The 115,343-nt window shown below is 55.9% G+C and carries 96 protein-coding genes and 1 pseudogene (1 of these 97 running past the window's edge); 60 read left to right on the forward strand and 37 right to left on the reverse strand.

The features are described 5' to 3' along the window. Positions 1-98: 98 nt before the first annotated feature. A complete protein-coding gene (locus tag J2I48_RS00005) occupies positions 99-1,082 on the reverse strand; it encodes a phytanoyl-CoA dioxygenase family protein (protein WP_207333325.1) in 984 nt (327 codons plus the stop codon). 184 nt (positions 1,083-1,266) lie between these two features. Here J2I48_RS00005 and J2I48_RS00010 point away from each other — a divergent pair, with 184 nt between their 5' ends. From J2I48_RS00010 to J2I48_RS00020, 3 genes are all read left to right on the forward strand, one after another. After that, positions 1,267-2,112 carry an AraC family transcriptional regulator gene (locus J2I48_RS00010; RefSeq protein ID WP_207333326.1) on the forward strand — a complete coding sequence of 282 codons (846 nt, stop codon included), beginning with the start codon at positions 1,267-1,269 and terminating at the stop codon, positions 2,110-2,112. 177 nt (positions 2,113-2,289) lie between these two features. Further along, positions 2,290-4,740, forward strand: a complete 2,451-nt coding sequence (locus J2I48_RS00015; RefSeq protein WP_207333327.1) for a TonB-dependent receptor — start codon at positions 2,290-2,292, stop codon at positions 4,738-4,740. Then, complete coding sequence (locus tag J2I48_RS00020) at positions 4,741-5,583, forward strand: DUF4249 family protein (RefSeq protein ID WP_207333328.1); 843 nt, start codon at positions 4,741-4,743, stop codon at positions 5,581-5,583. It begins immediately after the preceding gene. A gap of 97 nt (positions 5,584-5,680) precedes the next feature. Here J2I48_RS00020 and J2I48_RS00025 read toward each other — a convergent pair whose 3' ends face one another. Then, positions 5,681-6,505, reverse strand: a complete 825-nt coding sequence (locus J2I48_RS00025; RefSeq protein ID WP_207333329.1) for a helix-turn-helix domain-containing protein — start codon at positions 6,503-6,505, stop codon at positions 5,681-5,683. Between the two features lie 38 nt (positions 6,506-6,543). Beyond that, positions 6,544-7,299, reverse strand: coding sequence for an alpha/beta fold hydrolase (locus tag J2I48_RS00030; protein ID WP_207333330.1), 756 nt, complete (start codon positions 7,297-7,299; stop codon positions 6,544-6,546). Between the two features lie 176 nt (positions 7,300-7,475). On the opposite strand from J2I48_RS00030, the gene J2I48_RS28415 reads away from it, so the two are divergent. Further along, positions 7,476-7,604, forward strand: a complete 129-nt coding sequence (locus J2I48_RS28415; RefSeq protein WP_262899078.1) for a hypothetical protein — start codon at positions 7,476-7,478, stop codon at positions 7,602-7,604. 73 nt (positions 7,605-7,677) lie between these two features. On the opposite strand, the gene J2I48_RS00035 is transcribed toward J2I48_RS28415, so the two are convergent. From J2I48_RS00035 to J2I48_RS00050, 4 genes are all read right to left on the reverse strand, one after another. After that, entirely contained in the window at positions 7,678-7,911 is a 234-nt protein-coding gene (locus J2I48_RS00035; protein WP_207333331.1) for a hypothetical protein, read from the reverse strand. A gap of 182 nt (positions 7,912-8,093) precedes the next feature. Next, positions 8,094-9,686 carry a peptide chain release factor 3 gene (locus J2I48_RS00040; protein ID WP_207333332.1) on the reverse strand — a complete coding sequence of 531 codons (1,593 nt, stop codon included), beginning with the start codon at positions 9,684-9,686 and terminating at the stop codon, positions 8,094-8,096. A 337-nt stretch (positions 9,687-10,023) separates the two neighbouring features. Then, positions 10,024-10,854, reverse strand: a complete 831-nt coding sequence (locus J2I48_RS00045) for an HNH endonuclease family protein (RefSeq protein ID WP_207333333.1) — start codon at positions 10,852-10,854, stop codon at positions 10,024-10,026. Continuing rightward, the gene (locus J2I48_RS00050) at positions 10,851-12,047 is read right to left on the reverse strand and encodes an AAA family ATPase (RefSeq protein ID WP_207333334.1); all 1,197 of its coding nucleotides are present in this window, start codon (positions 12,045-12,047) and stop codon (positions 10,851-10,853) included. Before J2I48_RS00050 ends, J2I48_RS00045 begins: the two co-directional genes overlap by 4 nt. A 143-nt stretch (positions 12,048-12,190) precedes the next feature. Here J2I48_RS00050 and J2I48_RS00055 point away from each other — a divergent pair, with 143 nt between their 5' ends. The 14 genes from J2I48_RS00055 to J2I48_RS00120 all read left to right on the forward strand — a co-directional run bounded on the left by J2I48_RS00055 (position 12,191) and on the right by J2I48_RS00120 (position 22,704). Next, positions 12,191-12,685, forward strand: coding sequence for a hypothetical protein (locus J2I48_RS00055; RefSeq protein ID WP_207333335.1), 495 nt, complete (start codon positions 12,191-12,193; stop codon positions 12,683-12,685). A gap of 258 nt (positions 12,686-12,943) precedes the next feature. Further along, positions 12,944-13,159 (forward strand): DUF2188 domain-containing protein, encoded by a 216-nt coding sequence (locus J2I48_RS00060; protein ID WP_207333336.1) that lies wholly within the window; start codon positions 12,944-12,946, stop codon positions 13,157-13,159. A gap of 27 nt (positions 13,160-13,186) precedes the next feature. Then, positions 13,187-13,606 carry a four-helix bundle copper-binding protein gene (locus J2I48_RS00065; protein WP_207333337.1) on the forward strand — a complete coding sequence of 140 codons (420 nt, stop codon included), beginning with the start codon at positions 13,187-13,189 and terminating at the stop codon, positions 13,604-13,606. Between the two features lie 95 nt (positions 13,607-13,701). Continuing rightward, entirely contained in the window at positions 13,702-14,427 is a 726-nt protein-coding gene (locus J2I48_RS00070) for a DUF3891 family protein (protein ID WP_207333338.1), read from the forward strand. 248 nt (positions 14,428-14,675) lie between these two features. After that, on the forward strand, positions 14,676-15,110 hold the full coding sequence (locus tag J2I48_RS00075) for an RrF2 family transcriptional regulator (protein WP_207333339.1): 435 nt from the start codon (positions 14,676-14,678) through the stop codon (positions 15,108-15,110). Positions 15,111-15,166: 56 nt separating this feature from the next. Next, positions 15,167-15,394, forward strand: coding sequence for a hypothetical protein (locus tag J2I48_RS00080; RefSeq protein WP_207333340.1), 228 nt, complete (start codon positions 15,167-15,169; stop codon positions 15,392-15,394). A gap of 2 nt (positions 15,395-15,396) precedes the next feature. Continuing rightward, a complete protein-coding gene (locus tag J2I48_RS00085; RefSeq protein WP_207333341.1) occupies positions 15,397-17,223 on the forward strand; it encodes a cbb3-type cytochrome c oxidase subunit I in 1,827 nt (608 codons plus the stop codon). Further along, positions 17,204-18,214, forward strand: coding sequence for a cbb3-type cytochrome c oxidase subunit II (locus J2I48_RS00090; protein ID WP_207333342.1), 1,011 nt, complete (start codon positions 17,204-17,206; stop codon positions 18,212-18,214). The genes J2I48_RS00085 and J2I48_RS00090 overlap by 20 nt, the downstream gene beginning before the upstream one ends. A gap of 2 nt (positions 18,215-18,216) precedes the next feature. Further along, positions 18,217-18,471, forward strand: a complete 255-nt coding sequence (locus tag J2I48_RS00095) for a hypothetical protein (RefSeq protein ID WP_207333343.1) — start codon at positions 18,217-18,219, stop codon at positions 18,469-18,471. After that, positions 18,464-18,874, forward strand: a complete 411-nt coding sequence (locus J2I48_RS00100) for a cytochrome C (RefSeq protein WP_207333344.1) — start codon at positions 18,464-18,466, stop codon at positions 18,872-18,874. The genes J2I48_RS00095 and J2I48_RS00100 overlap by 8 nt, the downstream gene beginning before the upstream one ends. A gap of 7 nt (positions 18,875-18,881) precedes the next feature. Beyond that, a complete protein-coding gene (locus tag J2I48_RS00105) occupies positions 18,882-19,316 on the forward strand; it encodes a group III truncated hemoglobin (protein ID WP_207333345.1) in 435 nt (144 codons plus the stop codon). Beyond that, the gene (locus J2I48_RS00110; protein ID WP_207333346.1) at positions 19,300-20,514 is read left to right on the forward strand and encodes an alpha/beta hydrolase family protein; all 1,215 of its coding nucleotides are present in this window, start codon (positions 19,300-19,302) and stop codon (positions 20,512-20,514) included. Before J2I48_RS00105 ends, J2I48_RS00110 begins: the two co-directional genes overlap by 17 nt. A 44-nt stretch (positions 20,515-20,558) precedes the next feature. Beyond that, complete coding sequence (locus J2I48_RS00115; RefSeq protein WP_207333347.1) at positions 20,559-21,041, forward strand: hypothetical protein; 483 nt, start codon at positions 20,559-20,561, stop codon at positions 21,039-21,041. A 532-nt stretch (positions 21,042-21,573) separates the two neighbouring features. After that, positions 21,574-22,704, forward strand: a complete 1,131-nt coding sequence (locus J2I48_RS00120; RefSeq protein WP_207333348.1) for a serine hydrolase domain-containing protein — start codon at positions 21,574-21,576, stop codon at positions 22,702-22,704. A 294-nt stretch (positions 22,705-22,998) separates the two neighbouring features. Here J2I48_RS00120 and J2I48_RS00125 read toward each other — a convergent pair whose 3' ends face one another. Further along, positions 22,999-23,901 (reverse strand): LysR family transcriptional regulator, encoded by a 903-nt coding sequence (locus J2I48_RS00125; protein ID WP_207333349.1) that lies wholly within the window; start codon positions 23,899-23,901, stop codon positions 22,999-23,001. A 132-nt stretch (positions 23,902-24,033) separates the two neighbouring features. On the opposite strand from J2I48_RS00125, the gene J2I48_RS00130 reads away from it, so the two are divergent. From J2I48_RS00130 to J2I48_RS00175, 10 genes are read left to right on the forward strand one after another with little or no spacing between them, the layout of a single operon-like run. Further along, positions 24,034-24,579, forward strand: a complete 546-nt coding sequence (locus J2I48_RS00130) for a DUF3237 domain-containing protein (protein WP_207333350.1) — start codon at positions 24,034-24,036, stop codon at positions 24,577-24,579. Between the two features lie 11 nt (positions 24,580-24,590). After that, a complete protein-coding gene (locus J2I48_RS00135; protein ID WP_207333351.1) occupies positions 24,591-25,925 on the forward strand; it encodes a spinster family MFS transporter in 1,335 nt (444 codons plus the stop codon). Between the two features lie 33 nt (positions 25,926-25,958). Further along, a complete protein-coding gene (locus J2I48_RS00140; RefSeq protein WP_207333352.1) occupies positions 25,959-26,747 on the forward strand; it encodes a crotonase/enoyl-CoA hydratase family protein in 789 nt (262 codons plus the stop codon). Further along, complete coding sequence (locus J2I48_RS00145) at positions 26,744-28,603, forward strand: feruloyl-CoA synthase (protein ID WP_207333353.1); 1,860 nt, start codon at positions 26,744-26,746, stop codon at positions 28,601-28,603. The genes J2I48_RS00140 and J2I48_RS00145 overlap by 4 nt, the downstream gene beginning before the upstream one ends. Next, the gene (locus J2I48_RS00150) at positions 28,600-29,367 is read left to right on the forward strand and encodes a 3-hydroxyacyl-CoA dehydrogenase (protein ID WP_207333354.1); all 768 of its coding nucleotides are present in this window, start codon (positions 28,600-28,602) and stop codon (positions 29,365-29,367) included. Before J2I48_RS00145 ends, J2I48_RS00150 begins: the two co-directional genes overlap by 4 nt. 23 nt (positions 29,368-29,390) lie before the next feature. Continuing rightward, positions 29,391-30,500 carry a 5-methyltetrahydropteroyltriglutamate--homocysteine S-methyltransferase gene (locus J2I48_RS00155; RefSeq protein WP_207333355.1) on the forward strand — a complete coding sequence of 370 codons (1,110 nt, stop codon included), beginning with the start codon at positions 29,391-29,393 and terminating at the stop codon, positions 30,498-30,500. After that, on the forward strand, positions 30,497-32,014 hold the full coding sequence (locus J2I48_RS00160) for an acyl-CoA synthetase (protein WP_207333356.1): 1,518 nt from the start codon (positions 30,497-30,499) through the stop codon (positions 32,012-32,014). Before J2I48_RS00155 ends, J2I48_RS00160 begins: the two co-directional genes overlap by 4 nt. A 15-nt stretch (positions 32,015-32,029) precedes the next feature. Then, a complete protein-coding gene (gene madL, locus J2I48_RS00165) occupies positions 32,030-32,395 on the forward strand; it encodes a malonate transporter subunit MadL (RefSeq protein WP_207333357.1) in 366 nt (121 codons plus the stop codon). Continuing rightward, positions 32,395-33,156, forward strand: coding sequence for a malonate transporter subunit MadM (madM, locus tag J2I48_RS00170; RefSeq protein WP_207333358.1), 762 nt, complete (start codon positions 32,395-32,397; stop codon positions 33,154-33,156). Before madL ends, madM begins: the two co-directional genes overlap by 1 nt. 12 nt (positions 33,157-33,168) lie before the next feature. Further along, positions 33,169-34,038: an amidohydrolase family protein gene (locus J2I48_RS00175; RefSeq protein ID WP_207333359.1), complete on the forward strand. Its 870-nt coding sequence runs from the start codon at positions 33,169-33,171 to the stop codon at positions 34,036-34,038. A gap of 30 nt (positions 34,039-34,068) precedes the next feature. On the opposite strand, the gene J2I48_RS00180 is transcribed toward J2I48_RS00175, so the two are convergent. After that, positions 34,069-34,881 carry a class I SAM-dependent methyltransferase gene (locus tag J2I48_RS00180; protein ID WP_207333360.1) on the reverse strand — a complete coding sequence of 271 codons (813 nt, stop codon included), beginning with the start codon at positions 34,879-34,881 and terminating at the stop codon, positions 34,069-34,071. Positions 34,882-35,209: 328 nt separating this feature from the next. Between J2I48_RS00180 and J2I48_RS00185 the strand changes: the two genes are divergently transcribed. Further along, complete coding sequence (locus tag J2I48_RS00185) at positions 35,210-35,410, forward strand: hypothetical protein (RefSeq protein ID WP_207333361.1); 201 nt, start codon at positions 35,210-35,212, stop codon at positions 35,408-35,410. A 14-nt stretch (positions 35,411-35,424) separates the two neighbouring features. Continuing rightward, positions 35,425-35,655: a hypothetical protein gene (locus J2I48_RS28165; protein WP_229375755.1), complete on the forward strand. Its 231-nt coding sequence runs from the start codon at positions 35,425-35,427 to the stop codon at positions 35,653-35,655. Positions 35,656-35,725: 70 nt separating this feature from the next. Here the strand turns inward: J2I48_RS28165 and J2I48_RS28170 are convergent. Both J2I48_RS28170 and J2I48_RS00195 read right to left on the reverse strand, forming a co-directional pair. After that, positions 35,726-35,929 (reverse strand): annotated as a pseudogene (locus J2I48_RS28170) (carboxymuconolactone decarboxylase family protein); the annotation flags it as partial. 84 nt (positions 35,930-36,013) lie between these two features. Further along, positions 36,014-36,757, reverse strand: a complete 744-nt coding sequence (locus tag J2I48_RS00195; protein ID WP_207333363.1) for a DUF3108 domain-containing protein — start codon at positions 36,755-36,757, stop codon at positions 36,014-36,016. A gap of 173 nt (positions 36,758-36,930) precedes the next feature. Here J2I48_RS00195 and J2I48_RS00200 point away from each other — a divergent pair, with 173 nt between their 5' ends. The 6 genes from J2I48_RS00200 (at position 36,931) to J2I48_RS00225 (ending at position 45,284) form a co-directional block, all read left to right on the forward strand. Continuing rightward, on the forward strand, positions 36,931-37,953 hold the full coding sequence (locus J2I48_RS00200) for a sensor histidine kinase (RefSeq protein WP_207333364.1): 1,023 nt from the start codon (positions 36,931-36,933) through the stop codon (positions 37,951-37,953). After that, complete coding sequence (locus J2I48_RS00205) at positions 37,950-38,648, forward strand: LytR/AlgR family response regulator transcription factor (protein ID WP_207333365.1); 699 nt, start codon at positions 37,950-37,952, stop codon at positions 38,646-38,648. Before J2I48_RS00200 ends, J2I48_RS00205 begins: the two co-directional genes overlap by 4 nt. An 83-nt stretch (positions 38,649-38,731) precedes the next feature. Next, positions 38,732-38,872 (forward strand): hypothetical protein, encoded by a 141-nt coding sequence (locus J2I48_RS00210; protein ID WP_207333366.1) that lies wholly within the window; start codon positions 38,732-38,734, stop codon positions 38,870-38,872. A 66-nt stretch (positions 38,873-38,938) separates the two neighbouring features. After that, positions 38,939-39,565 (forward strand): TetR/AcrR family transcriptional regulator, encoded by a 627-nt coding sequence (locus tag J2I48_RS00215; RefSeq protein ID WP_229375682.1) that lies wholly within the window; start codon positions 38,939-38,941, stop codon positions 39,563-39,565. Positions 39,566-39,647: 82 nt separating this feature from the next. After that, positions 39,648-40,478 carry an SDR family oxidoreductase gene (locus J2I48_RS00220; RefSeq protein WP_207333367.1) on the forward strand — a complete coding sequence of 277 codons (831 nt, stop codon included), beginning with the start codon at positions 39,648-39,650 and terminating at the stop codon, positions 40,476-40,478. A 597-nt stretch (positions 40,479-41,075) separates the two neighbouring features. Next, a complete protein-coding gene (locus J2I48_RS00225) occupies positions 41,076-45,284 on the forward strand; it encodes a PA14 domain-containing protein (protein WP_207333368.1) in 4,209 nt (1,402 codons plus the stop codon). 100 nt (positions 45,285-45,384) lie between these two features. Here J2I48_RS00225 and glgX read toward each other — a convergent pair whose 3' ends face one another. The 5 genes from glgX to J2I48_RS00250 all read right to left on the reverse strand — a co-directional run bounded on the left by glgX (position 45,385) and on the right by J2I48_RS00250 (position 50,462). Then, the gene (glgX, locus tag J2I48_RS00230; RefSeq protein WP_207333369.1) at positions 45,385-47,490 is read right to left on the reverse strand and encodes a glycogen debranching protein GlgX; all 2,106 of its coding nucleotides are present in this window, start codon (positions 47,488-47,490) and stop codon (positions 45,385-45,387) included. A 313-nt stretch (positions 47,491-47,803) separates the two neighbouring features. Continuing rightward, the gene (locus J2I48_RS00235; protein ID WP_207333370.1) at positions 47,804-48,259 is read right to left on the reverse strand and encodes a ferritin-like domain-containing protein; all 456 of its coding nucleotides are present in this window, start codon (positions 48,257-48,259) and stop codon (positions 47,804-47,806) included. Positions 48,260-48,363: 104 nt separating this feature from the next. Then, complete coding sequence (locus J2I48_RS00240; RefSeq protein WP_207333371.1) at positions 48,364-48,708, reverse strand: DUF3140 domain-containing protein; 345 nt, start codon at positions 48,706-48,708, stop codon at positions 48,364-48,366. A 48-nt stretch (positions 48,709-48,756) separates the two neighbouring features. Next, complete coding sequence (locus J2I48_RS00245) at positions 48,757-49,464, reverse strand: YiaD family glycine zipper/OmpA-like lipoprotein (protein WP_207333372.1); 708 nt, start codon at positions 49,462-49,464, stop codon at positions 48,757-48,759. Positions 49,465-49,709: 245 nt separating this feature from the next. Then, positions 49,710-50,462, reverse strand: coding sequence for a DeoR/GlpR family DNA-binding transcription regulator (locus J2I48_RS00250; RefSeq protein ID WP_207333373.1), 753 nt, complete (start codon positions 50,460-50,462; stop codon positions 49,710-49,712). A 45-nt stretch (positions 50,463-50,507) separates the two neighbouring features. On the opposite strand from J2I48_RS00250, the gene nudK reads away from it, so the two are divergent. From nudK to J2I48_RS00265, 3 genes are all read left to right on the forward strand, one after another. Further along, on the forward strand, positions 50,508-51,098 hold the full coding sequence (gene nudK, locus J2I48_RS00255; protein ID WP_207333374.1) for a GDP-mannose pyrophosphatase NudK: 591 nt from the start codon (positions 50,508-50,510) through the stop codon (positions 51,096-51,098). Between the two features lies 1 nt (position 51,099). Next, positions 51,100-51,471 carry a DUF4406 domain-containing protein gene (locus J2I48_RS00260; protein WP_207333375.1) on the forward strand — a complete coding sequence of 124 codons (372 nt, stop codon included), beginning with the start codon at positions 51,100-51,102 and terminating at the stop codon, positions 51,469-51,471. Positions 51,472-51,550: 79 nt separating this feature from the next. Then, positions 51,551-52,741, forward strand: coding sequence for an alpha/beta hydrolase family protein (locus J2I48_RS00265; protein ID WP_207333376.1), 1,191 nt, complete (start codon positions 51,551-51,553; stop codon positions 52,739-52,741). A gap of 88 nt (positions 52,742-52,829) precedes the next feature. On the opposite strand, the gene J2I48_RS00270 is transcribed toward J2I48_RS00265, so the two are convergent. From J2I48_RS00270 to J2I48_RS00285, 4 genes are all read right to left on the reverse strand, one after another. Further along, positions 52,830-55,205, reverse strand: coding sequence for an alkaline phosphatase family protein (locus J2I48_RS00270; RefSeq protein ID WP_207333377.1), 2,376 nt, complete (start codon positions 55,203-55,205; stop codon positions 52,830-52,832). A gap of 71 nt (positions 55,206-55,276) precedes the next feature. Next, positions 55,277-57,178 (reverse strand): AAA domain-containing protein, encoded by a 1,902-nt coding sequence (locus tag J2I48_RS00275; protein ID WP_207333378.1) that lies wholly within the window; start codon positions 57,176-57,178, stop codon positions 55,277-55,279. Between the two features lie 127 nt (positions 57,179-57,305). Beyond that, positions 57,306-57,734, reverse strand: a complete 429-nt coding sequence (locus J2I48_RS00280) for a YtxH domain-containing protein (protein WP_207333379.1) — start codon at positions 57,732-57,734, stop codon at positions 57,306-57,308. Between the two features lie 28 nt (positions 57,735-57,762). After that, positions 57,763-58,014 (reverse strand): YtxH domain-containing protein, encoded by a 252-nt coding sequence (locus J2I48_RS00285; protein ID WP_207333380.1) that lies wholly within the window; start codon positions 58,012-58,014, stop codon positions 57,763-57,765. A 444-nt stretch (positions 58,015-58,458) separates the two neighbouring features. On the opposite strand from J2I48_RS00285, the gene J2I48_RS28175 reads away from it, so the two are divergent. Together J2I48_RS28175 and J2I48_RS00295 are read left to right on the forward strand one after the other, a co-directional pair. Continuing rightward, complete coding sequence (locus J2I48_RS28175; RefSeq protein WP_229375684.1) at positions 58,459-58,998, forward strand: FAD-binding oxidoreductase; 540 nt, start codon at positions 58,459-58,461, stop codon at positions 58,996-58,998. Between the two features lie 24 nt (positions 58,999-59,022). Continuing rightward, positions 59,023-62,373, forward strand: a complete 3,351-nt coding sequence (locus J2I48_RS00295) for a M4 family metallopeptidase (RefSeq protein ID WP_207333381.1) — start codon at positions 59,023-59,025, stop codon at positions 62,371-62,373. Between the two features lie 344 nt (positions 62,374-62,717). Here J2I48_RS00295 and J2I48_RS00300 read toward each other — a convergent pair whose 3' ends face one another. Together J2I48_RS00300 and J2I48_RS00305 are read right to left on the reverse strand one after the other, a co-directional pair. Further along, entirely contained in the window at positions 62,718-64,706 is a 1,989-nt protein-coding gene (locus tag J2I48_RS00300) for a M56 family metallopeptidase (RefSeq protein ID WP_207333382.1), read from the reverse strand. Next, entirely contained in the window at positions 64,703-65,080 is a 378-nt protein-coding gene (locus J2I48_RS00305; RefSeq protein WP_207333383.1) for a BlaI/MecI/CopY family transcriptional regulator, read from the reverse strand. Before J2I48_RS00305 ends, J2I48_RS00300 begins: the two co-directional genes overlap by 4 nt. A gap of 152 nt (positions 65,081-65,232) precedes the next feature. Between J2I48_RS00305 and J2I48_RS00310 the strand changes: the two genes are divergently transcribed. Then, complete coding sequence (locus tag J2I48_RS00310; protein WP_207333384.1) at positions 65,233-65,868, forward strand: response regulator; 636 nt, start codon at positions 65,233-65,235, stop codon at positions 65,866-65,868. Between the two features lie 94 nt (positions 65,869-65,962). Here J2I48_RS00310 and J2I48_RS00315 read toward each other — a convergent pair whose 3' ends face one another. Further along, complete coding sequence (locus J2I48_RS00315; protein ID WP_207333385.1) at positions 65,963-67,813, reverse strand: sensor histidine kinase; 1,851 nt, start codon at positions 67,811-67,813, stop codon at positions 65,963-65,965. 193 nt (positions 67,814-68,006) lie between these two features. Here J2I48_RS00315 and J2I48_RS28525 point away from each other — a divergent pair, with 193 nt between their 5' ends. From J2I48_RS28525 to J2I48_RS00335, 4 genes are all read left to right on the forward strand, one after another. After that, positions 68,007-69,698: a trypsin-like peptidase domain-containing protein gene (locus J2I48_RS28525; RefSeq protein WP_207333386.1), complete on the forward strand. Its 1,692-nt coding sequence runs from the start codon at positions 68,007-68,009 to the stop codon at positions 69,696-69,698. A gap of 133 nt (positions 69,699-69,831) precedes the next feature. Further along, positions 69,832-70,695, forward strand: coding sequence for a PP2C family protein-serine/threonine phosphatase (locus tag J2I48_RS00325; RefSeq protein WP_207333387.1), 864 nt, complete (start codon positions 69,832-69,834; stop codon positions 70,693-70,695). After that, complete coding sequence (locus tag J2I48_RS00330) at positions 70,692-72,512, forward strand: serine/threonine-protein kinase (protein ID WP_207333388.1); 1,821 nt, start codon at positions 70,692-70,694, stop codon at positions 72,510-72,512. Before J2I48_RS00325 ends, J2I48_RS00330 begins: the two co-directional genes overlap by 4 nt. Positions 72,513-72,514: 2 nt before the next feature. Further along, positions 72,515-73,141, forward strand: coding sequence for an outer membrane beta-barrel protein (locus J2I48_RS00335; protein ID WP_207333389.1), 627 nt, complete (start codon positions 72,515-72,517; stop codon positions 73,139-73,141). A 120-nt stretch (positions 73,142-73,261) separates the two neighbouring features. Here the strand turns inward: J2I48_RS00335 and J2I48_RS00340 are convergent, their stop codons facing one another. Continuing rightward, positions 73,262-75,055 (reverse strand): pseudouridine synthase, encoded by a 1,794-nt coding sequence (locus tag J2I48_RS00340; RefSeq protein ID WP_207333390.1) that lies wholly within the window; start codon positions 75,053-75,055, stop codon positions 73,262-73,264. Between the two features lie 223 nt (positions 75,056-75,278). On the opposite strand from J2I48_RS00340, the gene J2I48_RS00345 reads away from it, so the two are divergent. The 8 genes from J2I48_RS00345 (at position 75,279) to J2I48_RS00380 (ending at position 94,021) form a co-directional block, all read left to right on the forward strand. Then, positions 75,279-77,204 carry a tetratricopeptide repeat-containing sensor histidine kinase gene (locus J2I48_RS00345; protein ID WP_207333391.1) on the forward strand — a complete coding sequence of 642 codons (1,926 nt, stop codon included), beginning with the start codon at positions 75,279-75,281 and terminating at the stop codon, positions 77,202-77,204. Positions 77,205-77,288: 84 nt separating this feature from the next. Next, a complete protein-coding gene (locus J2I48_RS00350) occupies positions 77,289-77,927 on the forward strand; it encodes a response regulator transcription factor (protein WP_207333392.1) in 639 nt (212 codons plus the stop codon). A gap of 275 nt (positions 77,928-78,202) precedes the next feature. Continuing rightward, a complete protein-coding gene (locus J2I48_RS00355; protein ID WP_207333393.1) occupies positions 78,203-79,954 on the forward strand; it encodes a TonB-dependent receptor in 1,752 nt (583 codons plus the stop codon). Beyond that, positions 79,938-86,330, forward strand: coding sequence for a hypothetical protein (locus J2I48_RS00360; RefSeq protein WP_207333394.1), 6,393 nt, complete (start codon positions 79,938-79,940; stop codon positions 86,328-86,330). Before J2I48_RS00355 ends, J2I48_RS00360 begins: the two co-directional genes overlap by 17 nt. A 21-nt stretch (positions 86,331-86,351) precedes the next feature. Then, entirely contained in the window at positions 86,352-88,523 is a 2,172-nt protein-coding gene (locus tag J2I48_RS00365) for a fibronectin type III domain-containing protein (RefSeq protein ID WP_207333395.1), read from the forward strand. A 40-nt stretch (positions 88,524-88,563) separates the two neighbouring features. After that, positions 88,564-91,215 carry a fibronectin type III domain-containing protein gene (locus tag J2I48_RS00370; protein ID WP_207333396.1) on the forward strand — a complete coding sequence of 884 codons (2,652 nt, stop codon included), beginning with the start codon at positions 88,564-88,566 and terminating at the stop codon, positions 91,213-91,215. A gap of 119 nt (positions 91,216-91,334) precedes the next feature. Next, a complete protein-coding gene (locus J2I48_RS00375) occupies positions 91,335-91,787 on the forward strand; it encodes a hypothetical protein (protein ID WP_207333397.1) in 453 nt (150 codons plus the stop codon). A 56-nt stretch (positions 91,788-91,843) separates the two neighbouring features. Next, positions 91,844-94,021: a S41 family peptidase gene (locus tag J2I48_RS00380; RefSeq protein WP_207333398.1), complete on the forward strand. Its 2,178-nt coding sequence runs from the start codon at positions 91,844-91,846 to the stop codon at positions 94,019-94,021. Positions 94,022-94,088: 67 nt separating this feature from the next. Here J2I48_RS00380 and J2I48_RS00385 read toward each other — a convergent pair whose 3' ends face one another. Beyond that, positions 94,089-94,775, reverse strand: coding sequence for a hypothetical protein (locus tag J2I48_RS00385; RefSeq protein ID WP_207333399.1), 687 nt, complete (start codon positions 94,773-94,775; stop codon positions 94,089-94,091). 11 nt (positions 94,776-94,786) lie between these two features. Next, entirely contained in the window at positions 94,787-95,146 is a 360-nt protein-coding gene (locus J2I48_RS00390; protein ID WP_207333400.1) for a hypothetical protein, read from the reverse strand. A gap of 253 nt (positions 95,147-95,399) precedes the next feature. Between J2I48_RS00390 and J2I48_RS00395 the strand changes: the two genes are divergently transcribed. The 4 genes from J2I48_RS00395 to J2I48_RS00410 all read left to right on the forward strand — a co-directional run bounded on the left by J2I48_RS00395 (position 95,400) and on the right by J2I48_RS00410 (position 101,183). Then, on the forward strand, positions 95,400-96,125 hold the full coding sequence (locus tag J2I48_RS00395) for a prolyl oligopeptidase family protein (RefSeq protein WP_229375686.1): 726 nt from the start codon (positions 95,400-95,402) through the stop codon (positions 96,123-96,125). 730 nt (positions 96,126-96,855) lie between these two features. Further along, positions 96,856-98,406: a carboxylesterase/lipase family protein gene (locus J2I48_RS00400; protein WP_207333401.1), complete on the forward strand. Its 1,551-nt coding sequence runs from the start codon at positions 96,856-96,858 to the stop codon at positions 98,404-98,406. A 126-nt stretch (positions 98,407-98,532) separates the two neighbouring features. Then, positions 98,533-99,849: an esterase-like activity of phytase family protein gene (locus J2I48_RS00405; protein WP_207333402.1), complete on the forward strand. Its 1,317-nt coding sequence runs from the start codon at positions 98,533-98,535 to the stop codon at positions 99,847-99,849. Positions 99,850-100,013: 164 nt separating this feature from the next. Further along, positions 100,014-101,183 (forward strand): cysteine desulfurase family protein, encoded by a 1,170-nt coding sequence (locus tag J2I48_RS00410; RefSeq protein ID WP_207333403.1) that lies wholly within the window; start codon positions 100,014-100,016, stop codon positions 101,181-101,183. 84 nt (positions 101,184-101,267) lie between these two features. Here J2I48_RS00410 and J2I48_RS00415 read toward each other — a convergent pair whose 3' ends face one another. After that, positions 101,268-101,864, reverse strand: coding sequence for an NAD(P)H-dependent oxidoreductase (locus J2I48_RS00415; RefSeq protein WP_207333404.1), 597 nt, complete (start codon positions 101,862-101,864; stop codon positions 101,268-101,270). A gap of 114 nt (positions 101,865-101,978) precedes the next feature. Between J2I48_RS00415 and J2I48_RS00420 the strand changes: the two genes are divergently transcribed. Then, positions 101,979-102,821 (forward strand): SDR family oxidoreductase, encoded by an 843-nt coding sequence (locus J2I48_RS00420; RefSeq protein ID WP_207333405.1) that lies wholly within the window; start codon positions 101,979-101,981, stop codon positions 102,819-102,821. A gap of 111 nt (positions 102,822-102,932) precedes the next feature. On the opposite strand, the gene J2I48_RS00425 is transcribed toward J2I48_RS00420, so the two are convergent. From J2I48_RS00425 to J2I48_RS00450, 6 genes are all read right to left on the reverse strand, one after another. Then, positions 102,933-104,051 carry a trans-sulfuration enzyme family protein gene (locus J2I48_RS00425; RefSeq protein WP_207333406.1) on the reverse strand — a complete coding sequence of 373 codons (1,119 nt, stop codon included), beginning with the start codon at positions 104,049-104,051 and terminating at the stop codon, positions 102,933-102,935. A 97-nt stretch (positions 104,052-104,148) separates the two neighbouring features. Next, complete coding sequence (locus J2I48_RS00430) at positions 104,149-104,778, reverse strand: YceI family protein (protein WP_207333407.1); 630 nt, start codon at positions 104,776-104,778, stop codon at positions 104,149-104,151. Between the two features lie 48 nt (positions 104,779-104,826). Next, complete coding sequence (locus J2I48_RS00435; RefSeq protein ID WP_207333408.1) at positions 104,827-105,291, reverse strand: MarR family winged helix-turn-helix transcriptional regulator; 465 nt, start codon at positions 105,289-105,291, stop codon at positions 104,827-104,829. A 270-nt stretch (positions 105,292-105,561) separates the two neighbouring features. Then, positions 105,562-107,532, reverse strand: a complete 1,971-nt coding sequence (locus tag J2I48_RS00440; protein ID WP_207333409.1) for a hypothetical protein — start codon at positions 107,530-107,532, stop codon at positions 105,562-105,564. Between the two features lie 99 nt (positions 107,533-107,631). After that, a complete protein-coding gene (locus J2I48_RS00445) occupies positions 107,632-108,147 on the reverse strand; it encodes a GNAT family N-acetyltransferase (protein WP_207333410.1) in 516 nt (171 codons plus the stop codon). Further along, positions 108,144-109,085, reverse strand: a complete 942-nt coding sequence (locus tag J2I48_RS00450; RefSeq protein ID WP_207333411.1) for a sugar phosphate isomerase/epimerase family protein — start codon at positions 109,083-109,085, stop codon at positions 108,144-108,146. Before J2I48_RS00450 ends, J2I48_RS00445 begins: the two co-directional genes overlap by 4 nt. A gap of 273 nt (positions 109,086-109,358) precedes the next feature. Between J2I48_RS00450 and J2I48_RS00455 the strand changes: the two genes are divergently transcribed. Continuing rightward, on the forward strand, positions 109,359-109,973 hold the full coding sequence (locus J2I48_RS00455; RefSeq protein ID WP_207333412.1) for a deoxynucleoside kinase: 615 nt from the start codon (positions 109,359-109,361) through the stop codon (positions 109,971-109,973). 27 nt (positions 109,974-110,000) lie between these two features. On the opposite strand, the gene J2I48_RS00460 is transcribed toward J2I48_RS00455, so the two are convergent. From J2I48_RS00460 to J2I48_RS00475, 4 genes are all read right to left on the reverse strand, one after another. Beyond that, entirely contained in the window at positions 110,001-110,621 is a 621-nt protein-coding gene (locus J2I48_RS00460; RefSeq protein ID WP_207333413.1) for an RNA-binding domain-containing protein, read from the reverse strand. After that, the gene (locus tag J2I48_RS00465) at positions 110,618-111,541 is read right to left on the reverse strand and encodes an EamA family transporter (RefSeq protein WP_207333414.1); all 924 of its coding nucleotides are present in this window, start codon (positions 111,539-111,541) and stop codon (positions 110,618-110,620) included. Before J2I48_RS00465 ends, J2I48_RS00460 begins: the two co-directional genes overlap by 4 nt. 94 nt (positions 111,542-111,635) lie before the next feature. Then, complete coding sequence (locus J2I48_RS00470) at positions 111,636-113,948, reverse strand: T9SS type A sorting domain-containing protein (RefSeq protein ID WP_207333415.1); 2,313 nt, start codon at positions 113,946-113,948, stop codon at positions 111,636-111,638. Positions 113,949-113,997: 49 nt separating this feature from the next. Next, positions 113,998-115,343, reverse strand: the 3' portion of a protein-coding gene (locus J2I48_RS00475; protein WP_207333416.1) for a glycoside hydrolase family 20 protein. Its footprint extends 1,009 nt past the window's final position; 1,346 of the gene's 2,355 nt are visible here — the last part of the coding sequence; its start codon lies beyond the right edge, outside the window — the gene reads right to left on this strand; it ends in the stop codon at positions 113,998-114,000.

The raw sequence follows: 115,343 nt of genomic DNA on the forward strand, positions 1-115,343 counted from the left end.
CCAGCGGGCCCCCTTTAGGGCGGGGGCGGTCCCGCGTCCGGGCTACACTTGCGTCAGCAAAAATCGTAAATCGTACATCGTACATCGTAAGTCGTACATCAATACGCTCGCAGTCCTAACAACTTCTCTCCCAACTCACTCAGTTCAGCCGTTTGGTAGCGGGTTTTTTCCCAGTTGCGGGGGTCGCCGGGGAATGCGTAGCCTTCGGGGGCCTGGCGGTTGCGCCACGAGTTGATGCGCCACTGCCGCAGGGGTTCGTTTTCGGGCTGGGCGGGCATCATAGAAATGTACTGGGCAATGCGCACCTTATTGTCGGTCAGGTTGGGCCGGATGCCGTGGGCCAGGGTGCTGTTGAAGATCAGCAGATCGCCAGCTTCCAATTTCACCTTCACCATATCGAAACCAGTGGTGTCGGGGCGGAAGCGGTTGCGGTCTTCGGGCTGGGTCAGTTTCCAGGTGTCGTAGGTGCGGTAGAGTTCAGGAATGCACTGGAAACCACCCATGTTCTCATCGGTTTGGTCAGCCAGGGCCAACACGCCCTGCACGTTCTGGGGACGGGTTTCGGGGTCATAATCCCAGTGAATAAAGCCTTTGAATGGCTGGTCGGGCGAGACGGGGAAGTTCAGGTTGGCGCGGTCGATGGTGACCCAGAGTTTTTCGGTGCCCCAGATGTCCACAAAGGCATCATACACGCGCTGCGTCTGGCGGTTGTCCCACTCGTATTGGTGGTTGTACAGTTCCACCATGCCGCTGCCGATGAGTTCTTTCATCTGCATCTCGGCGCGGGGCGGGGCATACCAGGTGGCCTTGTCGTTGGGATCTTTTTCTTCAAACTCCCATAGCAGCTGGGCCAACCGGTCGGCCTGTTCGCGGGGCACGGCCTGCTTGATGATCACGTAGCCATTTTCTTTCCAAAACGTCCAGTCTGCTTCTGACAAAACGCGAAGAGGTGCGCCCGGTCCATAGCCACGGTTTGAGCGGTCATTTAGTGCCTGCTTGCTGCTGGTGGCGGTAGAGGGGTTTCCCGGAATGTCGGTGTGGGCATTGTCGGGAATCATGATAGGCGTCATGGTCGGTTGCATAGCCGTGTTTGATTTTGCTGTGATTGAATAGTACAAATCTACGCCATCAATAGGTGGCAAGGTTAGCACACGAATGACCCGTTTTTGCACGATATTGCTGTTGATAGGAATGAAAGGATGGTTGAAGAGCAAAAATGTGGAGATTAGCGCTCCGCGTGGCTTCTCGTTGCCAGCACTACCACCCATGAAACTAGCCCTCGAACAAATCCGCCCCGACGCCGACAGCTCGTTCCATATCCTGCTGACGCCCCACCTGGAAAACGTCTTCCTCTGGCACTACCACCCCGAATATGAACTGGTCTTCATCGACGGAGCCAGCGGCACCCGGCACGTGGGCGACCATATTTCGCGTTACGAAGGCAGCGACCTCGTGTTCATCGGCCCCAATATTCCCCACCTCAATTTTGACTATGGCGTAACGACCGACTACCGAAAAGTGGTTGTGCAACTCGACGAGGGCTTTTTAGGGCAACTGATTGGCCGGGCACCGGAGTTTGCGGCCATCAGTCGCCTGTTCGACGCGGCGCGGGCGGGACTGTCGTTTTCGGGTGAAACCAAGGCGAAGGTGGGGGCGCAACTCGAGCAGCTGCCCGGTCTGCAACCCTTCGAGCGGATTATGGCCCTGCTGACCATTTTCCAGCAACTCGCCACCAGCCCGGAGGCCACGTCGCTGCACGGCAAGCCCGTGGTGGGGCAGTACAACCTGGCCGAACAGCAGCGCCTTCGGCAAGTATACCAGTACGTAGAAGAGCAGTTTCAGCGGCCCATTGCCCTGGGCGAAATTGCCGCCGTGGCCAACCTGACAGAGGCTGCTTTCTGTCGCTACATCAAGCGCATGACAGGCCTCACGTTCACGCAGTTGCTGAATCAGTTTCGTATCAATCAGGCGCAAAAACTACTCCTGACCAACCATACCGTAACTGAAACGGCCGAAGCCAGTGGATTCGAGAGTCTGTCCTATTTCAACAAAATATTCCGCCGCGTCACGGGCGAAAATCCCCTTCAGTTTAAAAAAAGGCATCGGGAATAGGTGTGTGTTGCTGCGCGTCAGCCCCTACAGCGCGAAGCCCACTACTGCGCGTAGCCAACATCAAATATCAAACTCCTTGTGGCTATTAAAACCCTGATGTGTCGGTAGAATCTGCAACAGAACGTGGGCATTTCCCGTAATGAAAAGTACGTTCTTCGCGCTGTAATCTTGTAGGCTATGACTAAACCGCTACTTGTCTTTTTATCTGTTTTACTGGCCGTTTCGGCCCACGCACAGGACCTGCCACCCATGCGCACTAAGCGGGTGCCGCAGCAGCGAAACCTGACCGTGTCGGGCCGCGTGACCGACGCTGCCACCGCCGAAAACCTGCCCTTCGCCTACGTGCGGGTACGCAGCACGCGGCAGATTGCCCAAACCAATGTCGATGGTTTTTTTACGCTGCTCAATGTGCCGAGCGACACCTGTACGCTGGAAGTCAGCTATATCGGTTTCAAAGATGCCACGCTGCCCCTGGTGCCAGGCGAATCGGCGCGGCGGCTGACGATTGAGCTTGACCCCAACCGGACCGACTTGCAGGAGGTGCAGGTGCGCGGTCAAAAAACCGAGGTCATGCGCGCCGCCGAAACCATCGGTATGATTCAGCTCACGCCCCGCAACCTCACCAAACTGCCCAACGTGGGCGAACGCGACCCTTTCCGCGCCCTGCAACTGATGCCCGGCGTGAGTGCCGCCAACGAATCGTCGGCGGGTCTCTACGTCCGCGGTGGCACGCCTGACCAGACGCTGGTGCTGCTCGACGGCTTCACGGTCTATCAGGTAGACCATCTGTATGGCTTTTTTTCGGCGTTTAACTATAATGCGTTGAAAGACATACAGTTACAGAAGGGCGGCTTCGGTGCTAAATATGGCGGACGGCTGTCGGGCGTGGCCGAAATGACGGGGAAAGAAGGTAGCCGCAAGGCCGTCAATGTGGGGGGTGATGTGAGTGCGCTCAGTGCCAACCTCTTTGCCGAAGCCCCCATTGGCAACAAGATATCGGTGCTGGTAGCGGGTCGGCGGTCGTTTCAGGGGCCATTGTATACCAAGCTGTTCGACCAGTTTCAGACCACGCAAAGCGTGCAGCCACAACGGCAGGGGCGGGGCGGGCTGCTGTCTACTACCCAAACGGTGGCCTCCTATTTCTATGATTTTAATGGTCGTGTCACCTACCGCCCCACCGACCTGGATCAAATCACACTCAGTGTTTATAACGGCAAAGACTACCTCGACAATGGGCAGAGCATCAACCTCCCGGCCTTTGGGCGGGGTGGGCAGGGTGGTCAACCGGGTATTACGGGTGGGTCGCTCACCAACACTGATCTTTCGAACTGGGGCAACACCGGGGGCAGCCTGAAATGGTCGCGGCGGTGGTCAGATCGATTCTATACCAACACGCTGGTGAGCTATTCCAACTACTACAGTCAGCGCAACATTTCCAATCAGGTGTCTATTCAGCGCGGCGGCCCCAACGGCAACCGCAACAATGCCAACTTTGGTACGCTGGAAGATAACAACCTTATCGATCAGTCGCTGAAAACCGACCTGACGTGGCAGTATTCGGCCAATCAGCAAATCGAAACGGGTATTCAGTTTTCGCACCTCGCCATCGACTACGCCTATAAACAAAACGACACGCTGACTGTTTTGGGCAAAAACGACCGGGGCAACCTGCTCACCGCCTACGTGCAGGACCGGCTGTCGCTGCTCGATAACAGGCTGATTCTCACGCCCGGCCTGCGCGCCACGCAGTATGGCGTGACGGGGCAACTCTACGCCGAACCCCGGCTATCGGCGTCGTATCGGGTCAACAACCGGCTGCGGTTGAAGGCCGCCACGGGGCAGTATTACCAGTTTATCAAGCAGGTTACGCGCGAAGATATTTCGCAGGGAAACCGTACGTTCTGGCTGCTGTCGGGTACGCCGTCGCTGCCGGTGTCGTCGGCCTGGCACTACATCGCGGGGGCTTCCTACGAAACGGCGGGCTACCTGCTCGACATAGAGGCCTACGCCAAAGACCTGCGCGGCGTGACGGAATACACCCTGCGTTTTGCCCCGCAAATTGGCCGGGGGCTGGTGCCGCAGGAAACGTTTTTCAACGGCACCGGTACCGTGCGGGGCGTCGACGTGCTGGTACAGAAGAAATTCGGGGCCTACACCGGCTGGATTGGCTACACCTATGCTCAGGCCAAAAGCAGCATTGCCCAGTTTGGCGACCAGCCCTACTACGCCAATCAGGACGTGCGCCACGAGTTTAAATCCATCAACACGTTCCGCTACAAACGCCTCGACCTGGCGGCCACGTTCATCTACGCCACGGGCAAACCCTACACCTCTATCGTGGGCGAATACAGCGTGAAGCTCCTTGACGGCACGAGCAAAACATTTACTAACCCATCGGCCAAAAACGCGAACCGATTCCCTGATTATCAGCGCCTTGATCTTTCGGCAACGTATAATTTCGGCCACGGCAGCCTCGGCGTATCGGTGTTCAATGTGCTGGACCGGCAGAACGTCTGGTACAAGAAATTCACCTCTGTGCAGGACGGCGGCGACAGTCAGCTGGTCGTTACCGACGTCACGTACCTGGGCCTTACGCCCAACCTCACCTTTTCTTACCGCCTTCGCTAGATGAACCTATATCGCACACTCGCCCCAATCCTCGTTGCGTCGATACCCCTGCTCGGTTGTCAGGAAACCGTCACGACGCTAGCCCCCGACGACAAGCCCGTGGTAGAAGCCTACCTCGCGCCGGGACAGCCCATGACGGTGCACGTGACCAAGCAAATCCCCTTCAACGCCGACACCACCGGGCAGGGTCAACCCATTGCCGGACTGGCCCTGAAAATCAGCAGCAACACCGCTACCTACGCCCTCCGCTACATCGGTGATGGCCTCTACCAAAGCGCCGCCGACGTGATGCCGCGCCTGGGGCAGACCTACACCCTGGCATTCGACTACCTCGGTCAGCGCGTCACAGCCACCACGCAGATGCCCGCCAAACCCGTTGGCTACGCCCAGGACGTGATCGAGTTAATCCGCACGGTCCCTGTACAGGGCGGCCCCGGTGGTGGACCGGGTGGCGGGGGCGGGCCGCAGCAGCAGGGAGCCGTACGCCTAAGCTGGCAAAACCCCACCGCCGACTACTATTTTGTGGTGGTGGATAACATTGAAGCCACGCCGGTGCTGATTAACCAGAACGTGAACCCCAACCGGCCCCTGCAACAAAATCGCCGTTTCCGCAATCAGCCCACCCAAAGCGATTTCGACGATGTGCGGGGGCAGAGTTTTCAGTACTACGGTCGCCACCGGATGGTGCTGTTTCACCTCAACCCTGACTACGCCGCGCTGTATAAACAAAACAGCACCAGCACCCAGAACATCGCCACGCCCCCCACCACGGTGGTTAACGGCCTCGGCATCTTCACCGGCGTAAACACCGACACGCTGTATGTGAACGTGAAGCCCCAGTAATGGGGTTCTTGGATTACTATACTTTTATGGCCGACGAAGAGTCAATTGACGAAAATCGCTTTCCTTCAATGAACATACGGTAGGATATTCTAGCCTATCACAGATTCACAACCATCTCCGGTCGCTGGGCGTATTCTCTCAGAATCAGGTTTGGCGTAACGTGGGTGAACTGCTTGAAATCTTTTGCCAAATGGTCGTAATCGGTGTAGCCAAACTGAATTGCCACCGTGAGCCAGTCGGTAGCCAGGTTCTTTTCTTTATAGTCGAACGTCTGGTAAAACCGGCTAATGCGGCTGTACAGTTTCGGTCCGATGCCCATCCGTTCGCTGAATTTTCGTTCAAACTGGCGGGGGCTTAAATTGGCCTGGTCAGCCAGCCAATCCAGCGAAAACGGCGTTGGGTTATGTAGCAACAACTCGCCAATCCGGTCGATGGGGTGTGCGTCAATTCGTATCGTTCTCAGTTTTCGGAGCAGGTAGTTTTCGGCCCGTTCAATCATGGCTGGGTACGTGGGGGAATTCGCAATCTGGTCATTGACCGACTGCAACCCGGCATTCATCACCGCTTCGGCATCACAAAATTCCTGCGTGAGTTCGTGGCTCGAAAAACCCAGCAACCGATGCATTGCTCCCGGCTGAAAAATAACCATCAACATCAGGAAATCAGGCTCCGTAAAGGTGTGAAAGTTGAGCCGGGAAACGTGCTGACCAAACAGGGCGTTTGGGGCAATGTTGGTCGTGGTGTTCGTTAGTGGGTCGTGCGATCTGATACGCCCTTTGGCGAAAAACACAAGTGCCTGTTCAATTCGGGTCGGATAGGGCTTAACACGCTGATTATCTGGCAAGTGGTCAAAGTGAACCAGCAAGTAGTTTCGCACAAAAGGCTGTAAAGCAGGGCAGGGCTGTATTTCCTGATAAATCATAGCCTTGTCGGGTTTCAGAACAACAGCAACGGCTAAAGCTACTTACATTTTTCCAGCAATTGGACCAAGTTGGCGGGCTGGTCGCGCATGGCATAATGCCCCCCTTCCAGGGTTAAAATTTGCCAGGCACGTTGTTTGGCTCGTTTGGCAAAGGGCGCAAATCCGGCTTTTTGTATATCTCCGTTTTGGGTCATCAGAATATACGACGTCGGAATCTTCGGGACAGCCGGATTTCTGATTGGTAGCGGCTCGCTGAAGGTCTTCAAGGGTTGCGGCACATCGGTTGGGGGTACTGGTTTGACCGGTCCAAACGGATAGCCAACAAACCCATCTTTGGTGAGCGGCCTGGTCATAGCATCGCCATTTGGCCCACGCGAAGCGAATAAACTTTCGCCATTGTTCGGCACAAACGCATCCAGATAAATCAGTTGTTTAATCCGGTCAGGAATTTGCTCGGCTACCCCCGAAATCACCATGCCGCCGTAGCTGTGCCCCACCAGAATAACATCGTGCAAGTCTTCAAACTGAAACACATTCACAATATCGGTGATGTGGGTGCTCAGGTTAATGGTGGGGTTGGCTAAATGGACGCGTTCGCCAAGCCCCGTCAGGGTGGGATGATATACCTTGTCGCCCTGCACCCGCAGCAGCGAATCTACTGTTTTGTATTCCCAGCCCCCACCCCACGCGCCGTGAACGAACAGGTACGTTCGCGGCGTACGTTTAGCAGTTGGCTGACCGAAGGCAGAAAGGGTAATCAGTGCGGATAGCAGGATACCAATAGACGTTTTCATGTTTGTGGCGGTTTATGTTTCTTCACAAACCTACTGGCCTACAGGCAGATACCACAAGTAAAAAAACGACATTCATGGAATAACAGTCAACCGTCAACCTATTCAGAAAAGACCTATACAACTCCCCACGCCAGCCACTAGCAGCCTGCCGAGTTGGGTACCTACGGAAACGCGTTGTGAAACATCACACAAATCAGCAGAGTAGTAAGGCGACCGGTGGCGAATTTCACGTCATTAACCTCGATGAACACAAGCCCATGTCGCCGCACCCGCTGGCGGCTCGTCGCAAGGTAGCGACAGCCTGAAGCGGATTGCATGGAAACTAAAAAGGGATCGGCCATTGGCCGATCCCTTTTTTATAGATACCAACAGAAGACACTAGTTCTTCATATCGGCAGCCTCTTTCTTCATTTTTTTGGCTTCTTTTTTCTCCATTTTGGCTTCCTTTTTAGCCGCAGGATCATCCATTTTACCCGCTTCATGCTTCATGTGGCGAGCCTCTTTCTTCATCTGCTTGGCTTCTTTCTTCGCCGCCTTTGCCGCGTCATCCTGAGCAAATGAGATGGACGTACCAGCAATCAACAGGGCGGCAAACAGGATCAACTTTTTCATAATCGTAGATTTGTTTTGGTTTACCCCATTACAACGTACGAATCCGACCGCTCTACACCTGAAACCGCGTGAACGGCCCGTTTTTAATCACCTTTTCACAGTGAAACTAAATAAGTAGCAGTGCCTACTGCCCCGATACCGCACTGGCGGACCGGTCAGACCGCTATCCACTGCTACTCCCTTCACACCATCTCCGTCTTGAATTCCGACGTCTTGTGGAAGGTAATGGCCGGGTTGTTGTCCTGATTCATCCGCAACATCCAGTCCGATTCGGCCAGAAATACGGGGTTCTGGTCCTTGTCATAGCCAATCTGATTGCCCTTCAGGCGGATAAACTCGTCGAGCTTTACTTTGTCATCCGACGTGATCCAGCAGGCGCGGCTTGTGTTCATGGGCACCCACCGGCACTTGGCACCGTACTCGTGTTCGAGGCGGTATTGGATCACTTCAAATTGCAGTTCGCCCACCGTGCCTACAATCTTGCGGTTGCCCAGGGCAAGGGTAAATAACTGCGCTACGCCTTCGTCGGTGAGCTGCTGAATCCCCTTGTCCAACTGCTTTGTTTTCATCGGGTCGAGGTTGACAAGCTCCTTGAATAGCTCCGGCGAAAAACTCGGAATACCTTGATACTGAAGGTCTTCGCCTTCGGTCAGGGTGTCGCCAATCTTAAATGTGCCGGTGTCGTAGAGGCCAATCACGTCGCCGGGGAAACCCTCTTCCACCACGGCTTTGGCGTCGGCCATGAAGCTAAACGGGCTGGAGAACCGCACGTCTTTGTCGAGGCGGGTGTGGTGGTAAAACTTGCCCCGCTCAAACAGGCCCGAACACACCCGCAGAAACGCGATCCGGTCGCGGTGGCGGGGGTCGAGATTGGCGTGGATCTTAAAGACAAAGCCGCTGAATTTGGCTTCTTCCGGCTCTACCACGCGCTTGTCGGTAGGCCGGGCAATGGGTTCGGGCGACACCTGGCAGAAGCCGTCAAGCAGTTCCTTCACGCCAAAGTTGTTCACCGCCGACCCAAAAAACACCGGCGCGATCTGCCCGGCGCGGTAGGCTTCCACATCGAACGGATCATAGACACCCTCAATCAACTCCACATCTTCGCGGAGTTGGGCGGCATCGCGGGCACCCACCTTTTCATCGAGCACCGGCGTGTCAATGTCGATAGGCAGCACGTCGTCTTCTACTTTGGTTTTATTGACGCGGAAGAAATATAACTTTTTCTCGTAGAGGCTATAGACACCCTTGAAGTCGGACCCCATATTAACGGGCCACGTCAGGGGGCGCACTTTGATGGTCAGCTTCTCTTCCAGCTCGTCGAGCAGGTCGAACGGGTTGCGGCCTTCGCGGTCCATTTTATTCACAAAAATGATCACCGGTGTGTCGCGCATCCGGCATACTTCCATGAGTCGTTCGGTCTGTTCTTCCACGCCTTTTACGCAGTCGATAACCAGAATAACGGAGTCGACGGCGGTGAGGGTTCGGTAGGTATCTTCGGCAAAATCTTTGTGTCCGGGCGTGTCGAGGATGTTTATCTTCTTGCCGTCGTAATCGAAGGTCATTACCGAGGTGGCTACGGAGATACCCCGTTGCTTCTCGATCTCCATGAAATCGGAGGTGGCCGACTTCTTGATTTTATTGGATTTTACGGCTCCAGCGGTTTGAATGGCCCCGCCGAAGAGCAGCAGTTTTTCGGTCAGTGTGGTTTTGCCGGCGTCGGGGTGGCTGATGATGGCAAACGTACGCCGACGGGCTATTTCCTGCTCTCTGTTCATTTGGTACTTTTCTAAGAATCAGGGTGCAAAGGTACGAAAAAAGAAGGAGGAAAGGAGGGTGGGAGGAGAGGAGGAGAGGGAGTACAGAAGGATGGGAGATGGTGAGATGAATGGGGGATGCCGCGTGCCGTAGGTACGCCATGTTTGTAGCCCAAGGGGGTAGCTGCGCGAGTGCGTATAGCGTGCCGTAGGCGCGACCACCACGTCTCTGTTGTGGCGTACCTATGGCACGCTATACGCACTCGCGCAACTACCCCCTTGGGCTACAAACATGGCGTACCTACGGCACGCGGCACTCGTACCTTTGCTCTATAAAAAGGAAAAACATTGGGGATGATTACCAACCGAGTGCTTCTGGAGCCTCTGCGAATAACCTAGTCAGTTCAGGTATGATGTGGTACTGCCGTTTCATCTCCTGCCAGACGGTTTGATGGCTCTCATCTTGAATATGTTGCTGTAAATCAGCTAAATGCGTCGATGTTGCTCCGTTATCTCGTTCGTGTATATACGCCTGCAATCGAGCACGAAAATTCGTGTAAGCTAATCGACGCGCCCTAACAAGTTCTGTTCGTGTATTCAGATGAAGCACCTCAATCGTGTAATTAGCCCGCTTAAAATCACGTGAATCAGGATCATCGTCTAATTCACTGAATCGAAATCCTAGCGCCCCGCCCCCCAAATCCAACATCATGAAGGCAAGCGGATTTTCACGTCGCGGGTCAATTAACGCGTCTACCCCAGCCGGTGGTGGCGATAGCACAAGCGCTTTATCAGGATGAGGCGGAATCTTGTATAAACTATCAGGATTGCTATGCCTAAACACGGTGTACTTGTTGTTTTTTGGGCCATTACAGGGGCCGCAGGCGTAGCAATAGTTATCCCAGGAGAAGGCACGGTCGGGATACAGCGATTTAGGGGCCATATGCTCTACCTCGTCGGCAACGCTGTCTTCGCAGTAATGGCATCGGCGTGGTCCGCAGCACATGTCGCCCAGGTGTTTCCTAACTTCTGCGAAAGCTCTGTTCTGCTGCGTATTGTATTGCTTGAAGCGTTTGGCTGCTTCGGCTACTTGCGCAGTGTAATTGCCTGCGTCAACTACTTGTTGCCCGTATGCGACTAGAGAATCTGCGGTTGGCTGGGATAACGCAGGAGGATAAAGACGAATCATCCGGCGGTGGGGAGTTTAGCACGAAGCTCGAACAGCCGCTGTTGCTCTTCTTTGGTAATGGTGCCTTTGACTGATTTCACGTTAAGCCGAGCCACTTCTTGGGCCAGTTTCACACCCGCCTCGCCCTGATTTACATTGTCACCGAATGCCCCCGTACCGTAGGCTTCCGACACATCACCGTAAATCAGCCGGTCGCGCTCAATGCCCGTAATCTCTCCTGATTGTTCATCACTGCCCGGTGCCGCCAACCGCCAGATGGAACCTCGCTTTTCGGCACCCCGACAAATCAGCGGGCTGTGGGTGGTGACGATAAATTGAATATTCGGAAAATGCTCGACAAACCACTGTCCAATCCGCGTTTGCCAGGTAGGATGCAAATGCGCATCTGCTTCGTCAATTAAAACGACACCTTCAGTATCAATAATCATCTCACCTTTTTCAATATTAGCAAAGACTTTATCTACGCTAAAAAGACGAACCATTTCGCGAAACATTTCGAACGTCAGGCTAAGTATTGACCTGTACCCGTCACTCAGTTGAGTTGCCGGTACAGAATTGCCATTGGCGTCACGAAAGAAAATGCCAGTTGAATCAACCTTTTCGATTATTACTCCCGGCTGAAGCAAATTTGATTCATTAACAAATCGCTCAATTCCGGCCAATTCTCTGCCATCAGACTTGTTATCTATTTTTTGTATGTACAGCTCGCGGATGAATGTAAGCGCTTCTGTTAGACCTATATCTTCGCCGAAAGCTGATAAATGGGCTGCTGCTTTAGGATGTGATTTAAAAATGCTTGCGTCTTCAGATCTACCACCTGTAAATCGACGAAAAGGACCAAAAGCCATTGAGAATTCCTGTTTAGGAATCGGCGTAGAGTTTCCTGTAAAAAGACGTATAGCAGATTGAGATAATGGTAGAGAAATAAAATCTAACTTGTAGCTAATATGAGGTTTTATAAACTCAATATTAATTCTACTAGTATTATCTGCATCTCTTGGCCATTCGAACATATTCTCCCTAACGGCCGGTGATTCATCATCTATTAAACAAGCCGCTACAGCCTTCACAAAAGATGATTTTCCCGATCCGTTTTCTCCGATTAATACGTGCCAACCAGCGTGCTGAGTGAACGTCATTTCGAACTGTTCAATGGCGCGGATATTGGTAATTTCTATTTTATCGATGTACATCGTAAGGGGGTGGTATTGGCTTGTTTGAGCGGTCGGTAGCTCAGGATGCAGAACCTTTGGCCGTAGCCAAAGTTAGTAGGAAAGGCGGTTCTGACGGTCAAAACTGGCTGGTTCAAACTGCCAATAGGCTAAACGACAACGTTATGAAAAAGCTAACCTACCTGGCCGCAATAGTGGCCCTGGCCCTGGGCACTACCCTGTCGGGCTGCGAATCGAAGACAAAAGACAAGGCCGACGACGTGGCAGAAGCCAAGCAGGAAGTGACTGAAACTGAACAGGCCGGGGGCACCAAACAGGAGGTAATGGACAAACAGGCCGACCTTGACTCGGCCCGGAAAGACTTCAAGAAAGCCTGGGATACCGACCGCGACGATATGCGCAAGGAGATCAACCGTGAGCTTGAAGACATCGACGAGAAAACGGCCACCTTCGAGCGCGATCTGAAAACCGCTACTTCCAGCGCCAAAACAACGCTGACAGCCAACTTGACTAAGCTAAAACAGGAACGCGCTACCCTCACGGGCCTGCTTAAGGAACTCGATCAGGTAACGGCGGCGAACTGGGACAAAACCAAAAAGGCCATCGAAAAAGTGAAAGACGGCGTTGATGACCGCGTTGACGACCTTAAGAAGAAATAAGTAGTCAATGCCAGTATTGGCTAGATGAAATCCCCGACTGTGGAAGGTCGGGGATTTTTTTGATAAGTAATCTGTGGAAAAAACGCTACATGAAGGCGCGGCATCAAGCTTTAGAGTCGTATTTAAATGGATTTGTTCAACAAATAAATGATTGATAGTGAGCATGTTAATCATATTTGACATAGGTAGATGGTACTATGCCGCTGACTTGGCATAATTATTCTACAGAAACAGTCGAGACAGCAACAACACGCCCCTATGAACTGGACCCTTACTCACTTCCCCGCAGCTATGCGTTCATTAAACCCAAGCACGCGGGCCAAAGCCATCGAGATTGCCAACACGCTGGTAGAACGCGGTGAGGGTAACCGTCAGCAGGTGATTGAACAAAGCATTGCTGAAGCCCGCTCCTGGGCACGAACCACCCAACTCGAATTAGCGACGCGGACTGCCTTTACCTTCCCACAACATTGATTCACTCACGTCTTCAACAGTAACCTCATGATTTGGAATAAATCAGTATACGACACCCTGACTAGCTGCGCCGCCCTCTGCGATGAAACCGCAACAGAATCCTCACGGTCGGTGGATATTGAAAACTGGTACCGCTTCATTTTTCTCAACCTCGATTGTGCCGACATCTGCCGTCAGGTGGCCATGCTTTACGTACGGGGGTCGGAAAATACCAGGCTGCTGGCCGAAACTTGTATTGAAGTGTGCGAGAAATGCGCCAGTGAAGCCCGCGAGTTTAACAACGAGAAAGCGCGGCAGGTGTACGCCATGTGCCAGCAGACCATCATGAGCTGCATCACAATCCTGAATATGGCTCCACATATGGACCTCGATAAGGTACAGCCCCATAAGAACACTCCCACGTCGCTTTTCTACGGCATCGACCTCCGCGACGCACTATATAATTAGTGAAAGAGTGAATGGCGAAAGAGTGAAAGAGTGTGATCCGGCACTCTTTCACTCTTTCACTCTTTCGCCATTCACTCTTTCGCACCTTCGCTTCTATGATCGTAAAACTCGCCTCAACTGGCTGGGAAATTATTCACCAACCGGCCCATGGGTTGCTGGCGTTTCAGTTAGGGCAGCAATGGAAAGCGGCAAAACGCCCCCTCCACTGGCCCGAAACCCTAATTGCCCTCACCGAACACGACGACGGTCAGGAACCTTACGAGGGCCGCAATCACCTTACACCACTAGGTGCACCGCTCAATTTTCAGGAACTGTCTTATTCCGTCGAACAGATGCGGAATATGGTCAGCATTGCCCTTCAGAAAAGCCGCTGGAATGCGCTGATGGTGTCGATGCACAGCACGTTTTTGTACGAAGAAAAACGTGACACTGACCCAGCTTTGGATGAATTTCTGGATCAACAGAAGCAAAACCAGCAGTCGTGGCGGCGGCAATATGGTGTTACCAAAGCCGAGGCCACTTACGCCTATGACTTTGTGCAGTGGTGCGATGCGTTTTCGCTGATCCTGTGCCTTGATCAGGTACCCCCTGAAGGCCGCCGACTGGAGATCAGCAAAGGTCCCGACGGCACTCCCTACTACGTTTTCCAACGCCCCGATGGCACCCTGGGTCTCGACCCCTGGCCCTACGACCCTGTACAACTGACCGTCAGCATTGAACAAAGTACGGTACCTCAACTGGTTTTCGCCGACGACAGAGAACTGTATAACGCCCTGCAACAGGCCCCCATTGAGACGAAGACCTGGACACTGAAACAGTGAATTGGATTCTGGATTGGTTGCCAACCCGTCAGGCCGGTACAGTGAAGGGGCCACTGCGGACGAGCGTTGCTCCCAACGCCTGTACCGTAGTGGCAGCCTTGTCCTTGGCAACAACGGTGTACTATGCAGACGACGTTTTCGTACCAGTTGAGTGAACGACATTACCTATTGCTTGCCAAAAAATAGTAGAATATATTTTTGTATTTTAATAGCGGCACCTATATTTGCCTCGTAAAGTTGATTGAATCATGTTTTCCAAGACCTGTGAGTACGCGCTAAGAGCCGTTATTTATATTGCTCAACAATCCAAGCAGAACCAGAAAGTAAGTTTCAAACAAATTGCTAAAGCCATTGACGCACCAGAATCATTCATTGCCCGGATCCTGCAAGACTTAAGTCGGCGCGATGTTATTCAATCGGCAAAGGGGCCCACGGGTGGCTTTTTTGTGAATCAGCAGTCCATGAACCAGAGCTTAGCCGATGTAGTCCGGGTTATGGATGGTGATAAACTTTTTGTCGATTGTGGCCTGGGGCTGAGCTATTGTTCTGAGAAAAACCCCTGCCCGCTCCATAATGAGTTTAAAGCCATTCGAGCCAATATTCAACAGATGCTGGAATCAGCTACGCTGGGTAACTTCAATGACTTATTAGACCAACAACAGTTGTTTTTGGGCAGAAGCTAAAAAATTTGGCCAATTAAGAGATAAAAAGGTGTTTCACTATTTAACTGTTAGCATCTATGACACGGCAGATTACAAAAAATCAGTTTCTCAGCCATCGCATTGAGTTGTACCAGCACAACCGTATACCCGGACCCTCCTGCGCCCACTGGTACTACATAGTCACCGAAGTGATTAAAGTAACCCTACTGCTCTGGCTTGGCTTCCGTGCTCTGTCGAAACCGGTGTATCGTTCACGGCCACAGTCGGGTAACACCTTGTTCAATAATCTCTTAACCGAAAATTAGCTATGGAATCCTCTATCCTTAATCGCTGGCACTGGGCCAGTCTACTGCTGGTGCTGAGTGTTCAACCCGTGCTTGCTCAGGGTAGTCCGGTCGGTGATGTGTGGAGTCAGCCGGGTATTATCGGGACCATTATTTTGTTGGTCATCGTAATGGCGGGGGTGTTGGTACTGGCCATTGCCCGGTTGGGTGGTGTGCTCAACAAGTTGTCTACCCCGTTGGAGCAGCAACAAAACGAGACGTTTGAGGAAACCGTGGCCAATCTGACAACCGACCAGCTCGACCAGATTCTGGAACGGCGGCAGGCCCGTTCTTATCAACTGACGGGTCGTGAATTGGGTAGTGAGCAACGTCCCCAAGATGAGAAAGGGCTGGTCAGCCACGTAACTACGGACATGCACGCGCCCTTAGTGGCCGAAAAGAAGCACACGCTCCGGTACGGTAAAGTAGAACCCGCGCTTATCCGGCTCATTGCCGCCTACCTGCTGAGTGCGGCTTTCTGGTTGGTTTTCGGAACGGCCATTGGCTGGTACGTGGGTATCAAGTTTGTCCGGCCCGATATTGACCATGTCGCGTGGCTCTCCTTTGGGCGGCTCCGACCGGTTCACACCAATACGGTCTTTTGGGGCTGGTCGTCGCTGTCGATGCTGGGCCTGGGGCTGTTTGTGGTGACCCGAACCAGCAACACTCGCCTGTTTAGCTACCGCTTGGGCTGGCTTTCGCTGGGACTGATCAACGCCTGCTTAGTGCTGGGTACGCTGTGTCTGATGAACGGTATCAACAACGGCGGGGGCGAATACCGCGAGTTTATCTGGCCGGTGATGGCCCTGTTTGCCATCGGCCTGGTCATTAGCCTGTACAACTTCTACCAGACCGTGGCGCACCGTCAGATCGAGGAGATGTACATCTCCAACTGGTACATGCTGGGTGCTTTGTCCTGGGTTATTATCCTGTCCGTTATTGCCTACCTGCCCTTTTACCAGAATGGCTTAGGCGAAACCGTCATCCAGGGCTATTATATGCACCAGGGCGTGGGCATGTGGTTTATGTCCTTTACGCTGGGGCTGGTGTATTATTTCCTGCCCATGTCGCTCAATAAGCCGATCTACTCCTACTCACTGGGAGTGCTGGCTTTCTGGACGCAGTTGCTGTTTTATACCCTGATTGGCACCCACCATTACGTATTCAGCCCGGTTCCGTGGTGGCTTCAGGCGGTGGCCATTGTCTTTAGTGCCGGTATGTTCATTCCGGTGCTGGCCGGTACCACCAACTTTGTGATGACCTTTCGCGGCAGCGGCAAACACGTGACCAGCAGTTATTCACTGCCGTTTCTGGCCGTAGGCGTCCTGTTCTACTTTACCGGCTCGGTGCAGGGGTCCATGCAGGCCTTTCGGTTCACCAACGTCGTCTGGCACTTCACCGACTTCAACGTAGCGCACTCCCACATTACCATGTATGGCATTATTGCCTTCCTGCTCTGGGGGTGCATCTATACGCTGGTGCCTCGCTTCATGGGCCGCGAGCCGCGACAGCTCCTGGTGGGTATTCACTTCTGGTTTGCTCTGCTGGGGCTGCTGGCTTACATCGTCTCGATGATGATTGGTGGTACACTGAAGGGGTTGAGCTGGCTGGATGGGGAGCCGTTTATCAAAAGCGTCGTGCTGATGGCCCCTTTCTGGGTTTGGCGGGCCATTGGCGGTACCCTGATGCTGCTCTCCCATTTCGTTTTCGCCTTCAACCTCTACGAGATGCTCCTTAAATCGGCCCCTGCCTCTGAAGCGAGTTCTGTTCCCCATTTAAACAACACCCATCATGTGGCTGAATCTGCATAAAAACCACCGGCTGTTTCTGGGGCTGGCGGCTGGGGTTTTCCTCCTGCTCAGTACGCTGATTGCCGTTATGCCCGCCTTTTCGGTACAGAATAACAACGCACCGCTGCCGGATGCGTCCCCCACGAATGCCGAGATTCAAAACGGACTGGATGTCTTTGTGAGCGAGAACTGCATGGCCTGCCATACGCAGCAGGTACGTAACATCGACATGGACAAGACCTGGGGTGGCCGTCCCGGTATTCCCGCCGACTACGCCCGTAACGCCCGCCTGGACAACCTACGGGCAACGCCCTCGGTGCTGGGCACGGAACGTACCGGCCCCGATCTGACCGAACTAGGCGAGCGGCAACCCAGTGAAGACTGGCATTACCTGCACCTGTTCAATCCGCGCTCGGTCGTCAAGGAATCCATTATGCCCGCCTACCCGTGGTTGTTTACCACCCAATCGACGGTGGGCAGCTACGATAAAGAGTTGAACGTACCGGCCGAGTTCCGGCAGGGTATTACGGGCCACATCGTACCGACCGAGCGTGCCCGGCAGTTGGTCGCCTATCTGCTGTCGCTCAAACAGGTTGATTTGCCTGATGGCCAGTCACCTGCCTTTCTCGAATACAAAAAACCGAAACCGGCTGCGGGTAGTGGCACCGCTTCTGGCGAAGCGGTGCTCGACGGTGCTGCGCTGTATGCCCAGCATTGCCAGGCGTGTCACCAGGCGGGTGGCGAGGGACTTAAAGGGGCCTTCCCACCCCTGAAAGGTAGCCCCATTGTAAACGATGCCAATGCCGAGATGCTGGTTCGGATTGTGTTACAGGGCTACGATGCCCGCGCTGAATACGCCGTGATGCCTCCCTTTGCCCAAAAACTCTCAGACGCGGAGATTGCCGCCATTGCCACCCATGAGCGAAGTGCCTGGAGTAATAGAGCCGAAAAAGTGACTCCTGAGCTGGTGCGCCAAATCCGGGCGGCTATAGAAACCGAAACAACCCAATAGCTATGAAAACACGCTTTTTGACGCTGCTATTCTGCCTGCTGAGCCTATGGAGCTTCGCTTGTCCGCTCTGCCGAAAACGGCAACCGAAGGGGTTCGCCAACATTACCCACGGCACGGGTCCCGAAGGGCTATTCGACTACGTCGTGTTCTACAGCTCGATTGGCGTCGTGGTGCTGACGTTCGGGCTGCTGATTTACTACAGTGTTAAACCGCGACGGGCTGTTCACCCCCCGCTTATCGACTGGAATCATGGCTAAGACCTCGCAGCTTGTCACGCTTTTTCTCGACGACAACCCCGTCCCGTTCGCGGCTTACGCCCCACCCATCAAATTAGACATCGACACGACCCGGCTGACGGATGGTCTGCACGCGCTGAAAATCGTGGCCCGCTCGTCGGACGGGCGGGAAGGCGTGCAGCACATTTCTTTCACGGTCCGTAATGGGCCGGCCATTTCGGTCATTGGTATTGCCGAGGGCGACACGGTGTCGGATGTCATTCCACTTACGGTCAATGCCTACGGCAGCGAACGAACCGATTCGTTTGTGGTGGTGGCGTCTGAAACCCCCAAAGCCATTCCCAGTTGGGTGTGGGCACTGGTGATCGCTTTCCTGGGCTGGGGGGCTTATTATTTCTACTCATCCCTGTTTATGTCAACGTAACTCTGCCATGCACGATATCCAAAACCGCACAGACATTGACCACTTGGTAGCGACCTTTTACGGAAGGGTCTTCGCCGATGAACAAATCGGACTGGTCTTCACATTGGTCGCCCGTGTAACGCCCGAAACCCACTTTCCGCTCCTGGGCGATTTCTGGGAAACCGTGCTCTTCGGACAAAACCGGTATCACGGTAACGTCATTCTAAAACACGTTGAACTGCATTTGAAGCAGGCCCTCCAGCCCGCTCAGTTCGACCGCTGGGTAAGCCTGTTCTGCCTGACGGTGGACGACCTGTTCATCGGTACGGTAGCTGAAACCGCCAAAATCCGCGCCCGTACTATGTCGATGGTCTTACAGGCCAAACTGCATACACTCACCCAATCAGGCACACACCCTAACGCTCATGGTCATGTTGACACGCACGATGCACTTGTTCTTTAAAGACCCGATGTTCGACGGACAGTTGATTCGGGCCGTCAATCACGTGTATCACAACGGGGCTGACGTCGGCGAATGCATGATGACGGCGGCCCGTATTCGGGAAAAAGACACGGAAAGCTGGTATCGCGAATGGACAGCCACCGCCCAGCGTATCGACCAACAGGCACAGGCCAGTGAGAAGGCGGGCCATTTGGTCAGTGCACGGGAGGGGTATCTAAAGGCATCTAACTACTACCGTACTTCCTACATTTTCCACATCGGTTCGCTTACCGACCCGCGCGTGAAAGAGGCCTACCGGAATCAGCGCGATACGTTTCGTAAAGCCATGAAGTACGCTCCCTATTCGGTGGAAGAGATCTCCATACCGTATGAAAAGACGTTTATGACGGGCTATTTTTTCAAAGTGGACCGTTCTGAGACGGTGCGGCCCACCCTAATCATCACGGGCGGATACGATTGCCCCGCCGAAGAGATGTATTTCTTTAGTGCTGAAGCCGCTCTGCGTCGTGGCTACAACTGTCTGGTCTATGACGGGCCGGGGCAGGGCGAAATGATTATCGAGCGAGGCGTTCCGTTCCGCCCCGACTGGGAGCATGTGCTGACGCCCGTTGTGGATTATCTCCACACCCGCAGCGATGTAAACACAGCGTGTATTGCCCAGTTAGGCATCAGCTTCGGTGGGTATCTGGCACCCAGAGCCGTTACGCAGGAACACCGCGTCTCGGCCCTGATTGCCGACCCCGCCCAGTCTGATTTGTACGATGCCGTTACAAAACGCATGCCGGGTTTCCTGCTGAATTATCTCCTCAGCGACAGCCGTTTCAAAAATGGGCTTGCTAACCTGATCCTGAAACGCGTGCTTCGGGACCCGGTTAAAGGGTGGTCGCTACGCCGGGGATTGGCTGTGCATCAAGCCGCATCGGTGAGGGACTACATCGAAGCCACCAAAACCTTTACCTATAAGGATAGGGTCGATAGTATTCGCTGCGAAACGCTGGTCTGCGCGGCAGAAAACGATGAGATTGCCTCGTTCGCCAAGCACGTCTACGACGGGCTGACGTGTCCGAAACAATATATCCTATTCAAGAATGCCGACGGAGCCGGTGAACACTGCGAGGACGGCAACCGCTCGCTGTTCAATCAGCGGGCCTTCGATTGGCTGGATGAAGTCTATGGCCTTGCGCAGCCCAAACCCTGATGTTGTGGAATTGACACGTTGAGCATCACTTTTTGCCCTTAGCGATGAAGGAGTGGAATGATTTCTATTTAGCCGTAGCCAGTGCATCTGCCGCACTGACCGGACTTATTTTCGTGGGCGTGTCGATTAACCTAACCAAGATACTGTCCATCAAGGGGTTAGTTGACCGAGCGTTGCTTTCTATACTGCTGCTGCTGACGGTGCTTGTGCTGTCTATTTTGTTCTTAGTTCCAGCACTAACGACCCAAACAGCCGGTACCGCTGTGTTAGTGATCGGCATCCTTAGTTGGCTGTTCATTTTTCGACTTGATCTGAACAACCTTCAAAACAAGCAAAAGCAGCACAGACGACAGTATCTGTTTAATATGCTCATTGACCAACTGGCTACTGTTTGTTTCATTATAACCGGTATTGCTATGACAGCCGGTTGGCCGATGGGTACGTATTGGATTGTTCCTGCTATACTTATTTCAGTGGTTAAAGCTGTTTTTGATGGCTGGGCGCTGTTGGTAGAAATCAATCGCTGAGCAGTCTACTACAGTTAACAAAAAGAAGTAGTTAAGAAAGCCTTCAATATCCCACATCCGTTCGACCAACGCGGTTAACGCAATTTTTTGCCATTTTACTCGTAGAAATCGACCTCCCAATTTGTAATTGCACGACAGTCAAGTACTTACTGAACAGTCCCGCAAACGTACCAGTAATCTGGCAAACAAAAAATGCAGATATGCTGACTGTCAACCGTTTAGCATTTAGCTATCTGGCGTACATTAACTTGTTGGGCGGGGCCATGCGTGCAAAGGGCTTGGGCGTGTTCCGTTTAGCGTGCGACAGGTTGCTCGCCGGTGGAGCCGTCGGGCGGTGCGTGAGATAGCTTCGTGTGACAGTTCGCACGCAGAAGTGAGTCAAGTTGTGGGCTTTCAAGTCCGTCTTTCGTCTGACAGTTGGCACGCCCTAGAGCATAAGCCTTTGTTAATCAATTGTTTTATTTTTGCTATCGCGTCGGTCAAATTCGATCTGTTTGTTGGCGTGAAAAATAGATCTTTAGTCTGCAATTTTATGAATCTGCCAATCAAGTTTTGGTTAGTGTTGTTTTTCCTTCCATTCACAGGAAGCGGCCAGTCTCTTCATAAAGTAGAAGCAGAAAAACGGCTGTTCACACAAATAGACAAATACATACAGGCTCAGATTGATACGGCTAAGGAAAGCCCTGTGCCGGGTATCTCTATCGCCATTGTAAAAGGGAAAGAACTTATCCATTTGAAAGGGTTTGGCGTAGCTAATATCAAAACAAAGCAGCCATTGAAATCCGATAACACTTTTCATGTTGCCTCAGTCACGAAGACATTTACAGCTACTTCCATTCTTCAGCTAATAGAGAGGAAAAAACTTCGACTGGACGAAAAACTGACTCATTATTTACCCTACTTCTCAATGGCTGATAAGCGTTACAGGGACATTACCATCCGTCAAGTTTTAAATCATACATCAGGTATGCCTGATGTAGAAGAGTACGAATGGGAAAAAGCTGTAGCCGACAAAGGAGCCGCTGAACGATGGACACGTAGCTTAACTAATCAGACGTTACTAGCTACGCCAGGTACAGCATATCACTACAGCAATATGGCGTATGATGTCTTAGCAGACGTTGTAGCCAAAGTAACTGGAAAACCCTTCGAGCAATACGTTAAGGAAACCATTTTGCAGCCACTACAAATGGTTAGAAGCAGTTTGCTTTTACCTGAGGTAAGCTCATCTTGGCGCACTAGCCCCCACACAGGCATTCCCCTAAAAGTCAATTCTGTTTACCCTTACAATCGGATGCATTCAGCCAGTGGAACACTAAATACGAATGTCATTGACCTGTCACACTGGATGATTGCAAATCTGAACGAAGGCGTGTATAAGACAAGCCGAATTTTGTCTGCGGCCAGTATTGCCCTCATGCAAACCCCTACCTTTCAAATAGATTCATCTTCTCGGCAAGCCATCGGTTTAAGTTGGTTTATTTATCCTTACCGTGGGGTTAATCTTGTCAATCATGATGGGCGTGATGATGGATATGTTTCTGTATTGTGTTTGATACCTTCTCGTCAGCTTGGCTTTGTTATTTTATGCAATTCAGACGAAGCAGATTCGTACACCATGAAGAATGAGGTGCTTAATATGCTGCTTTCTTCGGATATTTAGGCGGGTATTTGGGTAAACAGACCAGCCAAATACCTAAGTAGTAAAGTTGCGCTGGGGCCGTGTTGCGGGCGACAGGGGGCACGCCGGTAGGTCAGTGTTTTCAGCCCAACCAAACGGGTGTGTAAAGGTTCAGGTACGTTCGTTTCAGCGAGTTTTGTGATCACCATCACCCCCCGTTGGCGTTGGGTGTTATGCTCGTCAACATCTTTTGGTGTACCTGCCGCTTATACTGTTGAGGCTGTTACCGACTTCAGCATCGGCCCCGGCTAGTACGCTCAACAGACTACTACTACTCTATTGAATTAGCCCGGCTAATGCCTGTACCAGCGGGGTGGCGCGGTCGGTTTTGTGGATGAGCACGTGCTGAATGATGATCGCTTTGAAGGGGCTGCCGTCGGGGTTGATGATGGGCATGGAGACCAGCGTGGGTTCCTGTTGCAGATCCAGCGAGGCGGGGATGAAGGCAATGCCCCGGCCCAGCCGCACCATACTCTTGAGCAGGTCGAAGGAGGGGACCACCTGCACGATGTTGCCTTCCCGGTCTATGTTGGCTTGCCGACAGATGGCCTCGATCTGCTGATAAAATAGCCCCGCTTCCCGCCCGTGGTCGATCCATTTTTCCTGCTGCAAGGCCGTCAGTTCAAGGGCCGACTGCGAGGCTAGGGGATGGCTGCGGCTCATCAGGATGCTGTAACCGGTTTCGGCATAGGGTATTGCCGTGAAGTCGTCGTGGAGCAGCGGCAGCACCGTCATGCCCAGGTCAGCCTGCTCGTTCAGCACCCATTCCTGCACCTGATTGGTGTTCGACAACTCGATCAGGTTGACCTCCAGACTGGGGACATGCGAGGAAAACAGGTTGAGCATAGTCATAATCCGTTCGGGCAGGATCAGTTTGAAGACCGCCAGCTTAATTGCCTGTTGTTTAGCCCCCACCTGCCGTACTTTTTCTACTGCTTTCTGACTCAGGTGCAGAATCCGCCTAGCATCGGCCAGGAAAGCCGCCCCCGCTTCGGTCAGCTCTACTTTGCGTAACAGCGTCCGCTTGGTGCCAACGAATAATTCAACGCCTAACTCCTCTTCCAGTAGCTTAATCTGCTGACTGATAGCGGGTTGTGATACGAACAGTTTCTCGGCGGCACGACCGAAATGCAGTTCTTCGGCCACGCCCACAAAGTATTTCAATTGCCTTAATTCCATTTACCCTGCCATCGACACGCTATGCTTATGCAAATACACTGCCTGATAAGAATTACTTATTACACGGTTAGAAAGCCATATTAGACTTTATAAGGATATTTTTATCTTTTTGTACGTAACTCCTACTAACCCATGTTCACATCAGTTTTACGCGTTCGTCAGCTGGCGTTCTGGCTCTGGGTGATCGCCCCCGCCTCGTTGGCACTGGCTCAAGCTGCGCCGGAATCCCCCCGACTAGAATTTGTCTGCGAATTGCAGGTGGCTGTTGCCCCGCCGCTGGTGGTGGGCGATACCCCACACGGCACCCGCCGTATCGTGCCCATCAAAGGCGGTACGTTCAGCGGCCCAAACCTCAACGGGACGATCATCGACGGCGGGGCCGACTGGCAGATTGTCCGCCCCGACAATACCACCGAACTCAACGCCCTTTATACCCTTAAAACCGACGACGGCACGCTTATCTACGTGGTCAACAAGGGTATTCGGGTGGCCACTGCCGAGGTAGCCAAGCGGCTGCTGAACGGGGAAGACGTGGCTCCTTCGGAGTACTATTTTCGGGCGGCACCTTCTTTTGAAACGCCTCCCGGCAAATATGAGTGGCTCATGAGAAGCCTCTTCATTGCCAAAGGGATCCGTAAGCCGGGTGGGGTCACTATTCAGGTGTGGCAGATTCATTAATCAACCCCGGTATGGACGCTCAACCTTCTTCGCGCTACGCCTGGTATGTGGTCTCGTTGCTGACCCTGGCCAACATTTCTTCTTTCATCGACCGGCAGATTCTGAGTTTGCTGGTGAAGCCCATTAAGTACGATTTGCACCTCTCCGACACCCAGATGAGCCTGCTGATGGGGCTGAGTTTCGCCCTGTTCTATACCGTCTTCGGCATGGTGATCGGGCGGCTGGCCGACCGCTACAGTCGCCGCAACATCGTTATCGGGGGCATTAACGTCTGGAGTCTGATGACCGTTTTGTGCGGCGGCGTACGTACCTACCCCCAGTTTTTTCTGGTGCGCATGGGCGTGGGTGTGGGTGAGGCCACGCTATCGCCCTCGGCGTTTTCGATGATTGCCGATCTGTTTCCCAAAAAGCGGCTGGCTACGGCGCTGAGCATCTTTTCGATGGGCATTTTCCTGGGGTCGGGTCTGGCCACGCTGATCGGGTCGGGCATTGTGGCTAAGCTGCCCACGGCGGGACTGGTAACCCTGCCCGTTTTTGGCACTGTTTTCCCCTGGCAACTGCTGTTTTTGTATGTCGGCATCCCCGGTTTGGTGATCGGGTTGCTCTTGTTCACCATCCGCGAGCCGCGCCGTACCAACCTGCTTCAGGTCGACGGGGCCACTGTTCTGCCTTCCTTTGCCGAATCGCTTCGGCTTGTTTTTCGCTATCGGACGGCCTACCTGCTCATCTGCTTCACCACGGCCTGCCAGGCCCTGATCAACTACGGTTGCTCGGCCTGGGTGCCCACGTTCGTGGCCCGCACCTACGGCTGGGAAGTGCCCCGCGCCGGGGCCTTTTTCGGGCTGGTCACCATCGTGGCGTCGTTGCTGGGCGTGGTGTTTGGGGGCTGGTATGCCGATAAGCTCACCAGAGAAGGTCTCACCGACGGGCGGTTGCGGGTAGGTGTGCTGAGTGCCTGCCTGGCCTTGTGTGGCTTTTTCATTCCCTTGTTGCCCAAAGCCGAGTGGGCATTGCTGGCCATGGCCATTCCTATTTTTGGCCTAGCGTGTCCGTTTGGCGCGGCGGCAGCGGCTATTCAGGAACTGATGCCCAACCAGGCGCGTGGGCTGGCGTCGGCTATCTACCTGTTTATCCTGAACCTGATTGGCATCGGCCTCGGCCCCACGCTGGTTGCCCTGTTTACCGATTTTGTGTTTCGCGACGAAAGCATGATCCGGTATTCGCTGGTGCTGCTCTACGGGCTTGGCGGCGGCATGGGGCTGGTGCTTGGCCTGCTGGCTCTAAAACCCTACCGGCAGGCTATCGACAGCGAACGTCGCGCCAGTCAACCAGCCATCCTTTCCTAAACGGCGTACTCACCCAACCCGCGCCTGCTCCTTATGTCCACGCTCTTCACTACCCTGCCCAGCTCCGTACAGGTAACTGTTCAGGATAACATCCTGCTGGTTAAACTTAACCGACCCGAAAAACGCAACGCTATCAACGACGAGCTGATCTTGGCTATTGAACACGTATTCACTCACGTACCGGCGGGCATCGGCTGTGCCGTGGTGTATGGCGAAGGAGGTCATTTCAGCGCCGGGCTGGACCTGTCGGCGCTGACCGAGCGCGACGCTGTGCAGGGCCTGCACCACTCGCGCATGTGGCACCGGGCGCTGGATCAGGTGCAGTTTGGCACCGTGCCCGTCATTGCCGCGCTTCATGGGGCCTGCGTGGGGGGAGGGCTGGAACTAGCCAGCGCCTGCCATATCCGCGTGGCCGAAACAGGCACCTTCTACGCCCTGCCCGAAGGTCAGCGCGGCATCTTCGTAGGCGGCGGAGCCTCGGTGCGGGTACCCAAACTCATTGGCTTGGCCCGCATGACCGACATGATGCTCACAGGCCGGGTATACCGCGCCGACGAGGGCATGGTCATTGGCCTGTCGCAGTATGTGGTAGAGGAAGGTAAGGCGCTGGAAAAGGCGATTGAACTGGCCCAAAAAGTGGCCTCTAACGCCGGGATGACCAATTATGCGCTCATGCACGTGCTGCCGCGCATTGTCGATGCCAGCCAGGAGCAGGGGATGCTGATGGAGTCGCTGACGGCGGCCATTGCCCAAAATGCCCCCGAAGCCAAAGCGCGTCTGGCGGAGTTTCTGGCGGGAAAAGCCAAAAAAGTAGGCCAATGAACGCCGTAACCGACCTCCTGCAAGCGGCCCCTTTTCGGCCCGTCGCGACCGTCACGCCCCGCATTGAGCAGACCATCGGCGCGGATGGCGCCCTGCTGTTGCGGGCCACCGAACCGCTGGCTCCCCACCCGTTGCGCATGACCGAGCGGCTGCTGCACTGGGCCACCCACACGCCCGACCGGGTGTTTCTGGCCCAGCGCGAACCGGCCCCCGCTGGCAAGTTAGGGCCGTGGCGGCAACTGACCTACGCCCAGACGCTGACTCAGGTGCTGCGAATTGCCAACTGGCTGCTGACCACCGGTGTGTCGCCCGAGCGGCCTGTTGTGATCTTGTCGGAGAACAGTATCGAGCATGGGTTGCTGTGTCTGGCGGCCCTGCACATTGGCGTGCCTGTGTCGGTGATTGCCCCGGCCTATTCGCTGCGTTCCACTGATTTCGAGAAACTGCGCCACGCCGTCGATCTGCTCACGCCGGGGTTGCTGTTTGCGTCGGATGGGGCTAGCTACGAAAAGGCGTTGCGGGCGGTAGCGGGTACTGCGCCGGTGCTGCTGATCCGCCACCCGCCGCCGGGTCTGCACACTACGCTGTTAAGTGAGCTGTTGACCAACAAAAACCCCGATTTTGAGGCTGTAGTGGCTGCTTTTGACCAGATTCGGCCCGACACGGTGGCTAAGATCCTGTTCACCTCCGGCTCGACGGGGCTGCCCAAAGGCGTGATCAACACCCACGAAAACGTCTGCACTAACTGGCAACAGATCACCCAGACGTTTCCATTTATGGCCAACGGTGGCCTGGTGCTGATCGACTGGCTACCGTGGAATCATACGTTTGGCGGTAACCACAACTTCGGCCTGACGCTCTACAACGGCGGCACGCTCTACATTGACGAGGGCAACCCCACCCCGGCGGGTATCGAAATCACGGTGGCCAACCTCCGCGAATGCCAACCCACGATGTACTGCAACGTACCCAGGGGCTTTGCCGACCTTATCCCGCACCTGCGCCGCGACCGGGCACTGCGCGAGCATTTTTTCAGCCACCTGAAGCTCCTGTTCTACGCTGGGGCGGGCATGCCACAGCACGTCTGGGATGCGCTGGAGGCCCTGGCGGTGGATACGGTGGGCGAAAAAATCGTGATCGCCACAGGTTTAGGCTGTACCGAAGCCAGCCCGTCGGCCCTGTTTTCGGCCAAAGCAGGCGGGTTTGCAGGACTATTGGGTGTGCCCGTGCCCGCGTTCGACCTGAAGCTGATGCCGAACGGCGGCAAGCTGGAAGTGCGCTATCGGGGCCGTAACGTGATGCCCGGCTACTGGCGTAACCCCGCCGCTACCGCCGCTGCTTTCGACAACGAGGGATTCTACCGTACCGGCGATGCGCTCAAATTCGTAGACCCCGAAAACCCCAACGCGGGCATGGTGTTCGACGGGCGCATTGCCGAAGATTTTAAGCTTGACACCGGCACGTGGGTGAGCGTGGGTACGTTGCGCGTGAAGCTGATCGAAGCCGGGCGAGGCCTGTTTACCGACGCCGTCATTACCGGTCACGACCGTGCCTATGTCGGGGCCATCGTGTTTCCCGACCTCAACTACTGTCGCCAGTTGTGCGGCTGCGCAACGCTCACTCTGGACGACGTGGGCAAACAGCCCGTCCTGCTGGCTGCGCTGGCCGACGTGCTGGGTACGTTGGCCGACAATGGCTCCGGCGGCAGCGCCAGCCAGGTAAAAAAGGCTATTTTCGCCCCGTTCGTGCCGTCGCTGGATCGCGGCGAAGTCACCGACAAAGGATCAATCAATCAGCGGGCGGTGCTGACCAACCACGCTGAGCTAGTAACAACGATTTATAGTCAATCTTCATGACAATCTCCAACAACACGTTTCTGATTACCGGTGGCGCATCGGGCCTGGGGCTGGCCACCGCCCAAATGATCGTCGACAACGACGGTCATGCCATGCTGCTCGACATCAACACTCAGGCGGGCGAAGCCGCTGAGGCACAATTGGGTACCAACGCCAAATTTGTTCAGACCGACGTGACGAACGAAGAAAGCGTACAAAACGCTATTGCGGTGGCTCAAAGCCATTTTGGTGGCCTCCACGGGGCTATCAACTGCGCGGGCATCGGCCCCGCCGAGCGGGTGGTGGGCAAGAACGGTCCGCACTCGCTGGCCAGTTTCACCAAAACTATCACGGTCAACCTGATTGGCACCTTCAACGTGATCCGGCTGGTGTCGGCGGTGCTGCAAACCAACGAACCTGGCCCCAGCGGCGAACGGGGTGTGCTGATCGCAACGGCCTCGGTCGCGGCTTTCGACGGGCAGATCGGGCAGGCGGCGTACTCGGCTTCCAAGGGCGGCATTGTGGGCATGACCCTGCCCATCGCCCGTGAACTGGCCCGCTTCGGTATCCGGGTCATGACCATTGCTCCCGGTCTGTTTGAAACCCCCCTGCTGGCGGGCCTGCCCGAAGACGCCAAGGCCTCATTGGGGCAGCAGGTGCCTTTTCCCGCCCGCCTTGGTCAACCCCACGAATACGCTGCACTAGCCAAGCATATCCTTGATAACCAGATGCTTAACGGCGAAGTCATCCGCCTCGATGGTGCCATTCGTATGGCAGCAAAATAGTGAAAGAGCACCCCCGTAACTCTATGAAAACTCCTCCCTTCCGCGCCGACCATGTTGGCAGCTTATTACGAACGACGGCCGTTAAAGACAACCGTCAGAAGTGGAAAAATGGCCAACTGCCTGCCGACGAGTTGCGCGCCATTGAAGATGCCGCCATTGCTGATACCGTAAAAAAACTGGAGTCGACGGGTATGCGGTCCATTACCGATGGCGAGTTCCGGCGCGATTATTTCCACCTCGATTTTTTGAAAGAACTCGAAGGCGTCAGCGTGACGGGGGGCATCGAGGCCAACCCCAATGCTAAGGTCGCCGAAGACGGTTTTACGCCACCCAAACTGAGCGTGACGGGCAAGCTCAACCACGTTCACGACATTCAGGTGGCCGATTTTACCTTTCTGAAGTCGGTGGTGAGCCAGACGCCCAAGGTGTCGATCCCATCGCCGACGATGGTGCATTTTCGGGGTGGTCGTAAATCCATCGACATCAACTCGTACCCGGACATGGACGAATTCTTCCATGATCTGGCCGCGGCTTACCGACAGGAAATTGACCACTTGTATAAAGCCGGGCTGCGGTACCTGCAACTCGACGATACCAACCTGGCTTACCTCTGCGACCCCAAGATGCGGGCCGCCGCCGTAGAGCGGGGCGAAGATCCCAACGAACTGCCCAAAACCTACGCCGCGCTGATCAATTCGGTCATTGATGGCCGCCCCGACGACCTCACGGTGGGTATTCATCTGTGCCGGGGTAACTACCGCAGCACCTGGTTTGCCGAGGGGGGCTATGAACCCGTGGCCGAAATTCTCTTTAACGCCATCAACGTGGATGCCTATTTTCTGGAATACGATGACGAGCGTAGCGGTGATTTTGCGCCCCTGCGCTTCGTGCCCGCCAACAAGATGGTGGTGCTGGGCATCGTATCGTCGAAAAAGCGGGAGCTGGAAAGCATGGATGAACTGGCCAAACGCATTGATGAAGCCGCCCGCTACATGCCGCTGGATAACCTCTGCGTGAGTCCGCAGTGCGGGTTTTCGAGCACCCACCACGGCAACGATCTCACCCACGACGATCAGTGGCGCAAGATGGAACTGGTGGTGAATACGGCCATAAACGTATGGGGAACGCCATGATACATGCCATCCAGCAGCCTTTTCCCGATCCCCAGAAAACGGCCATTATCACGGGTGATCAAGTAACCAGCTATGGCGCATTGCAGGCGACCTCAACGCAGTTTGCGCGGCTACTGCTGGACGGGCAGGCCGATCTGGCCGAGGCGCGGGTGGCGTTTATGGTCAGCCCCGGCGCCGACTATGTGCGGGTGCAGTGGGGAATCTGGCTGGCAGGAGGCGTGGCCGTGCCGCTGTGTACCACTTATCCGCTGGCGTCGTTGCAGTACGTGATCGAAGACACGGAAGCCGGGATTGTGGTGGTCTCACCTGAATTTGAATCGCTGCTTACTGCGTACGTACAGGCACGGGGACTGCGGTTTATCGTGCTGGGTCGGGAGGAAAACGTGCCTGACAACGTAGCCAGCGGGGTACTGCCCACCATAGATGACAGTCGGCGGGCGATGATTTTGTACACCAGCGGCACGACGAATTTGCCCAAAGGGGTAGTCACCACCCACGCCGCCATCGACGCGCAGGTAACTACGTTGCTCGATGCCTGGGCCTATTCCGATGCCGACTATAGCCTCTGCTGCCTGCCGCTGCACCACGTGCATGGGATTATCAACGTGGTGTCGTGTACGCTTCGGGCGGGGGGGACGGTGGCGTTTTTGCCCCATTTTTCGGCCGCGGCTGTCTTCGACTGGTTCGAGAAAACGGCTAATGCAGGCCACGTGGGCGTGTTTATGGCCGTACCGACCATTTATTTCAAGCTCATCGCCTATTTCGAGACACTCAGTAACGACCAGCAAATGAGGCTGACGGCCAGTCTGAACACATTCCGGCTGATGGTGTCGGGTTCGGCGGCGTTGCCTGTGTCAGTCATGGAAAAATGGGAAACCATCAGTGGCCACCGCCTGCTCGAACGCTACGGCATGACCGAACTGGGTATGGCCATCAGCAACCCCTACCAGGGCGAACGCCGTGCCGGACACATTGGCCAGCCACTCCCCGGCGTCGGCATCCGGCTTGTGAATGATGCTGGTCATGCGCTTGTTGCGGGCGACGCTTCGCCCGGAGAGATTCAGGTGCGGGGTGCCAATTTATTTCTGGAGTACTGGCGCAAGCCCACGGCCACCGCCGAGGCCTTTACTGCCGATGGCTGGTTCAAAACCGGCGACGTGGCGGTGCTGGAGGACGGGTATTACCGGATGCTGGGCCGCAGTTCCATCGACATTATCAAGTCGGGGGGGTACAAACTCTCGGCGCTGGAGATCGAGGAGGTGCTGCGCACCCATCCCGACATTGCCGATTGCAGCGTGGTGGGCATCGACAACGACGAGTGGGGCGAACTGGTAGTGGCGGCCCTGGTAGTCAGCAACCCCCAGCTCGACACGGGCGTGCTGAACACCTGGCTGCGCGAACGGATGCCCGCCTACAAAGTGCCCCGTCGCTACCTGATCGTGGCCGAACTGCCGCGCAACGCCATGGGGAAAGTGACCAAAAATGACCTGAAAAAAATGTTCCAACTCACTTAAACCAACCCCGTAATCATGCTTTTTAGAGGTGTTGCCCTGCTGGCGGGCTGTTTCATAGCTGGTCAGCTATTGGGCGAAACCCTGGGTCGGCTTATTCACATCGACGCCAATGTGGGCGGGGTGGGCTTTGCCATGCTGCTCTTGATTTTTGCCCAAAACTGGCTGGAAAGGCGCAACCTGCTCAACCCTCAGCTGGCCAGCGGTATTCTTTTCTGGAGCAGCATGTACATCCCCGTCATTGTGGCTATGTCGTCGGTGCAAAATGTGCGGGTAGCGGTGTCGAGTGGGTTTATTGCCTTGCTGGCGGGGGTGATTCCGGTGCTTATCTGTGTAGCCTTGGTGCCTGTGCTGGCTAAATCGGCCCAAAAAACAACCCTTTGATGGACTACATTACCACCCTGCTGGTCAAAAACGGACTGATCGTCGCCTTTCTGTTTATCGGACTGGTCTGCTATTCCGCCGACTGGCTTTCTGCCCACCTGACCCGCAACAAACTGCCCGGTTCGGCCATCGCGATCTTCGTTGGGCTGGTGCTGGCCTACGTGGGTGGTACGCTCACGGGCGGCAACAAAGGCCTGGCCGACAGCAAGCCCTTCAGTGGCCTCGAACTCATGGGCGGGCCAATGTTGCGCGACTTCGCCATCGTCTCCACGGCCATGGGTGTCAGCTTTGGCGTAGTCCGAAAAACGGGCCTGGCTGGGGTAATTTCGCTGTTTATCGGCGTGGTGCTCACGTTCACCTGCGGGGCCATTATTGCCCGCTGCATGGGCTACACCGACGCCAGAAGCATCACCACCATTGGCGCAGGCGCCTGCACGTTTGTGGTCGGCCCGGTGACAGGGGCCGCCATCGGTGCCTCGTCCGACGTGATTGCCAACAGCATCGCGGCGGGGCTGGTGAAGTCGATCCTGGTTACGATTGGCACCCCGCTTGTTGCCCGGTACATAGGCCTCAACAACCCCGCCACGGCCATGATCTTCGGCGGGCTGCTGGGTAGCACCAGTGGCGTAGCTGCTGGACTGGCCGCCACCGACCCTAAACTGGTGCCCTACGGAGCCATGACGGCCACCTTCTACACCGGTCTGGGCTGTCTGCTCTGCCCGTCGGTGCTGTATCTACTGGTAAAACTTTTAATAATGTAGTAGGCTCCCCCTATGATTGATCTGGACAAAATCGTCGCCATCGACGTACATACCCACGCCGAAGTGTCGTGCAAACAGCCGCACGACGACTACCGCCCCGAATTCGACGAGGCCTTTGCCCGGTATTTTAAATCGAGCCACCGGCCTACCATTCAGGAAACGGCTGCCTACTACCGCGACCAGCAGATGGCCTTTGTCATGTTCACCATCGACTCGGAGCACGAAACCGGCAGGCGGCGCATTCCCAACGAAGAAGTAGCCGAAGCGGCCATGGAAAACGCCGACGTCATGATCGCCTTCGCCAGCATTGACCCCCACAAAGGCCGGATGGGCGCGCGCGAAGCCAAACGGCTGATCGAAGACTATGGGGTGAAAGGCTTCAAATTCCACCCCACGGTGCAGGGCTTCTACCCCAACGACCGCATGGCTTACCACCTCTACGAAGTCATTGCCGGGGCCGGACTGCCCATGCTGTTTCATTCGGGGCATTCGGGGTTTGGGTCGGGTGTGCGGGGTGGGGGAGGGCTGCGGCTGGAATACTCCAACCCCATTCACCTCGACGACGTGGCCATTGATTTCCCTGATGCGCCCATCATCATTGCGCACCCTTCGTGGCCGTGGCAGGACGAAGCCCTGTCGGTAGCCATGCACAAGCCCAACGTCTACATCGACCTGAGTGGCTGGTCGCCGAAGTATTTTCCGTCGCAGCTGGTGCAATACGCCAACACGCAGCTAAAACACCGGGTGCTGTTTGGTACCGATTTTCCGCTCATTACGCCCGAACGCTGGCTGAAAGATTTCGAGGTAGCGGGCTTCAAAGAGGAGGTTAAACCGTTGATTTTGAAGGAGAACGCTAGTAAGCTGCTAGGGCTGGCTTCCTGATGATCCGGGCAGTATGCGGGCACCAATCAATTAGCACTGCACCGTTACCAGTAGAAACGTTGCTGGTATGGATGTCCTGCTGGGACTGGAACTTTTGTTTTGGCTGGTAAACAGATCGGTCAATTCCTGGTGCAGTTCCTGCGCTTTCCCGTTTGCCTCGGCGGCGGTAAAGGCGTTCATGGTGGGGCCGTAGTAGTTTTTGAATCTATTTAAAAACTCGGACGGCGCGAAGGAGGCAATAAACGTAAAGATTTCTCTGCTGAAGGCTATGGCCTCTTTGGCTATACCGGCCTTCCCGAAGCGCTCAATCACGTGGTCTTCCATGCCCCAGAGCATCGGGCTAACAAATCCGTCGGGCGGTGGTGGCGTATAGGCCGAACTAATCCTGAGCGTCTGAGCCACCAGTGTAGGGTCACCGGGAATCCAGTTGCCCATTACGATGCGACCACCGGGGCGGGTAACGCGCACCATTTCGCGGGCTACATCGAAGGGTTTTGGGGCGAACATAGCCCCAAAAATGCTCACTACCAGGTCGAACGAATGATCGGACAGGTCGTGCAAATCGCAGGCATCGCCTTCCTGGAAGCGCAGGTTGGTAAGCCCAGCCTCTTTGGCCCGTTTGCTGCCTGCCTCCACCAAGTTTTGTGCAATATCCACGCCCAGGACGGTGGCACCCAGTTGGGCTTCAGGTAGGGCGGTGGTACCATCGCCACAGCCGAGGTCAAGGACAGAAAGTCCCGGCTTGATGCCCAGTTTGGCCACGAGCGCCTCTCCGCTCTCGCGCATACAGGCGGCGAGTTTGGTAAAATCACCTTTTTCCCACAATGCTTTGTTCGGATTCATATCGGTAGCTGGTTTAGGACTGTAAATAGACTGACATTTTTTTGCCTATCCACTAGTTATATAGGTCAACTGTGTGAACGGTACTGGTTTACTATACTGATTGTCAATGCGTTGATTTAGTTAGAAAATAGTAAGCGGCAGCGGGTGATAAATGAGCCATAATGTGATTAAGGAGTATCGGGCCTGCTAGTGGGTTCGTTTAATCAGATCATGCTCATGAAAAAGCCACCTATCAAACTATTGCTTATAGCCGCCTGCCTAATCACAATCTGCTGCCTGTATATGCTGTTTGGCCGCAGCTAAGACTCACTCATTAACGCATAGGACCATGAACATCTGGAACATTCAGGAGTATGAAGGCGACGGCGCCAGCTGTCCCATTACGCCAGTGAACCTGCCCTGGTACAAGCAGGTAGCCTTATTTTTCTTTCGGTTTGGCATTTGCCCGCTTTGCATCACCAGTAGCGTGGGGTACAGTCTGCTGCGTGGAATGCGTAAATTAACCGCCCGTAAGTCTGCCACCCACTGACCAGCTCACCCCACATGACCACCGCAACAACGCCGTCTGATCAACACGTGTTAGCGCAGCTACGGGCCAATGAGCCGACCGGCTTCACGTTTCTCTACCGCCTGCTCACGGCCCTGTTTTTCCAGCGTAAATCCATCGATACGGCCGGTTACGCCAACCGGCACACGGCCCAGAACCAGAAGTACAAATGCCTGGAGCAAGCCCGCCGCCATGGCCGCGACCTGCTCCGGCAGCACGACGACTGAGCGGTGCCTGCTCGGCCGCAATCATAACAGCTTCGGCGATTTCAGCGGGGGTAACGCCCAGCCGTTTGGCCGCCCGCACGTGCTGGTCAATGCAGTAGGCGCATTGAGCCGTGAGCGAGGCCGCCACGGCCATCAACTCCCGGTATTTGCGGGGAATCTGACCGTCTTCACGCTCGATGCTGTGGTCGAACGCCAGCCATACCTGGGCTTCGGGTGGGGAAAGGCTCACGAGTTTGGGGTCCCTTTTGAGGTCGGCCGGTTCCTGATACGTCATGAAAAGGTGTTTTCTCCTTTATCCCGTATCCACGCTTTTATCATCTTCCGGGTGTTGCCAGCATGAGAAAAATAATCCGAACGCTCAGTATAACTTCACTTTGTAGCGGTAGCGGCCACGGAAGTATTCGCTCATTTTGATTACCTCGCGGGGTTTGTCGCTGATCCAGAACGTGGCGTAGGAATCCGGCCGGTAGTCGATGCGCAGCAACCAGCAGTCGAGCGTGGCCTGACCGGGCAGCGGGAGTTTCCGGCGATCCGTTACCCGCAGGGCATAATAGGCAGACGTAGGGCTGCCCGGCTCATAAAAGGCTATGGCAAATTGCTGACCCACCTTGCGGAAGGGTAGCAGCGCAAAAATCTCCAGATCCATCGGAAACTCGAACGCGGCCTGCTGGGTGATGACCCTGAACGAACTGTCTTTTGCCGTTCGCCAGGCCGAATCGGGGATGGTCACGACGGTGTTGTTGAACACAAAATTTCGTTTCCCGCGCCTGGTGTACACCGCATCGTGAGTAAGCGGGGCCAGCGAAGGCCACTGCCCAGTAGCCGTGACGTGGGCCATCAGCGAATCGCGGTGAAACCAGTCCCAGACAAACTGATACTGGGGTCGACCGGCCACGGTGGTTCGGCGCAGGGTGCGGTCCCAGATATCGGCCGAGGAGAGCCGCTTACCCAATGAGTCTTCGAAGAATACGGCATAGCTGGCTTTCGTGTCGCGCCAGGCAGCCATATTCAGCTTCAGGTTGGCGGTATTGATCGTGTCGACCTGTGCCTGAGCAGTCAGGATGGTCAGCAGTAAAAACGCGGTGGTGATGAGGTGTTTCATGAAATCGGCATTGATTGCTAGCCAAAAGAAGCGGCCTGTGCTTCGGCTATCAAACTGAAGTGATAAACCCGTCTAAAACAGGACGAACGCCCAGATTTTAGGCTCAACAGCCGTTTGTCATTTACCCTTCCTGTTGGGTGACAGAGCCGGACTTTGTTGGGTAATATTGTTGTATGAAATGGAGCAGCCGACCAGACACGTCCCTGATTATTGCCCACCTGCTGCTGTGGGGGCTGTTTCTGCTCCCGCCCGTCCCGTATTACCTCGAACGTATGTCGGTAGGGGGAACCGTGCTGGCGGTGGGATTTGGCTGGGTCTATTTTGGGCTACCCGTCTATGCGAATGGGCTTTATTTTCTGCCCCGGTTTTTCTTTACGGGCAAGCGGCTGACTTACCTCCTGCTCACGCTGGTTGTGCTGCTGCCCTATGCCTGGGCAGGTACCTGGCTCTTCAAGTTCGTAACCCTCGAAAAGCCACCCCTCATTTTTCTGATTGCCCGGTTCTATACGCTGGCCTTCGCGTTTGGCTTTATCGACCAGTATGTGCATCGGCAGAAAACCCACAACCGACTGCTGCAACTGGAGAGCCAGCAAAACAGGCTGGAACTAGACCGGCTAAAGGCGCAGGTGAACCCTCATTTCCTGTTCAATACGCTCAATAACCTCTACACCCTTACCCTAAACCAGTCGCCACAGGCCCCCGATGTGGTGTTGGGTCTGGCTAACCTGATGCGCTACCTGTTTACGACCAATCATGCCGACAGGGTTCTGCTAACGGAGGAAGTGGCTTACCTTGATCAATATATTGCCCTCGAACGCCTCCGGCTGAGCACAGAACGGGCCGTGATCACGTTTGTAGTACAGGGACCAGTGGCAACGGTTCAACTGCCTCCCATGCTGCTGATTCCCTTCGTGGAAAATGCCTTTAAACACGGTGTTGAGACAGATACAGGGCAGGTGTTTGTAGCGGTGACGCTGGCGGTGCAGGATCGGGACTTGTTTTTTGAAGTCGAAAACAGCAAACCTGCGGAGCCATTCTTTCCAGACCACCTTAACCTGACAGGCGCTTCGCCCAACACAGGCACGGGGCTGTCTAACGTACGGCAGCGGCTCGCGCTGCTGTATCCCAACACATATCAGCTTGCTATCGATGACCAGCCATTGACGTATAAAACCACGCTCGCCATACAGCTATGACGTTCCGCTGCCTGATTGTAGATGACGAACCCCTGGCCCGTGACCTGCTGACTCAGTTTATTGGTCAGCTTCCCAGCCTTACGCTGGTGGCCAGTTGCCCCGACGCGCTGTCGGGCCTGACCGTGCTCCATACCGAACCGGTCGATTTGCTGTTTACCGACATAAAAATGCCTCAGGTATCTGGTATTGAACTGATCAGATCCCTATCGAAGCCGCCCAAGGTCATCCTGACAACGGCTTTCTCCGACTATGCCCTCGATGGTTTCGAGGTGGGAGCCGTCGATTATCTGGTCAAGCCTTTTTCATTTGCCCGGTTTCTGCGGGCTATTGACCGCGCTCTGGGCCGGGCGCAGCCAGCCGAATCAACCAGCCAGCCTGTTGCGGCGGCCACGTTCCTTTTTCTGAAAGTAGACAAGAAAATAGTGAAAGTAATGCTGGCGGATGTGCGCTACTGGCAGGCCTACGGCAACTATGTGAAGGTGTTTCTGCGCGACGGTCGGCTGCTGCTGGCCACCGAAACGATGACCCATCTGGAGACGTTGCTCCCCGCCGATCAGTTCATCCGTGTGCATAAGTCCTATATCGTAACCCTCTCGGAAGTCACAGAATACCAGCCCACTATGGTTTGTCTGGGTACGGTGTCCGTACCAATTGGCGACCGCTACCGCCGACAGTTTCTCGACGCCGTTGGCTGACTGAGTTGCTCAACATCGCAAGAACCGGGTTTCCAGGGCCGTTCGTCAGTTCTACTTTTGGTCAGCAACCAAAACGAATGACCATGAACCTGTTGCGTGTATGCCTGCTACTGCTTATCGACGGCGTTGACCCGTTTCGCTACCCACATTTTGAAGGATCGCGGGGCGAAACCATTATTATCGGCACCGGCATTGGCCCCTGGTGTACCAATGATCTCCCGTGAAGGGCAGCCTGGGTGTTGTATGGAACGATTGACTAAGCTGAATAAAAATTCACAAATCTTTTGCAGATGAATTTTTATTCAGCTTACTTTGTGGTGCTCATTCGCCAACAGATCATGCGCACCAAAGACGAAGCCAAAGAACAACTCATTCTCGACACTGCCCTGCGACTCATTATGCAGACGGGTTTGGCTGGATTGAAAATGTCGGAACTAGCCAAAGAAGCGGGCGTGGCTACGGGCACGGTCTACATTTATTTTGCCGATAAGCCTGACCTGATCACCCGGCTCTATGCTTACTTGCTCCGCAAAAGTCTGAGCGACCTCAACGCGGGCATCGAGGCGAGTGATCCGCTGCGGGTGAAGATTCAGAAAATAACCCGTAACTACCTGGATGACAACCTAAATAATCCTGCTTACACCGCCTTTTTTGAGCAGTATTACCGGTCGCCCTACTACGTCCTCAGCGACGGTCTGCGGGCCGAAGAAACCACTGTCATGCAGCCTGTTTATGACCTGATTGTGGCCGGTCAGCAGCAAATGATCATTAAAGACGCTAACCCCGATTTGCTCCTGACGCTCGTGTGTGGTATGCTCGATGAATTGGCCAAGCAGGCGCATTTTACGGGGCAGTCCGTCAGCGACAGCGACTGGGATATTACCTTCTCGGTGATCTGGGACGGAGTTAAACGATAACAACTACGCTTCAACGGGCTGAATCGATCAGCTTTTTTTGCCTATTTGCTGAATATTTTTTCATCATAAACCAATATATTTCATGTCTATCGCTTCATCTTCCCGTACCGTGGCCATCACTGGTACATCATCCGGCATTGGCCGGGCTGCCGTCAAAGCATTCTCCGACAACGGCTGGCGCGTAGCGGCTACCCTCCGCAACCCCGCCAGAGAAACAGACATGCAAAACTGGCCGGGCGTAAGTCTCTACCCTCTCGACGTGACCGATACGACATCCATCGATACGGCGCTACAGGCCATCCTAGCCGACTTTGGTCAGGTGAACGTGCTGGTGAACAATGCAGGTTATGGCGTGGATGGTGTGTTTGAAGCTATGACCGACGAGATCATCGAGCGGCAGTTCAACACCAACGTTTTTGGCCTTATGCGCATGACCCGCGCCCTCATCCCGCACATGCGGCAGCGGGGTGGCGGCACCATCATTCAGATTGCCTCTATGGGTGGTCAGCTGGCGTTTCCCTTGTTCAGCATCTACCATGGCACCAAATGGGCTGTGGAAGGGTTTACCGAATCGTTGCAATATGAACTGAACCCGTTCAATATCAGGCTCAAGCTAATTGAACCGGGGGCTATCAAAACCGAATTTTACGGAGCTGGTCGTGAGATGGTAAAGCCTATGGGTACAGCCGCTTATGATGCATTCGTGGCCAAGTGCGACAAAGTAAACCAGGAGAGTGGTGCCCAAGGCGAATCGGCCGAACTGGTGGCTGCCGCCATCTATAAAGCCGCCACCGACGGCAGTCGGAAACTGCGTTATCCCGTAGGCGCACCCGCCCCTTTGCTGTTGCGCCTGCGTAAGCTGCTACCCGACAGCCTGTGGTTTGGTGTGGTAAAGAGCAGCTATAAACTTTAGTTAGCCTTACCAACTGCGCGATAAAAACAGTATTGAATCCGCCCGATTTACAGGCCCCCACTATTGCCAACTGTCGGCCTCACGCCTGACAGTTGGCAATAGTGGGGGCCTGTGGTTTACACAACTCCTGACAGCTGACCTGACTTAGGTTAGCGGCCGAAATTAGTGATTGACTTATTGCAGTAAAGAATAGGGCTTAAAGAAGCTGCCTTCCACCAGTACTATTTTTTTTGTAAGTAGATTAATTACATACCGTGGGTGCATAATTTAGCCAATAACAATAACAAAATCAGCTGGTTAGGTTCTAAAAATAAAAACTTTTCACAAAGTAAAAAAACATATACAATAAGGTAAGTTGGGTAGTTATATTATATTACACAAGCATTTTGCCGCGTTAAAAATTGGCCTGTTTTTTGTTAGTACACACTGATAATCAGTTTGTTCGCTGTTAAAAAAAACGTCACATCCATTCAGTAAATAAAAAATATAATTTGATCGAATGGTTTTAACACACTAAGTTTACAGAACAACAAGGGTATTTTTACTCAGAAGCTCGTGCCTGGTCTCTTCATCCATCTTCATGATTACGCTCTTCCTGTGCATCATCAGAAACCCAACCACCCCAAAGTCAGCCCACTTGTTACGTTCGGATTCATCGCCTTGCTCGTCTTTGGCAATGCTTTTTTTGTTGCCGGACAAATCACCTATTACGTTGCCAGTTCGGGTAATGACGGCAACGGAGGGCGCTCAGCAGACAATGCATTTCAGTCCCTCAATAAGGTCAATAGCCTGACGCTGCAACCCGGCGATCAGGTCTTGTTTCGGCGGGGCGACACCTTCCGGGGCACCCTGCTGATTCGGCAGTCGGGCAACGCCGGTCAGCCAATCACCATCGACGCATTCGGGTCGGGCAACAAGCCCGTGTTGACGGGTGCGGTGCCGGTGACCAACTGGAGCAACGTAGGCAACAACACTTGGCAGGCAAACATCGACCTGGGTAGCCGCACCACGGGGGTCTACAAAAACGGTTCGGCCCTGCCGTTGGGCCGTTACCCGAACCTGAATGCTGCCAACCGGGGCTACCTCACCATTCAGTCGCATACTGGTAAAGGAAAACTCGACAGCAAAGACGATCTTGGCGGCATTGACTGGACCGGGGGTGAAGCCGTTATGCGCAGTACGCAGTGGATCATGGATCGGGCCACCATCACGCAGCAAAACGGTAAAAGTCTGAACCTCAGCAACAACAGCAGCTACGACATAGCCGACGGTTTCGGGTTTTTCATTCAGAATCACCCCGCCACGCTCGACCAACCGGGCGAGTGGTACTATAATCCGGCTAATAAAACGTTGCGGATATATGACAGCAGCGATCCCAACGGGCAGACGATCACGGCCACGGCCTATAGCGAAGCCGTCAACCTGAACGGCGTCTCGAACGTTACGCTCCGCAACCTACAGCTCACGCAGGCGTTGAGTACTAACTTACTGATTAACAACGGATCAGGCATTACACTGTCGGGCGTGGAAGTGACCAACGCAGGCGAAGATGGGGTCCTGATTAAGGGGAGCGGCAATGCTGTATTAATGGAAAACGGTCTGATTCAGGACGTAAACAACAATGGTTTTGCCATTGGTACTTACCAGAACGTCACCTTTCGGGGCAACACTATGCAGCGCATTGGCCTGGTGCCGGGCCGGGGCAAAAGCGGCGACGGTACCTACACCGGTTTCCAGTCGGCATCGAATACCAACACGCTGATTGAGAATAATGTGATTGATCAGATTGGGTATAACGGGGTCAATTTTGCCAACAACACCACGCTGCAGCGCAACCGTGTGTCGAACTTCTGCGTCACCAAAAGCGACGGCGGCGGGCTGTATATCTGGAACGGCAACCATCAGGCCATGAGCGGTGTACGGCTACTGAACAACATTGTTTTCAACGGCATTGGCACGGCGGAGGGCACACCCGGCGGGGCTTATTCGGGGGCCAACGGCATCTACCTCGACGACTGTACGACCAACATTGAGGTAACGGGTAACACCGTGTTTAACTGTAAAGGACTGGGTATCTACCTGCACGGCTCGTCGGCGGTGCAGCTGAAGAACAATACGTCCTACAACAATGGCGAGGCGCAACTCTCAATGACGAGCATTCCAAACTCGTGTTCGCCTAACGGAAACGTCATTCAGAACAACGTATTCGTGAGCCGCACGACCGACCAACTCGTGGCCAAATATGAGTCGCACCTGAATGATCTGGGTAACTACGGGCAGTACAGCAATAACGTATATGCCAGACCGTTTGACGATAACAACAAGATTCGCATTGTCTATGGCGTAAACGGCAACCTGATCGGGGCTGACCGCCCCTTGGCCGACTGGCAGAGCCGTTCGGGACAGGATGCCGGTTCGACCAACAGCCCAATTACGTACAACCCGGCTATGCAAAACCCCAACGACTACCTTCGGCTGGAGTATAACGATACGGGTAGCGATAAGACGATTTCGCTGGGCGGCAACTACCGTGACGCTCGCAATACGCTCTACACTAACCAGATAACGCTGGCGGCGTTCACCTCGGTGGTGCTGTTGAAGGTAGACAGCCCCCCGCCGCCCGCCCCACTCCGCGACCCGGAAAACCCGGCCAACGCCGTAGTGGGGCTAGACTATAGCTACTATGAAGGGGCCTGGGGGCAGGTGTCGGACCTGACGGGCGTGACGCCTATTAAGTCGGGGCAAACGGGTCAGCCCGACCTGGGTCAGCGCAACCGAGAAGAGAACTTCGGACTGAAGTTTACGGGCTACATCAACATTCCCACCGATGGTCAGTATACCTTCTACACCTACTCTGATGACGGCAGCAAACTCTACATCGGCACTACGCAGGTGGTAGACAATGACTTTGGTCATGCCGAACAGGAGCGGAGCGGCACTATCGGCCTGAAAGCGGGCCGTCACGCCATCACGATTCCCTACTTACAGGGTGGCGGGGGCAAGGCCCTGAGCGTGAGCTACAGCGGCCCAGGCACTGGCAAGCAGGTTATTCCCGCGTCGGCCTTTTACCGGATTGGCACGCCGCCACCACCGCCGCCAGCCAACCTGCGCGACCCGGAAAATCCGTCCAACGCCGTGGTGGGGCTAGATTATAGCTACTATGAAGGGGCCTGGGGGCAGGTGTCGGACCTGACGGGCGTGACGCCTATTAAGTCGGGGCAAACAGGCCAGCCCGATCTGAGTCAGCGCAACCGAGAGGACAACTTCGGACTGAAGTTTACGGGCTACATCAACATTCCCACCGATGGTCAGTATACCTTCTACACCTACTCTGATGACGGCAGCAAACTCTACATCGGCACTACGCAGGTGGTAGACAATGACTTTGGTCATGCCGAGCAGGAGCGGAGCGGTACTATCGGCCTGAAAGCGGGCCGTCACGCCATCACGATTCCGTACTTGCAGGGTGGCGGGGGCAAGGCCCTGAGCGTGAGCTACAGTGGACCCGGCATTGACAAACAGATTATTCCGGCAGGGGCTTTTTTTCGGGTGGGTGCTGGCTCACCCCCGCCCGCCTCGAACTTGCGCGACCCGGAGAATCCAGCCAACGCCGTTAATGGCCTTGACTACGGGTATTATGAAGGTAGCTGGAGTCAACTGCCTGAATTTAGTACGCTTACGTCTGTAAAGTCGGGGCAGGCGGGGCAGCCTGATCTTAGTCAGCGCAACCGGGAAGACAACTTTGGCTTGCTCTTCAAAGGCTATGTGAACGTACCTACCGACGGGCAGTATACGTTCTATACGTACTCGGATGACGGTAGTAAACTATACATCGGCACCACGCAGGTGGTCGACAACGACGGAGGGCATCCAGAGCAGGAGCGCAGCGGCAGCATTGGTTTAAAGGCCGGTAAACATGCCATCAGCATCCCCTATTTTGAAGGTGGCGGCGGGCAAAACCTGGTGGTAAGCTACAGTGGCCCCGGCATCGGCAAACAAACCATTCCTGCATCGGCGTTCTACCGGGTGGGTGGTGGATCACCCCCACCAGCAGGTGGTACGGGCACTGGTTTGTTGGGTAATTACTTTAACAACAAGACGTTAACGGCTCCCAGTGTTCTCTCCCGCACCGACGCTACCATCGATTTTAACTGGGATACCAACTCACCCGCCAACGGCATCAGCGTCGATAACTTCTCGATCCGCTGGTCTGGCCTCGTGGAAGCACCCGTAAGCGGCAACTACGTCTTTACCACCACCGCCGACGATGGCGTACGCCTGTGGGTGAACAACAACCTGGTGATCGACAACTGGAACGACCACCCCCCCACTACTGACAACAGTCAGGGTATCAGCCTGGTAGCGGGGCAGAAATACGCTATCCGAATGGAGTATTACGAAAGCGCGGTAGGGGCCATGGCGCAACTGAAATGGTCGTATCCGGGTCAGGGTCAGCAGGTTATCCCGCAAGTTCGGCTATATCCCGGCTCGGCCTCATCGCGGATAGCGGCAGACAGCGAACCCGTGGTTCAATCGCTCACGCAGGAGGTGACAAGCCAGGTGCAGGTATACCCCATTCCGGCTCAGCATGAGCTGACGGTGAAATTCCTGGCCACCGAAGCCGGCGAAGCGAACCTGCAACTCAACAGCCTGGCGGGCATTTCGGTGCTTAAACAGACCCACCCGCACGCCACCGGTCAGCAGACCATCTCGGTCCCCGTCCGTGATATACCCCGCGGCTACTACCTCCTTACCCTCCTCCACAACAACCAACGCACCACGAGGAAGGTGTTGTTGGTAGAATAAAAGAGCCAAGAGGTGAGAGCCAAGAGCCAAGCTGGCTGACGCAGGAATACGCTTGCGTCAGCCAGCTTGGCTCTTGGCTCTCACCTCTTGGCTCTTTCACCTATACCATTCTCAGCAATACCGAACTGCGGCCGGGTACTACGAAGGGGGTTTTCACGTCGATGCGCTTGCCGGACTCTACTTCGCCGGCGGCGGTGTCTACGATCACTTCGTAGTGCGTCCGCGACTTGTGGGGGGCGGGCAGCGTAAAGGGAATTTCGCCCCAGTAGCTGTTCATGACCCAGAGCAGCTTGCTCTTGCCTTCGTCGGTGTCGCTGATCTGCTGTCCTGTTTCATCCTGCTCTTCTACCCGTGCTCCGTCGATCCAGAGGGCCAGACAGCGGGTGTCGGGGTTGGCGTAGTCTTCGGGCGTAAAAGGCTGACCATCAGGCCGTAGCCAATCGATTTCTTCCTGCAAATAGAACTTGCGGCGGTTTAGCAGCGGGTACTTCTGGCGCACGGCAATCAGCTGACTGGTGTAGTCGAAGAGGGCCTGGTTTTTATCATCCCAGTTCCAGTTGAACCAGCTGATCTCACTGTCTTGGTTGTAGCCGTTGTTGTTGCCATGCTGAGTACGGCCATATTCGTCGCCCATCATAAACATGGGCGCGCCCTGACTGAGTAGGAGGGTGGTGAGGAAATTACGTTTCTGCTGTTCGCGGGCGGCGTTGATGGCGGGGTCGTCGGTGGGGCCTTCGGCGCCCATGTTCCAGCTTTCGTTGTTGCTTTCGCCGTCGTTGTTATTCTCGCCGTTGGCCTCGTTATGCTTTTCGTTATAACTGACCAGGTCGTTGAGCGTGAAGCCATCGTGCGCGATGATGAAGTTGACGCTGTTGCCCGGTCCGCGGCCATCGGCGTAGAGGTCGGGGCTGCCCAGGGTGCGCAGGGTCATTTCGTGGGCCAGGCCTTCGTCGCCTTTCCAGAACTTCCGCACACAGTCGCGGTATTTACCGTTCCACTCAGACCAGCGCACCGGAAACTGCCCCACATGATACGAGCCAATGTCCCAGGGTTCGGCAATGAGCTTCACCTGACTCAAGATCGGGTCCTGGTTGGCCGTATCCAGAAACGACGACACGTTGTCGCCCAGGTTGCGAATCAGGGCCGAGGCCAGGTCGAACCGGAAGCCGTCGACGTGCATTTCCTGTACCCAGTAGCGCAGGCTATCCATCACCAGCCGCAGCGTTTGGGCGTGGGTCAGGTTAAACGTGTTGCCTGTGCCCGTGTGGTTCATGTAATACTGCGGGTCTTCGGGTACAGTATGGTAGTACACACGGTTGTCGATGCCCTTAAACGACAGCGTAGGCCCAAATTGGTTGCCCTCTGAGGTATGGTTATAGACCACATCGAGGATCACTTCGATACCCGCTTCGTGCAGGTTTTTTACCATCTGCTTGAACTCATGCACCACGTTGTCGCTGGATGCATAGCCGTTGTGGGGCGCAAAAAAACCGATGCTGTTATATCCCCAGTAGCTTTCGTTGCTAAACTGATGCACCGGCAACAGTTCGATAGACGTGATGCCCAGCTTCTTGAAATAGTCGATGGCTTCGGGCGTACCCAGGGCGGCGTAGCTCCCGCGAATGGACTCGTCGATGGTGGGGTGCTGGAAGGTAAAGCCCTTCACGTGCATCTCATACACCACCGATTTGTGCATGGCCGTACGCGGCGCTTTGTCGTCGGCCCAGTCAAACTCAGTCGAGTCGATGACCACGCTTTTAGGGGCCACCTTGCCACTGTCGACATCGCTCATGAGCATGAACCGGTCGTCGGCATCAGATGTATAGTCGTAGCCCAGCGCATCGTTTTCACCGCCTACCACGCCGTGAATTTCGCGGGCGTAGGGGTCGAGCAGGAGCTTGTTGGCGTTGAAATAATGGCCTTCTTCGGGGGCGTAGGGGCCATCAACGCGATAGCCATAGAGTTGCCCGGCCTTGATGCCTTCGAGGTAGATATGCCAGACGTTTTCGGTCTTTTCGGTCAGCTCGATCCGGTGGGTTTCGCGCTCACCGCGTTTCGAGGAAAACAGGCATAGCGACACGCCCGTGGCATTTTCGGAGTAAATAGAGAAGTTAACGCCCTGTTCATCGACAGTGGCACCCAGCGGGTAAGGCTGGCCCGGCCGCGACGGTATGGTGGCCGTCGAAGCGTGAGGAGAAGTTGTCATAACGGTTGTTGTAAATGGTATAGAGTACCACAGATTAAACCGATTTCGGGGCGAAATGTTGGGATGGAGGACGATGGGAGGCTAGATTATGACCGTTGTCTTGACCAGGCGACCCTGGCCTGTGTCTCCACAGGCCTACGCTTGCGTCAGCAATGCAAAACCATTTTGTCGAAAGAAGATACAATATTTTTCGAAGGGTGATGCGTCCGAAGCCTGGAGCACGAAGCTGTTTTAGTAACGTTCAGAAGCGTTTACCCCTAAAAACAAAAAAGCCTGCACTCAATGAGCGCAGGCTTTCCGATCCCACCATTCACTACACTACCAAAGCCAAGCGTCCCATTGTTGCATGGGCCGACTCGACTTTACTCTTCTGGCGGAGCAACAACTCACGAGTACTGGCCGCTACGTCGGTTTGCTCGAGCACACTTTTATATTCACTCAGGGCCTCAGCGTCGCCGCGTTGGCACTCTTCGGCTACTGCTTTGTCTGAACTACCCGACACGGCCGACTTAATGTTGATCCAGGCGCGGTGCAGGTCTGAAGCCAGGCTGGTGCCATTATCGGGATCACCACCCAAGGCGCGGATTTCGCGATCAAGCTCAGTGCCGAATTCAGCGCGTTCCCGCGACTGGGCCAGAAACAGGCTCTTCAGTTCGGCGTCTTTTACATTCTCAGCGGCCTCCTGGTAGCCTTTCTCGGCGTCATGGGCGCTGGTCAACAGTTTGTTCAGTTGGTCGAGGATTTCACCCCGGGTTTCTTTCACGTTCATAACGGAATTTGTTTTTGTCAATTAACAGAAGATTGTCATCTAAATGCAGCTTATCGACAAATGAATGACAATTTGTTTCTATTAATTGTTTACTTTTTATTGATTTACTTTTTTTGTGGATCGTGCCCCCAATTTTTCAGAGAATAAAGCCAGTTACTGCCTTCAACTTCGGCTGGTTTCTGGGCTGAATGACGCTTCACGTAGCTAATTACTTTGTGCATGTGTACGTAATCATCATCAGTAAGCTCAGCCTGCTTCTTGTGCAGAATCTCGATAATCTTTTTGCCAGACTGATGACCGGTCGACTCTGACGCACCATCTTTCTTTTGGCCTACTTCCTTTGACTCCGGCGTGTCAAGCCACTTCTCTATGGCAGCTGGGGTCATGTTTACTGCTTCCTTGAAATCGGCGTAAACCTGTTTTTGGTCGTCGGCGTGTTGCGCTGCCATAGTAAAAAATGGCGCAGGTATTTATCTCCTGCGCCAATAATTAGGTGATTATTCTACTTTGCCAGCTTTGGCATCGTTTTTCAACTTGTCATTCGCGAATACAGCAATATCAACGCGGCGATTTTTTGCCCGGCCAGCTTCTGTCGAATTGTCGGCAACGGGTTGCGATTCACCATACCCTTTTTCGTCAATTCGCGCACCTCTCACACCTAATGATTGCAGGTAAGAGGCAACGGCATCGGCCCGTTGTTTCGATAATTTCAGGTTGTAATCATCTGGTCCCTGAGCGTCGGCATGGCCTTCAATGACAAGGTCCGTGTCGGGGTATTTATCCAACGTTTTGGCAAAATCGGTCAACTGACGTTTAGTGGCATCCTTCAGGTCATACTTGTTGACATCGAACAGGATATCGGAGTTGAACGTGATCTTGATGCCTTCGCCTACCCGTTCTACAGTAGCGTTGGGCAGATCGCGCTTCAGTTCTTCGGCTTGCTTATCCATCCGACGACCGATAACGGCCCCTGCGGCCCCACCCACGGTAGCACCCAATATGGCACCCAATACAGTGTTGCCCGATTTGCGGCCAATAACGCCACCCACCACGGCCCCTGATGCGGCTCCGATGCCGGCTCCGCGTTGAGTCTTGTTGGTGTTCTTTTTAACAGATTTACAACTCGTCAGCACATCGCTGGCGGTAAGGCTCGTAAGCAACAGCAAAGCAATGGCTGTGTTACGATTGATGATGAAGTTGGACATAGCGTTGTGAATTGTTCACTCATCTATTAGCCAAAACACGTACCAACACCGGATCAGCCACTGCAAATTGCCAGTAGCAACAAGGCTTAAGCCCTACTAATCAGCTAGTTATTAGTATATAAAATAAGTCTAGTAGGTTGTCGGTGTTTTACATTGGTAGCCAGATGCATAGCGTATGGTCGACAAAATGGGGAATTAGTTCTACGTAGTATGTGGAGTAATAGTACCCGTACTAAAGCCGATTGTCAGACTAGCACGGTAAGCCCCGCAGCCTGGTAGGCATCGATCAAAGCTGGTGGGGCTTCTACATCGGTGATGAGCGTCTGGACCAGGCTCAAGGGCGCAAAGTGGAAGTAGCTGTTCTTCTCCAGCTTCGACGAGTCGCAGAGGAGGTATGTATGGGTAGCCTGCTGTGCCATGGCCAATGCCGTGCTGGCCTCATACTCGCTATTAGCACTCAGTCCGTTAGCCACCGATACGCCGTCGACACCAATAAAAGCCCTTGTGGCCCGGTACTGCCGCATGTGCCAGTCGGCCATGAGGCCATGTACGGCCTGCCGCCCGGCATCTAACTCACCCCCCACCAGATTCACCTTCACCACCGACCCGATCAGTTCGGCCACGACAGGTAACGAGTTAGTAATGACCTGGATACGCTTATGGCGAATGAATTGGCACACCTGGAAAACGGTGCTGCCACAGTCGAGGAACACACTGTCGCCATCGGTTAGGGTGTCGGCAGCGAGGCGGGCAATGTGCGTTTTTTGTTCGACCCGCTGCGCTACTTTATTCTCGAACCGAACCGGGTTGTTGGCCAGATCGAGGCGCATGGCCCCGCCGCGGGTGCGATATAGCAACCCCTGCCCGGCGAGTTCGATCAGGTCGCGCCGCACGGTCATGTCCGACGTTTGTAGCAACAAGGCTAGTTCATGCACGTCGGCAGTGCCCGCCTGCTCAAGAGTTTGCAGAATTAAGCGCTTACGGTGTTGAAAATTCATTAGGATAGGCTTCTTTTGCTCAAAAATAAACATATCTAAACAAAAATGAACGAAACTGTTGCCCCAGCTATCCGTATTACAGATGAGAAGCTGCTCTCCGACAACTGGTACATACTGAAACGCTACACCTTCGACTACCAGCAGAAGAACGGCGAGTGGATCACGCAGCAGCGGGAGGCCTATGACCGCGGTAACGGAGCCACGGTACTGCTCTACAACCCGGAAGCCGACACCGTGATTCTGACACGGCAGTTTCGTCTGCCTACCTACGTCAACGGTAACCCCACGGGCATGCTGATCGAAACCTGCGCGGGTCTGCTCGACAATGACCACCCCGACTATGCTATTCGGCGGGAGATGGAGGAAGAAACGGGCTACCAGATCACCGATGTGCAAAAAGTGCTGGAGGCTTACATGAGTCCCGGTTCGGTGACGGAAAAACTGTTTTTCTACATTGCCCACTATAGCGCCAACACGGCCCGGCAGGGTGGGGGAGGCGTAGATGAAGAGGAGATCGAGGTGCTTGAACTGCCGCTGTCACAAGCCATGCGCATGATTCAGACCGGCGAGATCATGGACGGCAAAACGATCATGCTATTGTATTACTTGACAATCAACCAGTTAAACAAGAAATAATATGATGATTCTGATCGCTGCCCCCTATCGGGGTGGCACCAACGATGATCCGGCGCTGATGGCCCAAAATCTGGCTCACCTGGAATCGGTAGCCCTACCGCTGTTTCGGGCGGGGCATTTGCCTATGATTGGCGAATGGGTTGCCCTGCCTCTGATTCGACTGGGTGGGTCAACGAAGCCTGGTGATGCCGTTTGGAACGAAATACAGTATCCGGTGGCGCATCAGTTGCTCGACAAGTGCGATGCGGTGCTACGGTTGGAGGGGGCTTCGGCAGGTGCTGACAATGACGTGAAACTAGCCCAGGAGCGCGGGATTCCCGTTTATTTTTCACTCCGTGACGTGCCAGGTGTGGCCGGTGCTAAATCGGCTTGATAACCACCGAAAACGGAACGTAGCGCGTTGTGGCGGTGTTTTTTAAGTACACTTCTCAACGTTTCTCAATTCGTTTTTCATGCTCAAACTCACCTTGTTGTCGGTTCTTTTTGGGCTGACTGCACTGGCACCATCAGCCTGTCGCCAATCGGCGCAGCCTGAGGCGGCGGCCACCCCGGCACGTACCCTGATTGACGCCCAACTGTTGGGCACCTACACGTCTGATCAGCTTAGAAATCGCTATAACGGCGCCACCTCGTTTCTGCGGCTGCTTACCCGCTACGGCATCCGGGCCTACAAACTCACCTACCATACCACCAATACCGACGGCAAGGCTGTAACAGCTTCGGGTGCGGTGTTGGTACCTATGACGACTGACTCGCTGCCCCTGATCAGCATGCAGCATGGCACCATCAGCGGCGACGACCAGGCGCCGTCGTACTACAAATCAAGCAGCGAAGCGTATCAGTTTGGGTCCGTATTTTCATCCGTGGGCTACATCGTGGCCGCACCGGACTACATCGGCTACGGGGCTTCAAACAACCTGCCACACCCCTACGAACACAACCGGAGTCTAGGGCAAGCGTCACTCGACATGCTTCGGGCGACAAAAGAGTTTTTGGCCGATCAGAAAACAAACTGGAACGGTCGGCTCTACACAGCGGGGTATTCAGAAGGCGGCTATGCCACCATGGCCCTGCAAAAGAAACTGGAAGAAGAGGCCCCGACGGAATTCAACCTTGTGGCGTCGAGCGTGGGGGCGGGTGCTTACGATAAGCCCGCGTTTATGCGCTACATCGTGGGCAACAAAACGCAGGGCAGCATCGATTATAACCGGCTGTATTTGTGGGTGTTACTAACCTACGACCGCGTCTATGGCTTAAACCGTCCGGCGTCTTACTATTTCAAGGAACCCTATGCCAGCCGCGTGAAAGCCAACGCCCAGGGGGCGCTCATCAACGTGAGCTTCAATGAAGCCCTCACCGACGAGTTTAAGACGGCTGTGCAAAACGGTACCGACGCAGCCTTCATCAAGGCCGTGCAGGACAACGACATCCACGACTGGAAACTCCGTACGCCCACCCGACTCTACCACGGCGACGCCGACAATACGGTGTTTTTTTTCAACTCCCAAAATGCCTACGACGCCATGCAGCGCCGTGGCGCCACCAACGTGTCGCTCTACCGCCTGCGCGGTCGTACCCACGCCACCGGCATCATCGACTTCGTCCTCGGCACGTTTGACTTCTTCGGCGGGCGTGGGGTGTAGTAAAGGGAGTGGTAAACGGTGAGTGTTAAGTGCTGAGTGTTAAGCGACAACAGTACTTACCACTCACCGTTTACCACTCACCACTCAATTAATCGTCATCATCTTTCCGGGCTACTTGCAGGAAGGCACCGCGGCGAGGGGCGGGCATAACCGCGTGTTCGCCTTTGACGGTCTTCCAGATGATTTCGTTGAAGAGCCGGTCGTCGATTTTATCGGCGTAGCGCAGATCTATTTTTTCTGACTGACGGGCCGGTTCGGTCCAGGCCGTGTTGCGGGCGTCGAGGTCGGTTTTGGCCGGGATGAACGTGTAGGGCGTGGCGTTGAGCGTATTGGTGAAACAGGCGAACAGGGGCCGGGCAGCGGCATCGTACTGACTCATAGGCGGCAGTCCCAGGATCAACTCCATGGTCCGCAACATGCCCGACGTAGAGTAGGCCGTGTGGTCGATGTAGTGACGGCGCGTATAGGGGCTGATGACCAGCGCCGGAGAGCGGTGCGCATCGACGTGATCGGCTCCGTTTTGGGCGTCATCTTCCAGCACAAACACCGCCGACTCGTTCCAGATTGGGCTGTGCGACAGGTAGTCCACAAACTGCCCCAGCGCCTGATCGTTGTCGGCCACGTGGGCGATGGGGGTGGGGGCACCCACGCGGGCACCACTCGTGTGGTCGTTGCCCAGCCGGATGGTGCTGAAGTGCGGCACGGCGTTGATGGCGATGAGCGAGTCAAGGTCTTTTTTCCAGATGCCCACCCGCTTGATGTCTTTGATCGTCATGTCGAAATCGGGGTAGTTGGGCGCAAACCGACCGTCGAGGGCGGAGCCTTTGCGTCTCGAATACGCCTCAAATTCGCCGTAGCTGCGGTAGCGGAGGCCCGCCCGTTGGCAATAGTCCCAGATGAACCCCTTTTTTGGGTAGGCCACGGGGCGGCTGCCTTCGTAGTCGTAGGTGCCGCCGCGACCGCCGTAGCTGGTGGGCCAGGTTTTCTCGGTAAAGTCGGTGGCGTAGGCGGCCGTGCTCCAGTTATGGCCGTCGGCGCTAACCTCGGCGTCGACGTAGAAATTGTCGAGCAGGACAAACTCACGGGCCAGGGCGTGGTGGTTGGGGGTAATGGCTTCGGGGAAAATGCAGAGCGACGAATCGCCGTTGCCGCCGGGCATGTCGCCAAAGATCTGGTCGTAGGTGCGGTTTTCTTTAATGATGTAGAAGACGTGCTTGATCTGCGCCGATTTCTGGCCTACGCGCATTGGGATTGGTGATGCGGCTTCGCCCATTGCCGTTGTTTCCTGCTCTTTTTTGTAAGGTGTATTTTGGTACACCTGCTTCGAGAGACCCGTCAGGGCAGCGGCGTTGGGCATGGCGAACATCGACAACGTGCTCTTAAACAGCCCGGCAATGTATTCGGTGTTGGCGTCGCGGCGTTTGTTGGGGTTTGGGCCGTTGGGGTTGGCTTTGGAGGTAAACCCCTTGCCATTGGCCACGTATACGTTTTGCCCGATGGCCTTCACCGCCGTGGGGTACCAGCCCGTAGGAATGAACCCCAGCGACCGGCTCTTGCCTGGCTGCGATACGTCGAACACGGCCAGGCAGTTGTTGTCGGCGTTGGCCACGAGCAGTTGATTTTTCACCAGCGCCAGGCCGTTGGGCGTACTGCCCGCCAGGGCGTTGGGATACAGCGACGTGATGACGGTTTCGAGCACCTTCCGGCTTTTGACATCGATTACCGACACGGCATTGTCATTGGCGCAGGCCACGTACAGATATCGGCCATTTGGGCTGAAGATGAGATCGTTAGGGTGACTACTCGTGGCGATTTCGCCGGTCAGTTTATCTTGTTTCGGATCGTAGATCACCACTTTTTCACCACCCCAGACCGTAATAAACAGCTCGTCAGATACCGGCGACCGCAGGCAGGTATAGGCTTCAGCGGGGAGCTTGATGCGCTTCTTTACCTGCTTTGTGGTCAGGTCGCAGATGTACAGGGCGCTGTCGTCTTTGGTAACGGCATAGAGCGTGGTACCGGCTTTGTCAGTCTCGATGCCTGCCACCGAAATCTTGGTCGGCCAGGGTTTACCCAGCACCACCGAGTCGGTCTTTACGAGTTGATCGCCCGCTGTAGCGTACAGCAGAATCCGGTTGTCGTTGCCGCCCGATGCCAGCAGCGTTTTGCCGTCGGGACTGAATTTTAACCCCACCCACGATTTGCGGATGGTCACCTCGCTCAGCACTTTCTCACCCGCCGGGTCGATGAGTTGAATAGTCTGGGTGCTTTGCCCGTTGTTGGTGACTGCGAGTCGCTTACCATTCGGGGATATAGCCATATTGAGGGGTAAATCGCCCAGTGGGAGCGACCGCCCCAGTGGCGAGAGGCTCCAGCCGTTGGGGAGCGTAAGTCGGGTAGCGGTTTGGGCGTAGGTGCCGTGCGCCAGTAGGAGCAGGCCAACGAGAAAAAGCCGGGTTCGCATGATGAGCGTAGTTTTTAGACAAACTTACGCCCCTTTCGGCCACGGCCTGTTATGGATTGGTTAACAACTGTTCACGCCATGAAACTCCACGCGCTTTGGTAAGCGTTCAGGCGCTCGGCGTTGGTGATGAAGTCGGCGTAGAAGGGGTGGCTGGCCAAGGTGGCACTGTCGCCGATGATGACCAGCTTCTTGCGGGCGCGGGTCATGGCCACGTTCATCCGGCGGATGTCGGACAGGAAGCCAATCTCGCCCCGGTCGTTGCTGCGCGTCAGGGAGATGTAGATAACGTCGCGTTCCTGCCCCTGAAAACTGTCGATGGTATTCACCGAGATCGCGTGGCGGTACGGTTGCAGGTCCGGCGTGTGGTCCAGTTGCTCATTCAGCAACACCAGCTGCTGTTTATACGGCGAAATCACGGCCACACTGGGGAAGCTGGCGGGTGCATAGAGTGGTGCTAGCTGAGCCACCAGTTGCGCTAAATGCCTGATAGCCAGTGCCGCCTCTTCGGGATTGGTCGAACTGGTGCCTTCCAGCTTTTCCTCAAAACCGCAACCCGCCGTGTCTATAAATTCCAGCGGACTGTCGCCCGAGAAAAGCAAGTGACCCGCCACGGAGGCGTGCGCCCGTAGCTGGTTGTTGTAGAAAATACGGGCCGAATAGTCCATGATCTGCTCGTGCATCCGGTACTGCTCGTTTAGCATCGTCACGGCGTCGGGGTGCAGGGCAATGCATTTCTCCAGCAGGGTGACGTTCAGCCCATTGCGGGCCGCTTCGGCCGATTTGATGGTGGGCGACAGCTGGTAGGGGTCGCCCGCCAGCACTACTTTTTTAGCTTTCAGGATGGGTATCCAGCAGGCCGGTTCCAGCGCCTGCCCGGCCTCGTCGATCACCACGGTATGGTAAGTCAGGCCCCGAACCATATATTGGTTGGCCCCTACCAGCGTAGCCGTGATTACCTGCGCCCGGCCCACCAGATCGTCGATGATGTACTGTTCTGTGTTGGCCACGTCCTTCATAATCCGGTGGGCTTCGTCAAACAGGGCCTTGCGCTGGTCGCGTTCGGCTTTGCCAAAACTGCGCTTGTATTTGTGGGCCATGTTTTTGAACTCGCCTGCCTGCTTCTTCAGCTTTTTGGCCTCACGCATCTGGCTGTGTTCGGCCATCTTGTGGTCGAGAGTGAGGGCCGTCAAGCGCTCCGATATCCGGCTGGGATTACCCACCCGCAACACATTCAGGCCTTCGTCGTGTAGTTTTTCGCTCAGCAAGTCGACGGCGGCGTTGCTGGGTGCTACCACCAGTACCTGCTTGTGGTCCTGGGCAACAAGCGCCTTAATGGCCTGCACCAGCGTGGTGGTTTTGCCCGTACCCGGCGGGCCGTGGACAATGGCCAGCTCATTAGCCGCCAGAATTGCCCCTACGGCCTGGTGCTGACTCGCATTTAATCGGGGTAGAGCAGGTGGGGTGATTTCGGGGCGAAAGGTAGCTGCTGCCGTGCCGATCAGCGTGTTGATGAGTTGGTTGGTGCCGGTTTCGGCCAGGGCGTTTGCCTGCCTGAGGGCGTCCTGCATCTCGTCGTAGCTGGTGTCGTCAAACAGCATATCGATACCCAGCTTACCCTGCCGCGACCAGTCGGGCAACTCGTCGGTCAGGAGCGTGATCTTGAGCCGGTTGCCATTCTGGAAGCTGACGGTGCCCTCTACGCGGTCGGTTTTGGGGTCGTGGTTGCTGAACAGTGCTGCCGGAACACCCGTGCGCAGTTGGTGCGACAAGTCCTGGTGGGTAGTGCGTTCAACCTCTACAGTCAGATAGTCGCCCCGCCCCAGCTCCGACCCGCGGATGGCGATGGGGTACCAGGTGAGGCCATTGGCACGGCGTTCGGCCACACTCGCCGACTGGGTAAGCTGTTGGTACTGCTGCCGGTCTGCTTCCCGTTCTGTTTTCAGCAGATCCAGCAGGGTTGTAAAATAATCCATCGACAAAGGTAAATCTGTCAGCGCTGGCATATGTGTCTACACCCTGCGTAAAAAGCGAATAGCCCCGGCCTGTGGGGCCGGGGCTATTCTTTCATGATGTTGAGTAAATCAGAAAAACGGGGTGCAATTAGTTCGCTTTTACCGCGTCTTTTGCCGAGTTGATGCCCGATTTTGCGTCGTCGGCCAGTTCGTCTACTTTATTGTTGTAGTCGGTTTTGGCTTCGTACTTGTTCTTGTTGAACTCGTCTTTTACCTCACCTTTGGCTTGGTTGTACTGATCTTTGGCTTGGTCGGCGTATTGGTTGGCCTGACCTTTCACCTGGTTGAACTGATCTTTTGCCTGATCAACATACTGGCCTGCCTGCTCTTTTACTTTGTCGAACTGATCTTTGGCCTGGGCTACACCCTTGTTCCATTGATCTTTCAAGCCTTCAGTCTTTTTGTTGGCTTCTTCAGTCAGTTTGTCGCGGGTTTCTTTACCACTACGGGGGGCTGTAAGAATACCAATGGCTACGCCTGTCAACAGGCCGGTCAGGAAATCACGTGTGCTACGCATTGTGTTAGTCGGTTTGTGGTGAATCAGTTTAAAACTTCGCCCGGCGCTTTGCTTCGCCAGCGACACTCTTGGTCTTCGACGCCGCCGTATCAACGTAATCGTTATACTGGCTGCGGATGTTTTCGAGACCTTCTTGCAGTTGGTCCTGCAAATTTTTGAAGAAACTATCGGTATCTGACGACAAGCCTTCGCGGGTTTTTTTGCCACTCTGAGGAGCCAGCAGCACCCCCACTACAACACCAGCCGCCAGGCCTAGGAGAATTCCGGGTAACGATTTCATGTGCTTGGATTACGTTTAGTGAAATGGATCAAAACGTCTGACCATCCTTTCGAAAATATCGTACCAAGATGCCAGTATGAGTCAATTAGATAGCCAGTTGTCTATAAATCAGTGAGTTGTCATTTTTGAGATAAACAAATGAACTGATTGACGTACCTTGTTGGCGGGGAACAAGTTCTACAAAATGGTCATCCCTCCCCCCACCAACGCCCTCATGCTACTCATCCGTTTGCTTTGTCGCCGTTGCTTATTTAGCGGTTTGACTTGCTCCTTACTTAGCTGCTCAACGACTACGATCTACACGTCTGGGTTATGCCGACCGCTCGCGCAAAGAGCTTACCGCTGACTCAATACCCTACCCGGCCCCTTATCAGGCTAACCAATCAGTTGCTTATTTTTAACACCAATCACCGTTTACCTCCCACCACGTACCACTCTTTACCTATGCCCAACCTGCCCGCTCTCATTCGTATTGTTGTCATTACGTTGCTCACGCTGGTGTCGGCCCGTAGCCTGCTGGCGCAGTCTCCCACGGCTGCCAAGCCCAATAGCCTGTCGACACCTAAAAAGGCGCGTAAAGGCCCCCGGCTTGTTAAATCGGTCCGTAAAACGTCGCGCGAAGTGCCTGATGTGTACAAAGGTCGGGTGCTCACCGTAGGGTCGGGTGGTGGTGTGGTGGGGCTGGAAACGGCTTACTCACTCCTTGACGATGGGCGGCTGTTTAGCAAGACAAGCAAGGCCACTACCTACACCTTTCTGGGTACGCAAACCCCCGAAAACACCAAGCGCGTATTCTGGTCGGTGGAAGACCGGTGTCAGATCAAGAAAACTACGTTCGACAAGCCGGGCAACATGTACCGCTTTGTCCAGTGGCGAAAAGGCGTTGAAAAACACAGGGTTACCTGGGCACCCGGCGACAAAACGCTGCCCCCCAACTACGAAAAAGTATATACCGGCTTCATGGGCATGCTCCCCAAAAAGTAAGTCACTCTGTTAAATATCCACTCTATGAAACACGTCCTCTACCTCACCGCCCTGACCGCCGGGCTAACTGGCACCACCGCCTGGGCACAGCAGCCCCAACTGGCCAACCCCTCCGACCTGGCCACCCGCGTGGACACGGGTGTAACTGTAACCACGGGCGTACCCGGCTTTTCGCGGAAACTGAAAACCGCCCCCGCCGACCCCGCTTTAGCCCAGCGCCTTGGAGCCACCGAGGCCCCGCTGCCCGCCAACCGGATACAGCCGTTAACGCTTACCGCCACGGGCAAAGCCCCTGTCGATGTGCCGCCCCTGCGGCTGAAAATAGTGCGCGACAGCCGGTCAGGCCTGCCGATTTACATCGAGAACCTGGACCCGCGTCCGGGCCTGAACCGCAACGGCCGACGGTCGATGCAGGCCACGGCCTATGCGTTTTTGGGCCAGATAAAGGGATTGCTAGGCGTAAAAGACCCCGAACAGTCGTTGCAGATTCGGCAGACGATAGATGACGATATGGGCCAGACGCACTACCGCCTGAGCCAGACGCATCGGGGGGTGCCCGTCTATGGGGCTGAACTGGCCGTCCACCTCACCAACGGCGAGGTAACGCTGGTAAATGGTCAATATCAGCCCATTCCTACTACCCTTGATGTGCAGCCTGAACTATCATTGACGGCGGCGGGCAAAGCGGCCCTGCGCGACGTGGGCAAGACCATTCCCGTGCGCATGTTCGGGCAGAATATCCTGAAGATGGAGCCGGTAACGGGGGAGCTTTGCATCTACGCGGGTACGTCTGACCAGCCCGCCCCCGCCCGGCTGGCCTACGACCTCACCGTGCGGCCCAACCTGCTGCAACGGTGGCAGTACGTGATCGACGCCCAAACCGGGGCGGTGCTGGCCAAACACAACAACACCTGTAGTATCGACGGCTCGAAAGATGCCTCGGCCAGAGACCTTAACGGGGTGACGCGTTCATTCAAAACGTATCTCTACGGCACCAACTACATCATGCTCGATGCCAGCCGGGCCATGTATGACAAGAACAAGTCGAAACTGCCCGACGCACCCGTGGGTGGGCTGTGGACCATTGATGCCGCTAATACATACGGCGACAACCTTGCCTGGCGGCAGGTGTCGTCTACGAACAATACCAACTGGAGTCCCACGGCTACGTCGGCGCAGTATAATGTGGGGGTTGCCTACGAGTATTTTCTGAAAACGTTCAATCGTAAATCCATTAACGACAAAAACGGTACGATCACGTCGATTATCAACGTCAATGACCCTGAAACAGGTAAGGGCATGGACAACGCCTACTGGAACGGCGAGTATATGCTCTACGGCAATGGCGATAAAGGTTTTAAGCCGCTGGCTGGTGCACTCGACGTGGCCGGGCACGAAATGAGCCACGGCGTGATCCAGAATACGGCCAACCTGACCTACCAGGGCCAGTCGGGCGCCCTCAACGAATCTTTTGCCGACGTATTTGGCGTACTCATCGACCGGGCAAACTGGAACATTGGCGAAGACGTGGTCGTGAAGGCCTACTTCCCATCGGGGGCGTTGCGAAGCATGTCGAACCCCAATCAGGGCGGCACCAATGACAACGGTTACCAGCCCAAAACGATGGCGCAGTATGATAACACCACCGAAGACAACGGCGGCGTACACATCAACAGCGGCATTCCCAACTACGCGTTCTTCCTCTTTGCCAACAACGCCAGCGTGGGCAAAGACAAAGCCGAGCAGGTGTATTACAAGGCCCTGACCCAATACCTCACCCGCTCGTCGAAATTCCTGGACATGCGGCTGGCCGTTATCCGCGCCGCCACCGACATCCATGGGGCCAACAGCGCCGAGGTGACAGCCGCCAAAGCCGCCTTCGACGCGGTGGGTATTGTGGAAGGCAGCAGCACTCCCGTCGATCCCAAACCCACCATTCCGGCCTCGACGGGGCAGGATTTTATTAGCCTGGTGAGCGTGGGTGATGGAAAACTCTACACCACGCCCTATCCCATCGGCACGTTTACGGCCCGCAGCACCTCGAAACTGCTGCGCCGCCCCAGCGTAACCGACGACGGTAAACTGGCTGTGTTTGTGGGCAGCGACGGCAAGATCCGGGCCAGCAGTCTCACCAACCCTGCTTCTGAAACCGTGGTATCGCAGGAAGCAGGCTGGGCCAACGTGGCGGTGTCGAAAGATGGTACGCGCCTGGCGGCCCTGACCGACAAGCAGGATGGTAAAATCTACGTCTACAGCTTTGATTTGAGCAAATGGCAGACCTTCAAGCTCTACAACCCCACCACGGCGCAGGGTATAAAAACGGGTGAAGTGGCCTACGCCGACTCCTTCGAGTGGGATTACACGGGCGAATACATCATCTACGATGCCTACAACAAGCTCAAAAACGCTACCGGCACAGCGGTCGATTATTGGGACGTGGGTATCATGCGGGCCTGGGACGGGGCTAAGAAAAACTTCGCCGACGGCACCATCGAAAAGCTCTTTACCGACTTGGATGAGGGCGTGAGCATCGGTAATCCGTCGTTTGCTAAGACCGCCCCCAACGTGGTTGCCTTTGATTATTTCGACGAAAATGACCAGAGTAACTACGTCCTGGGGGCCAACATCGAAACCAGCGACGTGCAGGTCATCTACGAAAACAACACGCTGGGTTTTCCGAGCTATTCGCGCACCGACAATGCCGTGGTGTTTGGCACGCTCGACAAAAACAATAAAGAGTCGGTGGCGCTGATGGGCGTTGGGGCCGACAAGATTACGGCTACGGGCACTGCCGCCACACCCCTGGTAACGGGCGCGAAATGGCCGGTCTGGTACAGCAATGTGGCTCGGGCACTGCCCACCCGCGTAAACCAGACGCTGACGTTTAACCTGCCCAGCAGCCGCTTCCTGAGCGAAGGCGATCTGACGCTCTCGGCTACGTCGTCGGCCAATTTGCCGGTGAGCTTCAAGGTGATGAGCGGTCCGGCCACACTGGCGGGTAACGTGCTGAAAATGAGTTCGGCAGGGGCCGTTACGGTGCGGGCGTTTCAGGATGGGAATGCCCAGACGTTCGCTGCCACACCCGTAGACCGCAGCATCGACGTGCAGCAGCTACTGGCCACCGAACCCGCCTGGCTTGGCGACGTACGCCTGTTTCCCAACCCCACCCGCAGCCGTCTCACGGTGGAATTGCCCACGGGTGTCGCCTGGCAAACCGCCGACCTGATCAGCACCGCCGGGGCCGTGGTGCAGCAGCATACCAACGCCGTGCAAAAACCGCTGGAATTAGACGTAAGTGCCTTGCCAACAGGATTATACGTGATCACGATTGACACCGACAAAGGCCGCATCCAGCGCAAAGTAGTGCGCGAGTAAATTCGTTCGGTGCTGTTTTCTAATAATGGTTCTTGATGGTTGCCCCAGTTTCGCAACGTACACCTGTAGGGGCGGCCCATCGTGGCCGCCCGCCGCGCGACAGCAATGCGCTGATTACCAACCATGTGCGAGTAACACGCTTCTAAGGGGTCGAGCAAAAGTTTAGCGGATTCTTGAACGCATCGATGCCATCACTCAAAGTGATGGCATCGCTAGATTTCGCTAGATTCTCGCCTGACCACTAGTAATTAGTGCATTGATTACACACTAAGGGCGGCCACTGCGTGTCCGAGAGCGGGCGGCCACTATCGTGTCCGAAAGCGGGCGGCCACGATGGGCCGCCCCTACTGCTTCTTCTTTGTGAAAATCTCCACCACGCCATACTGCGCTTCATCGTCGTATTCTTTGTATTTGTCGCGGGCGTAACTGTCTTTCAGTACGTTAATAGATTGAATTGAATTAGGCTCAAGTGCCGACATCATGGCTTTGTCAGCTTTTTTGCCATTAATAAAAAATAATGGTTCGCGGCCATCGGTTAGAGCAAGTCCACTGCTTGGGAATGAGAAGCCAACACCTTCCATGCGTAGAAACCGGGTGGGTTCGTGACCAGTAACCGTGTCACGGAGAAAGGCGAGAGTCCGTGGAATGTTTTCTGCATCTGGCGTTTTTTCACTTTTCGGCACATATCCAGTCTTCTTTTTCTCGGTGACTTGAAAATCAATCGGCAGCGTATACCGTACCGTTACGGGACGTCCGCTTTGCTGACCGGGAATCCACTTTGGCATGGCTTTCACCAGCCGAACAGCCTCGGCATCGCAGCCGAAGCCAAGGCCTTTCAGAATTTGGACACTGCCAATAGAGCCATCGGTATTGACATCGAACTGAACGAATACCTTGCCCGATACGGCGGCTCGTCGGGCTGCTTCGGGGTATTGGAGATTGTCATTTACATAGTTGAACAGCCCCTGCATTCCGCCTGGAAACTGGGGTTGCTGCTCTACAGTGGTAAACACCTCGCCATCGTTACTGATGGGGGCCGTAGCTGTGCTGGGGGTCGTGGCTACGGGCATCGAGGTGGCGTCGAGAGTAGTGCTTTCGAGGGCAATTAACAAGACTACCTGCTCCAACTTGGCACTGATGGACTGTTCCTGAGATTTAAAACCAACGAAGCTGACCATCAGTACCACGCCTTCTTTGTTTGGCAACGCTAGCTTGAAATTACCTGCTGCGTCGGTGGTGGTGCCTCGTGTACCATTTTTGACCACAATGTTGGCTCCGGGTAGTGGCTTGCGCGTGGCCCGGTCAATGACCCGCCCTTCTACCAGCATCGTATCGGGTACAACCTTTGCGGTGGCCACAGCCGGTGCGTTTTCAGAGGGCATTGTTGTCGCAAAGGCTGCTTCAGTAGTTAGTTTGGGAGCCGATTCGGGCCGGGTGGTCATAGCCAGCAGGGCGGTGGCGAGGGGCACAATGAGCGCGTATTTCCAGAGCGCCCGGCGAGAGGTGTGTTGTTGGTAAAGCATCTGTATACGTTGTTTTAAGGTTGGCGATTCGGGCTGCGACGGACCAAACGTGTGCGCCAGGCCGTCGGTGGGGGCAAGGTGAAACGCGTAGTCTACCAGGAAACGGGCGTAGGCGTCGCGGTCGGTAGTGGTGGTCAGCGCGTCGCGGTCGGCGAGGTACTCGTGCACTTGCCGGATAGCCCTCCGGTAGCCAAAAAGGGCCGGATTGGGCCAGCAGAGGGCCTGTAGCACTTCCAGCAGCAGCACGTCCAGACTGTGCCATTGCCGGATATGCACCAGCTCATGCAGCCGGACGGCCTCGGTTTGGGCATCGTCGGGGTTGAGAACCAGGTACCGGAAAAACGAGAACGTGGGCGTTCGGTCGTCGGTGGGGCGTACGAGTGTGTAGTGGGGCAGCACCTGCGCGGGCCACTGTCGGATGAGCCGCAGCAACGCCCCCGTGCGCCAGGCCGTGCGTAGGAGCAGACCCGCCGCCACGACCACCGCCAGCCAGAGCGCCAGCACGGGCCAGTCGGGCAGGAGGGGGGCCTCCGGGGCGACCACCACGGCCATTACGCTGCCCATGTCTACCCCGACGGTGGCCACCACCGGCTCATCGTCGGCCCAGGGCCAGGTCCAGGCTAACCCCGGAATATTTACCAATGGCAGCGATAACGCCACCATTACTGAGGCCAGCAGGTAAACCCGGTTGAGGGTCAGGAATGTATGCCGCCGGAGTAAGAGCCAATAGAAGCCATAGAACAGGGCCAGATAACCGTTGGCCTTGCACCAGTAAAGCAGCAGGGGCGAATCGGACAGTGCCGCGATCATGGTTTTTGCCGGTTGAGGAGGTCGATGATCTCATCGGCTTCGTTGAGGCTCACGTTGCGTTCTTTCACAAAAAACGACACCAGTTTTTGCAGAGACCCGTCGAAATAATTGGTCATCAACTGCTCGGTCTGGAACCGGCGGTATTCATCTTCCGAAATCAGCGGGTAGTATTCGTGGGTTTTGCCATAGGCCGTGTAGCCCACCACGCCTTTCTTCTCCAGAATGCGAATAATGGTCGATACGGTGTTATAGGCCGGTTTTTCGCCCGTCGAATCCAGAGCGGGTAATTCGGCGAGTACGTCTTTGACGAAGCCTTTTTTTAGCCGCCAGAGTACACGCATGATGTCTTCTTCGGCATTGGTTAATTCGCGCATAGGTTGGTCTGTTGGTGTAGTAAACGAATTTAGTACTATTATGTTAGTTGAAAAACTAATTATCTAGTTATTGCGCAGATTCTATTTAACGGCAATGCAGTCTGGGTAATGGCTATCTTACTTTACAGTTAGGTACTTTCCGCCATGCCACTATGCCCATCCGTATCTTGCTGGTCGATGACCACCGTATCATTCTGGACAGCCTGTCGATGCTGCTATCATCTATCGATGGGGTAGAGGTGGTGGCCAAACTGAGCGACAGCCGTGAAGTAATTCCTTTTATGACCACCACCCCCGTCGACGTGCTGATATCTGACCTCACCATGCCCTACCTCGACGGGGTGCAGCTCACGGTACTGGTGCGGCAGGCGTTTCCGAACATACCTGTACTGCTGCTGACGGTGTCGGACGAGGTCTCGCTTATTCGCGATGCCTACCGGGCGGGCATTGGCGGCTACGTCCTGAAAAAAGCCGACAAGTCGGAACTGGAGCGGGCATTGCGCACGGTGATCCGGGGCGAACGCTATTTCGACGAAGCCGTACTTCACGACCTGCTTTCGCCTGCTACACAACAGTCTGACAATCAGATTGATCCGGTGCGACTGACTGAGCGCGAACTAGACGTGATTCGGCTTATTGCGCAGGAATATTCCACCACCCAAATTGCCGAACGGCTATTTATCAGCGCCGGTACAGTAGAGACCCACCGCCACAACATCATGCGTAAACTGGGTATACGCAACATGGTGGGTATCCTAAAATACGCCCTCCGGTATCAGTTGATTTAGTAGTGTAGGCGGTTGGTAGTTGCTTCGCGCTCTGAAGACAAGGCGACAGCCATCTAGAGCGCGAAGCAACCACCAACCGCCAACTACAAACCCCCTACACCACCCCCTTCGGAACGGTGAGCCTAATCTGCGTACCCTCATTGGGGCGGCTGGTGACGGCCCACACACCACCCAGCGATTGCACCCGACTGTCGATGTTTTGCAGCCCCATGCCTTCCGAGGGCTGGTCCGGGTTGAAGCCCAGGCCATCGTCGCTCACGGTGAGCACCAGCGTGGTATCGGTTTGGCTGAGGCTGATCCAGACGTGGCTGGCGCGGGCATGGCGAAGCACGTTGTTGGTCAGTTCGAGTACGATGCTGTAAACCTGAAATTTGATGGGGTCGGTAAGGTTGGCGGTGGTGTCGTCGGCCACAAGCTGGAACCGGATGGGGCCACGTTGGTTGAGCTGGCCAACCAGCTTTTGCAGCACCATATGCAGCGATTGGGTGGCCAGGTTGTGCGGCAACATCCCGTGCGAAATCAACCGGATATCGTCATAGAGTTCATTGACCATGGCCAGCACTTCGGCGTAGTTCACCTGGTCGCGCTGGGGCCACCGGCCTGTGGGTACGGCCTGTAAACGCCAGCGAATGGGCGCCACCTTGGTGTTAAGGCTGTCGTGGAGTTCGGTGGCCACGCGCTTGCGTTCCTGCGTTTGCCCCGTCATGAGGGCCGTGCGGGTGGCCTCGTGGCTAGCCAGCAAGAGCCGATTGGCCCGGCGCAGTCGTTGGTTACCGTAGATCACCAGCCCACCAATTAGCCCGCCAATACCCAGTAATATCCAGAGCGAATTACGCACTCGCTGGGCTGATGCCTGTTCTAATTGACTAATTTTTAGTTGGTTATTTTGGGCATTGTATTTCGTCTGTAATTCGTTGAACTGCTTCTGAACGGCTACCCGGCTCAGGCTGTCTTCGTGGCGGTGGAATTGGTTCAGCAATGTATAGGCGGTGCGGTCGTTGCCCACCAGGTGGTTATAGCGCGCCAGTGCCCCCTCGGCGCGGCTGATCATTTCGGGCCAGCCGGAAAGCTGAGCGTAGTGCAGGGCGGTGTCAGCATAGGCCACGGCCTGCGGGTATTGGTGCCGCGACGCGCTGATGTCGGCCAGGTCGGCATGAACGGCAAAGGGCACGATGCGGTCGTTGACCAGGCGGGATATAGTCAGCGCCTGTTGACGGTAGGTGCTGGCCCGTAGCGTATCGCCGAGGTACAGGTAGCAGGCTGCCAGCATATGCGGGTTATCGGCTTTCAGGCGGGGGCTGGTGGCGCGGGGCAGCAGCCTTTCCACAGCCAGGTAATAGCCAAGGGCTTTTTTATAGTTACGGATGCCCCATTTTTCGTAGAAATTATAGTCGCCATAGAAATCCAGTATCCAGCATATATTGTTGGTATTCAGTGATTTAGTGGCAAGTGGTCGGGCTTTTTCGAGCCAGCGAATGCAGGCGGGGGTTTGGTTCGTATTGTTGAGCACAAAGGCAATCAGGATGTAGGTGTAGGTCAGTTCGTAGGTGTCGCCGCCTGCTTTTTCCAGCAGCGTGGCTGCCCGCATGTAAGCCGCCAGGGCAGGTTGGTAGCGCCCGCTGGCATCGTAACTTTTACCCGTAGCCCGCCACAGTAGACCCTCGCCTTTGGCCCACGGCAGGCGCAATAGCAGTTGCCGCAGACTGTCGAGGTAGGCCGCGGCGCGGGGGTCGCGCAGGTTGCAGAGCCGTTCGGTAACCAGGCTGGTCGTGAGCCAGAGGGTGGTGTCGCGCCCCACCGATGCGGGCTGTTGCCGCAGGCCCGTCAGTTTGGCTAGCAGCGTGTCGATGATCGGATTAGGCGCGGGGTTGATTGAATTGGGTCCATGTTGTGCCCACACATGGCCGAGGCTCAACCAGCTGATTAGAAGCAGGCGTAGATGCATGGTGTAGCGTACGTAGGTTTTGATCAAACTAACGGCGTTTTTGCCGTTCCCTCAAGTGCGGCGGGGCAATTTATAGGTTTTCCTATAGGCAGATTACAGGCGTTCATGGATTGTTGCAGTAGGCTGAGGGTCAGATGTTTGCATTGGCTAACATACGTACTAACCCTCAGTCTTATTCCCCACGTCACACTACATGAGCAACGCCTTCCAAACCATCCGCATCCGGCACGTCGACGGGGCAAAAATTAATCAGACCGACGAGTTCGACGCCAACCGGGTTGAACTAACCATTGGTCGAGATACGGGCAGCGACATCCGGTTCGACCCCGACCAGGACCTGAGCGTGAGCCGCCAACACGGCCGCATTTTGCTGCCCGCCCGCCCCGGCGAGCCGTTCAGGCTGGTCGACAATAGCAAAAATGGGTTGTTTATCAACGGGTTGCGCATCACCGATTCGGCCCCGTTGCAACCAGGCGATATGGTGCAGGTGGGTGCCAATGGTCCCCGCTTTGTGCTCGACGTATTCCCCGAAATCACACAGGGGCCTCCCGCCACCCGGCTGGTGGGCATGGAACAAGCCACCAAAGAAGTACGTATGAACGAGGTGCCGCAACTGGTACAGGTCGATACCCTGCCGAAAGTGGGCATTGGCCGCGACACCTTCGAGCGGGCCATCGGGTCGGAACGCAAGCAGTCGAACAAGCGGCTGGGTGCGGTGCTGTTGGGCCTGCTGCTGGTGGTGGGCGCGGGTGGCTACGCGATCTGGCAGCACCAGAAAAAAACCGCCGACGAACTGGTAGGTAGCCGTGATTCGCTCAACGCGGTGCTGAATAAAGAGATCGTGGGCCTGCGGGGTAACCTGACAAAACTGGAGGAGAAAGCCAAAAACCAACCCCTGGCCGACAACGAGGTGGGCGCCCTGGTAATGGACAAAGTGGTGCAGATCGAGATGAGCTGGTCATTGTTCGATGCCCGCACCGGCGAACCCCTCTGGCACCTGTGGGTCCCTATCGACACGGTGGGTACCTACGCCCCGGCCTTCATTCGCCGTCAGGATGGTAACCTGGATGCGTACCTGTTCAAAGCCAAGAGCAACTTGCCGGGCCTGCCCGTGACTGAGGCGGGCAGTGGCACCGGGTTTATGGTGAGCAAAGACGGGCTGCTGCTCACCAACCGCCACGTGGCTGCAGGCTGGGACACGCGCTACAACTTTCCCAGCGTTGGCGGGCGTTTTTTGGGCGTTTTGGTGGAAATGGACCAGAAAGGGCAACTCGCTAAAAAAGGCTTCATCGACCAGCCTGTATCCTGGATACCCTCTGAAACACAGCTGGTTGATGGGCAGCCGGGACAGGTGAGTGGCCGCAACAGCTACATGAACGTGGTGTTTCCCGGCAGCACCAACCGCCGCGCGGCCACGTTGGTGTCGCCCTCGCAGATTCACGACGTAGCCCTGGTGAAAGTGGCTCTGGCGCAGCCGGTTGAGCCGGTAGCTACCCTCGATAATTACAATACCGTGCCCAAAGGCGAGTCGGTGGTGTGCATTGGCTACCCCGGCGTATCGCCGGAGATTTATTCGGTGCGAAAGTCGAACGACAATTTCAAGCGGGCGGCAACCCCCACCACCGTGGCCAACCCCACCATGACGTCGGGCACAATAACGAACCTGATCAAAAGCTCGACCGAGTTCGACAACAAGCAGACCATGGGCGACTACCTGCAGCTGAGCATCAACGCCACCGGGCCGGGCAACAGCGGCGGGCCGTTGCTGAACCGCAAGGGCGAGGTCATCGGCATCTTCACCATGTCGCGTACCGGCTCGGCAGGCGAACTGGTCACCTTCGCTATCCCCATTAAATACGGCCTGGAGCTGCTGACGAAAAACTGATTTGGGATTTGGGATTTCGGATTGGGCTGACGCCGGTCCGCCGGTGCGGTCAGCTATGTCAGAGCACGCTAACCGCACCGGCGGACCGGCGTCAGCCCAATCCGAAATCCCAAATCCGCAATCCAAAATCCCCATGTCTTTCTGGAGCTTCTTTCGACCAAAACCCATGCCTGATGAGGAGCCAATGGCCTCGGTGGGGGATGCCGATTTGCGGGCGGTGGTGCTGAGCGACGTGGGCTGCGTGCGGACCAACAACGAAGACGCCGCCCGGTTTATCCGCCCTACCGACGCCGACCTCCGCACCCGCCGTGGGTACCTGGCCATTGTGGCCGACGGCATGGGTGGTCATGCGGCCGGTGAGGTGGCTTCGGCGCTGGCCGTAGAGGTGGTGGCCAAGACCTACTATGAACAAAACGAAGCCCCCGACGATGCCCTCCACAAGGCGTTGTACAAGGCGAATCAGGCTATCTGGCAGGCGGCGTCGCAACGGTCGGCGCACCGCAACATGGGCACCACGTGTACCGCCGTGGCCCTCATCGACGACCGGTTCTGGCTGGCCCACGTGGGCGACAGCCGGTTGTACCACCTGAAAAACGGCGAGGCCATTGCCCTCACCGTCGACCATACGCAGGTACGGCAACTGCTTGATCAGCAAGTGATTACTGCTGAAGAAGCCCTGCGCCATCCCGACCGGAACGTGCTGACGCGGGCAATGGGTACCCACGCCACCGTCAGCATCGACCTGGCCGACAGTGTACACACGCTAGCCTACGGCGAACGGCTGCTGCTCTGTAGCGACGGCCTGTATGAATACATCTCGCCCGCCGAACTCGTCCGCTTTGGCATGGCTTCGACCCTCAGCGCCGATGCCCGCTACCTCATCGACCTGGCCAAGCTGCGGGGCGGGCACGACAACCTGACGGTAGTGCTGATCGAGCGCATGGACCGGCAACTGCTTGAGGCCAACCACCCCACAAAATCCATCGATACACCATGACTATTGGCCAGACCATTCTAAACTACCGCATTGAAGAACTCTTGGGCGAGGGCGGCATGGGCGTGGTGTTTCGGGCCAACGACGTCAGCCTGGGGCGGCCCGTGGCCCTAAAAGTACTGCACCGCCACCTGCTGTCGGACCAGGCTTTTCTGGAACGGTTCCGGCACGAGGCACAGACCCTGGCGCGGCTCAACCACCCGCAGATCACTAACCTCTACAGCTTTCAGCAGTACGACGGCTACTGGATTATGGTGATGGAATTTGTGGACGGGCAAACCCTCGATCAGTACGTGCGCCGCCACGGTCCCGTGCCCCTCAACAAGGCTGTCGACTGGCTCACGCAGGCGCTCAACGGGCTGCACCATGCCCACGAATGTGGCGTGTTGCACCGCGACGTGAAGCCCGCCAACTTCATGCTCACCACCAACGGGCGGGTGAAGCTGATGGACTTTGGTATCGCTAAGCGCTCTGACAGTCAAAGGCTTACCCGCGTGAATCATTTGATTGGTACGCTGGAATACATGGCACCCGAACTGCTGTTGGGGCAACCGCCCACGGTGGCCTCGGACCTGTATGCGGTGGGGGTGCTGCTGTATGAGCTGGTCACAGGTAAGGTGCCGTTTGAGGCTACGTCTGAACCCGCCCTGATCGACGCCATCACCAAGCAAAAGCGCATTCCCATCAGCCGGTATCAGCCCAATTTACCAGGTGAAGTAGGTACGCTGCTGCAACAACTGCTACACAAAAACCCCGCGCAGCGGCCCGCCTCGGCGCAGGCCTTGCAGACGGCCCTGCTGGCGCTACCCGCCCCGCGTGTGCCCAAGCCAACACCTGTGCCCGCCACCCGGCTGGTGGGGGCAAATGGGTCGTCGTGGTTGAGTAAGCTGCGGGGAGGAGCTGTTTTGGGGAAGGTAAATTGGCCCAACGGCAACTGGCTGGCGAGTGTATGGCAACAGGTGCGTACCACGGAAGGCCTGATTCTGCTGGCTTCGCTGGGGTTTGCAGCCGCCATTCTGAGCATAACGGTTTGGCCGACAACGCCCGATGAGAAGGAACCCGTAAAACCGTTGGGTGGCGAGCAGACCCTGGCTGAGAACACCCCAACGTCTGGCTCGGCCGGGCAGCAGGCAACGATCTTGCCAAAAGTAGTCGGCCCTCTGACCGATGATCCCCGAAACGTGGAGAAAAAGCCCGTTTCAACCGAAATACGGCCGATAGACCCCGAACCAGACAAACCAAAACCCGACGAGAAAACGCCGCCCGCCACCACCAAACCAACCGAAAAAGCCCCCGTTTCAGAAACCCGCAAACCCGCCGAGAGAGCCCCCGCCACGGGCCGAAAACGACTCAGTACAGAAACGACGTCGCCTAGATCGGAACCCGAACCACACACGAAAGAACCCGAGCCGGAACCCGAACCACCCCGCACCCCCGCCCGCCACGCCGAAGCCCGCTCTGTGACCATTCGGGGGGAAGACGTGCTGCTGGAATTGCTCGAAACCGTGTCGCCCGAAGGGGCCAAGGTGGGTGATGCCGTGCGGCTGCGCGTGGTGCGGGCCGTGGTAGTCGACGGCATTACGGTAGTGGAGGCAGGCGCGGCAGCCATGGCCACGGTGACCGACCGAAGCTGGTCGGAGAAGGGGCGTACGTTTCTGGAGATTACCCTCCGGCAAGTAGCCACGGCCGGGGGCGGCTGGATACCCATCAAATTCCCACCCATCAGCCGCAGCGGCAGCTCGTCGAACCCCGTCGACTTTCCGCGTGGCACCCGCATCGAAGCCCGACTGCGGAGCATGACCCTTACACTATCTCCCTGACAATGAATAAAGTATATCTCCTTTCGCTCTGCCTCCTTTCAATACTGACCAGGCCCACCCTGGCTCAAAACACGCTTTCGGTCCGGTCCGACACGGAGGGCCTGCAACTCACCGCCTTCGGTGGCCTCTCGAACTGGTCGTCCGATTATTTCAGCAACCTCGACGAGGCCGAGCCGTTAGGGTGGGGTGGGGGCTTGCAGGCGGGCTACGGTTTCACGCAGCGCATCAGCGTCTACCTGCGTTACGAAGGCTATTCGTTTAAACAGAAACTGGAGTGGGATACCTACCGGATGCGGAATTTCGGGCTGGGCGTACGCTGGCATTTCAGCGGCACCACCCAACCCCTGCGGCCCTACCTGGAGGCGGGCTATTCGAGCATGAGTTTGCTCATTGAGCCGGTATACTTCAACGGCCAACTCTACCCCTATAGCCTCACGGGCGGAGCCTTCACAGGCGGGGCGGGGTTGCAGGGCTTCATCACCCCCCGCTTCAGCCTCTCATTGGGCCTGACGGGTGCCTTCGGCTCATTCGGCACCTTCCAGATCAACAACCAGAGCACCAACGAAAAACCTGACGTCACCCAGATTAAAGTGGGCCTTGGGCTAAATTATTTCATCTCGTTGGATTGAAAAGCCAAGAGGTGAGAGCCAAGATGGCTGACGCATGGATATGCCTGCGTCAGCCATCTTGGCTCTTAGCTCTTGGCTCTCACCTCTTAGCTCTTAGCTCTTAGCTCTTACCTCTCTGCTCTACGACAAATACTTAAGCTTCACTACTTCTTTGGCTTCGAGGAAGCGCCACTTGCCGCGGGGTAGTTCTTTTTTGGTCAACCCGGCGAAAACGGTGCGGTCGAGCTTGGTGACCACATAGCCGAAGTGTTCGAACATGCGGCGCACGATGCGGTTGCGGCCTGAGTGAATTTCCACGCCAATCACCTGAGCGTCAGGCGTCACAATGGCCAGGTCGTCGGGTTTGATGAAGCCGTCTTCCAGTTCGACACCCGCCCGAATTGCCTCGAAATGCTCGTCGGTGATGGGCTTGTCGATCTCCACTTGATACACCTTCTTCACGTTGTTCGACGGATGCGTCAGCTTACCGGCCAGTTCGCCGTCATTGGTCATTAGCAGCAGACCCGTAGTGTTGCGGTCGAGGCGACCAACGGGATAGAGGCGGAACGGACCGGCATCGGCAATCAGGTCCATCACCGTTTCGCGGGCCTCGGGGTCTTCGGTGGTGGTGATGTAGTCTTTCGGCTTGTTTAGCAACAGGTAGACCATCTTTTCGGGGTTCAGCACTTTATTGCCATACTTCACCACGTCGCCGGGTTTCACGCGGTAGCCCATCTCGGTGATCACCGTACCGTTTACCTGCACATCGCCTTTGGCAATCAGCTCGTCGGCCTCGCGGCGTGAGCAGATACCGGCATTAGCAATGTAGCGGTTCAGGCGAATGGCGTTGGGGTCGCTCTCACGTTGCAGATTCCGGGCCACCTTCCGCGACTGCGGCAGGTTTTCCTTCATCCGATCCATGTTGTAGTTCGGCGCGGTTTTGTAGTGGCCCGTGCGGCGCTCGATGTGACGTTCGCCATTTTCGTCGGTGCGGGGACGCTCGTCGCGGTCATTACGGCGTGGTGCGCGGTCATACGAACCCGACGTACGCGGCCGTGGCTCACGCGGCGCGTCCCGGTCAAATGGTTTACGGTCATCGCGGTCGAACGAACGTGGTCCGGCAGTCCGGGGTTCACGCGGTGCGTCGCGATCAAAGGAACGTAGTTCGCGCGGTCCGTCGTTACGGGGGCGGTCGTTGCTGCGGCTGAATGGCCGGGCGGGGCGCTCGTCGCGGTTGTCGCGTGGCCGGTCGTTACGGGGGCTGACCTCCCGGTCGAACGAACGGGCCGGACGCTCATCACGACTATCCCGATCAAACGGCCGTGCCGGACGTTCGCCACGGGGCGCATCACGCGGTCCGTCGTTCCGGTCAAATGGCTTGCGTTCAAATGGCTTACGGTCATCGCGGTCAAAGGAACGCGGCTCACGCGGTCCGTCATTTCGTGGGGCGTCGCGATCAAAGGAACGTGGTCTATCGTCGCGGTTGAATGGCTTCCGCTCAAACGTAGACCGGTCGCCGTCGCGGGGACGGTCATCACGGTCGCGGTCAAATGAGCGTGGTCCGGCAGCCCGGGGTTTATCGCCCCAAGGTTTACGTGGCCCATCGGCACGGTCGCCACCAGCATAGGGTTTGCGTGGCCCGTCGGTACGGTCACCACCGGCGTATGGTTTACGCTCGCCATCGTAGGGCTTACGCTCGAATGGTTTGTGGGGCGCGTTGCCGCTGCCGCCCATATAGGGTTTGTAGGGTTTCCGCGGTCCGTCCGGTCCGCCGTTGCGGGGCTTGTCATAGCCGCCCTCGCGGGGGGCGTTGCTACGTGGACGGTCTGACCCACTCCGGTCATCGCGGTTATAGGCTGGGCGGGCATCATCGCGACGGCCACCTGAACGACCCTCACCATCACGGCGGTCGTTAGAATTCGAATTTCGTTTCATGGAAAAATGCAGTCTGCATCGGACTGCCTGTTTTTGCTTAACCCCGCTGACTATCAGCCGCTATAGGGAATGACCAAAGGTAAACGGGGCCGCAAAGATACGGCTTTTTTATGTCTTCAGTTTACTGTCTTTGGAAGGGAGTAAACTGAAGACAGGTTTTTCTCATGGCTCTTTTTTTAACGCGTCGATTTACTGTAATTCAGTGCGCTAAACGACTACCCATATGCGCTATAGCTTTATCCTGGTTATTACCACGCTGCTACTAAACGCAACAGTGGCCACGGCACAATCGGCATCACCGATAGACTCCCTGGAGGTGTATTTGCGTACGCACAGCCCAACCGATTCTGTCTACGTTCGGGCGATGGATAAGGTAATCATTGAGTATGTGTTCAAGAAAGCCGACTACAGCCGGGCCGATTCGCTGAGCCGACAAATGGCCGACGTGGCCAGCCGGATTGGTTTCTGGACGGGGTTGGTAGGTGCCTATCGAAATCGGGCAATCATTGCTCAGCTCAAGGCCGATAACAAACAGCTACTCCTGTTTAGCCAGAAAACCCTGGAAGTAGCCGAGCAACATGCCTTGCCACCCAAAACCATTTACGGGTCATTGTGTAACCTGGCAGTAGCCTATGACAAATCGGGGCAGCCTGAACAGGTATTACAAACGGCATTGCGTGCCATTCGCTACCAGGAGCAGCACCACATTACGCCCCGCTTCCCAATACCGCACCGCCTGATTGGGGGGGCGCTGGCAACAATGGGCCGTCTTCAGCAGGCCATTCCTTATTACAAAGAGGCCGGCGTGATTTTTCGTGAACTGGGCGACAAACGGGGTATTGCCATTTTTGAGTATCAACTTGGCGATTTTTATCGGGACTTGAAGCAACCAGCCGAAGCGCTGCGCCATCACCGGCAGGCACTGGCACTGGGCGAAGCATTGCAGTATGAGTTGCTACAGTTCGACGGCCTCAACGGTATAGCGAACGATTTGGTGGCCCTGAACCGCCCGGCAGAGGGGTTTGCCCCGGCCCGGCGGGCATTGGCGATTGTCCAGAAACAAAAAAATAAACTTGGTATCTGTACGGCCTACACCACGCTCGGCGATCTGTACCGGGGCCAGAAACAGTATGAGCAGGCGGCATCGTATTTCAAACAGGCGATTGAACTGGCGAATACAAACGGCTACAAAGACGAACTGAAAAAGGCGTCGCAACATTTGGCTGACCTGTATGGCGAGCAGAAGGATTTTCAACAGGCCTATGTGTATCAGCTTCAAAAAAACAACCTCGTCGATTCGGCAGCACAGGTTAACACGAATGCCGAAGTGCAACGACTCATAGCCCGGTACCAAGCAGACAAGAAAGAGGCACAGATCCGGCTGTTGCAACAGGAAAAACGGATTCAGCAGGAAGAAGCAGCCCGTAGTCGCTGGCAGCGCAACGCCCTGGTTCTGGGGGCAGGCCTGCTTCTGCTTCTGGGTGTGGCCATTGGTGCCTGGCTGCTGAACCGCGCCAAAGTACAGCGGCTGGAAGAGGCGCTGACGCTGCGCAAACAGATTGCCCATGACCTGCACGACGAAGTAGGCAGCACCCTGAGCAGTATCTCGCTGTTGAGTGGTCATACCAACATGCTGCTGAGCCAGAACAAACCCGAAACGGCTCAGCGAATGGTGCAGAAAATTTATACCGACGCCCGGCAGATTCTCGAATCTATCGACGAGATCATCTGGACGATCAACCCCGGCAACGACTCGCTGCACCGGGTGGCCATGCGGTTGCAGGAATACGCCCAGCCCCTGATGGAGTCGAAAAATATTCGGTTCTCGTCGGACATTTCGCCCCGACTGGCCGACGTTCCCGTGCCGATGGATATTCGCCGTAACCTGTATCTTATTGGTAAAGAGGCTATTAACAACCTCATTAAGTATTCGGAAGCTACCGAGGCCACCATCCGGTTCGACCATGTAGACGGGAAGCTGGCCGTGCAGATTGACGATAACGGGCAGGGGTTCGACCCGTCGAAGCCGTCGGTACGTACGGGTCAGGCCAGTATGCAGCAGCGGGCGCAGGCCATGGGAGGAACGCTCAACGTACAGTCGGCACCGGGCAAAGGCACCCAACTACGGCTCGAAGTAAGCCCGGCCTAGTCATACATTTATCCGATTGAGCTTCATGCTGTAAGCGGCTACATTTGGCCATTAAACCCCTGACTGCTACGGCCACACCAGACCATGATCCGCGTTGCTATTTTCGACGATAATGATTCCCTGCGCGAAACCCTCGCTATGGTTTTCGACGCTACCGACGACCTTATTGTGGTGGGTGACTACCCCGACGCGCTCAACGTAGTCGACCACGTGCAGCAGAACAAACCCGACGTGGTGCTGATGGACATCGACATGCCGGGCCGGTCGGGGATTGAGGCGGTGCGGCTGTTGCAGGTGCTGCCCCAGCCACCGCGTATTCTGATGCTCACCGTCCATGAAGAACCCGAAGCCGTTTTCGAGGCGGTGTCGGCAGGGGCGGTGGGGTATCTGCTTAAAAAAACCACCGCCGACCGCATCATCGATGCCCTCCGCGACGTGGCGGCGGGCGGGGCCGTAATGACCCCCACCATTGCCGCCAAACTACTCAGTACCTTCCAGAAACCGGCTGGCTCAGCCGTTCGCCCACCGGCGTTCGACCTCACCGATAAGGAGCACGAGGTACTCCGCCGGCTGGTAGAGGGCGACAGCTACAAACTCATTGCGGCGCACTGCCACATCAGCATGGGCACGGTACGCACGCACATCGTGAACATCTACCAGAAACTGCACGTCAACTCAAAATCGGAGGCCGTAGCGCGGGCCATGAAATCAGGGCAGTATTGAGTTGATTTAAAGCTGATGCTTCACTAAGCCGACTGAGCCAATTTAGTGATTTGCGGGCAACGTAGCTGTACGTAATCTGGTTACGCGATATGATACGTAGTTCTACGTGTCGCAGGTTTTATGTAAACTTTTTAGTGCATTGATAATCAATGGGTTATATGTAGATTGATGTGTGACCTTTCGATCATATCATACATTTATCCGATTGATAGGCAGGTGGTTGGTGGCGTAGCTTTGACCACGTCAACGGCGAATTCTTTCGTTGATGCCACACCATGAATCAAGCGCTATCCACGCTAATCTTCTCGTTACTCTGGGGGTCGGCCTGCCTGGTATTCGGGCAGGCTGCGCCACCGGAAAAAGCACCGTCGGTATTCTCGAAATACGTGAAGGTGTCGGGCGGGCTGAATGCCTATGCGGGTTTCTACACCGCCAGTGGGATTGCCGCCCGCAACCAGCCCGCACCTATTGGCCTAAGCGGGCAGGTGACCATTACCCTGCCGCAGGGCATCAGCATCCCGATTACGGCGGTGGTGGGTAACCAGGGCGCCAGCTACAGCGTCCGCCAGCCCTTCAACCAGTTTGGCATTTCGCCCACCTACAAATGGGCCACCGTCCACGCGGGCTACCGCAACGTCACGTTTTCGCCCTTTACGCTGGCGGGGCACACGTTTCTGGGTGGCGGCGTAGAACTGAACCCCGGTAAACTGCGCCTCGGTGCCATCTACGGGCGGTTCAACAACGCCATCTCCGGCACCCTCGCCGACGCCAACGTGCTGCCCAGCTATGGCCGCACCGGCTACGCCGTAAAGCTCGGCTATGGCAAGCCCGGTAACTACATCGACCTTACCATGCTCCGTGCCAAAGACGACTCGTCATCTATTGCCAGCCTGCCGCAGTCGGCCACGCAGACGGTGAAGCCCGCCGAAAACCTGGTGGTGGGTGTCACGTCGAGGTTGCTGATTGTCAAGTACTTCATAGTAGAGCTGGATGCCGCGCTGAGTGCCTACACCCGCGATCTGCGGGCGGGCGAGGTGGCGGCAGAGGGGAGCAACCCGGTGGTGCGGCTGTTCGGTAGATTCTACACGCCGCGCCTCAGCACCCAGCTCACGCAGGCCGTGCAGGCGTCTATCGGCTACCGCGACACCTGGGGCGGACTGAAGCTGCAATACAAGCGCATCGACCCGAACTTCCAGACCATGGGTGCTTACTACTTCCAGTCGGATATCCAGAGCTACGCCATTGCGCCGTCGGTGAATTTGCTCGAAAACAAGCTTCGGCTGTCGGGTAGTTATGGCGTACAGTTCGATAACCTGGCCAACTCGCGAAACGTGCGTACGGGGCGGTCAATCGGTTCATTGCTAGTGAGTTATAACCCTGCTACCAAGTTTGGTTTCGACCTGCAACTAAGCAACTACGGCATCAGTCAGCAGGCGGGGTTGCGGCCCGTGATCGACACGCTACGGCTGGCGCAGAACAACCTCTCGGCCACGGCCAATTTGCGGTACACGCTTCAGAAAGAAGACGTCGTGCAGAGCTTTAATCTGACCACCACCTACCAGCAACTCAGCGACCTGAATCAGCGCACGGCGGCGCAGACGGAAAACAAAAACCTGAACGCTAACCTCAGCTATTTCTACCAGCAGACCACCACCGGCTGGGGCTTCACGGGTATGCTGACCTACACCCAGACTAACCTGCCCGTGGCTGCCACCCTCGGCCTGCCCGACAGCACCGGTATTCCCAAAGCGGGCGACGGTATTGTGCGTTTTTACGGCCCCACAGTGGGGGCTAACCAGGCTTTTTTCGACAAGAAGCTCAACACCGCGTTCAACGCCAGCTACCTGATAAACAAGCAGTTGGGTGTAACGGGTAGGGTGTTAACGGCCTCATTGACAGGTAATTACCAGCTGGCTAAGCGCCAGACGCTTAACGCGTCGCTCTATTACCTGAACACCGATACGGGCATCACTGCCCAAAAATTCAACGAACTCAGAGGCAACCTTGGCTATGGCATCTCTTTTTAAAAGCAACAAACCTATAAGGTTTCTTTTCCAACCTTATAGGTTTATAATACTCCTCTTCGCGGCAAATTTTGCCCACGCCCAAAACGACGTGCAGATCACCATCAGCGTGCTGCCGCCTTATAGTGCCTACATCCAGGACTATGCCGGGGCGGGCAAGCAGGTGCAGATTTTTGTGCGCAACACCACCACAGCGCGCCTCAACGTGCGCCTACAGGGCAGCGTCACGGGCGACAATGGCGTGGTGATTCAGACCGTGCCCAACTACCGTCCGCCCGTGCCGCTGACGCTGGAGCCGCTGCAAAACCGGCTGCTGAACTACGCTGACCTGTCAGGGCTATTTGACCTGAATCAGCTTGACGTTCAGGGTGTTGACCGCAACAATCTGTACAAAGGGCTGCCCTTGCCAGAGGGAAGCTACCAGCTATGCATCCGGGCGTTTGATAACGCCACAAGTCGGCCCCTTTCGCCGGAGAATCCGCTGGGGTGTTCGCCGCCTTTTCCGATCAAGGCCGTGGAGCCGCCGATTCTAATTGCCCCACTCTGCGACAACGAGGTGCAGCCGCTAACCCCGCAGAACCTGATCTTCACCTGGACACCCCCCATCGGTGTGTCGCCCGCGATGGTCGACTACACGTTGCGGATTGTGGAACTGCCACAGATAGACGTAGACCCGAACGTGTTTATCGACGCCGTGGTGCTGCCCAAATCAGGGCTGGAGGTCAAAAATTTGCGGACCAGTACGTTTTTATACTCGGTGGTGCATCCGCCACTGGTGGTGGGTAAACGTTACGCCTGGCGCGTGCAGTCCCGTGACCTCAGTGGGCGTACCAACTTTCTGAACGACGGTAAGTCTCCGGTTTGCCTGTTTACTTATGGTAAAGACCTGCCTGCCGACGTGTTTAAGCCTGGCTACGAACTGGTACAGACACCTGTGGTACCCAAGACCACTAACGTCAGCATCGCGCCCGCCAATACGCCACCCGCCGCAGCAACGGCCATTGCCAGCAAGGTGCAGCCTCAGCAGGTAGCCGAGGGCAAGATGATCTGTAAAGCGGTTGAGTTGCCTGATAGTAAAAATTCGCAGAGCGGCTCGCTGAACGGCAAAACAATCAAACTCGGCGAATATGACCTGACCATCAATCAGGCCGCGTTTAGCAAAGAGGGCTATACGGGCGATGGGCGCGTGAACTGGAACAACGTGCCGATTAAGGTTACCTTCTCGAAACTGAAGGTAAACGGCCAAAATCAGGTGTTTGATGGCACGGTGGTGTCGGATAACAAAGGCCCGAAACTACCCAACGTGTCGCTGGGGCAACTACCTTCTTATGCCAACCTGCCTAACAATTATTTCGATCAGGTTCAGACGAAACTCGACGATGCCATTGCGCAGGCCAAGCAGGCCGGTTCAGTACCGCTGCCACTTAAGTATGATGGTAAGCTGGGCAAAATTGGTGTCAATCAGATGCAGTTTAGCCCGGTTGGTGCTCAGATGGACATGGTGCTGGGCGTGGCTATCCCCGGTGCCCCGTCTAACAAGTCGATGCTGTTGCTGGCAACCACAAACGTTTGTATCCGTCCGCAGCAGAAGGTACCTACCACCGGCACCGTTTACCTGGTGAGTGATTTTGCGCTGCCCATTCCGGGTGCCAGCCAGACGTTTACGTTTAAGAAAAGCGACCCAAACAGTGGTACGCCGGGAGGCACCTACGCCAAAATCACCAACGGCGATTTCGATAAAATCCACGCCGTGCTCGACCTGAATTTGGGCGGGACCCTCCTGAAATTGGATGATGGGCAGGGTGGCACCAAACCAGGTGACGTAGTAGCTACGCTCACCGCCGATTTTGTGAAGTGGCAGGATTGGGTGGGAGCCGTGACGCTGCCCTCGTTTCAACTGCCCGGCATCAGTGGCGTAACGTTCACCGGCAACGACGTCATCTACGATCACTCTGACCTAACCAACCCCGACAATTTCACCCTGCCTGCCGAATACAAAGGCGAAAAGGGACCGACGTTTCAGGGTATTTTCTTTAAAAAAGTTACGGTCGAACTGCCCAAATCATTTAAGAACAACCCGCGTATTGCGGTGGGTGTGAACGGCGGCATCGTCGACAACAGCGGGTTTACGGGGTTGATCGCCGCTGCCAGCAAACCCATTCTGGACTACAACAAAGCCGCTATTGCCGGGTTCGGCTTCGGTATTGACGATTTCCAGTGGACAATTGTGCAGAACAGCAACCGGGGGGGCAACATCCTGGGCAAGCTCCAGTTCCCGATCAGCACCGATGCCTTCAGCTATAGTTGCAACCTGTCGGGCGGGTTCGATGCCATCCAGTTTACGGCTTCGCCCAAAGACGGCTACGACGTACCGCTGTTTGCGGCGTTGATGGACCTGAACGCCAACACGACTATCAGCGTGACGTACAAATCCGGTCAGGACCTGAAGGTGAGCATGAAGGTGTGCGGCAAGGTGAGCATCAACGTGAAGAAGTTTGCGGGCAATGGCACTGTCGGGAAAATCATAGACGGCATCGTACCGAAGCTGTGCTTTCAGGACTTTCTACTCACCAACATGGCGGCAGCGAACGTAACAGCCATTGGCGGTTCGGGACTATATGCCAGCGCGGGCACCTGGAAGCTGGATACCGACTGTGCTAAGGCGAGTGACTTCGGTCCATCGTCGGGTGGTAAAGCGCCTAAAAATGGCGGTGGTCCCTGGTCGCCCGACGACGACATGGCCATGTGGCTGGCCCCCGACGAGGCCAAGCCCACCCTGGCCGGTTTCCCGCTCGACTTCGACCCGCCCTCGTTTGTGAATACCAAGGAGGGGACTGGCGTGCGGCTGGGGGTTGGGCTGCACCTGGGCGAGGCCAAAGATGACAACAGCTTCGTGCAGGCGCATGGTTCGGTCGATATTCTGGGCACCATTACTAAAGGAGACCGGTTTGTGCCCAGCTATGCCGGTACGTATCCGCGCAGCCTGAGCATCAACGGATCGGTGGGGCCGTTGACCGTCAGTGGCGGACTGGATTTCATCAAATCGAATACCACCTACGGCGATGGCATCAAAGGCCGGGCGGAGGTCAAGATTCCAGGCTTCGACGTGAAACTCAAGATGATGATGCTCTTCGGCAACGTGAACGGCTACAAATACGGATTTGTGGATGGCAGCGCGCAGTTTCCGGGCATACCCATTGTGGGACCGGTGCTGCTTACGGGCCTGGGCGGCGGAATGCACTACAACATGACTATGATGGTCAATGGGGTGGATGCCACCAGCACGCCCGATCAGGTAACGAAACTCGCCAAAACGAGCAATGATCTGAAAACAGAACCCGCCATTGACCTGCTAAACCCCGGCCAAACCATGTCGGGGGCTTCATTTACGCCGAAACAGGGCGGCTGGGGTTTCACGGCCAAAGTATACGCGGGCCTGGCCGACCCCCACGTGTTCAACTCCAGCCTGGCCATGAGCATCGACTTTGCGGGGGGTACCCTCGGCGGTATCAATCTGCACGGCAACGCCAACGTCATCAGTACGTCTGGCGATGGCGACGGCTCCGACGGCGTGGTTCATGCGACGATGGATGTAACCTACGCCCAAAGCCAATTCGATGCGGGTCTGTCCGTACAGGCTAAGTTCCTAACCGCCACTGTTGAAATTCCCTTCTCGATGCACGTCGCCTCTAAAAGCGACTGGTGTGTCAAACTGGGCGACCCCAACCCGGCCAATAAGCGTATATCGGTCACGCTGTTCGATCTGAACGCGGGTCCAGTGTCAGTTTTTTTGAAAGGCGAAGCCTATCTGGCGGCCGGTATTGGACCCAGTTTGGGTGGGCTGCCACCCGTGCCGAAGGTGGTGTCTGATTTCCTTCAAACGGGCGAAAATACCCTTTCTGAAGCAAAATCGGCTTATAATGCCCGTAAGATGCCCAATCTGGCACCCGTTGGCGGGAGTTATAAGCTGCTATTCGGTGCGGCCATCACGGGCGGGCTGAAGGTAGACGTGGAGCCGTTCCGCCTGTCAGGGAATGCAACGGTGGGTTTCGACGTAGCGGTGATGAAAGATCAGTCGTGTGGCGAAGACCCCACCGTCAAACCGGTGGGCATTAGTGGCTGGTATGGTATGGGGCAGGCGTTTGCCCACGTCGGGGCCAAGATTGAGTTGTATGTCGATACGTGGTTTTTTTCGGGGTCGCTTACACTGATGAAGTTGCAGGCGGGTGCCTTGTTCAAAGCGGGCCTGCCCAACCCCAACTGGGCAGATGGCCGCGTGAAGGTGGCTGGCGAAGTACTCGACGGGCTGATTTCGGTGGAAACGACGCAGGATTTTGCCTTCGGCGAGAAGTGTACGCCCGTCTATACCGGCGACCCGCTCAAAGACATCGAGATCATTTCTCAAATCACGCCTGAAGAGGGCACCACCGACGTATCGACGTTGCCCACGATGGCGGTGGCGTTCAACATGCCCATGAACAAGACGTTCGAGATTTACCTCAACGACGACGACATCCGGTACTATAAGTTTATGGCCAGTACACCGGCTGTAACGGTAAAACCAACCAAAGGGTCAAAGACCACGCTGACCGATCTGACGCCCCTGAAATGGTCGCCCGATTATCGGTCATGCACCCTGTCGGCGAAGTCCTACCAGCCGTCGTTGGCGACCATTCAGCTTACCCAGTCAGTCACGATCAAAGAACTGGTGGGCGGAAAATATGGTAGCCCGCAAGACCCCCTCAACGTGGATACGGGCAAACGCGAAGCTCGCAGTCAGCTGAAAAGCGCCAGTTTCACGCTAGGCAAGCAGCCCGAAACGGTTCCGCTGGAGACCATCACGAAGACGTGGCCGATCAACGGGCAGCAGTATTTTTTGAAGGGACATCAGCCAACGGGTATGCTGGAGGCCACCGTGCTGAAAGGACTGGAGTGCATTGTGCCGGGGCCTGACCAGCAACTAACGGCCCGTTTTAGAGGAGCCGATGGGTCGCAGCTTGCATCGCCGATCACCTACGACGGCGACAAAACGCTCACGTTTGCCATACCGACCAACCTGAAGAACGAGCAGCCGTATACGCTGGAGATGAGTATGCAGGCCAAGAGCAAAAGTAGCGCACCATCGGGTGCGTTGGCGACCTCTAGCTACGTGACGATGGCCCAAAGCCCAAAGCTGCAACTATACCGTACTACGCTGAACGTCAATGCTGTGCAGGCGCTGGCAGCCGCCAACGAGGCGAATCAGGCCAAAATTGTCTTCAGTCTCGGTTTCGGAACGAGCAAGCACAACACCTTCGCCGAGAAGCTAAATGCGCTGAACCTGAAAGCCACCGACTACAAGGGTGATCAGGAAATTTTTATTAAACCGGCGACGGAATTGTACGAACGCTTCGACAAGATCGACCTCTTCAACAATTCCATTTACCCCAACTTCACGTCGGCCCGGCTGCTGAATTACGCCACGCCGTTTGGTAACACGCCCTACGATAACGAGGTACGGACCATGATCTACGACAAGATGAAGATCCTGGCCGAGGACGGCACCGGCACCTACAATGCCTATGATCCATACAACCCGCAAAGCGACGATTTCAAACTGTCGTCGCTGGCTCAACTGCAAACTGGAAGCGACCCCTACGACCGGGACGTGTACAGCGACCCTAACGGCATTTCGAGCGTTGGGGGGGCACCGCAGCGGGTTTTATTACTGAACCTGACAAAGGCGACTTATAACCCGTTTGGTACACCGATGAGCTGGCGGTTTGTCCGCGATAAACTGGCCTACTGGGATCTGGTAGCTCTCAGTGGCATTATGCAGGCATTGGTGAAGCTCAACAATGCTGATGTGAGGGGCGGGAAACAGTATAGCTCCGACAAAGGCATGAGCGATCAGGCATATCTAACCAAATACTACCACGACCCTAACGCCGAGTCGTGCGGTATATACACCCCAATCTACTCCAAACCGGCCTACATCGATGGCAACGGAAAGAACCAGCCTGCCAGCAGTTGGCCTAATCCGAATTATAAGATGATCGATGGCGTGACCTACGATGGCTCTGGCCGGATTATCGCCAGTTCGCCTTATTCGACGCTGATAATCAACGAGTTCAAGGGTGGATTCTACCGCAAGCAGCAGTACTGGAAATTCGCGGAAGACAATTACTATAAAGTGGAAGGCTACACCGATAACAAGGGCGTAGACCATTACGGCGGGCCTGAGCGGGGTAAAAACTCACCCATTACGGTGGTGTTCAGCTACGGCCCCGGTGGGTCGGTGAAGAGCACAACCAAAACCATTACGATAGGGTCGATCAACGACCCCACGCTCCTTCAGGTGTTCATGCAACCCGTTTTTTATCCGTTCAATTTCAACTAACTGCCTTGAGCTACACAGGTTATGTCTACGATTCGACACTGTTTTCTGATTGGCCTGTTGACTGCACTGTTGGGGCTGGCAGGTCGCGCCGTTGGGCAACCCACCCGCCCGCGAGCCACGGCCCCCCATAGTGTGACGGTAGAGCCACCCCACTTGTTTATCAACGCATTCAACTACGGTGATTCCATCGTGTTACGCTGGAACGTTGACCGGGGCGCTTTCTGGCTGGCCGGGAACAAACGCGGCTATGTACTCGAACGGATCGAATACGCCGGTACGCAGTTGGCCCCGGTACGGAAACGGGTGCGTTTGGCGACCATTCGGCCCTGGTCGCTCGATTCGATGAAGCAACACTTGGCCCGGAACGACCGTTTTGTGGCGATTGCCGCCCAAATCCTGCACGGGAAACTCAATACGAAACCCAATAAGGGCGCGATGGCCGGTTTTTACCAGACCTACGAACGGCAGCAGGGGCAGTTCCTCACGGCGGCGATGGCGGCTGAATTTTCGGCGGGTGCAGCCACGGCCCTCGGTTTGCGCTGGGTGGACCGAACGATTAATAATAACGCCGCCCGCTACGAGTACCGCCTCTGGATGAACCCCGGCCTTAAACCCCGACCTACCGACCTGAAAGACACCGCCACTGTTGTGGTATCGCCGCGTATTGTAACGGCGCTGGCCGCTCCGCAGGTTGTTGGTGTCGATGCGGGTGATAGTGTACTGACCATCAAGTGGTTAAAGCAGAGTAACATGGGTACGTATTCGGGTTATTACATAGAACGGAGCACCGACGGCAAGACCTTCAAACGGCTAAATGACGTGCCCTATGTGGCCTCGAAGCGCGACACCGCCACCCTCGAATCTGGCGAACCGCTTAACCCGAACGAGGTTACGTACCTCGATTCGGTGCGGGTCAATTACCGAAAATTATATTACCGTATCATCGGCATCAACAGCTTTGCCGACCTCAGCCCGGTCTCGAAAGTGATTGTGGGCAGTGGGCGCGACCTGACCCCGCCCCGCCCACCCATCGACATTCGGAAGAAAGTAGAAGATAACCGTCGCATTGTGCTGACGTGGACATTACCAAAACCGGCTCCCGACCTGAAAGGCTTTTATATAGGGCAGTCCAACGAGTATGGAGGGCCATATAAACCCCTGATGAAAACGCTGCTGCCCTCCTCGGCCCGCACCTTCGTCAACGACAAGCCGGTGCCGTATCTGGGTAAATATTACGTCGTAGCCGTGGTGGACACTGCAGGTAATACCGCCTTCAGCTACCCCGTTGCTGCCCTCATAGATGACAAAACCCCGCCTGCTGCCCCTAAAAGGCTAACGGCAAAAGTAGACACCAACGGCATCGTCACACTGCGCTGGCCCGCCAGTACCGAACCCGACGCGCTGGGCTATAAGTTGTATCGTTCTTATCAACGCAACAACGAGTATTACCAGCAGCGCACCTGCGACATCCTGACCGATAGTGCATTTGTAGATACGTTGCCGCTTCGTACCCTGACCCGGCAGGCGTATTATAAACTGGTGGCGGTCGATTTGAGCAACAACCATTCGCTGTTTTCTGAGCCAATCGTTGTTGATATTCCCGACAAAGTGCCACCGGCCACCCCCGTCATCAAGAACGCGGTGGTGTTAAACAGCGGCATTCAGCTAACGCTGATTCCGAGCCTGAGCGAAGACGTAACAAAACACACGCTATACCGGCGTGAACAGGGCAGCGGCTGGCAACCCATCCGCACCATTCCGGGAAATCCGCAAGGGATCATTACGCACTTCGACAGTACGCTGACGCATCAGCAAACCTACGAATATAGCCTTATTGCCACTGATGGGGGCGGTCGTCAGTCCGAGCGGTCGTTTGTGGTTACGGCTCACTATGTCAACCTCACAAAGTTGAACGCGCCTACACCTGCGCAGGTACGGGCCGTATATGATCCAGGGCAGAAGGGTATTGTATTAAGCTGGAAAACAGGCGATTACGATGGGCCAGTGCAATTTATGATCTATCGGGGCGTGAATCGGGAAGGGCCGCTGCAATACCAGTTGGTCGACCAGGCTAACCGCTTTGTAGACCACGATTTGCCCGAAGCCGGGACCTATACGTATGCCGTCCAGCTTATTGCGCCGAACCGAAAGTCGGCACTTAGTCAACCGGCGCAGATAACCTATAAACCATAGTTCGTTGTCACGCACAACCCGTGTTTACCACATCAACACCATGAACCGAATCCGAACCCTGCTTGCGCTCACCTACCTGCTAATGCTGATAATCAGTAGCTCAGGTACGCTGTGGGCGCAGTCTAACGCGCCTACGAGCCTGACGGTCAACGTGACCTATGGTGGGTCGATCTGTTTGCAATGGAAACCCAACATCACGGCGGCTACGGTCTACGAGGTGGAACGGTCTACAAACGGGCGTAGCGGTTCGTTTAGCAAAGTTGGCGAGTCGGCGGCGGTGGCGGGTGGCACCCTGGCGGTGGGCAACTACTGCGACGAAAACCTGCTCTCCAACACCACCTATTACTACCAGGTACGGGGCAAAACCGGCAGCACATTTACGGGCTACTCGAATACGGCAAGTGGCACTACCAAAGGCTCGCCCCCCACGCCCGCCGCTCCCACGCTGTCGGAGATAACGGCCAGCACCATTCGGGCAACTTGGAACACGCAGCTTTCCACGACCTATGAGCTGGAGATGCAATCGGCGGGTGGCTCGTGGCGGTTGATCAACACACAGGCGTCGGGGCGCAACGCCAGCCTTACGTTCAAGAGCGATGGGTTAACCGGGGGGACAAACTACTGCTTCCGGGTGCGGGCCAAAGACCCGCAGGCAGGCACGTCGGGCTATTCGCCCAATGCCTGCCAGACTACGCCGCTGCTGCCCACCAACATCAAAAATTTTGGCGCCAATGCCAATGGCAGCACCAATTCGATTAAGCTGACCTGGACGGGCTATGGCAAAGAATCGGGCATCACCATCGAGCGCCGGACGGGCCAGAACGGGGCCTGGGATAAGTCGATTAATACCCTTGCCGACGGTGGCGAGTTTACCGATACGGGCCTGCCATCGGGTACCGAATACTGCTACCGGATACAGGAGAGCGGCCATGAGGCATCAGAAACGAAGTGCGCTACCACCGCCCAACTGGTTGCCAGTCCGCCTACCAACCTGAAAGCTACGCCCGTTTCTACAAGCCGCATGGACCTGAGCTGGACGGCCAGTACGTCTACGTTCGGCACGGGCTATCTGGTGGAAGCCAGACAGCAGGGGGGAAACTACAGCCAGATTGCCGACCTGAACGGCATTACCACTACGACTTTTTCGCACACGGGTCTGGCGGCCAACACCCAGTACTGCTACCGGGTGAGGACCAAATACAACACCCCGTCGGACTATTGCCCCGAAGTTTGCAACACCACGCAGACGCCCGCGCCAACGGCCCCGGCCAAGCCTACTAACCTGCAGGCCAAGGCCCAGTCGAGCACGGAGATTAAGCTGACCTGGACCGACAACAGCACCAACGAAACGCGCTTTGAACTGCAACGTTCGCCCATCGGTAACGACCCCTGGGAGAACGTCGATAATAACATTGGTCCCAACACGCAGGAAAAAACGGACGGAGGCCGCAACCCCTCTACGCGCTACTACTACCGAATCCGGGCGGTGCTGGTACTGGCTACAGCTACACTCAACAGCGACTGGTCGGATGTGGCCAATGACATTACGCAGGCCCCGCCTGTGACTGCCCCGTCGGCCCCATCGGGGCTGGTGATAACGGCCCTGTCTAGTACGGAAATCAAACTGGCGTGGACCGATAACAGCACCAATGAAAGCGGCTTCGAGATTGAGCAGAGTGATACGCAGACCAGCACTTTTACAAACATCAAGACGACTGGTGCTGATACCAAAGAATTCATAGTCAGTGGATTGCAGCCAAGCAGGAACTATTGTTTCCAGGTGCGCGCCATTAACGGGGCGGGGAAATCGGCGTATGCCGGTCCGGCCTGCGCCACCACCCAGCCCCCGCCCATTACTACGCCCGCTGCCCCCACGGCGTTCGTGACAACTGCGGCCTCTACTTCCGTCGTCAACCTGTCGTGGATGGACAAAAGCGACAACGAAACGGGCTTTGAACTGCAATGGAACACCACCGGCAACGACCCTTGGACGAGCCTACCCACCCAGACCAGCAACGTAACTACGTTTGTGCATACCGGCCTGACCGCCAACACCCGATACTACTACCGACTGCGGGCCGTAAACTCCGCCAAACAATCAGACTGGGTGACGACCAATACCCTCACGCCCAACCTGCCCGTGCCCAGTACTAGCGTCGATTTGAAAGCACAACTGGCTGACTATGACCGTGTTTTGTTGATCTGGGGTCCCATTGGTAACGGCCCCACGAGCATCCTAGTAGAACGGTCGACCAGCCCCACGAGTGGGTTTGCGTCGGTGACGCAACTGGCGGGTACGGCCACGCAGTATACCGACAAAGACCTGGCCGAGAAGACCACCTACTACTACCGCATCCGGGCGGTGAACATGTACGGCCCGTCGGGCAATAGCAACGTAGAGACCGTGACCACGCCCGAAACGATCATTGCCGTACGTCGCCAACCCCTGCCCGAAGGCGTGACTGCCTACGTGACGAATCAAACGCTGATGCTGACCCTTAATTGGAGCTATTTCCAGGAAACCACCCTGCACCTGGTTAGTATGACCGGCCGCGACCTGCTCACCGACCAGTGCCGGTCTAACGGCGGTACGCAGTTTCAATACGACGTTGCCCATCTCCCCACCGGGATCTACATCCTCTCGCTCGATACCGCCACCACCCGTTATACCAAGAAGTTATGGATACCTTAAAAAGAATGTACAATGAACAATCGGTCCGCCGATGCGGTACAATGAACAACCGGTCCGCCGATGCGGTACAATGTGGTCCGACGGGTCGGCTTCGCTCCGGTCAATTAAGCCGACACTACATGCGTACCCTCACCCATTGTACATTGTTCATTATACATTGTACATTAATCCTTTCCTGTCAACCCAAATCGCCTGATCCCATTTCGGGGTTGATTGGTAAGGTGTGGCAGGCGCAGACGGTGAAAGAGGGCGACCAACTGGTGTATACCAAAGGCAGCGCCAGCAGCACCAAGCCGGGCTACGCGGGCTTCCGCCTCGACCTGACCGATCCCAAGACCGTAAAGCTCAAAGACATAGACGGACGTACGCTGGTGGGTACGTGGTCGGTGTCGCCGGATAATAAACGGCTCATTCTGGAGAACCTGGTGCCCAAGCCCACCAATACCATTGGTAGCATTGAGTATTACGTCACGGCCCCGCCAACGGATAGCAGCCTGCCCTTGCAACGCACCGCCGAGAGCCGCAAAACCGGTAACTCAATCAATGAGTATGGGCTTATTCCGGCTGAGTAAGTTTACAAAAATCAGCTGCACCCCAGAACTAGCCACCTGTTTCTACGCTACTAGACATGCACCGCCTACTACTCGTTCTCCTGCTGTTACCCACCTTGCTGCTTGCTCAGCCCGTAACCTACACGCCCGCTCAGGTTGAGCGGGTGGCCAAGCTCTCGGAATTATACGGCCACATCAAGTTTTTTCATCCGTATCTGGGCTACAAACCCATCAACTGGGACTCTGCTTTTGCGGTAGCCGCCCCGCTGGTGGCCCAGGCCAAAACCGACGAAGAAACGGCAACGGCCCTACGGCAACTGCTGGCGGTGCTGAACGATGACGCTACCACGGTGCAGGTGAAGAACGGGGCAACGCCAGCAGCCACGACCAAAACAGCCGATACAGTCCAGGTGTATTTCGGGCCGGACAGTACGCTTGTATTGACGACCAACAACTACGCCAACGTGAACGCAACCAATTACGAGGGTGTCATGCAGACCCTAAATTTGTTTGTTCGCCAACTGCCCAAAGCCCGCGCTGTTCGGCTCGATTTGCGAAGCGAACGTCCGATTCCGGCTGAGTCGGCGGGCTATTTCAGCTACATGCTGGACGAAGCCGACATGGCTAAACGGCTGGCATCCAGCCCCCTACTTACGCCCGGAAAGCGGCTGCGACAGCACAGTGGCTTTGCGCCGGAGCAAGGTTCGTCTAGCGGAGGATATTGGTCCGGTTTCTACCTGCGCGGCGGCACTACAAGCGCCCCAATGGGCAAACCGCTTGCCGTTCCTGTGCAGATTGCCGTTAACAAACAGACCGAGTTTTCCGACGAACTATATGCGCTACGGAGTCAGCCGCATGTTCGGTTCAGCAGCGACGGCCCGCTCTCCGATGCGTTGCTGGTGCCGACGACCACGTTCACGTTTAACGAGGCCGTTAGCGTGAGGTTTCGAACGGGTGAACTGGTCAACGCCGACGGCACCATTGGCATTGCTGCCGCCCCTGCTACGTTGCCCACGGCACCCCCGCCAGTCACGTACCCCGCTGGTAATTACCCGTCGCTGGGGTATCGGCTGTTGGCCGGTGCCAAAATCTGGTCGGTGATTCATTACTTCTTTGCCTACAAAGAACTGATGCCCACCAACTGGACTCAGGCCCTGCACACAGCCGTTGGTGAACTGGCCGCTGCTACCGACTCCACCCAATACGCTCTGTCGGTGGCCCGGTTTTACCGCCACGTTCAGGATAGCCACGGCTTCATAGGTGGGGCCACGTCGCTGCGGTATTATGCCGGGTCGGGTGGCGTTTTGGTCGATGTCCGGTTCATCGACGAAAAACCTGTCATTACCCGCGTGTATGCCGACTCGCTGCGGGCAAAAGGGCTACTGGTGGGCGACATCATCACGAGCGTGAATGGTGAACCTATTCAAGAACGCATAGCCCGGATGGCCGCCATTCAACCCGCCTCTAACGAGTGGACGCGCCGCCGCAACCTTGCCAACCGGCTACTTCGTTCGCCGGCGGGTTCACCCATTCGTATTGGCTTGCTGGGGGCCAACGGCAAACCGAAAACGGTATCCGTAACGAGCCTCGAAGCAGGCCAACTGCAAAACCCGCCCGACACCGGCCGGAGTTACCGACTACTGCCGGGCAACATTGGCTATGCCCACATGGGGCGGCTTCAGGGGGGCGAGGTGGCCGCTATGTTCGAGGCGTTTAAACAAACCAAGGCCCTCATTTTCGATATGCGCAACTACCCTAACGGCACGGCCTGGGCCATTACACCCTACCTGACCGACCGTAAGAATGTGGTGGGCGCAAAATTCGTTCGGTATTCGCCCAACCAGCCTCTGCTGCTGAGTGGCGATGAGGGCGGAACCACCCAGAAAACCTTTTTCGACCAGCAAATACCGGGCAATACGGGGCAGCGCGTGTATCGGGGGAAAACCGTGATGCTCATTGACGAACGTACCCAGAGCCAGGCTGAGCATAGCGGGCTGTTTTTTGAAGCTGCCAACGGCACCGAGTTCATTGGCAGCCCCACCGCCGGGGCCAACGGCGACGTGACCAACTTTGCTATTCCAGGTGGTATCACCTTGAGTTTCAGCGGCCACGACGTGCGCCACGCCGACGGACGGCAACTGCAACAGGTTGGTTTACAGCCCAAAATCTTGGTTCGACCCACCCTCAGCGGCATCCGGGCTGGGAAAGACGAAGTGCTGGACCGGGCCGTGCAGTATTTGACGGTAGGCAAGTAAGTGTATTGGTATAGCTTATCACCCAAACACAACACCCTGGGTCAATTCCGAAACGTTAACCCTTAAGCTACTTCTTCTTACCCGTTACGGTGTCGATCTGGATGGGTTGCCAGATCAGGCGGCGGGCGGTGTCGGTGGTGAGGAGCCAGGTGCGGTTGCTGGTTTCGTCGAGCAAAATGGTTTGCTGGCTTCGGGGTATACTGGCGGTGAAAACGGTCAGTTTCTGGGGTTTAGGGATCGCTGGGGCTCGTAAAATACCCACCAGCGTGAGCACCATACCGACCACGGCGACTAGAAAAGACCACAGCATAGTCCCGTAGAAAAAGCCATATGTAGTTTCAGCAGCCTTAGAATCTTTGTCGGCTTTCCGATGCTTGCACAGGATAATTTCCTTCTGTTCAGCAAGGGTTATTCCTTCGTACCAGGCACCATACTTTTCGCGTTGTTCCAGGCAGTTGGCAAACCGGGTAATCGCTAAATAAAAGGCGACACCGCTGCCAACCGTTACCAGAAAACAGGCAATGGTCAACCCCGCTACCCACTGTTGGTAGTGGGTGTTGAACGGAATATGGTCGGCACTGCTTAGCCCCACCGCCAGGGCACCCGTGGCCAGCCCCACCAGCCAGTTGGCTGCTTGCCGGTACCAGTCCAGCGTGGGCGGCAGGTGAATGTCAGGGTAAGCCGGAGTGAGGTCTTTGTATTCCAGCTCTGGGCATGGGTCCTTCTTGCCGGTGGATGAGGCAGTGTTGGCCATAGGGATATGCCTTAATATTCAGGCGGTCTGCAGAGGGCGAGAATACGCTCGGCCAGGTTTTCCGTCAACAGCGGCATCTGGCGACCGTCGGACAATAGTAGGGGGGATTCACGGCCTATGAGCAGCAGATTCTTTTTCGTCTGGGGCATGGTGCTATTCCAGTGCTTGAACAGTACGTCTTCCTGGCCATCCTCTACGGCTTTATCGAGCCGGTTCGATAGCCCCGTGATGAGCTTCCGCATGGATTGATTAGAAATAAAGAACGTTTCGTTTGTATCAAATAGGTCGAGTAGTGAAGTGGTGATATTGTGCAACAGTTGGCTGGTGCGGTCGTCATCAGCTGATGAGTCAGGAGCAAAGGCAGTGGTCATAGAGCGAACGGGAATGTGTTTGCCAAAATACCGTTTTACCCCGTGCGGAATAGGGGAACGGGCCAGGTGATTTGTTATGAAGTTATTAATCGGTTTGATGCGCTGCTACAGGAGGTTACTAAACACATAAGACCGCTGATAGCGGTCAGGTTATTGGTTGCTCAAGTCATATATATATCCAATAAACAGTTAAGAGCCAAAGAGATACCTTCTGTCATTCGTAAGAAACACACACCTTGATCCTCATCAGACTATGCGCCCAGTATCCGTTTGCCTACTCGTTACGACAACAGCTTTCTGTACCTGCCCAACAATTCGATGGACACCAAAGACTCCAACGGCAACCTGGACACGAAAGCGCGGCTGCACAAACAAAGCGCGGCTGCACAAACTAGGTACCGACCCTGCCAATGACCCGAAACTGCTGTCGCGGGCAAAAAACCCGGAGATGGGCATTCGCCCCGACCAATACCCGGCGGTCTATCTCTCCGACGACGATACGCAACTGTATGGCGATGTGGGGTCGGTAGACCGGCGAGCCAACGTCTGGATTGCCAACCCGGCTGACCTGACCAAACCGAGCATTGCCTGGAAACGCCTGGCCAGCCCCACCGACAGTGTGTATGCGTACCTGAAATTGGGCAACCGACTGTTTCTGCAAAGCATCAAAGGCGCTCCCAACGGCCAGATTCTGGTGACGGACGCCACCAACCCTGGCGTAGCCACGGCCACCGTGCTGCTTCCCGAAAGCAAGCAGCACATCACCCGCATGGGATCGTCGAAAGATTTTCTCTTCGTCACCCTCAGCGACGGCATCAACGAGACCATCCGGCAGTATGATGCACGCAGTAATCAATGGGCCACCGTGCCCATTCCCGGCACCGCCACCATGTATATTGAACCCTACGATGCCCCCCGCAGCAACGACGTGCTGGCGTATGTGATGTCGTGGAACAACCCCGGCACGAATTTATGGTAGGCCATCTCATAGTCTATTTTACTGAAATGGTACCACGGACACATGCTTACATTATCACGCGATGTTACAACTACGTGTTTCAGGAATGCAACATCACTACTTTTAGCAATTATTATATAGGCTCTGTCTTCAGCCGGAAATAATACTTTATCTCCGCTGGCGGGTACTTTCGCGTATGTCATCTGGCTAGTTAAAAGGGTTTACGCAACAAGTATAGGTAACACACCGCCCAGAAGTTAACAAAAGCCGATGACAAAAACATGACAATTTACCCATACGCTGTTCCCGGCGAAACGGTCGCTCATAGTTGAATAGTCTTTGCCATCATGCATCGAGAATAGCACGCCGGGGCAGGGCTGCGCTTTGTAGTTCGCTCGGCCAGTTTCTTACGCGATTCACCGGTATGTAGTTGCTCGCGGGCGGCAGGTAAACCCGCTACGTCATCGACCTCGACCGGGAGATTCATGCGGATGAGCTTCAACTGCCGCCCCTGCTGTGGCAACCCTTCGTGGAAAATGACCAACGGCCAGTCGATTCCCGTGTCGCGCGCTCAAAAAGACCGCCTGCTGAAGCAGTTCGGGTAGTCGTAAGTTTATAGTGTAGATCAAGACTGGTCAAGATTTGAAGCGGTCCGACGCTTCGGCCTGACCGGCATTGACCAGCAAAAGCCAGCACAGACGAAGTAGTGTTTTCGCCTTTGCTGGCTTTTGTTGCTTTAATCCCCATCGTCATGACTCGCTCAATCCTCTTCCTGCTTTGCCTTTTCCTGGCTACCACGGCTTTTTCTCCAGAAACCAATGCCCCCGAACCCATTCGTATTACGGGTGGGTTGGTTGTCGGTACGTTAAATCAAACGGCTGATATTCAAACTTTTAAGGGTATACCGTTTGCCGCACCACCCGTGGGCGATCTGCGCTGGAAAGCTCCCCAGCCCGTGCAACCCTGGACCGGCATACGGCAATGTAACGCCTTCGGGCCTAGCCCCATGCAGGGTGTACCGGCTCCGTTTGGCCCCTGGAGCGCCGAATTTCTGATTCCCGCAGCACCTATTAGCGAAGACTGCCTGTACCTCAACGTCTGGACGGGCACTGCCAAAACCACGGCGCGCCGCCCGGTGCTGGTCTGGATCTACGGCGGCGGGTTTGGCAGCGGTGGGAGCGGGGCACCCATTTACGACGGCGAAGCCACCGCCCGCAAAGGCATCGTGTTTGTGAGCATCAACTACCGGGTGGGGCCGTTTGGCTTTTTCGCCCATCCCGAACTGAGCGGGGAATCGGGCAGAAACGCGTCGGGGAATTACGGGCTAATGGACCAGATTGCGGCGCTCCGGTGGGTGCAGGCCAACATTGCCCAGTTTGGCGGCGACCCCGCCAACGTAACCATCGCCGGACAGTCGGCGGGGTCCATGAGTGTTAACTGTCTGGTGGCCAGTCCGGTGGCGAAAGGACTGTTTACTAAAGCCATTGCCGAAAGTGGAGCCAGTTTTGCCCGGCCACAGCCGCTGCTGAAAGAAGCCGAAGCCAACGGGCTGACGGTAATGAGCGCGATGGGTGCCTCGTCGCTGGCCGAACTGCGGGCTAAACCAGCCGCCGAACTGTTGCAGAAAGGGCAGGGCGCCTTGCGCGGCCCTATTGTAGACGGGTATGTGCTGCCCAAAACCGTTGCCTGCCTTTTCGCCGACGGAACCCAGAATGACGTGGCCCTGCTCACGGGCTGGAATGAAGATGAGGGCATGGCGTTTGGCCCACCTCCAACTGCTGCCGATTACCGCCAACAAGTAGAGAAACAGTACGGTGCCGATGCGCCCCAACTCCTACACTATTACCCCGCCACGACTGATGCCGCCGCGGCCACGTCGCAGATGAGACTCTCGCGCGATGTGACGTTTGGGGTGCAGAATTACCGTTGGGCCACGCTTCAGAATAAGCTAAAAAAGCCTGTTTACGTGTACCGGTTCACCCGGAAACTGCCCGCCACGGGCCAATATGCGTCGTATGGGGCTTTTCACACCGGTGAGGTGGCCTATGCCTATGACAACCTGCGCTTCATTGACCACGCCCTCCGGCTGCTGGAACCCGCCGATGAGGCCCTGGCCCACGACATGGCTGCCTACTGGGCGAATTTTATTAAAACCGGCAACCCCAACGGCAGCGGCCTGCCCCGCTGGCCCGCCTTTGCCGCTGCCGACAAACAGGTGATGCTATTAGGCACCAGTCGCCAGTCTCAACCTCTGCCCGACGCCGCCGGACTGGATGTGCTGTTTGGTGTGCTGAGCAAGTAGTTGGTGGTTGGCTGACGCGAGTGGCTTCGCGCACTAAGCCCTAATCGTAACAATCCCTTTACATTGAGGTAATACGGGAAAACGAGCTTTGCAGCTTTAACAAAATGTTAACGCTGCTCGTCGCTTATGAACCATATATCGCTACGTCAATCACTCTTCGCGTCTGTTGCTATTGCTCTTGGGATTGGTGCCTGTCAGGACCACCGGATGGTGCCGCAGGTAGGTTTTCCAGCCGTTGTCGATGCCCTCAACCCGGGTACGTTTTTGCCCCCGGTGCTCACCAATGTAAATGGTGTACAAGTATATAATGGCGGGTTTGGTTCGGCCATCGCTGCCGATCCCTCCGACCCGGCCGTGTTTTATATGCTGACCGACCGTGGCCCCAACATCGACGGCACGGCGTCGAACTCCAAAGTGTTTGCCGTGCCCGGCTTTGCGCCGCAGATTGGCAAGTTCCGACTCATAAACGGCCAACTGACGCTGGAAAAGGTCATTGAACTCAAAAACAGCACCGGCGGTAAACTCAACGGTCTGCCCAATCCCGCTAATCAGGGCGGCACAGGCGAAACGGCCCTGAGCGTAAGCGGCACTAACCTGGGCACCAGCGCTGACGGGATCGACTCGGAAGGGTTGGCCATTGCACCCGACGGGTCGTTTTGGGTAAGTGACGAGTATGGACCCCACATTGTGCGCTTCGATGCCAATGGCCAGACTATCGAGCGGATCAACCCGTTTGGCAGTGGAACGGGCGGTCGCCGGATTCCGCTGGTATTTGCCACCCGCCGCGCTAACCGGGGCATGGAAGGCCTGACCATTACGCCCGATGGTAAGACGCTGGTGGGCATGATGCAGTTTCCGCTCTATAATCCCTCGTCGGCGGCGATTTCAGGCTCACTGGTCACGCGGATTCTAACGTTCGATATCGCCACCGGGGCTACAAAGCAGTTTGTGTATCTCATTGAACGCTCTACCCTTCAGGCTGTTAGCGAGATTACGGCCATCACCAACACCACCTTCCTGGTGCTTGAGCGCGATGGCGAGTATGGCACCGAGGCCAACAAGGCCACCCTCTTCAAGCGCGTCTATAAGATCGACCTGAGTGGTGCAACCGACATTTCGGACCCGGCCAACGGAGCCAATGGAAAACTGTATGGCGGAAAAACCGTAGAAGAACTCAAAACCGCAGCGGCGCTGCAAACCAACGGTATTGTGCCCGTAAGCAAGTCGCTGGTGCTCGATCTGGCCACCGACGTGTCGCCGATTTATCCGCACGACAAGGCCGAGGGTATGGCCCTGCTGTCGCCCACGTTGCTGGCTGTCTCCAACGATGATGACTTTGGCGTAACAGGCACCGGCACCTACGTAGCCAAAATCCTGCCCGCCACCAACGCCGTTGACAAAAACCGTGTCTATTTCATCACGCTCAAAGCAGCGGTGAAGTAGGGGGAAAGTGGTTGGTGGTTTGTGGTTGGCTGACGCAAGCGTATTCTCGCGTCAGCCAACCACAAACCACCAACCAAAAAGGCCTGCCCCTGAACCGGGCAGGCCTTTTTTTCGGTTAGTCGCTAGGGTACTCGTACTTTTGCCGAACGATCATCATTCAATCTATGCAACGCGTTTATTTCGATAATGCCGCCACCACCCGGCTCGATCCGGCCGTTTTGGAAGCCATGCTACCCCTGATGCAGGACAACTATGGCAACCCGTCATCCATTCACGGCCACGGTCGCGTGGTGCGGTCGGCCATTGAAAAGGCGCGAAAAACGGTTGCGAGTTTGCTCCATGCTGCCCCCGCCGAGATCTTCTTCACGTCGGGTGGCACCGAGGCCGATAACACGGCCATTATGGGCAGTATCGAAACCTACGGCATTACCCACGCCATCACCTCGCCGCTGGAACACCATGCCGTGTTGCATACGCTGGAGTACATGGCCAAAGCCGGTGCGATCAAACTAAGCCTGGTAGACGTTGATGCCGCTGGTTGGCTGGATTATGATCACTTGGAAAGCTTGGTGAAGGCCAATCCAAACTCGCTGGTGTCGCTTATGCACGGCAATAACGAGATTGGTAACCTGCTGAACATGAACTTGGTAGGTGACCTGTGTCAGGAGTACAACGCGGTCTGGCATTCCGACACGGTGCAGACCATGGGCCATTACCGCCACGATTTGCAGACCCTTAAAGCCGACTTCATTGTGGGGGCGGCCCATAAATTCCACGGACCCAAAGGCGTTGGTTTTCTGTATTCACGCCCCTCTGATCGCGGGGCCATCCACCCGTTTATTCACGGTGGGGCGCAGGAACGTAACCGGCGCGGCGGCACCGAAAACGTCTACGGCATTGTGGGCCTGGCCAAAGCGCTGGAGATTGCCTACGCCGAAATGGATGAGCACCGTCGGCATATCGAAAGCCTTAAACAGCGCATGATCGATCAGTTTCGTGCCCAGTTCAACGACCACAACGGCGAGCAGATACGCTTTAACGGTCTCTCGGCCGACCTCGACAATAGCCTTTACACGGTGCTCAGCGTGAGCCTGCCCCCCTCTGATATCAGCGACATGCTGCTCTTCAACCTCGATATTGCCGGTATTTCGGCGTCGGGCGGGTCGGCGTGTTCGAGTGGTTCGGAAGTAGGGTCGCACGTGTTGGGCGCGCTGCCCGGCCTCGACCCGCAGCGCGGCAATATCCGCTTCTCATTCGGCAAGTACAACACCCCCGCCGACGTTGACTTTGCCGTTGCCAAAGTAGCAGAAATGTATATGGGAGTGTTGAAATAGATGTACGAATTACGAATTACGAGCGGTCCGCAGCGGCTAGGCGCCCCCGGCGGACCGCTCGTAATTCGTAATTCGTACATCCTTTCACTTCAACGCCAACTCACCCTTGTGCCAGCGTTGCGCTACAGCGAGGGTATAGGTGATGAAGGCGCGGGCGGTGGTGTCGTAGACGGGGTGGCCGATGAACTGACCGTCGGCGTCCAGATTCTTGTCGGTCTCGTGCGACTCGTAGAGTTTCGGCGACGTGATGGAAAAGTTGTTGGTGAAGCTCACCACTTTGTTCAGCACCGTAGTCATGTCGAGCGCCGGTTGCCGACCACCCCGCCCGTTCGATACGCCCACCATAGCGAAGACTTTGTTGGTAAACAGCTGACTGAACGCCGGGCCGCCCAGGATGTGGAAGGCGTTGAGAATCTGCGGTGTAGCCGTCCAGTTGTATTCGGGCGAGGCAAAAAAGACCAGGTCGGCCTCGCCCCAGGCGGCGATCAATTCCTGCTGGAAGGGGGTGAGCGTTTCGGGCTTTATCCATACAGACCCCACAAAAGGAAGGTCGTAATGGGCAAAATCGACGAGGGTTACCTCGTGTTCACCCGTTTCCTGAAGCACGTTTCGAACAAATTTGCAGAACCGCAGGGTGTTACTGTTGGCACGTGGTGATGTCGCAATGATGGTAATTTTCATGGAGTGCGTATGGTGGCAGTCGCCCGGAAGTTGGCGTTGGCGGCTGCATATAAATTAAACCCCGGCCTTGTACAGATAGTTTAGCGCTAAAAGCAGCCTGCGGTTGCCACTATTATGACCTCATCACGCATTTGTGTTATTACGGGAGCCAATTCGGGCATCGGTAAAATTACGGCCCAGGAACTGGCCAAAAAGGGATTCGACATCATCATGTTGTGCCGTAACCTCGACAAAGCACGGCCTGTTCAACAAGAAATCCAGGCGGCCAACCCCGCCCAGAAAATAGACCTGATCCGCTGCGACGTGGCCAGTATGGCTTCCGTTCGCGAGGCGGCGGGCGAAGTGCATGCCCGCGTGGAGCACATCGATGTGCTTATCAACAACGCCGGACTCGTCATTGCCAACGAACAGTACTCGCCCGATGGTTTTGAGTTGACGTTTGCCACCAATCACCTCGGCGCGTTTTTGCTCACTAACCTCCTGCTCGATCTGCTCAGAAAAGGTCGGGATCCTCGTGTAATAACGGTGTCGTCGGAGGCGCACCGGTTTGCGGGTGACTTCCGCCTCGATGAGCTGGCCCGCCCCAAATCATACAGTTCTATAAAGGCCTACGGCAAATCGAAGCTATGTAATATTCTGTTTGCCAACGAGTTGTCGCAACGGCTACTAGATGACGGCATCACGTCGAACAGCCTGCACCCTGGCACGGTGAGCACCAATTTCGGAGCCGACAGTGGCACCGTCTTTGGCACGTTGCTTAATCTGGCCCGTCCCTTTCTAAAAACACCCGAACAGGGTGCGGCCACGAGTATCTACCTCGCCGCCTCACCCGCCGTCGAGCACGTTACAGGCCTATACTTCTCCGACAGCAAGCCCAAAACCACCACCAAAGACGCCCAAAACGGCTTCTACGCCAAACGCCTGTGGGAAATGAGCGCGGAGATGGTGGGAGAGTAGAGATTTACGAATTATGAATTACGATTTGTTGCTTTCGCGTCAGTTTACGCAAGAATAGGCTGACGCGAAAGCAACAAATCGTACATCGTACATCGTAATTCGTAAATCCTTTCACTCCAGCGCCCTTTTCAGATCAAAAATCAAATCGTCGGCGTGTTCCAGGCCTATAGACATACGAAGGAGATTGGGGGGCGTGGCGCTGTTAGGGCCTTCTACGCTGGCGCGGTGTTCAATCAGGCTTTCTACGCCGCCGAGGCTGGTGGCGCGGGTGAAAATCTGCAACTTCGCCGCTACGCGTATGGCATCGTCGGCACCGCCGCGAATTTGTACCGAGAGCATGGCACCGTAGCCGGTCATCTGTTTTTTGGCCAGTTCGTGGCCGGAGTCGGTGGGCAGGCCGGGGTAATGAACGGCCTCCACGTGCGGATGTTGCGACAGAAACTCGGCTACTTTGCCCGCCGTCTCAGATTGCATCCGTACCCGCGCCGCCAGCGTTTTAATGCCCCGCAACACCAGCCAGCACTCGAACGGCGAAGGCACTGCCCCCCCCACCGACTGCAACCGCCGGATGCGCTGATACAGCTTGCTATCTTCTTTGAACACCAGCGCCCCCCCCAGTACGTCGGAATGGCCACCGAAGTATTTGGTAGTGGCGTGCATGACCACGTCGCAGCCCAGATCGAGGGGGCGTTGCAGAATGGGCGTGGCCCAGGTGTTGTCGCATACGCAAACGGCATTGCCCGCGTGAGCAATTTCGGCAAGCGCCTGAATGTCAACGATTTTGAGGAGCGGATTCGACGGTGTTTCGACCCAGACCACCCGTGTGTTGTCGTGCATGGCGGCCTGCACAGCGGCCAGATCGGTCATGTCGACGCGGGTATAGGTAAGACCCCAGGGATGCATTAGTTCTTCCAGCAGGGCCGGGGTGCCGTAGTAGGCATCGGTGGGAATGAGCACATGGTCGCCGGGGGCGAGGGCCAGAAACAGGTTCATGGTGGCGGCCTGCCCCGACGCGTAGGCTACTGAAGCAAAACCACCCTCCAGGGCCGTCAGGCTGCGTTCCAGCGAATCGCGGTTGGGGTTGGCGTTGCGGGCATAGAGATAGCCGTGCTTAAACGACCCGTCGGCATCGCGCTCGAAGGTAGTAGAGAGGTAGATGGGTGGCGCCAGCGCACCCGCGTTGCGGTCGTAGTAGTGCGTGGAAAGTAGCGCAACGGTTTCAGGTTTCATCAGAAGCGTGATTTGGAGGACGAAGTAACAAAAAAGCCCCGACGTTGGCCGAGGCTTTTCAGTAAACCTATCAGGTCTACAAGATCTTATAGGTTTATTACTTCGTAGCTACCAGCTTCATCTCGACTGTGAAATCGTCGTGGATGGCTTTGTCGCCGATGCTTTCGAAGAATGATTTCGAGCCGTAGCGGATGTCGAATTTCGTACGGTCAATTGTGGCTTTTCCATCGGCAGAGATACCAGCGGGGGTCACCTTTACCGTGGCGGGGAAGGTGATGGCGTTGGTGATGCCTTTGATGGTCATGTTGCCCGTCACGTCATACTGATCACCGCCCTTGGGGGTCACTTTCGTGATTTTAAAGGTAGAAGTAGGGTGTTTGGCGGTACTGAAGAAATCATCTGACTTCAGGTGACCAATCAGTTTGGCATTGTACGTAGCATCGGCAATGTCGGTGTCGGTGATGCTGTTCATGTCGAAGGTAAATTCGCCTCCGGTCACTTTGTTGCCATCTACAACAAATGCCCCGTCTTTTACTTTAATGTTACCCGAGTGTTCGCCAGTCACTTTTTTACCATTCCACAGCATCGTGCTTTTGGCGGCATCTACTTTATACGTTACGGCTTTGGCAGCAGCGGCTGTTGTGGCTACTTTTTTACCGGGGCCAGCCACGGCCGCCGTGGTTAGCGTAGCGGCGGTTAAGCCCGCCAGAATCAGGTTGAACTTCATTGGATAATCTTGTTTATAGTGAGAGAAATGTACGCGTACTTAAAAGAATTAATCGTCGGTGGCCCGGCTTCTGAAATCGTTGATCAACTCATTCAACTGGTCGGCGTTAGGGGCGGTATACCCATCGAACTGCCGTTCCCACGCTTCCTGTGCTGCATCAATCTGCTTCAGTAACGCCAGCCCTTTGTCGGTAATCACCACGTCGACGGCGCGGCGGTCACTGGGGCACTCGTTGCGCAGTACCAGCTTCTTGCCCACCAGTTTATCTACCAACCGCGAGGCATTCGACATTTTGTCGAGCATCCGTTCAGTGATGTCATTGATCTTCACCGGTTTGGGGTGCTGGCCTCGCAGAATCCGCAGCACGTTGTACTGTGGCAACGTCACATCAAATGGCTTCAGTAACCGCATCTGACTGTCACACAGCCAGTTATTGGTAAACATCAGGTTCACAAGAAGCCTGTGCAGGGGCGACCGGAAGGTCTCCTGTTTAATCTCATCTTCAATTCTCATGGTAGTCGACAACACGTTAAAAAGAGGTTATGAAAAAATACGGTGGTAACTAGTGTCTTTACGTCTATTTCGGGCTAAACGTTGCAGACGGCCTCAAATTCGTGTAAATCGTCCTGCATAAAACGGTGATGATGCAAATATAATGTACATACATTTAATACAAGCGTAATGGAAAAAAATAAGTTCAAGTTGGTCAGTAGTCATTGGTCATTCGCTGCGCTGTCAGGCAAATGACCATTGACTGACAGCGCAGCGAATGACCAATGACCATCACTGAAACGTAATGACCTGCGGTGAGTTAATATCGAAGTCGCGGAAGCGCAGCACTGGAACTCCTTCAAAGGTGGTGCGGAAGGGGGTAGCATTGTCGGGCAGGTTAGGGTAGTAGGCCAGCCGGATCTGGATACTGTTGAAGGTCAGGTGTTCATTACGAAGCCGGAATCCGATGCCGTACCCTTGGTACAGCGGCCCGCTCAGCAGCGAATTGGGCGGAAACGACACCATCCCTAAGTTGGCAAATGTGATAAAGGCCACCCTAAACCCCAGCACGTTGATGCGCGAGAAGAGAAGGTTTTCGTAGTTAATCAGCAAACGTTTGGTGCCAATGAGCGCGTCGCTGTTCACGCCGAAGCTCCGGTCGCCGTTGAGGTACACATACTCGTTATTGAACCGGTCGCTACCCAGGGTAATGTTAGTATTGAAGAAATGGCGCATCTGCCCCCAGCCTGTTTTGTGCAGGGGGCTGAAGTAGTTGCTGATCAGCGAAAAGATGGCCTGCTGCCGCCCGGTTTGGCCAAAATAAGTGCCCAGGCTCATGAAGCCGTAGAGGTATCCCAGCTTCCGGACGTACTGCCCCCGCGACAGGTTGATACCTGTGTATACCCGCTCACCCAGCTCGGCCCGCTCGAATCCCCCCACCAGCGAAATGGTGCTACCGTAGGGAACGTCTTCGGTGCGGCCAAAGCCGTAGATGAGTACGTCGCGCACGTAGCGCCGCTGGGTGTAGCCAATACTAAAAAGGGTAGTACGCCGGTCCTGATACAACTGGTTGGTGTCGGCCCGCACTTCGGGGCGGCGGCCGTAGTTGTAGGTGCTCAGGCGGGCGGCCAGTACAATCCGGGCACGATCTTCGGGGTTACGCAGCCTGAACGGCGATGGAAACGAGCGGCCCACCCAGGTGTCGAAGTAGAAATAATTGAGCGGAAACTGCACCAGGCTATCGGGTCGTATAAGCACGCGGTTCTGAAGCCAGTACTGCCCCAACTCCACCTGACCAGCCCACTTGGTGTCGGGGTTGATAAACGGCCGAAACAACTTAGCCGATAAGAGTTTTTGGAAACGAAGTAGCTGAAGATCGATCTGCCCCGTCAAAAATGTTTTGCCAATGTAGGGGTTCACGTACCGCCCCAGGTACTCCAGTTTCTGGTACGGGTCGTTGCCGTCGTAGTTGATTCGGTTCACCAGTTGCTGACCCAATCCCCTGAAATTGCGCTGGTCGAGAGCCAGTTGAAACGAGTTTAGGCCACCCACACCCCCGTCGGGCAGCAGCGACCAGACATCCTGCGTGACTACATAAACGTCGACAAACTGTTTGCTGCCTGGGCGGGGAATAACCAGAATCCGCGCATCGAGAAAAATGCCGATTCGGCGAAGCAGCCGCTCGTTATCGCGCAGCACGGTAGGGTCAACGGCATCGCCCTCACCAAAGAGTAGGTACGACCGCCTGATCACACTTTCGCGAGTATTAATATGCAGCTTGTTGCCTGTCCGCTCAAGCCAGTTGGCCGCTTTGCGAGTGGTGTCGTACACGCTGGCCCCAAATACACCCAGTCGCTGAATGTAAATTTTGCCAATAATGCGCCCCCTGAATGGCACGAAGGGATTCACTTCAATCTGGGCCACTTCGCCCGTGACCTGACTGTTATACACGTCCCGAAAAAGCAGATCATAAAGCTGGTGGGTGAGGCGGTGCTTATACATACGCCGTTTCAGCGAGGTATAGAGCAGGCTGTCGTTCACGTGAGCCACACTATCGGCCACGTGGGTAGCATAGGCCGTGGCCAGCGAATCGGCTGTTGACCGGCGATGGACGGTGTCTATAACGGCGGGGCGGGTGGGCGGTAGGCTGTCTATTTTTTGTGCCCATATCCCGGTATGGCTACTCAGCAGGATAGTCAGAACCAGCAATGCCCAACCCAGACATCGGCGGTAATGACGCAGCACAAAAACGATTACAGACATGTATGGCTAATTAGGCGCAGCAACGTATAAACCAACTTAGTTATGGCTTAGACGAAGAAGATACGCAAAAGGTTTAGTTGCGGGTTGCGATGAATCGGATCAGACCGCCCGACTCATCCAGATGTCGCGCTGGCGTTCGCCGCCAAACGGGAATACATGCCAGCCAAAAGGAGTAAAGCCCTGCTTCCGGTAGAAGGCCTGCGCCACGGCATTGTGCTCCCACACGCCCAGGTAAACGGCCTTGTGCCCCTGACTACGGGCATAGTCGAGGCAAAATTGCATGAGTTGCTTTCCGTAGCCATGCCCTATGTGCTGCTCTAACAAATAGATCCGTACAAGTTCGAGCGCATTCCGTTCAGCCAGGCGGCGCGGCGGGGCATGGCGACGCAGTTTCAGGAAGCCCATGGCCTCACCCGCTTCGTTTTCGGCTAGCCAGAACGAGGCCCGGCGGTCGGCGAACTCCTGGGCGTAAACGGCGGTGGTGACGTGTTCGTCAATAAAGCCGTCGATGGGGTTGCCGGGGTATTTGTCTTGGCTGAATGCCTCGGCATAACAACGCCGGGCCAGGGCCACCAGCGGAAGTAGGTCGGCCAAGGTAGCGCGGCGGATGGTCATTGGCCAAACACGGTTTTGGCCACGGTCAGGTCCTGCCGGTGGGCGGCCACGGCGTCGAGGGTGTTGGGCGAACCCGTTTCCAAGCATTGCTCCATCACGATCTGAGGATTGGCTTTGGCCGCTCTCACCGCCGCCAGCAGACGCGGGTAGTCGATGTCGCCGGTGGGGGTAAACGTCTCCGACCAGATGCCGTTTTGCGACTGCCGGACGTGGATTTCGGCAATGCGCGGGCCGTAGAGCTTCACCACGTCGAAGAGGGCGATCTGCGAGTTTTCCGAGCCGCGATACACCCAATGGGCATCCAGGCAGAGCTTTACGTGGTTGGGGTTGCTGCCCACCATCATGTGGTGAAACTCGCGGGCGGCGGCGCGGTGTTCGGGCGCGTGGGTGTGGTAGGCCAGGGTCATGCCGCGCTTTTGCAGTTCGGCCCCCAGCCGGTCCAGGTTGCGCAGTTGCTCGGCCAGTTGGTCGTCGGACTTGTTTTCGGGCGATCCCCACTTGATGGGGTCGGGGTTGGTGACAATGATGCGGGTGCCCAATGGTTTGGCGGCGTCGGCAATGGCGAGGGCTGTGGCAATGGAGGCATCCGCTTTTTCGCGAATATGCAACAGGCTGTTTACGTACAACGACGGCATGGCGAGAGCATACTTTTTCAGCAGCGGGCTTAGGCCCTGCACATCTTTCAGGCTGGAAACACCGGGTTCATAGGCCGTAAAACCCGAACTGGCAAAGGCCTTCAGCGAGGCGTCGGGGTCGGCCATCCACTGCTTTTTTTCCCGGCCGTAGAACGTGAGCCAGGTGTATGAATTGCAGGAAATTAGTTGATTGCCAGTTGGTTGTGGCTTGATTTTGTCCGCCAAAAGTTTGGTAGTAGGCAACGTAGCCACAGCTGATGTAGCCGCTATAGAGGCTAGGAATTGACGACGTGACGTGGGCATAGGTTTGTGAATAGTAGGGGCAGTGCTTCTTCCGCCCGAATGAGTATCAGCAACATACAAAGACAAAAGATACGACCACTACTATTTTCCTGCCCCATGCATTTTTCGTTGCGAAAGCGCCCCGAAAGCAGGAGTTTTGAATTACGATAGACGATTTACGATGGACGATTTATTGCTGACGCGAGTGTAGCGCAGGCTTCAGCCTGCTTCTTCACGCGTCAGCAATAAATCGTCCATCGTAAATCGTCTATCGTAATTCAAAACTCTTCCCACATGCACATTGCGATTACCGGAAACATTGGCGCTGGCAAGACCACGCTGGCGCAACTTTTGGCCAACCACTACCACTGGGACGTGCTCTACGAAGCCGTGGAAGGCAACCCCTACCTGGCCGACTTCTACGACGACATGGCCCGATGGTCGTTTAACCTCCAGATCTATTTCCTGAACAGCCGGTTCGAGCAGGTGCGTAAAATTCGGGAGTCGGGCCGGAGCGTGGTGCAGGACCGGACCATCTACGAAGACGCCTACATCTTCGCCAAAAACCTCTACGACACGGGCAACATGAGTCCCCGCGATTACGACACCTACCGTAGCCTCTTCGACAGTATGCTGAGCCTGGTGCGCCCGCCCGACCTGATGATCTACCTCCGCGCCGACCTGCCGAAACTGACGGCCCAAATCAAAAAACGCGGTCGCGATTTCGAGCAGGCCATCAGCCCGGATTACCTCCAGAGCCTGAACCACCTCTACGAAGCCTTCGCCAGCACCTACACCAGCGGTGACCTGCTCACCATCGACGTTAATAACCTCGACTATGCCAATAACCCCGCTGATCTTCAGCACGTTATCGCTCAGATTGACAAGCAATTGGCAGTTTGTAGTTAGGGGTAGGAAGGGGTGAGCGGCTTCACCTCACCCCTTCAACGAGTACCGCCCCGGGCGGGGTTGGTCTACGAAGAGGAGCAGGCCCTGGGTGGTGAGTTCGCGGAGGAGTTTTTTGGCGCGGTAGTCCGAGATATTCACCAGTTTAGCCAGGCGTTCTACCGTGATGATGTCGTGCTTTTGTAGGTAAAGCATCAGGCTCCGCACCACCGGCGTTTGCAGTAGCTTTTTATCAACAGACTCATTATCAGCTATAAACTTCGTAGTAGGTACTGATTTGTCGCGCTGCCGGACGTAGATCTGCCACTCGCCCTGCTCGGTCAAAACGCGGTGCGGTTTTTCGTCGCTTTCGGGTACCCGCACAAGCAGCACCGTTTTTCCGTCGTGACGGCGGGTTTCGTAGCTCACCATTAGGGCCGGTTCAATCAACTCGTCGGTAGCGCGTTCCAGGGTTTCTACTTCTGCTGTTTCAGACGACACGCCAATTACTTTTTTGTCGTCGGTTACGCCAATGACCAGTGTGCCGCCGCTGGTGTTGGCAAACGCGGCCAGCGTGCGGGCAATGCGGTAGGCACTCGACAACGTCTGCTTGAATTCGAGTTGTGTGCCTTCGCTTCTGGTCAGCAGCGTTGTAAGCGACAGGTTGCTCATTTCCGGCCCAGGGTGATAAAGACAACGCCAAGCAGGGCCACCGCCGCCCCCGCCAGCGACTGCACCGAGAATACCTCACCCGCGAAGGTGATGCCCAGCAACAAGGCCACCACAGGGTTTACAAACGCGTAAGTCGATAGCAGCGTAGGCGGTGCATTCCGGGCCAGCCACGCATAGGCCGAAAAGCCAATGATAGAGCCGAAGATGACCAGATAAAGCATGGACCAGAGCGCTTTGGGTGGTGCCGACAGAATGCTCCAGGGCGTGACGGGTTCCAGCACCAGGCTGATTATGAAAAGGATAGCACCACCACACAGCATCTGCATACCACTGGCCAGCGTTTGGTGAGGTTGCGACAGGCGCGGGGTGAGCAGGGTGCCAATGGCCCATGAAAAATTGCCCAGCGCCACCAGTCCCGTACCAACCAGGTTGGCATGAAGGCCCCCCGCGCTCACCAGTTTTTCGGGTGCAATAAGCAGGTAAATGCCCACCAGCCCCAGCACCAGGCCAATGCCAGCCAACACCGACGGTCGTTTTTTGCCAAATGATACCCAGTTAAGCAGCAACAAATAGATAGGCAACAGTCCCCCCAGCAACGCCGCCATGCCCGACGGGATGTACTGAATGGCCATGGTGAGACAGCCATTAGCCACTGTCAGCAGCAGAAAGCCGATAATGGCCGTGCTGCCCCATTCGGCCCGCGTGGCCCGCGCCGTGCCCATCAGCCGCGCCGCGCTATACAGGATACCCCCCGCCACAATGTACCGCACCGACGCCATGTACAGCGGCGGCATCTGTTCGGTCATGAAGTGGATGAAGAGGTAGGTAGACCCCCACAAAATATACACCGCCCCCAGCGCCGACCATAAGCGGGTACGATTGAGCGGCGGAGAAACGGAAGGCGGAAGCGTTGGGGACATAAACGTTGGGGGATTTACGATGTACGAATTACGAGCGGTCCGCAGCGGCTAGGCGCCCCCGGCGGACCGCTCGTAATTCGTACATCGTAAATCATTACTGTCTTATTACCTTTTGAGTAATCGTCTGATCGCCGATTTGAATCCTGACGACGTACATTCCTGCCTGATCGAGTTGGAAGGTGAGTCGCTGCGGGGTGGGGGCGGGGGCTAGTTTTCGGTTGGCCACGCGGGCACCCCGGGCGTCGAAAATGTCGATTTGGGCGGCATGGATGCCCGTTGGGGCTAGTGCTACCCAGATTTGGCCAGTGGTGGGGTTGGGGAAAACAGTAGCGAGCTGAGGGATTGGTTCGGTGGCAGTAATTTGTTGAATGAGCACCTCGCCGGTGCCTTGTACCGTGCCCGCGCCGCAGGCCCCGCTTACGCTGGTTAGCCGGATGGTGCCGGGCTGAGTGGCGGGCAGCGTGACAAGGGCCGGGCTGGTGGTGGCCGAAAAAGACGTGCCGTCGGAGAAGGTGCCGCGCCAGGGGCCGGTGCCTGCCAGCGTGAGCGTGGCCGTGGTGGGCTGACCAACCAGACCGGTGCCGGGCAGGAGCGTGGCGGTGGCGGGCTGCTGCACGGTGAAGACCGCACTGGGTACTACCTCGGCCACGGGAAAGTTCTGGGGCACCACCCGCAGTCTGTAGCCCGCGCCGCCCGTCAGCGTGGCGGGCAGCGTAGCCCTAAGTGAGGCCAGCGAACCAGACCCCACCACCAGCGGCGCCGCGAAGGAGCCGCCCGCGTCAGATAGTTCCACGGTGTAGGTCAGGCCGGTTGCTTTGGTGGTGTTTTCGGGGGTGGCCGAGAGGGCAATCACCGTGCCGGGGCAGTAGGCGTTGGCGCTCAGGGCGTTGGTGGTAATGCGTGGTTTGGGCAGGGCCGTCACCTGATACTCGTCGGCAAGGCAGTTTTTGCCGTCGCTCACCCGGAACGTACCCGACTGGTTGACGGTGCGTATGGTTCGTCCCGTTTGCCCCCCCGACCAGTTGTAATCGCCTGGCCAAGAGGCGGTTAAGGTAAGCGTGTCGCCATATTCGGCTGTGATAGACTGGCGGCGGTTCACGTCTTTTACCAGCGTAAACCGGTCCTTCACGCCGCTGGGGCCTATCCATTGCCCATCGAGGCGGTTTTCGGCGGCGTCGATCACCATCGATCCCCCTTCGTCGGTATAGCTGTAGACCATGGCCTTGTGGGGGTAGTTGGGTGCCCGCCCCCCCGCTGCCCCGCCCGACCCGTTGACGATGTAGATCAGGCTGCCGTCTTTGCGCACAATGGGGCACGAATTGGCTGACCCGTCGTACCGCCCGGTGCTGGTGTCGGTGGTCATGGTCTTCTTATTGAATGTGGTAGACAGGTCGCGGTGGTTACGAAGCTGGTAGGTACGTTCGTAGATGTGGCTATGGCCGCAAATGACCAGATCCACATTATAGCGCTCGAAAATGGGCGTTAGGCGGGCGCGGTTCAGGATCAGGTCCTGTTCGGTGTCGGAGTTGCGCGACCCCTGGGTATAAGGCGGGTGGTGGAAAATGATGACCGTCCAGGGCCGTTTTTTAGCCGAGGTATTATTAGCGATCAGGTCGCGCTTGAGCCAGTCGATCTGGGCGCTCGTAGTGTCGAAAATGCGTCCCTGACCCGGAACGTTGCCAAACGAATCGAGCGAAATCAGGTGCAGCGGGCCATAATCGGCGGAGTAGTAAGAGCTTGATTTTGAGGGTACTCCCCCCGATTCACCGTTGGTGGGCAGGGTCGTCAAAGCAAAATAGGGCACGTTGAAATCGTTGACGTCGTCGTGGTAATCGTGGTTGCCGGGCGTGGGAAAGAAAGGCAGGCTGCGAAGGTAGTCGGGGTAATAGTTGAACACATTGCGCTGGTATTCGTCGTCATTTCCGTTAGAATACGCATTATCGCCAAGCCACAACCACAGGTCGGCGGGCTGATTTTTGGTAGCGGCTTTGTACGACGAATACGCTTGATCCTGCCGCGTGCCAATGGCCCCAAAATCGCCCAGCACCCACACCCGCACCGGCGCGTTGGACCCAAATGCCGGGGCCGTTTTGAACGCATACGCCGCATCGTTGGCGGGCGACAAATCAGCTCTGGTCGTGCCCACAGCATACATGTAGCGCGTGCCGGGTTGCAGGCCGTTTAATACTACAACGTGTTCCGTAGTCTGCTGATTGTCAGTGACTTGCCCAGACAGATTGGCTCCGTAGCGCACCCGGCTGTCGGTAGGCACGTCGGTGCGCCAGCGAACGGTAATGCCTGTGGGGGTAACGCGCTGAAGATACGGCCCCCGCGTAATGGTCTGCGCAACGCTACAAAACGGAGTGGCCCCAAGCAGGGAAAGCAAAAGCAGTAGTCGTGAAGACATACGAAGCAAGAGATGGGTTGTGCCACAAAGGTAGGGGACGCAGCCTTGCCTATTCCACGATTACTTCGTCTATGGCCAACGCGGCAGGTTTTCCCGTCACCCGGTCCAGGCCGGGTCCGGCGGGCACGGTGCCGTAGTTTTTCACCGTCACCCGCACAAACCGGGCGCGGGCGGTTTTGAAATCGGCCACTACCGGCAAAATACGCCACGGTCCTTCCAGCGGTTCGTTGATGGGCTGCGCAATGGCTTCTTTGAACGAGTCACCCTCTTTCGAAAGCGAAACCTCCACCGATTTGGGGGGCATCACGCCAAACAGCACTTTCTTCAAAAATGTGGCCGACACTTTCGTTACGGGCTTTATCTCGCCCAAGTCAATGGTTAGTTCCAGGTCGTTGCCGCCCCCCACCTGCACCCAGGGGCGGTCGTCGCGGGGGGAGGTGGCCACCTGCCCGTCGGTGAGTTTTTTGCGCAGTTCGTCGGTAAACTCTGCGGCCTTGGTGGCGTAGGCGTAGGGCTTACCCTTGGCGCGGTGGATGTAGAACGTTTCGGCAAACGCCTTGTCCGAACCCGGCACCGTAATGGCGTGGATGGTGGTGGTTTTGCTGAGCGAAATCGGGGCTACGTATTCCGTAGAGGCCGTAGTGGCGGGTTTGCCGTTGGTGGTAAAATAAATTTTGCTGTCGGAGTCGAGCTTGCTGAGCCGGACCTGCAACTGTCGGGCTGCCCCGCCCTCTTCACCCGTAAACTGCGTCTCGGCCCGCACGTCGAGCAGGCGTTTGGCGTAGTTGACCTTTAGCTGATCGAGGCGGCGGAGGTGCGTTTTCAGGCGGGCGGCAAAGTCTTCGAAATTCTTTGGTCCCTGCGGCACCCAGCCCACCTCGGCCAGCGCCGACGCACGGGGAAACACCATGTACTCGACGGCCTCAGGCGTGGCAATGTATTCGGTCCAGAGGTTGCCCTGTAAGCCGGTGATGTAGGGCTTCTCGGCGGGCGTAAGCTCGTCAGGAACAGGCTCATAGCCGTACACTTTCTCGATGGGCAGGTAGCCGCCAATGGCCAGGGGTTCGGTGGCGGGATCGGCCTGATACTTGTCGAGGTAGCAGAATGCGCCAGGGGTCATGATCACGTTGTGCTTCTGTTTGGCCGCTTCAATGCCGCCCTTGATACCCCGCCAACTCATGACTGTGGCGTTGGGTGCCAGGCCCCCCTCCAGGATCTCATCCCAGCCAATAATGGCCCGTCCCTTGCTGTTAACGAACTTTTCGATGCGCCGGACGAAATAGCTCTGCAACTCGTTTTCGTCTTTCAGTTTCAGTTTTTTGATCAGGTCCTGGCAAAAGGCGCTCTTTTTCCAGGCGTCTTTGGGGCACTCGTCGCCACCGATGTGGATGTATT

It is taken from the genome of Fibrella aquatilis, from assembly GCF_017353255.1.
In the GTDB taxonomy this organism is placed as follows: Bacteria; Bacteroidota; Bacteroidia; order Cytophagales; family Spirosomataceae; genus Fibrella; species Fibrella aquatilis.

Coding starts and splice junctions, on each gene's coding strand:
- J2I48_RS00005 (WP_207333325.1), bottom strand. CDS start 1,082: ATGCAACCGACCATGACGCCTATCATGATTCCCGACAATGCCCACACC.
- J2I48_RS00010 (WP_207333326.1), top strand. CDS start 1,267: ATGAAACTAGCCCTCGAACAAATCCGCCCCGACGCCGACAGCTCGTTC.
- J2I48_RS00015 (WP_207333327.1), top strand. CDS start 2,290: ATGACTAAACCGCTACTTGTCTTTTTATCTGTTTTACTGGCCGTTTCG.
- J2I48_RS00020 (WP_207333328.1), top strand. CDS start 4,741: ATGAACCTATATCGCACACTCGCCCCAATCCTCGTTGCGTCGATACCC.
- J2I48_RS00025 (WP_207333329.1), bottom strand. CDS start 6,505: ATGATTTATCAGGAAATACAGCCCTGCCCTGCTTTACAGCCTTTTGTG.
- J2I48_RS00030 (WP_207333330.1), bottom strand. CDS start 7,299: ATGAAAACGTCTATTGGTATCCTGCTATCCGCACTGATTACCCTTTCT.
- J2I48_RS00035 (WP_207333331.1), bottom strand. CDS start 7,911: ATGAAAAAGTTGATCCTGTTTGCCGCCCTGTTGATTGCTGGTACGTCC.
- J2I48_RS00040 (WP_207333332.1), bottom strand. CDS start 9,686: ATGAACAGAGAGCAGGAAATAGCCCGTCGGCGTACGTTTGCCATCATC.
- J2I48_RS00045 (WP_207333333.1), bottom strand. CDS start 10,854: ATGATTCGTCTTTATCCTCCTGCGTTATCCCAGCCAACCGCAGATTCT.
- J2I48_RS00050 (WP_207333334.1), bottom strand. CDS start 12,047: ATGTACATCGATAAAATAGAAATTACCAATATCCGCGCCATTGAACAG.
- J2I48_RS00055 (WP_207333335.1), top strand. CDS start 12,191: ATGAAAAAGCTAACCTACCTGGCCGCAATAGTGGCCCTGGCCCTGGGC.
- J2I48_RS00060 (WP_207333336.1), top strand. CDS start 12,944: ATGAACTGGACCCTTACTCACTTCCCCGCAGCTATGCGTTCATTAAAC.
- J2I48_RS00065 (WP_207333337.1), top strand. CDS start 13,187: ATGATTTGGAATAAATCAGTATACGACACCCTGACTAGCTGCGCCGCC.
- J2I48_RS00070 (WP_207333338.1), top strand. CDS start 13,702: ATGATCGTAAAACTCGCCTCAACTGGCTGGGAAATTATTCACCAACCG.
- J2I48_RS00075 (WP_207333339.1), top strand. CDS start 14,676: ATGTTTTCCAAGACCTGTGAGTACGCGCTAAGAGCCGTTATTTATATT.
- J2I48_RS00080 (WP_207333340.1), top strand. CDS start 15,167: ATGACACGGCAGATTACAAAAAATCAGTTTCTCAGCCATCGCATTGAG.
- J2I48_RS00085 (WP_207333341.1), top strand. CDS start 15,397: ATGGAATCCTCTATCCTTAATCGCTGGCACTGGGCCAGTCTACTGCTG.
- J2I48_RS00090 (WP_207333342.1), top strand. CDS start 17,204: ATGTGGCTGAATCTGCATAAAAACCACCGGCTGTTTCTGGGGCTGGCG.
- J2I48_RS00095 (WP_207333343.1), top strand. CDS start 18,217: ATGAAAACACGCTTTTTGACGCTGCTATTCTGCCTGCTGAGCCTATGG.
- J2I48_RS00100 (WP_207333344.1), top strand. CDS start 18,464: ATGGCTAAGACCTCGCAGCTTGTCACGCTTTTTCTCGACGACAACCCC.
- J2I48_RS00105 (WP_207333345.1), top strand. CDS start 18,882: ATGCACGATATCCAAAACCGCACAGACATTGACCACTTGGTAGCGACC.
- J2I48_RS00110 (WP_207333346.1), top strand. CDS start 19,300: ATGCACTTGTTCTTTAAAGACCCGATGTTCGACGGACAGTTGATTCGG.
- J2I48_RS00115 (WP_207333347.1), top strand. CDS start 20,559: ATGAAGGAGTGGAATGATTTCTATTTAGCCGTAGCCAGTGCATCTGCC.
- J2I48_RS00120 (WP_207333348.1), top strand. CDS start 21,574: ATGAATCTGCCAATCAAGTTTTGGTTAGTGTTGTTTTTCCTTCCATTC.
- J2I48_RS00125 (WP_207333349.1), bottom strand. CDS start 23,901: ATGGAATTAAGGCAATTGAAATACTTTGTGGGCGTGGCCGAAGAACTG.
- J2I48_RS00130 (WP_207333350.1), top strand. CDS start 24,034: ATGTTCACATCAGTTTTACGCGTTCGTCAGCTGGCGTTCTGGCTCTGG.
- J2I48_RS00135 (WP_207333351.1), top strand. CDS start 24,591: ATGGACGCTCAACCTTCTTCGCGCTACGCCTGGTATGTGGTCTCGTTG.
- J2I48_RS00140 (WP_207333352.1), top strand. CDS start 25,959: ATGTCCACGCTCTTCACTACCCTGCCCAGCTCCGTACAGGTAACTGTT.
- J2I48_RS00145 (WP_207333353.1), top strand. CDS start 26,744: ATGAACGCCGTAACCGACCTCCTGCAAGCGGCCCCTTTTCGGCCCGTC.
- J2I48_RS00150 (WP_207333354.1), top strand. CDS start 28,600: ATGACAATCTCCAACAACACGTTTCTGATTACCGGTGGCGCATCGGGC.
- J2I48_RS00155 (WP_207333355.1), top strand. CDS start 29,391: ATGAAAACTCCTCCCTTCCGCGCCGACCATGTTGGCAGCTTATTACGA.
- J2I48_RS00160 (WP_207333356.1), top strand. CDS start 30,497: ATGATACATGCCATCCAGCAGCCTTTTCCCGATCCCCAGAAAACGGCC.
- madL (WP_207333357.1), top strand. CDS start 32,030: ATGCTTTTTAGAGGTGTTGCCCTGCTGGCGGGCTGTTTCATAGCTGGT.
- madM (WP_207333358.1), top strand. CDS start 32,395: ATGGACTACATTACCACCCTGCTGGTCAAAAACGGACTGATCGTCGCC.
- J2I48_RS00175 (WP_207333359.1), top strand. CDS start 33,169: ATGATTGATCTGGACAAAATCGTCGCCATCGACGTACATACCCACGCC.
- J2I48_RS00180 (WP_207333360.1), bottom strand. CDS start 34,881: ATGAATCCGAACAAAGCATTGTGGGAAAAAGGTGATTTTACCAAACTC.
- J2I48_RS00185 (WP_207333361.1), top strand. CDS start 35,210: ATGAACATCTGGAACATTCAGGAGTATGAAGGCGACGGCGCCAGCTGT.
- J2I48_RS28165 (WP_229375755.1), top strand. CDS start 35,425: ATGACCACCGCAACAACGCCGTCTGATCAACACGTGTTAGCGCAGCTA.
- J2I48_RS00195 (WP_207333363.1), bottom strand. CDS start 36,757: ATGAAACACCTCATCACCACCGCGTTTTTACTGCTGACCATCCTGACT.
- J2I48_RS00200 (WP_207333364.1), top strand. CDS start 36,931: ATGAAATGGAGCAGCCGACCAGACACGTCCCTGATTATTGCCCACCTG.
- J2I48_RS00205 (WP_207333365.1), top strand. CDS start 37,950: ATGACGTTCCGCTGCCTGATTGTAGATGACGAACCCCTGGCCCGTGAC.
- J2I48_RS00210 (WP_207333366.1), top strand. CDS start 38,732: ATGAACCTGTTGCGTGTATGCCTGCTACTGCTTATCGACGGCGTTGAC.
- J2I48_RS00215 (WP_229375682.1), top strand. CDS start 38,939: ATGAATTTTTATTCAGCTTACTTTGTGGTGCTCATTCGCCAACAGATC.
- J2I48_RS00220 (WP_207333367.1), top strand. CDS start 39,648: ATGTCTATCGCTTCATCTTCCCGTACCGTGGCCATCACTGGTACATCA.
- glgX (WP_207333369.1), bottom strand. CDS start 47,490: ATGACAACTTCTCCTCACGCTTCGACGGCCACCATACCGTCGCGGCCG.
- J2I48_RS00235 (WP_207333370.1), bottom strand. CDS start 48,259: ATGAACGTGAAAGAAACCCGGGGTGAAATCCTCGACCAACTGAACAAA.
- J2I48_RS00240 (WP_207333371.1), bottom strand. CDS start 48,708: ATGGCAGCGCAACACGCCGACGACCAAAAACAGGTTTACGCCGATTTC.
- J2I48_RS00245 (WP_207333372.1), bottom strand. CDS start 49,464: ATGTCCAACTTCATCATCAATCGTAACACAGCCATTGCTTTGCTGTTG.
- J2I48_RS00250 (WP_207333373.1), bottom strand. CDS start 50,462: ATGAATTTTCAACACCGTAAGCGCTTAATTCTGCAAACTCTTGAGCAG.
- nudK (WP_207333374.1), top strand. CDS start 50,508: ATGAACGAAACTGTTGCCCCAGCTATCCGTATTACAGATGAGAAGCTG.
- J2I48_RS00260 (WP_207333375.1), top strand. CDS start 51,100: ATGATGATTCTGATCGCTGCCCCCTATCGGGGTGGCACCAACGATGAT.
- J2I48_RS00265 (WP_207333376.1), top strand. CDS start 51,551: ATGCTCAAACTCACCTTGTTGTCGGTTCTTTTTGGGCTGACTGCACTG.
- J2I48_RS00270 (WP_207333377.1), bottom strand. CDS start 55,205: ATGCGAACCCGGCTTTTTCTCGTTGGCCTGCTCCTACTGGCGCACGGC.
- J2I48_RS00275 (WP_207333378.1), bottom strand. CDS start 57,178: ATGGATTATTTTACAACCCTGCTGGATCTGCTGAAAACAGAACGGGAA.
- J2I48_RS00280 (WP_207333379.1), bottom strand. CDS start 57,734: ATGCGTAGCACACGTGATTTCCTGACCGGCCTGTTGACAGGCGTAGCC.
- J2I48_RS00285 (WP_207333380.1), bottom strand. CDS start 58,014: ATGAAATCGTTACCCGGAATTCTCCTAGGCCTGGCGGCTGGTGTTGTA.
- J2I48_RS28175 (WP_229375684.1), top strand. CDS start 58,459: ATGCCCAACCTGCCCGCTCTCATTCGTATTGTTGTCATTACGTTGCTC.
- J2I48_RS00295 (WP_207333381.1), top strand. CDS start 59,023: ATGAAACACGTCCTCTACCTCACCGCCCTGACCGCCGGGCTAACTGGC.
- J2I48_RS00300 (WP_207333382.1), bottom strand. CDS start 64,706: ATGATCGCGGCACTGTCCGATTCGCCCCTGCTGCTTTACTGGTGCAAG.
- J2I48_RS00305 (WP_207333383.1), bottom strand. CDS start 65,080: ATGCGCGAATTAACCAATGCCGAAGAAGACATCATGCGTGTACTCTGG.
- J2I48_RS00310 (WP_207333384.1), top strand. CDS start 65,233: ATGCCCATCCGTATCTTGCTGGTCGATGACCACCGTATCATTCTGGAC.
- J2I48_RS00315 (WP_207333385.1), bottom strand. CDS start 67,813: ATGCATCTACGCCTGCTTCTAATCAGCTGGTTGAGCCTCGGCCATGTG.
- J2I48_RS28525 (WP_207333386.1), top strand. CDS start 68,007: ATGAGCAACGCCTTCCAAACCATCCGCATCCGGCACGTCGACGGGGCA.
- J2I48_RS00325 (WP_207333387.1), top strand. CDS start 69,832: ATGTCTTTCTGGAGCTTCTTTCGACCAAAACCCATGCCTGATGAGGAG.
- J2I48_RS00330 (WP_207333388.1), top strand. CDS start 70,692: ATGACTATTGGCCAGACCATTCTAAACTACCGCATTGAAGAACTCTTG.
- J2I48_RS00335 (WP_207333389.1), top strand. CDS start 72,515: ATGAATAAAGTATATCTCCTTTCGCTCTGCCTCCTTTCAATACTGACC.
- J2I48_RS00340 (WP_207333390.1), bottom strand. CDS start 75,055: ATGAAACGAAATTCGAATTCTAACGACCGCCGTGATGGTGAGGGTCGT.
- J2I48_RS00345 (WP_207333391.1), top strand. CDS start 75,279: ATGCGCTATAGCTTTATCCTGGTTATTACCACGCTGCTACTAAACGCA.
- J2I48_RS00350 (WP_207333392.1), top strand. CDS start 77,289: ATGATCCGCGTTGCTATTTTCGACGATAATGATTCCCTGCGCGAAACC.
- J2I48_RS00355 (WP_207333393.1), top strand. CDS start 78,203: ATGAATCAAGCGCTATCCACGCTAATCTTCTCGTTACTCTGGGGGTCG.
- J2I48_RS00360 (WP_207333394.1), top strand. CDS start 79,938: ATGGCATCTCTTTTTAAAAGCAACAAACCTATAAGGTTTCTTTTCCAA.
- J2I48_RS00365 (WP_207333395.1), top strand. CDS start 86,352: ATGTCTACGATTCGACACTGTTTTCTGATTGGCCTGTTGACTGCACTG.
- J2I48_RS00370 (WP_207333396.1), top strand. CDS start 88,564: ATGAACCGAATCCGAACCCTGCTTGCGCTCACCTACCTGCTAATGCTG.
- J2I48_RS00375 (WP_207333397.1), top strand. CDS start 91,335: ATGCGTACCCTCACCCATTGTACATTGTTCATTATACATTGTACATTA.
- J2I48_RS00380 (WP_207333398.1), top strand. CDS start 91,844: ATGCACCGCCTACTACTCGTTCTCCTGCTGTTACCCACCTTGCTGCTT.
- J2I48_RS00385 (WP_207333399.1), bottom strand. CDS start 94,775: ATGGCCAACACTGCCTCATCCACCGGCAAGAAGGACCCATGCCCAGAG.
- J2I48_RS00390 (WP_207333400.1), bottom strand. CDS start 95,146: ATGACCACTGCCTTTGCTCCTGACTCATCAGCTGATGACGACCGCACC.
- J2I48_RS00395 (WP_229375686.1), top strand. CDS start 95,400: ATGCGCCCAGTATCCGTTTGCCTACTCGTTACGACAACAGCTTTCTGT.
- J2I48_RS00400 (WP_207333401.1), top strand. CDS start 96,856: ATGACTCGCTCAATCCTCTTCCTGCTTTGCCTTTTCCTGGCTACCACG.
- J2I48_RS00405 (WP_207333402.1), top strand. CDS start 98,533: ATGAACCATATATCGCTACGTCAATCACTCTTCGCGTCTGTTGCTATT.
- J2I48_RS00410 (WP_207333403.1), top strand. CDS start 100,014: ATGCAACGCGTTTATTTCGATAATGCCGCCACCACCCGGCTCGATCCG.
- J2I48_RS00415 (WP_207333404.1), bottom strand. CDS start 101,864: ATGAAAATTACCATCATTGCGACATCACCACGTGCCAACAGTAACACC.
- J2I48_RS00420 (WP_207333405.1), top strand. CDS start 101,979: ATGACCTCATCACGCATTTGTGTTATTACGGGAGCCAATTCGGGCATC.
- J2I48_RS00425 (WP_207333406.1), bottom strand. CDS start 104,051: ATGAAACCTGAAACCGTTGCGCTACTTTCCACGCACTACTACGACCGC.
- J2I48_RS00430 (WP_207333407.1), bottom strand. CDS start 104,778: ATGAAGTTCAACCTGATTCTGGCGGGCTTAACCGCCGCTACGCTAACC.
- J2I48_RS00435 (WP_207333408.1), bottom strand. CDS start 105,291: ATGAGAATTGAAGATGAGATTAAACAGGAGACCTTCCGGTCGCCCCTG.
- J2I48_RS00440 (WP_207333409.1), bottom strand. CDS start 107,532: ATGTCTGTAATCGTTTTTGTGCTGCGTCATTACCGCCGATGTCTGGGT.
- J2I48_RS00445 (WP_207333410.1), bottom strand. CDS start 108,147: ATGACCATCCGCCGCGCTACCTTGGCCGACCTACTTCCGCTGGTGGCC.
- J2I48_RS00450 (WP_207333411.1), bottom strand. CDS start 109,085: ATGCCCACGTCACGTCGTCAATTCCTAGCCTCTATAGCGGCTACATCA.
- J2I48_RS00455 (WP_207333412.1), top strand. CDS start 109,359: ATGCACATTGCGATTACCGGAAACATTGGCGCTGGCAAGACCACGCTG.
- J2I48_RS00460 (WP_207333413.1), bottom strand. CDS start 110,621: ATGAGCAACCTGTCGCTTACAACGCTGCTGACCAGAAGCGAAGGCACA.
- J2I48_RS00465 (WP_207333414.1), bottom strand. CDS start 111,541: ATGTCCCCAACGCTTCCGCCTTCCGTTTCTCCGCCGCTCAATCGTACC.
- J2I48_RS00470 (WP_207333415.1), bottom strand. CDS start 113,948: ATGTCTTCACGACTACTGCTTTTGCTTTCCCTGCTTGGGGCCACTCCG.